Annotated in this window: 93 protein-coding genes and 1 pseudogene (1 of these 94 only partly in view); 20 read left to right on the forward strand and 74 right to left on the reverse strand. The window is 51.2% G+C overall.

Features of this window, described 5'->3' with window-relative positions; all coding sequences use genetic code 11:
* Positions 1 to 11: 11 nt before the first annotated feature.
* The 6 genes from yhfZ to DWX59_RS01350 all read right to left on the reverse strand — a co-directional run bounded on the left by yhfZ (position 12) and on the right by DWX59_RS01350 (position 4,518).
* Positions 12 to 944, reverse strand: coding sequence for a GntR family transcriptional regulator YhfZ (gene yhfZ / locus DWX59_RS01325; protein WP_117555563.1), 933 nt, complete (start codon positions 942 to 944; stop codon positions 12 to 14).
* A 170-nt stretch (positions 945 to 1,114) separates the two neighbouring features.
* The gene (locus tag DWX59_RS01330; protein WP_117555565.1) at positions 1,115 to 1,837 is read right to left on the reverse strand and encodes a PHP domain-containing protein; all 723 of its coding nucleotides are present in this window, start codon (positions 1,835 to 1,837) and stop codon (positions 1,115 to 1,117) included.
* On the reverse strand, positions 1,834 to 2,223 hold the full coding sequence (locus DWX59_RS01335) for a hypothetical protein (RefSeq protein ID WP_180215731.1): 390 nt from the start codon (positions 2,221 to 2,223) through the stop codon (positions 1,834 to 1,836). The genes DWX59_RS01330 and DWX59_RS01335 overlap by 4 nt, the downstream gene beginning before the upstream one ends.
* A 14-nt stretch (positions 2,224 to 2,237) precedes the next feature.
* Positions 2,238 to 3,638: a [Fe-Fe] hydrogenase large subunit C-terminal domain-containing protein gene (locus tag DWX59_RS01340; protein ID WP_117555570.1), complete on the reverse strand. Its 1,401-nt coding sequence runs from the start codon at positions 3,636 to 3,638 to the stop codon at positions 2,238 to 2,240.
* A gap of 25 nt (positions 3,639 to 3,663) precedes the next feature.
* On the reverse strand, positions 3,664 to 4,086 hold the full coding sequence (locus DWX59_RS01345; protein WP_117555572.1) for an ATP-binding protein: 423 nt from the start codon (positions 4,084 to 4,086) through the stop codon (positions 3,664 to 3,666).
* 84 nt (positions 4,087 to 4,170) lie between these two features.
* Positions 4,171 to 4,518, reverse strand: coding sequence for a DRTGG domain-containing protein (locus DWX59_RS01350; protein WP_117555574.1), 348 nt, complete (start codon positions 4,516 to 4,518; stop codon positions 4,171 to 4,173).
* Between the two features lie 269 nt (positions 4,519 to 4,787).
* Here DWX59_RS01350 and DWX59_RS01355 point away from each other — a divergent pair, with 269 nt between their 5' ends.
* The 5 genes from DWX59_RS01355 (at position 4,788) to DWX59_RS01375 (ending at position 9,908) form a co-directional block, all read left to right on the forward strand.
* Positions 4,788 to 5,282: an NADH-quinone oxidoreductase subunit NuoE family protein gene (locus DWX59_RS01355; protein WP_008718801.1), complete on the forward strand. Its 495-nt coding sequence runs from the start codon at positions 4,788 to 4,790 to the stop codon at positions 5,280 to 5,282.
* 4 nt (positions 5,283 to 5,286) lie between these two features.
* A complete protein-coding gene (locus DWX59_RS01360) occupies positions 5,287 to 5,844 on the forward strand; it encodes a sensor histidine kinase (RefSeq protein WP_117555576.1) in 558 nt (185 codons plus the stop codon).
* Between the two features lie 69 nt (positions 5,845 to 5,913).
* A complete protein-coding gene (locus tag DWX59_RS01365; RefSeq protein ID WP_117555578.1) occupies positions 5,914 to 6,291 on the forward strand; it encodes a (2Fe-2S) ferredoxin domain-containing protein in 378 nt (125 codons plus the stop codon).
* 17 nt (positions 6,292 to 6,308) lie between these two features.
* Entirely contained in the window at positions 6,309 to 8,099 is a 1,791-nt protein-coding gene (nuoF, locus tag DWX59_RS01370) for an NADH-quinone oxidoreductase subunit NuoF (RefSeq protein ID WP_117555580.1), read from the forward strand.
* Between the two features lie 18 nt (positions 8,100 to 8,117).
* A complete protein-coding gene (locus tag DWX59_RS01375; protein ID WP_117555582.1) occupies positions 8,118 to 9,908 on the forward strand; it encodes an NADH-dependent [FeFe] hydrogenase, group A6 in 1,791 nt (596 codons plus the stop codon).
* Positions 9,909 to 10,034: 126 nt separating this feature from the next.
* Here DWX59_RS01375 and DWX59_RS01380 read toward each other — a convergent pair whose 3' ends face one another.
* Entirely contained in the window at positions 10,035 to 12,482 is a 2,448-nt protein-coding gene (locus tag DWX59_RS01380; protein ID WP_166460144.1) for a helix-turn-helix transcriptional regulator, read from the reverse strand.
* 221 nt (positions 12,483 to 12,703) lie between these two features.
* On the opposite strand from DWX59_RS01380, the gene DWX59_RS01385 reads away from it, so the two are divergent.
* From DWX59_RS01385 to DWX59_RS01400, 4 genes are read left to right on the forward strand one after another with little or no spacing between them, the layout of a single operon-like run.
* Positions 12,704 to 14,386, forward strand: a complete 1,683-nt coding sequence (locus DWX59_RS01385) for an amidohydrolase (RefSeq protein ID WP_117555586.1) — start codon at positions 12,704 to 12,706, stop codon at positions 14,384 to 14,386.
* Positions 14,387 to 14,404: 18 nt separating this feature from the next.
* Positions 14,405 to 15,352: an amidohydrolase family protein gene (locus tag DWX59_RS01390; RefSeq protein ID WP_117555588.1), complete on the forward strand. Its 948-nt coding sequence runs from the start codon at positions 14,405 to 14,407 to the stop codon at positions 15,350 to 15,352.
* Between the two features lie 34 nt (positions 15,353 to 15,386).
* A complete protein-coding gene (locus tag DWX59_RS01395; RefSeq protein WP_165642544.1) occupies positions 15,387 to 16,577 on the forward strand; it encodes an MFS transporter in 1,191 nt (396 codons plus the stop codon).
* Between the two features lie 20 nt (positions 16,578 to 16,597).
* Positions 16,598 to 17,749, forward strand: coding sequence for an iron-containing alcohol dehydrogenase (locus tag DWX59_RS01400; RefSeq protein ID WP_117555592.1), 1,152 nt, complete (start codon positions 16,598 to 16,600; stop codon positions 17,747 to 17,749).
* A gap of 68 nt (positions 17,750 to 17,817) precedes the next feature.
* Here the strand turns inward: DWX59_RS01400 and DWX59_RS01405 are convergent, their stop codons facing one another.
* On the reverse strand, positions 17,818 to 18,201 hold the full coding sequence (locus DWX59_RS01405; RefSeq protein ID WP_227115935.1) for a nuclear transport factor 2 family protein: 384 nt from the start codon (positions 18,199 to 18,201) through the stop codon (positions 17,818 to 17,820).
* A gap of 176 nt (positions 18,202 to 18,377) precedes the next feature.
* Here DWX59_RS01405 and DWX59_RS01410 point away from each other — a divergent pair, with 176 nt between their 5' ends.
* Positions 18,378 to 19,643, forward strand: coding sequence for an MFS transporter (locus DWX59_RS01410; protein ID WP_117555594.1), 1,266 nt, complete (start codon positions 18,378 to 18,380; stop codon positions 19,641 to 19,643).
* Positions 19,644 to 19,809: 166 nt separating this feature from the next.
* Here the strand turns inward: DWX59_RS01410 and DWX59_RS01420 are convergent, their stop codons facing one another.
* From DWX59_RS01420 to nuoE, 3 genes are read right to left on the reverse strand one after another with little or no spacing between them, the layout of a single operon-like run.
* Positions 19,810 to 21,618, reverse strand: coding sequence for an NADH-dependent [FeFe] hydrogenase, group A6 (locus DWX59_RS01420; RefSeq protein WP_117555598.1), 1,809 nt, complete (start codon positions 21,616 to 21,618; stop codon positions 19,810 to 19,812).
* Positions 21,619 to 21,638: 20 nt separating this feature from the next.
* Positions 21,639 to 24,737 carry an NADH-ubiquinone oxidoreductase-F iron-sulfur binding region domain-containing protein gene (locus tag DWX59_RS01425; RefSeq protein WP_117555600.1) on the reverse strand — a complete coding sequence of 1,033 codons (3,099 nt, stop codon included), beginning with the start codon at positions 24,735 to 24,737 and terminating at the stop codon, positions 21,639 to 21,641.
* The gene (gene nuoE, locus DWX59_RS01430; protein ID WP_117555602.1) at positions 24,734 to 25,249 is read right to left on the reverse strand and encodes an NADH-quinone oxidoreductase subunit NuoE; all 516 of its coding nucleotides are present in this window, start codon (positions 25,247 to 25,249) and stop codon (positions 24,734 to 24,736) included. Before nuoE ends, DWX59_RS01425 begins: the two co-directional genes overlap by 4 nt.
* 609 nt (positions 25,250 to 25,858) lie before the next feature.
* On the opposite strand from nuoE, the gene DWX59_RS01435 reads away from it, so the two are divergent.
* The gene (locus DWX59_RS01435) at positions 25,859 to 27,436 is read left to right on the forward strand and encodes an SPFH domain-containing protein (protein WP_117555604.1); all 1,578 of its coding nucleotides are present in this window, start codon (positions 25,859 to 25,861) and stop codon (positions 27,434 to 27,436) included.
* An 83-nt stretch (positions 27,437 to 27,519) separates the two neighbouring features.
* Here DWX59_RS01435 and DWX59_RS01440 read toward each other — a convergent pair whose 3' ends face one another.
* The 3 genes from DWX59_RS01440 to DWX59_RS01450 form a co-directional block, all read right to left on the reverse strand.
* Positions 27,520 to 28,152 carry a DUF5780 domain-containing protein gene (locus DWX59_RS01440; protein ID WP_147325728.1) on the reverse strand — a complete coding sequence of 211 codons (633 nt, stop codon included), beginning with the start codon at positions 28,150 to 28,152 and terminating at the stop codon, positions 27,520 to 27,522.
* Positions 28,153 to 28,293: 141 nt separating this feature from the next.
* Complete coding sequence (locus tag DWX59_RS01445; protein WP_235844849.1) at positions 28,294 to 31,005, reverse strand: sensor histidine kinase; 2,712 nt, start codon at positions 31,003 to 31,005, stop codon at positions 28,294 to 28,296.
* Positions 30,977 to 31,687 (reverse strand): response regulator transcription factor, encoded by a 711-nt coding sequence (locus DWX59_RS01450; protein ID WP_117555608.1) that lies wholly within the window; start codon positions 31,685 to 31,687, stop codon positions 30,977 to 30,979. The genes DWX59_RS01445 and DWX59_RS01450 overlap by 29 nt, the downstream gene beginning before the upstream one ends.
* Before the next feature lie 296 nt (positions 31,688 to 31,983).
* Here DWX59_RS01450 and DWX59_RS01455 point away from each other — a divergent pair, with 296 nt between their 5' ends.
* Together DWX59_RS01455 and DWX59_RS01460 are read left to right on the forward strand one after the other, a co-directional pair.
* Positions 31,984 to 32,757, forward strand: coding sequence for an SDR family oxidoreductase (locus DWX59_RS01455; RefSeq protein ID WP_117555610.1), 774 nt, complete (start codon positions 31,984 to 31,986; stop codon positions 32,755 to 32,757).
* Positions 32,758 to 32,780: 23 nt separating this feature from the next.
* On the forward strand, positions 32,781 to 33,119 hold the full coding sequence (locus DWX59_RS01460) for a hypothetical protein (RefSeq protein ID WP_117555612.1): 339 nt from the start codon (positions 32,781 to 32,783) through the stop codon (positions 33,117 to 33,119).
* Between the two features lie 47 nt (positions 33,120 to 33,166).
* Here the strand turns inward: DWX59_RS01460 and DWX59_RS01465 are convergent, their stop codons facing one another.
* From DWX59_RS01465 to DWX59_RS01495, 7 genes and pseudogenes are all read right to left on the reverse strand, one after another.
* A complete protein-coding gene (locus DWX59_RS01465) occupies positions 33,167 to 33,466 on the reverse strand; it encodes a phosphoglycerate mutase (protein WP_117555614.1) in 300 nt (99 codons plus the stop codon).
* Positions 33,463 to 33,870, reverse strand: a complete 408-nt coding sequence (locus DWX59_RS01470; RefSeq protein ID WP_117555616.1) for a CheW domain-containing protein — start codon at positions 33,868 to 33,870, stop codon at positions 33,463 to 33,465. The genes DWX59_RS01465 and DWX59_RS01470 overlap by 4 nt, the downstream gene beginning before the upstream one ends.
* 175 nt (positions 33,871 to 34,045) lie before the next feature.
* Positions 34,046 to 34,648: pseudogene (locus DWX59_RS29140) on the reverse strand (polysaccharide deacetylase family protein); the annotation flags it as partial.
* 543 nt (positions 34,649 to 35,191) lie between these two features.
* The gene (locus DWX59_RS01480) at positions 35,192 to 36,019 is read right to left on the reverse strand and encodes a hypothetical protein (protein WP_117555620.1); all 828 of its coding nucleotides are present in this window, start codon (positions 36,017 to 36,019) and stop codon (positions 35,192 to 35,194) included.
* A 1-nt stretch (position 36,020) separates the two neighbouring features.
* Positions 36,021 to 37,430 carry a sensor histidine kinase gene (locus tag DWX59_RS01485; protein WP_117555622.1) on the reverse strand — a complete coding sequence of 470 codons (1,410 nt, stop codon included), beginning with the start codon at positions 37,428 to 37,430 and terminating at the stop codon, positions 36,021 to 36,023.
* On the reverse strand, positions 37,427 to 38,086 hold the full coding sequence (locus DWX59_RS01490; RefSeq protein WP_117555624.1) for a response regulator transcription factor: 660 nt from the start codon (positions 38,084 to 38,086) through the stop codon (positions 37,427 to 37,429). The genes DWX59_RS01485 and DWX59_RS01490 overlap by 4 nt, the downstream gene beginning before the upstream one ends.
* Positions 38,083 to 39,213 (reverse strand): hypothetical protein, encoded by a 1,131-nt coding sequence (locus DWX59_RS01495; protein ID WP_330665887.1) that lies wholly within the window; start codon positions 39,211 to 39,213, stop codon positions 38,083 to 38,085. Before DWX59_RS01495 ends, DWX59_RS01490 begins: the two co-directional genes overlap by 4 nt.
* Before the next feature lie 202 nt (positions 39,214 to 39,415).
* On the opposite strand from DWX59_RS01495, the gene DWX59_RS01500 reads away from it, so the two are divergent.
* Together DWX59_RS01500 and DWX59_RS01505 are read left to right on the forward strand one after the other, a co-directional pair.
* Entirely contained in the window at positions 39,416 to 40,027 is a 612-nt protein-coding gene (locus DWX59_RS01500) for a TetR/AcrR family transcriptional regulator (protein ID WP_117555628.1), read from the forward strand.
* A complete protein-coding gene (locus tag DWX59_RS01505; protein WP_117555630.1) occupies positions 40,024 to 41,247 on the forward strand; it encodes a cation:proton antiporter in 1,224 nt (407 codons plus the stop codon). Before DWX59_RS01500 ends, DWX59_RS01505 begins: the two co-directional genes overlap by 4 nt.
* Before the next feature lie 75 nt (positions 41,248 to 41,322).
* Here the strand turns inward: DWX59_RS01505 and DWX59_RS01510 are convergent, their stop codons facing one another.
* The 3 genes from DWX59_RS01510 to DWX59_RS01520 form a co-directional block, all read right to left on the reverse strand.
* On the reverse strand, positions 41,323 to 42,666 hold the full coding sequence (locus tag DWX59_RS01510; protein WP_165641718.1) for an MATE family efflux transporter: 1,344 nt from the start codon (positions 42,664 to 42,666) through the stop codon (positions 41,323 to 41,325).
* A 155-nt stretch (positions 42,667 to 42,821) separates the two neighbouring features.
* Positions 42,822 to 45,221 carry a beta-L-arabinofuranosidase domain-containing protein gene (locus DWX59_RS01515; protein ID WP_235844851.1) on the reverse strand — a complete coding sequence of 800 codons (2,400 nt, stop codon included), beginning with the start codon at positions 45,219 to 45,221 and terminating at the stop codon, positions 42,822 to 42,824.
* A complete protein-coding gene (locus tag DWX59_RS01520; protein WP_117555636.1) occupies positions 45,218 to 46,546 on the reverse strand; it encodes a dicarboxylate/amino acid:cation symporter in 1,329 nt (442 codons plus the stop codon). Before DWX59_RS01520 ends, DWX59_RS01515 begins: the two co-directional genes overlap by 4 nt.
* A gap of 282 nt (positions 46,547 to 46,828) precedes the next feature.
* Here DWX59_RS01520 and DWX59_RS01530 point away from each other — a divergent pair, with 282 nt between their 5' ends.
* From DWX59_RS01530 to glgD, 4 genes are all read left to right on the forward strand, one after another.
* Positions 46,829 to 47,782: an AraC family transcriptional regulator gene (locus DWX59_RS01530; protein WP_117555640.1), complete on the forward strand. Its 954-nt coding sequence runs from the start codon at positions 46,829 to 46,831 to the stop codon at positions 47,780 to 47,782.
* Positions 47,783 to 47,796: 14 nt separating this feature from the next.
* Positions 47,797 to 48,285: a hypothetical protein gene (locus tag DWX59_RS01535; RefSeq protein WP_117555642.1), complete on the forward strand. Its 489-nt coding sequence runs from the start codon at positions 47,797 to 47,799 to the stop codon at positions 48,283 to 48,285.
* A gap of 163 nt (positions 48,286 to 48,448) precedes the next feature.
* Positions 48,449 to 49,657 (forward strand): glucose-1-phosphate adenylyltransferase, encoded by a 1,209-nt coding sequence (locus tag DWX59_RS01540; protein WP_117555644.1) that lies wholly within the window; start codon positions 48,449 to 48,451, stop codon positions 49,655 to 49,657.
* Positions 49,651 to 50,796, forward strand: a complete 1,146-nt coding sequence (gene glgD / locus DWX59_RS01545) for a glucose-1-phosphate adenylyltransferase subunit GlgD (protein ID WP_117555646.1) — start codon at positions 49,651 to 49,653, stop codon at positions 50,794 to 50,796. Before DWX59_RS01540 ends, glgD begins: the two co-directional genes overlap by 7 nt.
* Before the next feature lie 45 nt (positions 50,797 to 50,841).
* Here the strand turns inward: glgD and DWX59_RS01550 are convergent, their stop codons facing one another.
* The 22 genes from DWX59_RS01550 to DWX59_RS01655 all read right to left on the reverse strand — a co-directional run bounded on the left by DWX59_RS01550 (position 50,842) and on the right by DWX59_RS01655 (position 78,731).
* On the reverse strand, positions 50,842 to 51,219 hold the full coding sequence (locus tag DWX59_RS01550) for a cupin domain-containing protein (protein ID WP_117555648.1): 378 nt from the start codon (positions 51,217 to 51,219) through the stop codon (positions 50,842 to 50,844).
* Positions 51,220 to 51,237: 18 nt separating this feature from the next.
* Positions 51,238 to 52,239: a LacI family DNA-binding transcriptional regulator gene (locus DWX59_RS01555; protein ID WP_117555650.1), complete on the reverse strand. Its 1,002-nt coding sequence runs from the start codon at positions 52,237 to 52,239 to the stop codon at positions 51,238 to 51,240.
* Positions 52,240 to 52,355: 116 nt separating this feature from the next.
* Positions 52,356 to 54,263 carry an FAD-binding protein gene (locus DWX59_RS01560; RefSeq protein WP_235844853.1) on the reverse strand — a complete coding sequence of 636 codons (1,908 nt, stop codon included), beginning with the start codon at positions 54,261 to 54,263 and terminating at the stop codon, positions 52,356 to 52,358.
* A 66-nt stretch (positions 54,264 to 54,329) separates the two neighbouring features.
* Complete coding sequence (locus DWX59_RS01565) at positions 54,330 to 54,554, reverse strand: hypothetical protein (protein WP_117555654.1); 225 nt, start codon at positions 54,552 to 54,554, stop codon at positions 54,330 to 54,332.
* Between the two features lie 24 nt (positions 54,555 to 54,578).
* Positions 54,579 to 56,249, reverse strand: coding sequence for a dihydroxy-acid dehydratase (ilvD, locus tag DWX59_RS01570; RefSeq protein WP_166460146.1), 1,671 nt, complete (start codon positions 56,247 to 56,249; stop codon positions 54,579 to 54,581).
* Positions 56,250 to 56,251: 2 nt separating this feature from the next.
* Positions 56,252 to 58,174: a TRAP transporter permease gene (locus tag DWX59_RS01575; protein WP_117555658.1), complete on the reverse strand. Its 1,923-nt coding sequence runs from the start codon at positions 58,172 to 58,174 to the stop codon at positions 56,252 to 56,254.
* Between the two features lie 31 nt (positions 58,175 to 58,205).
* Positions 58,206 to 59,300: a TAXI family TRAP transporter solute-binding subunit gene (locus DWX59_RS01580; protein ID WP_117555660.1), complete on the reverse strand. Its 1,095-nt coding sequence runs from the start codon at positions 59,298 to 59,300 to the stop codon at positions 58,206 to 58,208.
* Between the two features lie 29 nt (positions 59,301 to 59,329).
* Positions 59,330 to 60,097, reverse strand: a complete 768-nt coding sequence (locus DWX59_RS01585) for a 3-ketoacyl-ACP reductase (RefSeq protein ID WP_117555662.1) — start codon at positions 60,095 to 60,097, stop codon at positions 59,330 to 59,332.
* 15 nt (positions 60,098 to 60,112) lie between these two features.
* The gene (locus tag DWX59_RS01590) at positions 60,113 to 61,135 is read right to left on the reverse strand and encodes a zinc-dependent alcohol dehydrogenase (protein WP_117555664.1); all 1,023 of its coding nucleotides are present in this window, start codon (positions 61,133 to 61,135) and stop codon (positions 60,113 to 60,115) included.
* A gap of 15 nt (positions 61,136 to 61,150) precedes the next feature.
* Positions 61,151 to 63,178, reverse strand: coding sequence for an oxidoreductase (locus DWX59_RS01595; protein WP_117555666.1), 2,028 nt, complete (start codon positions 63,176 to 63,178; stop codon positions 61,151 to 61,153).
* Between the two features lie 401 nt (positions 63,179 to 63,579).
* On the reverse strand, positions 63,580 to 63,813 hold the full coding sequence (locus DWX59_RS01600; protein ID WP_117555669.1) for a hypothetical protein: 234 nt from the start codon (positions 63,811 to 63,813) through the stop codon (positions 63,580 to 63,582).
* Positions 63,814 to 63,935: 122 nt separating this feature from the next.
* Positions 63,936 to 65,330, reverse strand: coding sequence for an ABC transporter substrate-binding protein (locus DWX59_RS01605; RefSeq protein WP_227115929.1), 1,395 nt, complete (start codon positions 65,328 to 65,330; stop codon positions 63,936 to 63,938).
* Positions 65,331 to 65,428: 98 nt separating this feature from the next.
* Positions 65,429 to 67,297, reverse strand: a complete 1,869-nt coding sequence (locus DWX59_RS01610; protein WP_117555671.1) for a glycoside hydrolase family 43 protein — start codon at positions 67,295 to 67,297, stop codon at positions 65,429 to 65,431.
* A 31-nt stretch (positions 67,298 to 67,328) separates the two neighbouring features.
* On the reverse strand, positions 67,329 to 68,132 hold the full coding sequence (locus DWX59_RS01615) for a carbohydrate ABC transporter permease (protein ID WP_117555673.1): 804 nt from the start codon (positions 68,130 to 68,132) through the stop codon (positions 67,329 to 67,331).
* Between the two features lie 2 nt (positions 68,133 to 68,134).
* Positions 68,135 to 69,010, reverse strand: a complete 876-nt coding sequence (locus DWX59_RS01620; RefSeq protein ID WP_117555675.1) for a carbohydrate ABC transporter permease — start codon at positions 69,008 to 69,010, stop codon at positions 68,135 to 68,137.
* Between the two features lie 72 nt (positions 69,011 to 69,082).
* Positions 69,083 to 70,633 carry a response regulator gene (locus tag DWX59_RS01625; RefSeq protein WP_117555677.1) on the reverse strand — a complete coding sequence of 517 codons (1,551 nt, stop codon included), beginning with the start codon at positions 70,631 to 70,633 and terminating at the stop codon, positions 69,083 to 69,085.
* An 18-nt stretch (positions 70,634 to 70,651) separates the two neighbouring features.
* On the reverse strand, positions 70,652 to 72,439 hold the full coding sequence (locus DWX59_RS01630; protein ID WP_227115926.1) for a sensor histidine kinase: 1,788 nt from the start codon (positions 72,437 to 72,439) through the stop codon (positions 70,652 to 70,654).
* Positions 72,440 to 72,668: 229 nt separating this feature from the next.
* Positions 72,669 to 74,006 (reverse strand): amidohydrolase family protein, encoded by a 1,338-nt coding sequence (locus DWX59_RS01635; RefSeq protein WP_117557167.1) that lies wholly within the window; start codon positions 74,004 to 74,006, stop codon positions 72,669 to 72,671.
* A 60-nt stretch (positions 74,007 to 74,066) separates the two neighbouring features.
* Positions 74,067 to 74,528, reverse strand: a complete 462-nt coding sequence (locus DWX59_RS01640; protein ID WP_117555679.1) for a hypothetical protein — start codon at positions 74,526 to 74,528, stop codon at positions 74,067 to 74,069.
* A 14-nt stretch (positions 74,529 to 74,542) separates the two neighbouring features.
* A complete protein-coding gene (locus DWX59_RS01645) occupies positions 74,543 to 75,355 on the reverse strand; it encodes a DUF3100 domain-containing protein (RefSeq protein ID WP_117555681.1) in 813 nt (270 codons plus the stop codon).
* A gap of 146 nt (positions 75,356 to 75,501) precedes the next feature.
* A complete protein-coding gene (locus tag DWX59_RS01650) occupies positions 75,502 to 76,386 on the reverse strand; it encodes a LysR family transcriptional regulator (protein WP_235844859.1) in 885 nt (294 codons plus the stop codon).
* Positions 76,387 to 76,508: 122 nt separating this feature from the next.
* Entirely contained in the window at positions 76,509 to 78,731 is a 2,223-nt protein-coding gene (locus DWX59_RS01655) for a M13 family metallopeptidase (protein WP_235844861.1), read from the reverse strand.
* A gap of 174 nt (positions 78,732 to 78,905) precedes the next feature.
* Between DWX59_RS01655 and DWX59_RS01660 the strand changes: the two genes are divergently transcribed.
* Positions 78,906 to 80,369 carry an FAD-dependent oxidoreductase gene (locus DWX59_RS01660; RefSeq protein ID WP_117555685.1) on the forward strand — a complete coding sequence of 488 codons (1,464 nt, stop codon included), beginning with the start codon at positions 78,906 to 78,908 and terminating at the stop codon, positions 80,367 to 80,369.
* 28 nt (positions 80,370 to 80,397) lie between these two features.
* Here the strand turns inward: DWX59_RS01660 and ilvD (DWX59_RS01665) are convergent, their stop codons facing one another.
* From ilvD (DWX59_RS01665) to DWX59_RS01800, 28 genes are all read right to left on the reverse strand, one after another.
* Positions 80,398 to 82,182, reverse strand: coding sequence for a dihydroxy-acid dehydratase (gene ilvD / locus DWX59_RS01665; protein WP_117555687.1), 1,785 nt, complete (start codon positions 82,180 to 82,182; stop codon positions 80,398 to 80,400).
* Positions 82,183 to 82,243: 61 nt separating this feature from the next.
* Entirely contained in the window at positions 82,244 to 83,638 is a 1,395-nt protein-coding gene (locus tag DWX59_RS01670; RefSeq protein ID WP_166460135.1) for a DUF4340 domain-containing protein, read from the reverse strand.
* Positions 83,635 to 85,899 carry an ABC transporter permease gene (locus tag DWX59_RS01675; RefSeq protein ID WP_166460148.1) on the reverse strand — a complete coding sequence of 755 codons (2,265 nt, stop codon included), beginning with the start codon at positions 85,897 to 85,899 and terminating at the stop codon, positions 83,635 to 83,637. The genes DWX59_RS01670 and DWX59_RS01675 overlap by 4 nt, the downstream gene beginning before the upstream one ends.
* The gene (locus DWX59_RS01680; RefSeq protein ID WP_117555693.1) at positions 85,883 to 86,854 is read right to left on the reverse strand and encodes an ABC transporter ATP-binding protein; all 972 of its coding nucleotides are present in this window, start codon (positions 86,852 to 86,854) and stop codon (positions 85,883 to 85,885) included. Before DWX59_RS01680 ends, DWX59_RS01675 begins: the two co-directional genes overlap by 17 nt.
* A gap of 43 nt (positions 86,855 to 86,897) precedes the next feature.
* Positions 86,898 to 88,301 carry a Sapep family Mn(2+)-dependent dipeptidase gene (locus tag DWX59_RS01685; protein ID WP_117557171.1) on the reverse strand — a complete coding sequence of 468 codons (1,404 nt, stop codon included), beginning with the start codon at positions 88,299 to 88,301 and terminating at the stop codon, positions 86,898 to 86,900.
* Between the two features lie 25 nt (positions 88,302 to 88,326).
* Complete coding sequence (locus DWX59_RS01690) at positions 88,327 to 89,403, reverse strand: M24 family metallopeptidase (RefSeq protein WP_117555695.1); 1,077 nt, start codon at positions 89,401 to 89,403, stop codon at positions 88,327 to 88,329.
* Positions 89,404 to 89,411: 8 nt separating this feature from the next.
* Entirely contained in the window at positions 89,412 to 90,806 is a 1,395-nt protein-coding gene (locus tag DWX59_RS01695) for a Sapep family Mn(2+)-dependent dipeptidase (protein ID WP_117555697.1), read from the reverse strand.
* A gap of 108 nt (positions 90,807 to 90,914) precedes the next feature.
* Positions 90,915 to 92,120, reverse strand: coding sequence for a M20 metallopeptidase family protein (locus tag DWX59_RS01700; protein WP_117555699.1), 1,206 nt, complete (start codon positions 92,118 to 92,120; stop codon positions 90,915 to 90,917).
* 9 nt (positions 92,121 to 92,129) lie between these two features.
* Positions 92,130 to 93,467: an ABC transporter permease subunit gene (locus DWX59_RS01705; RefSeq protein WP_117555701.1), complete on the reverse strand. Its 1,338-nt coding sequence runs from the start codon at positions 93,465 to 93,467 to the stop codon at positions 92,130 to 92,132.
* A 2-nt stretch (positions 93,468 to 93,469) separates the two neighbouring features.
* Entirely contained in the window at positions 93,470 to 94,552 is a 1,083-nt protein-coding gene (locus DWX59_RS01710; RefSeq protein ID WP_117555703.1) for an ABC transporter permease subunit, read from the reverse strand.
* A 2-nt stretch (positions 94,553 to 94,554) separates the two neighbouring features.
* Positions 94,555 to 96,156 carry a sugar ABC transporter ATP-binding protein gene (locus DWX59_RS01715; RefSeq protein ID WP_117555705.1) on the reverse strand — a complete coding sequence of 534 codons (1,602 nt, stop codon included), beginning with the start codon at positions 96,154 to 96,156 and terminating at the stop codon, positions 94,555 to 94,557.
* Positions 96,157 to 96,317: 161 nt separating this feature from the next.
* The gene (locus DWX59_RS01720; protein WP_117555707.1) at positions 96,318 to 97,535 is read right to left on the reverse strand and encodes a DUF3798 domain-containing protein; all 1,218 of its coding nucleotides are present in this window, start codon (positions 97,533 to 97,535) and stop codon (positions 96,318 to 96,320) included.
* 397 nt (positions 97,536 to 97,932) lie between these two features.
* The gene (locus tag DWX59_RS01725; RefSeq protein WP_117555709.1) at positions 97,933 to 98,613 is read right to left on the reverse strand and encodes a FadR/GntR family transcriptional regulator; all 681 of its coding nucleotides are present in this window, start codon (positions 98,611 to 98,613) and stop codon (positions 97,933 to 97,935) included.
* A 122-nt stretch (positions 98,614 to 98,735) separates the two neighbouring features.
* Entirely contained in the window at positions 98,736 to 99,254 is a 519-nt protein-coding gene (locus DWX59_RS01730) for a GNAT family N-acetyltransferase (RefSeq protein WP_117555711.1), read from the reverse strand.
* A 231-nt stretch (positions 99,255 to 99,485) separates the two neighbouring features.
* A complete protein-coding gene (locus tag DWX59_RS01735; RefSeq protein WP_117555713.1) occupies positions 99,486 to 100,889 on the reverse strand; it encodes a sugar transferase in 1,404 nt (467 codons plus the stop codon).
* A gap of 78 nt (positions 100,890 to 100,967) precedes the next feature.
* Positions 100,968 to 101,477 carry a hypothetical protein gene (locus DWX59_RS01740; protein WP_117555715.1) on the reverse strand — a complete coding sequence of 170 codons (510 nt, stop codon included), beginning with the start codon at positions 101,475 to 101,477 and terminating at the stop codon, positions 100,968 to 100,970.
* On the reverse strand, positions 101,474 to 103,162 hold the full coding sequence (locus DWX59_RS01745) for a two-component system response regulator (RefSeq protein WP_227115918.1): 1,689 nt from the start codon (positions 103,160 to 103,162) through the stop codon (positions 101,474 to 101,476). The genes DWX59_RS01740 and DWX59_RS01745 overlap by 4 nt, the downstream gene beginning before the upstream one ends.
* A gap of 24 nt (positions 103,163 to 103,186) precedes the next feature.
* Positions 103,187 to 104,185 (reverse strand): radical SAM protein, encoded by a 999-nt coding sequence (locus DWX59_RS01750; protein ID WP_117555719.1) that lies wholly within the window; start codon positions 104,183 to 104,185, stop codon positions 103,187 to 103,189.
* Positions 104,186 to 104,195: 10 nt separating this feature from the next.
* On the reverse strand, positions 104,196 to 105,401 hold the full coding sequence (locus DWX59_RS01755; protein WP_117555721.1) for a glycosyltransferase family 4 protein: 1,206 nt from the start codon (positions 105,399 to 105,401) through the stop codon (positions 104,196 to 104,198).
* A 35-nt stretch (positions 105,402 to 105,436) separates the two neighbouring features.
* Positions 105,437 to 106,102 carry an acylneuraminate cytidylyltransferase family protein gene (locus DWX59_RS01760; protein ID WP_117555723.1) on the reverse strand — a complete coding sequence of 222 codons (666 nt, stop codon included), beginning with the start codon at positions 106,100 to 106,102 and terminating at the stop codon, positions 105,437 to 105,439.
* Between the two features lie 41 nt (positions 106,103 to 106,143).
* Positions 106,144 to 107,160, reverse strand: a complete 1,017-nt coding sequence (locus DWX59_RS01765) for a glycosyltransferase family 2 protein (RefSeq protein ID WP_227115916.1) — start codon at positions 107,158 to 107,160, stop codon at positions 106,144 to 106,146.
* Entirely contained in the window at positions 107,157 to 108,032 is an 876-nt protein-coding gene (locus tag DWX59_RS01770) for a 6-hydroxymethylpterin diphosphokinase MptE-like protein (protein ID WP_235844864.1), read from the reverse strand. Before DWX59_RS01770 ends, DWX59_RS01765 begins: the two co-directional genes overlap by 4 nt.
* A gap of 10 nt (positions 108,033 to 108,042) precedes the next feature.
* A complete protein-coding gene (locus tag DWX59_RS01775) occupies positions 108,043 to 109,749 on the reverse strand; it encodes a glycosyltransferase (protein WP_117555727.1) in 1,707 nt (568 codons plus the stop codon).
* A 3-nt stretch (positions 109,750 to 109,752) separates the two neighbouring features.
* A complete protein-coding gene (locus DWX59_RS01780; RefSeq protein WP_117555729.1) occupies positions 109,753 to 111,552 on the reverse strand; it encodes a diguanylate cyclase domain-containing protein in 1,800 nt (599 codons plus the stop codon).
* The gene (locus DWX59_RS01785) at positions 111,549 to 112,820 is read right to left on the reverse strand and encodes a hypothetical protein (protein ID WP_117555731.1); all 1,272 of its coding nucleotides are present in this window, start codon (positions 112,818 to 112,820) and stop codon (positions 111,549 to 111,551) included. The genes DWX59_RS01780 and DWX59_RS01785 overlap by 4 nt, the downstream gene beginning before the upstream one ends.
* Positions 112,817 to 114,085, reverse strand: coding sequence for an O-antigen ligase family protein (locus DWX59_RS01790; protein ID WP_235844866.1), 1,269 nt, complete (start codon positions 114,083 to 114,085; stop codon positions 112,817 to 112,819). Before DWX59_RS01790 ends, DWX59_RS01785 begins: the two co-directional genes overlap by 4 nt.
* A 4-nt stretch (positions 114,086 to 114,089) precedes the next feature.
* Positions 114,090 to 115,145: a glycosyltransferase family 2 protein gene (locus DWX59_RS01795; RefSeq protein ID WP_235844867.1), complete on the reverse strand. Its 1,056-nt coding sequence runs from the start codon at positions 115,143 to 115,145 to the stop codon at positions 114,090 to 114,092.
* Positions 115,129 to 115,343, reverse strand: partial view of a polysaccharide biosynthesis protein gene (locus DWX59_RS01800; RefSeq protein ID WP_117557177.1) — the end only. 1,315 nt of this gene lie beyond the right edge of the window; the window shows 215 of its 1,530 coding nt (coding positions 1,316–1,530); the start codon falls outside the window, past its right edge; its stop codon occupies positions 115,129 to 115,131. Before DWX59_RS01800 ends, DWX59_RS01795 begins: the two co-directional genes overlap by 17 nt.

Here is a 115,343-nt window from a genome sequence, read left to right on the forward strand (position 1 = left end):
GCTTTGTTATTTTAGAAATACGGCCGCCTGATACCGTCCCTTACCTCTCCAAGAATCTTTAGCGTACCCTCCACACTGATATACTTCATCAGCAGTTCTGCCAGATTTTCATTCCCTTTCTTAATCACCATCACCGCGGTGGAAAACATGTTATTATACTGATCCTCTGCCAGGAACACAATCTTCAGGTCATCCAGACGGTGGTTCTCAATTATATCATCATAGTTCCACACACCTGCGTCAATGGTCCCGTCCAAAAGTGATGAGATTGTCTGCTGGGTCCTGATATCCACCAGATGTACCTTCTTATCCTTAATCAGGTTCCTGGTAATACGGCTCTGGTCCAGGGAATCCTCATCATAGGCCACTTTCATGCCATCCATGATTCCCTCTGCCTTCTGGTCCCGAAGCAAAAGGATATGCTTGGACAGGAAGCTGCCCGCCCCGAAGTTCATCAGGCACTCAATATTCCTTCCGTAGGAAATGGCGTGCTCCGCCGCGTACTGGGATACAATGGCAAACTGGTAGGTCCCTGATTCCACCAGCTGAATCCTGCCCACAGCCCCTCTTGCATAGGCCATGTTGAATTTAAGCTTCTTTAACTGCTCATAGATGGCCGTGGCAAACCCCTCGTAGGTCTGGGAATAGGGCAGCGGCATGATGCCCATGATTTCCTGCTGCAGGCAGTTCTCCTGAAGCTTCACGTAATCCAGGGCTTCTATGTATGTTCCCTGATGTCCATGGTGTGCCAGCGTCACCGCCCCAATGTCCTTAAGGTAATTAAAGGCATTCTGCATGGTTCCCCTGGATACCTGGAACTCCTCCTGGTAATAGGAGATGGGCGCAATACGGTCCCCCACATCCTTGGAGAGCAGGTTCAGGGCCAGCTTGCTGATGGTAACACCTTTTTTTTGATATAAAACCTGACTGGCATCCATCTTCATACTGTAAGCCCACCCCTTTGGTAACCTTTGACCATAACCAGCAGGAATCCTGCTGGTTGAATATACATTTTTTTGTACCTTCTATAGTGATAGAATAACACTGACTGTATAAATTGTCAAGAAATTTATCAGAAAATATTTGCAGGCAACCCTGTTGGGCCTGACATGATTCATCCTGCCCCGTCCAGCAGCGCGTCAATAATCCCCTGAACCGTCTTCTCCTCCACCTGCAGCGTCAGTTCCGGCTCATTCATATGCTCCAGATAATGGGCATCCGAGTTACTGATAATCCTGCACTTATCCAGATACGGGTTATCCTTTTGCAGTTGATGCAGCTTTTTTAAATCCTTCACCTCAGCTGTCCGGAACCTGCTGTCCGGAGGAATGAAGCCCAGGTTTGCAATCAGGCTGTTGGCCGTCTTATCCACATGGGCCGGGAACATGACGCCGCCGTAAGAGCGCACCAGTTCCCACAGTCCGTCAAAAGAAATTTCCGTGGCATTTATCAGAAGGTTGGGCTCTGTGCCGCACACCTGATCCTGTTCATTGTATATCTGCTGCTTACCGAAAATGGCTTCGTTATTAGGAAACCGTATCAGCTTCCCATAGACATAGGAATCAAAACAGAGCGCCGCCTCCAGATTGGGAAACAGGCACACTGCATGGACTTCCTCAGACGTATTGATTTCCATGCCCGGCACTGCCAGCACGCCGTATTCCCTGGCCGCAGCCATGAAGGCAGGACAGTTGCGGCAGGTATTATGGTCGGTCAGGGCCACGGCCTCCAGCCCCTTAAGGGCAGCCATGCCTGCAATATTGGCAGGCGTCATATCATCATCCCCGCAGGGCGACAGACAGGAATGGATATGAAGGTCATAGGTCAGGCCCGTCATTGCCGCGGATCACCTGCCCCAGGAGTGTCATCCGAAGACGCGCAGGCCACGGCCTCTCCATCCGGGCAGTCATTGCCCAGCAGCCCATATATCTTAAGGGCCGCCTCAAAGATAGGCATATCCGTGGACATCACGGTTATCTCCTGGTCCGCCGCCTTCTTCTTTGCCACCTCATCCAGGACCGCTCCTTCCGCCAGGATCACGCAGGCCGCATCCGTCAGCGCGGCCACTGCCAGGGTATTCATATTACCCATGACCGTCACCCATGCACATCCGGCAGGCGCCCGGCCCATGGCAATGCTCAAAAGGTCGCAGCAGAAAGGCGTGGTTATCTCCCGATTCAGGCCATCCCCCTGGTTCACTACTTTAAATATCCCCTGTTCCATCAATCCCCGTACCGTCACAGTGAATCCTCCTCCTCGTCCTTTTTGTCCAGCAGGGACATCTCATCTGATATCCTCTGTATATATTCCTTCAGGATACGCAGGGTTTCCTGACCGCCCCTGTCCCCTGCGTGGAGGTCATCTGCCAGTACCGATACCTCCTCGGACAGCTTGTGCAGGTTTTCCCTCAGATAGTAGACACAGTCCGTCTCACAGGCATTGCCCCTGACAATATCCTCTGCCAGCGCCTTACAGGTAGGCGCGCCGCAGGAACCGCAGTCCAGCCCCGGGAACTTCTTCATCAGCCGCTCCACCTGGTTCAGCCTGGAGAAACTCTCCATCATGTTGTTTCCTAAATTAAATACAGGCTCATACTCAACCCCGGTAGTCCACTTAATCAGCCGCTCCTCGCTGTCATGCATATGGCTCCTGGCCACCGGCATGTACTTGCGCAGGCGTTTTAATTTCACCTCTGCCACATATGGGTTCTCCACGGTCAGCACGCCGCCCACGCACCCGCCGTTGCATGCGTTCAGCTCCACGAACCGCAGGTTGGTGAACTTCTGATCCTCCATGTCCTCCAGTACGCGGATAACATTCTCAATCCCGTCCGCAGCCAGATAATTCTCCGTGAACAGGCCGCTGGCTTCCCCGCCGCTGTGTCCCCAGCTGATGCCGATCTTCCCCGAAGTCCCGATGACAGGATAATCCTCCCCTGCCACTGCCTTCATACAGGCCAGAAGCTTTGGATAGACATCCTTGATGGCCAGCACATGGTCCACCTGGCTTTTTTCGGTTCCCAAAGGCGACTTGACATAGGTCACCTTGGACGGGCATGGGGAAATGAACATAATCCCAATCTTCTCCCTGGGAAGCCCCGTGTCCTTCATGGCCTTCTCCGCCGCCAGGATACCCGCCACCTCCACCGGCGGGTTCAGGGGCAGGAGATGGGGAATCAGGTTGGGGAACCGTACCCGGATCAGACGCACCACGGACGGACAGGCGGTGCTGATAAGCGGCAGCTGCCCCTCATGCTCGGATATGTATTGCCTGGTGGCCTCGCTCACCAGTTCCGCTGCCGCGCTCACCTCGAACACATCGTCAAATCCCATCTTCACCAGGGCGTTAAGCACGATATTCACATCATCCAGATTGTTGAACTGGCTGTAAAGGGACGGCGCCGGAAGGGCCACCGTGTATTCATACTGTTTCATCACATCCATCTTGTCATAGGTGGCAAGCTTTGCGTGATGCGGACAGACCCTGATGCATTCCCCGCAGTCAATACAGAACTTATTGTTAATGCTGGCTTTTCCTCCCCGCACCCGTATGGCCTCTGTGGGACAGCGTTTGATGCAGTTGATGCATCCCTTGCACAGGGATTCGTCCAGCCTCACGGAATGGTAAAATTTATCCATATCAACCTACTCCCTTGCTTATACCTTATATCTTCACTATCATGGTAATGGTGGTTCCCTCTCCCAGCCTGGTGTCAATCTCCATCTCGTCCGAATATTTCTTCATGTTGGGAAGTCCCATACCAGCGCCAAAACCCAGGGAGCGGATTTCATCCGGAGCCGTGGAATATCCGGCCTGCATGGCCAGCTCCACATCGGGGATACCGGGACCAACGTCCGCCAGTATCATCTTAATCTGCTGAGGCGTCATCTCCACGGTAATCAATCCCCCTTTTGCATGGATCACCATGTTGATTTCCCCCTCATACATAGCAATGGCCACCTTGCGGATAGCCTCAGGGTCAACACCCATCTGCTTTAATTTCCGTTTCACATCACTGCTTGCCTCACCTGCCCTGGTGAAATCATCAGCCGATATGTCATATGTTAAAACAATTGCGTCCTCCATAATCGGTTCCCTTCATTCATTATATTATACTGCTTCCCTGCATCTTACGGAATCCGGCAGAGGCCCGCCGGAATATGCAGGCAGCTATATGGCCCCGCCGTGCAGCCCGGCCTCATAGAGCATGCCGCAGGCAGAGAACATCCGGTGCCCCGTGGCCATGACCACCAGCCCCCTGTCCTTTGCCATCTCAAGCATGGCCTCATCCGGCTTCTTCCCCCTTACGAATATAAGACACACGATATCCAGCATTTCCGCTGTCCTTATGACCTGCGGATTGCACAGTCCTGTGAGGAGGATGGAGTGGTCCTTGGAAAATGCCAGCACATCGCTCATCATATCCGAGCCGCAGGCCGACTTCACTTCCCTGTCCAGATACTCTTCCCCTACCAGTACCCTTGCTCCCAAAATGTCCCTTGCATCCCTTACCGTCATACCTTGCCTCTCCTCATGAAAAATTTGAATGGTTACCCAGGTGCTCCATACTGGCAGCATGGTTTCTGACCAGATGGGGCACCAGACAATTGTATACAATTTAATACAATATAGCATACCATCCATCTTGTTGATTTTCAATACAATTCCGAATTTTTACATGTTTTTTATCGTTAGATTTTTCACATTAAAGGTAGATTTTTTTAGTGTTTCATGATAAAATATTGATACATTGCACAATGTACAACCTATGAGGAGGTAATAAAAAGATGGCTTGCAAAAAACAAACCGTTCCCTTTGCGGGAACACCTGAGCAGGAGGCAGAACTGAAATCAGTGATTGCCCAGCTTAAGGACCAGCCTGGCGCCCTGATGCCGGTAATGCAGAAGGCCCAGGACATTTATGGTTATCTTCCTATCGAAGTGCAGACCATGATATCTGACGAAATGGGTATTCCGCTGGAAAAAGTCTACGGAGTATCCACATTTTATGCCCAGTTCGCTCTACAGCCAAAGGGCAAGTACAAGGTATCTGTCTGTCTCGGTACAGCATGTTACGTTAAAGGTTCCGGCGAAATCTTCAGTAAACTGGAAGAATTGCTGGGCATCACCAACGGTGAATGCACAGCAGATGGCAAATTCTCCCTGGATTCCTGCCGATGTGTCGGTGCCTGCGGACTTGCTCCCGTCATGATGATTAACGGCGAGGTTTACGGACGCCTTACGGTGGACGATATACCCGGCATCTTGGCAAAGTACAATTAAGCCTATGATGACAGAGATTTCCCTGAATGTACTGGATGTATCAGAGAATTCCACACGGGCAGGCGCTTCCCTCGTCACCATCCTGGTGACAGCTGACACGGTTCATGACAAGCTGACCATTGTCATAGCGGATGACGGCTGCGGGATGACAGAGGAACAGGTGGCCCATGTAACGGACCCTTTCTTTACCACCAGGACCACAAGAAAAGTAGGACTTGGGATTCCATTTTTCAAATATGCCGCTGAAAGCACGGGCGGCAGCTTCCATATTGAATCGGAACCAGGTAAGGGAACCACCGTAACAGCAGTCTTCGGACTGTCCCATATAGACAGGATGCCCCTGGGTGATATGAATCTGACCATACATAACCTGATTGTGTACCATCCTGATACAGATTTCGTCTATACCTATACGTATAATGATGCATCATTCACGCTGGATATCCGGGAAATGCGGGAGATTCTGGGAGGAATCCCCTTTAATACCCCCGAGATATCCGATTACATACTGGAATATCTGAAAGAGAATCAACGGGAAACAGACGGCGGAGTCCAGCTTTAAGCCGGACCCATGCCCCACAACCATGTAAGAGCTCATAATGAGCCACTCATAATCTAGGAGGATAATCGCATGAAAACTCTTGCTGAATTACAGGCAATCAGAGAGAAAATGCAGAGCCAGGTCAACCTGCGTGCCGAAGACCACAACCATACGCGTGTGGTAGTAGGCATGGCTACCTGCGGTATTGCGGCAGGCGCAAGACCGGTTCTGAATACACTGGCACAGGAAGTCCAGTCCAGAGGACTGACCGACCGGATTTCCGTAACCCAGACAGGCTGTATCGGCTTATGCCAGTACGAGCCGATCGTGGAGGTAATCGAGCCAGGCAAAGATAAAATTACATATGTTAAGATGAACCCTGACAAAGCCCTTGAGGTGATTGAACGCCATTTAATCGGCGGCCACCCGGTAGAGAAATACACCATGGGCGCAGCAGGCCTTAAATAATAAAGGAGGAAAGTACCATGTATCGTTCACACGTCTTAGTATGCGGCGGCACCGGCTGTACTTCCTCTGGAAGTCCAAAAATCATGGAAGCCCTGCACAATGAAATCAAGAAACAGGGACTGGAAGAGGAAGTGGCTGTTGTTGAAACAGGATGCCACGGACTCTGCGCCTTAGGTCCCATTATGATCGTATATCCGGATGCCACCTTCTATTCCATGGTGCAGCCGGGTGATATCCCTGAGATTGTTTCCGAACACCTGTTAAAGGGCCGTGTGGTAACACGCCTTCTTTACCAGGAAACCGTCAGCCCTGCCGGCGGCATCAAGGCATTAAGGGATACTGATTTCTACAAGAAGCAGCACCGTATCGCCCTGCGTAACTGCGGTGTCATCAACCCGGAGAATATAGAGGAGTACATCGGTACCGGCGGCTACCAGGCCCTTGGTAAGGTTTTAACGGAAATGACTCCTGACGATGTCATCCAGACCCTGCTTGACGCCGGTCTTCGCGGCCGCGGCGGCGCAGGTTTCCCAACCGGATTAAAGTGGAAACTGTGTAAGCAGAATGATGCTGACCAGAAGTATGTCTGCTGTAATGCGGACGAAGGCGACCCGGGCGCATTCATGGACCGTTCCGTCCTGGAAGGCGACCCCCATGCGCTCCTTGAGGCAATGGCCATTGCAGGTTATGCAATCGGCTCCAACCAGGGTTATGTCTATGTGCGCGCCGAGTACCCAATCGCAGTGGACCGTCTGAATATTGCCATCCAGCAGGCCCGTGAAATGGAACTGTTAGGCAAGAACATTTTCGGGACCGGATTTGACTTTGATGTGGATATCCGTCTGGGCGCAGGCGCATTCGTGTGCGGCGAGGAAACCGCCCTCATGACATCCATTGAAGGCAAACGCGGCGAGCCAAGGCCAAGGCCTCCGTTCCCTGCACAGAAGGGCCTGTTCGGCAAGCCCAGTATCTTAAACAATGTTGAGACTTATGCAAACATTCCTCAGATCATCCTTAACGGACCTGAGTGGTTTGCTTCCATGGGTACCGAGAAATCAAAGGGTACCAAGGTATTCGCCCTGGGCGGCAAGATCAACAACACAGGTCTTGTGGAAGTTCCCATGGGAACCACACTGCGCACGGTCATCGAGGAAATCGGCGGCGGCATCCCAAACGGCAAGAAGTTCAAGGCTGCCCAGACCGGCGGTCCTTCCGGCGGATGTATCCCGGCAGAGCACTTTGATATCCCCATTGACTATGACAACCTGCTCTCCATCGGTTCCATGATGGGTTCCGGCGGTCTGATTGTCATGGATGAGGATGACTGTATGGTGGATATTGCCAAGTTCTTCCTGGAGTTCACGGTTGAGGAATCCTGCGGCAAGTGTACCGCATGCCGTATCGGGACAAAGCGTATGCTGGAAATCCTGGAGAAGATTACCAAGGGCACTGCCGAGATGGAGGACCTTGATAAGCTGGAAGAACTCTGCCACTACGTAAAGGCCAACTCCCTGTGCGGTCTGGGCCAGACCGCTCCCAACCCTGTACTGTCCACCCTTCATTTCTTCCGTGACGAGTACGAGGCACATATCAAGGAAAAACGCTGTCCGGCCGGCGTATGTAAGGCGCTCCTGTCTTATGTCATTGACCGCGACAAGTGCCGCGGATGTACCCTGTGCGCACGTACCTGTCCTGCAGGTGCAATCGTGGGAAGCGTTAAGAACCCGCACGTTATCGACCTTAACAAGTGTATCAAGTGCGGCGCTTGTATGGAAAAATGTAAGTTTGGCGCAATCTACAAGAAATAATAAGGGAGGGAATAGACGATGGAGACAATTAATCTTAAAATCAACGGCATTGCAGTCACCGCTCCGGGGGGTTCCACTATCCTGGAGGCAGCAAGACTGGCACATATCGAGATTCCTACTCTGTGTTTCTTGAAGGAGATTAACGAAATCGGTGCCTGCCGTATCTGTATTGTAGAATTAAAAAATGGAAAACTGGTAACTTCCTGCGTGTATCCGGTTGAGGAAGGTATGGAAGTATTTACCAATACACCCAAAGTTCTGGATTCCAGGAAAAAGACCTTACAGCTTCTGTTATCCAACCACAACCGCTCCTGCTTATCCTGTGTGCGCAGCGGACACTGCGAGCTTCAGGAGCTGGCCCATGAACTGGGTGTTGAGGACGAGGCTTACTATGACGGTGAAAAGACACCCTCTGAGGTTGACTACTCTGCTGCCCACATGATCCGTGACAACAGCAAATGTATCCTGTGCCGCCGCTGTGTGGCTGTATGCGACCAGGTACAGGGCATTGGCGTAATCGGCGCCAACCACCGCGGGTTTGCAACTGATATCGGCTCCGCATTTGAGATGGGTCTTGGGGAAACCTCCTGCGTTTCCTGCGGACAGTGTATTGCCGTATGTCCTACAGGCGCCCTGACAGAAAAGGATTACACCGGGGACGTATTTGCAGCAATCGCAGACCCGTCCAAGCATGTAATCGTACAGACCGCTCCTGCCGTACGCGCAGGACTGGGCGAGGAATTCGGCCTGCCAATCGGTACCGACGTGGAGGGCAAAATGGCTGCCGCACTGCGCCGCCTTGGCTTTGACAAGGTATTTGACACCAATTTCTCCGCTGACTTAACCATCATGGAAGAGGCCCATGAGTTCCTGGACCGTGTACAGAATGGCGGCGTGCTTCCTATGATTACCTCCTGCTCGCCAGGATGGGTTAAATACTGTGAGCACTATTTCCCGGATATGACCGAGAATCTTTCCACCTGTAAGTCTCCTCAGCAGATGTTTGGCGCCATTGCCAAATCCTACTATGCAGAGAAGGCCGGCATTGACCCTAAGGACATCGTAAGCGTAAGCGTCATGCCATGTACGGCCAAGAAATTTGAGATTGGCCGTGAGAATCAGGATGCCAACGGCGTACCGGATGTGGATATTTCCATCACGACAAGGGAGCTGGCCCGCATGATAAAGAAAGCCGGTATCCGGTTCTTAGACCTTCCCGATGAGAAGTTTGACGATCCCCTGGGTCTTGGCACGGGTGCGGCCGTTATCTTCGGCGCAACCGGAGGCGTTATGGAGGCGGCTCTGAGGACAGCCGTTGAGACATTGACCGGCGAGGAACTGCCTAAGCTGGATTTTGAGGAAGTGCGCGGCACAAAGGGAATCAAGGAAGCCACCTACAATGTAGCCGGCATGGATGTAAAGGTTGCCGTTGCTTCCGGCCTTGGCAATGCAAAGGAACTGCTTGAAAAAGTGAAAGCCGGCGAAGCTGACTACCACTTCATCGAAATCATGGGATGTCCGGGCGGCTGTGTAAACGGCGGCGGACAGCCCCAGCAGCCAGGACATGTGCGCAACACAACGGATATCCGCGGCCTGCGTGCAAAGGTCCTTTATAACATTGATTCCGCCAACCCGATCCGTAAGTCCCATGAGAATCCTGCAATCAAGGAACTTTATGCAGCTTACCTGGGCCAGCCTGGAAGCGAGGTAGCGCACCACCTCCTTCACACCACGTACGTAAAGAGGGAAATCAATAAGAAGTTTACCAGGGAAGTACCCAATATTGCCATAGAGGTTGGCGATTACTAAGGTTTTTTGCAAGCAATCATGATATACAAAACAGCGGACTGCAGGCTTGCCCCTGCATCCGCTGTTTTGGTGTCTGCCAATGATTTTGTTTCAGCTGATGTCGTTTCAGCTGATGTTTTCCATCCCTTAAGTCAGCATCCCCATCCTCTTAGCCTCTGCAATGGCGTTGGTCCGGTTGTTGACCGACAGTTTCTTATAGATATTCTGGATGTGGTAACGCACGGTGGGCAGCGACACACACAGCCGCTCCGCCATTTCCCCATGCTTAAGGCCCTGGGCCAGAAGGGACAGGACCTCTTTTTCCCTGTCCGTTAAAAGATTCCCCGGGGCCAGGGACGGACCGGCCTTAAGCTGGCTGCTGCACAGGGACAGAAGCTTATGCCTGTAATCCTCCGGATAGGACCCTGTCTCCAGTGCATCCTTCAGGTATTCCGAGATAAAGCCTGCATTTTCAATGAAGGGCATGAACACCGCGTCCTGGGATGCAATATCCAGGGCTTTCTGCAGGGTCCTGATTCCCTCTTCCCTTCCATAAAGGTGATGCTTTGCCACGGAACAGTAGATATGGTTGAAAATATACCCAAACTGGCAGGAATGGATATCGAACCGCCTCTGGTATTCCTGGCACATGATTTCCAGCCGGATATGGTCCTGCTCCATCATCAGCAGCCGTCCGGCCACAATATACGTAAAACCAATCCCATCAAATATCAGGTTTGTCTGTGCATTATCCGTGTTCCTCAGCCAGGCCGGGACTTCATCGGTCCTCCCTGTAAGCAGGCTGATATATGCATGGCATAATTCAGCTGTTGTATTCAGCACAGGCTGCTCCTCCAGCCCCCGGTTGTCCATCAGTTCCTGCATGAGCTGTCTGGCTTTTGCCGGCTCCTGGCTGATCAAGGCGTGCCTTGCCAGGGCAAACACGGCGCAGATTTCAATGGAAAGCTGGTTATACATCCTGGACTCAATGATTGATTTGCGGGCAGGCAGACTGACCGCGTCAAAATCACCGGTTTCCAGGGAAAGCTCTGCCTGGATCAGGTTACGGTATCCGTGTCCGCAGTACTGCACGGCCCGCTCCAGCCAGGAATAATTTTCCGATATGAAGGAAGCGTCCGCGGTCAGGTGTCCCGGGGTTGTATAATAGGTGTATAGCATGCTTGGCGCGCCGTAGGTAAACTCGGTGCGGTTGCTGACAATACAGGAATAGCGGCCATTAAAATACCCCACTGCCTTCTTCGCATGCTCCACAATCTGGTATGGATTATTAAATGCGCAGAATATCCAGGTGTTATGGATTTCCCCCAGGATCCTGCTCTTTCTTGGGACAGGAAGGGCGGCCTGCTTAAAGTAACGCTCCATGGTCTCAAGCTTCTGTACAATCAGCTTCTTGGTCTCAACCAGGTCATGGGACCAGAGCAGGCTGGCCCGCAGATAGCGGAGCATGGCCAGCGGATAGGTGAATTCCTTGTCCTGGGTGATTTCCCCCAATATTTCTTTTATCATATGATACTGGATGGCCCCGATATCCAGATTCCGGTCTGAATCCAAATCCCTTAATATCCTGTCATAATCCCCTGCAAGATAAAAATAATTGTATGCACGGAACTGGTTCCCATGCCCCATGAACCATTCCGCCATCCTCATGTAAAGCTGGGCCGTTGCACAGCCTTTACTCTCTGCCTTCTTCTGCAGGAACGCCTTAAAGATATCCGTAATCTGATAATGGGATGATTCCTCATGAAAAACAATCAGCGCATTGCTGGTGAGAAGTCCCCGGAGGATTCCGGGGGCATCTGCGTTTCCTGTGATGCAGACAGCCTGTTCCGATGTGAAGCTGTCCAGGAATGAACATTCTTCCAGAAGGCTCTGTACCTCAGAAGAATAGGTCTTATAGAAATTATTTTCCAAAAGCACTTCCAAGGGCTCGTTGCTAAGGGTCATCTCCCCGTTCTTAAGTCTCTGGCTCAACAGATAAATCCCTGTAATCCATCCCCCGGTCCAACGGAATATCTTATCCGTATTCTCTCCCGACACCTCCATGTCCTGCAGACGGAAATACTGGTTTATCTCAGGCTTCCTAAACCGCAGGGTGTCCTGGGAAATGATATGGCACAGTCCCTTGGACAGCAGCTCGGTCACCGGAAGGGCGCGGATGCTGCGTGTCAGAAGGATGATGTGGAGGTTGGGGATGTTCTCCGCCACAATGGCTGTCAGCAGGTTTGCCGTCTCCGCCTCATCAATAAACTGATAATCATCCAGTATGACCCACACCGGGGTATCAAACGGGGTATCGCTGATAAGGTTCACGATTTTGGCCAGCTGTGCCATGTCCATGGGAAGTCCCAGGTTCTTAAGGCGGCTGCCCAGGCCTGGGTTGCGCTTTTCAATCAGGCTGGTAAGCCGCTCCCAGAAATAGGCAATGGAACCGCAGCTGCCTGATAATGGGATATAAATGGGCGAATACTTCCTGGCCGCCATGTAGGCCTGGATGGATGAACTCTTCCCAAACCCCATGGCCGCCTGAAGGATGGTCAAAGGATAGGACGACATGTTATTAAATTCACGTTCCACTCTTGGGCGCCGAAGATAAATTCTTTTATTAACAGGCTGCATGCTTAACCACCTTACTCTAAAATGACCAAAAATCAGCTGATAGTATGGGGAATTTTATAACTATTACTCACACTATCAATACTGATAGTATATGGGTTTCGTATAAGAAGCTATAATCATGATAAATTATAAACAATCAAATTGCAATAGAAATACGAAAAAACTGGAGGTATCTGACTATGTTTGCTGATTTAGTAATCCTGAACGGAACCATCTGCACCGTGGACCGTCTGTTTTCCTATTGCCAGGCCGTTGCGGTAAGGCAGGGCACCATCATTGACCGGGGCACCACGGACCAGATGAAGGCTTATATCGGAAAGGACACAAAGGTAATTGACGCCCAGGGAAAGCTGGTGCTTCCTGGCTCCAATGATTCCCACATGCACGCATGCCATACCGGTTTTACCATGTCCCCTTCCTTCCTGGACTTAAACGGGCCCCATTATGACTCCCTTAAGATCATCCAGGACAAGGTCGCGCTTGCAGTTTCAAAAGCAGGCCCTGGGGAGTGGGTGTTCGGATGCGGCTTTGTGGACAGCAATATAAAGGAACTGGCTGCCGAGGGACGATTGATGAACCGCTGGGACCTGGATCCTGTATCCGGCAATGTTCCCGTGGTGCTTACGGACTTTTCCCTGCATTCCCTGGTCTGCAACAGCGCGGCGTTAAGGCTGGCGGGAATTGACGACTCCTACCCTGAGGTCCCCCACAGCGTGGGCACCATCGGACGCACGCCGGACGGCAGTCTGACCGGGCGGTTCAATGAATGGGGTGCTGAAAACCTCCTTCTGAAAGCCTGCCCCATCTTAAGCGACCAGGAACTGGAAGACTGTATCCTGCGAGTCCAGCGCGAATGCAACCGCCAGGGCATTACCTCCCACAATGATATCCTGGGCGAAGGAGGGGAATACCTTTACCGGGGTACCTGGGGCACCAGGCCCATGTGGATTTACGAAAAGCTGAGACAGGAAGGAAAGCTGACCGCCCGTGTTAACATTAACATCTTCTCCTCCATCATGGGGGAAGCCAGCTATGACGCCATCATCCGCGGCACGGACCGCATCCGCACCCCTGAGTGGGGCGACCGGGAATGGGTTAAGGCAGATGCTGTCAAGTTCTTTGTGGACACGGACGGCCCCCACTGGCTGAGGAAAGAATCTGACCGGCCGGAGGGGGCCGGCGGTTCTGCCTGGAACGGCAGTGATGAGGAACAGGCGGATGAAATCCGCCGCACCATCATCGAACTGCACCGGAAAGGCTGGCAGATGGGTATCCATTCCATGGGCGGCAGATCCATGGACGTCTGTGTGGACGCCATTGCCGAGGCAGAACAGCTCTATCCCGGAAAGGATTTGAGACATTTCCTCATCCACTGTGATGACCAGACCAGGAAATGCGCTGCCAAAATGGCAAAGTTCGGTATCCTGGCAGCCATCCAGCCAACCGCTGCCAATATCGTGTTCGGCTGGAACACCCCGGTCCTCAGCGACAGGGAGGAAATCTTCAATTACCAGGCCTACGCCGACCTGGGCGCCATCCAGACCGGCGGCTCGGACTCCACCTGCTTCTCCCTTAACTGGCGCCAGGGCATGCAGTTTGCAGTTACCAGGACCACGCCCGCCGGCGTATCCGCAAGGACCGACCTGGGCATGAGCCGGGAGGACGCCATCCGCATGTACACCATCAACGGCGCATGCCAGGAACACATGGAGCACAGACGCGGTTCCATCGAAGTGAACAAGGTAGCTGACTTCCAGATTCTTGACAAGAATGTAATGACCTGCCCTGCAGATGAAATCGGCACCGCAGGGATTGACATGACCATCTGCGGCGGCAGGGTTGTTTATGAAAAAGAAAATTAAGACAGGAGGATTTTTAATATGAAACACAGGATCATTGATTTCCACACCCATCTGGGGGACATTTTCCATGAAAACAAGAACATTGCCTTTAAGCGTCCGGGCATCGTGCCCCACGAGGACGGCTTTGACCCATTTAAGGATCTGGAGGAATCCGGTTTTACGAGACCGCTTATCGTGCCGGACCAGAAAGCCCAGAACGTGCTCATTGACGCGGGCCAATACCGTATCTGGGACAGGGCCAACATCTACACCACCGGGGAAATGATGGACCGCTGCGGGGTTAACTATGTGGTCTCCCTTCCCATCATGCCCAATACCAGTTTTGAGGAGGCCCTGGCAGCGTCCAGACTGGATTCCAGATACATCCCCTTTACCTGCCCTGACTTTGACCTTACGGATGATGAAATGATGGAAAAGCTGAAACGCGACATTGCAATGGGGGCCAAGGGCCTGAAAATCCATCCAATCATCCAGAACATCGAGATTACGGATAAGCGGTGCGAACGTCCCATCAAGCTTTTCGGGGAACTTGGACTTCCCATTACATACCACTGCGGCGTCAACGACTATTATAAACCGGATTCCCCATACCTTAAGATGACCAACTTAAACTATGGGAAGCTGGACTACACCTTTGAACTGCTGAAGAAATTCCCTGACTATACCATCGTGCCTGCCCATGGCGGCGGAAGCTGCGGCGGCGAGCTGGAAGCCCTTTCCGCTGAGGTCAGGAAACATAATTATAAAAACGTGTACGTAGAGACCAGCCACAGGGGCGCCGCGGATATCCTGAAGGCAGTGGAGCTGTTCGGCGAGGACAGGGTCATGTATGCAACAGACTGGCCCTTTGACACCTGCGACTGCAACATACGGTGCGGCGAGGAAGCCCTTGGGAACGACCCGGTGGCCATGGATAAGTATTTCTACAAAAATGCGGCACGGATCCTGCATCTGGAAGAATTTTAACCGTGCGTCACAGAGACAGACTGGAGGAAAGCGTATGAAAAAGAATAATAAATGGTTGATGTTTTTAATCCTTCTCATCAGCGCCATCACGGTTGGCGTGTCACAGTTAAAGATTGCGGCCGTGATGCAGGACGTGGCAGCCGCGCTGGGCGTTAGCACCACACAGGCGGCCCTGCTCATGTCCGTGTTCACCATTGCAGGTATTGTGCTGGCCATTCCCGGCGCAGCCATCCAGGATAAGATGGGGCCCAAGAACCTGCTGCTTCTATTAATGGCCTGTCTGGCTGCAGGCAATGTCCTGGGCGCTGTCAGCGGCAGCTTTGCAGTGGTTGTGGTCAGCCGTATCATTGAAGGGATTTCCTATGCAATGATCATCATGGTGGGCGTTACCATGATTAACACCTGGTTTGCAGACGGCGGCGCCAGCACGGCTACCGGCATCTTTAATACCTTTGCCGCGGTTGCCAACTTCATTGCCATGAACGCCAGCATCCCTATCATGAAAACCATGGGCCTTAAGTCCCTGTGGTGGGTGGTTGCCGGGCTGTCCGCCCTGTGTCTTGTCCTGGTAGCCATGTTTATCCAGGCGCCCCGGGCAGCCTCTGAGGGCGGGGATAACTCCAAGGCCACCATCGGCGAGGCAATGGCAAACCTGAGGGTGGATGTACTGTCCCTGGCCATGTTCTGTATTGCCTTTGTGCTGTTCGGCTTCATTACCTGTTATCCACAGCTGTTCCAGGGTTATTATGGGCTGACGGCTGAAACGGCAAACTTCTATTCCAGCCTCAACGGACTGTTCGGCATCCCCTTCTGCATCCTGTGCGGCGTCCTGGTGGAAAAAACAGGAAAACCCTTTGTGATTGCCATCATCGGGGCAGTGGGCACCGCCCTCCTGTGTTATACCATGCCCTATCTTGGGCCGTCCACCTACATCGTCCATGTGCTGGTCAGCGCAATCTGTCCCGGCGGCCTGGTGATGACCTCCATCTTCTGCCTTGCGCCAATGCTCAGCAAGCGGCCTGCACTGATTGGATATTCCATGTCAATCATCAACATGCTGTACTACATCGGCGTATTTGCCTCTACCCCAGTGATTGTGGGCGCTGCATCCAGTTCCTGGAAGAGCGCTTCCCTGATCATGACAGCCGCAGCCGCAGGAGCCGTGGTACTGCTGTTTGTGGTGGCCTCCATGGGCACTAAGGAAGCTTCGTCAACCGTAAAATAAAGAAAAGGAGATATGAGACAATGGGAGAATATATGTTAGAACAAAAGGTAAAACTGCTGTGCGGACCGGGAAAGGCAAGTGAAATCGGCTCCCTGGCCGTAAAACTCGGCAAGAAAAAAGCCCTTCTTGTAACGGATAAGGGAATCGTTGCAACAGGGATCCACAACAGGGTGGTGGATTCACTGGAACAGGCAGGCGTCAACTGTGTTGTTTTTGACGGCGTGGTTCCCGACCCCACTGCCCAGAATGTGGCGGATGGATATAAGATGTGCGCGGACCACCAGTGCGACCTGGTAATCGGAATGGGCGGAGGAAGCCCCATGGACACCTCCAAAGCCATTAACCTCCTGCGCTTTAATCCGGAACCCATACTCAGGTATGCAGACCCTCAGACCTCCATGGAGCCTGCTCCGGGACTGATTGTAATCCCTACCACCTCAGGCACGGGAAGTGAAATGTCAGACGGTCTTGTAATCAGTTCAGATGGCGTAAAGCACCCCATCCTTGCCCCGGCAGCCGGCGCACAGTATGCTGTCATTGACCCGGAACTTATGGTGGGGATTCCTCCCAGGCTGACCCAGGCAACCGGATTGGATGCCTTGAGCCATGCCATGGAAGGCTATACCTCCACGGCCGCTGACACGGCCACGGACATCATCAACGAATCCCTGATGCGCACCATTGTGGAATGGCTTCCAAAAGCAGTGGAAAACGGCGGGGACGTGGAGGCCAGGCAGCAGATGGCAGTATGTGCGTCCATGGCCGGATGGATGCTCCAGTATTCCCATACCAATGCAGGCCACTCCATTGCCCACATCCTTGGTTCCCATTACCACATCCCCCATGGCGAGGCGTGCGCCTATGCAACCCCCTGGGTACTGGAATTCAATGCAGCCGCCATGCCTGACCGGGTCATGAAAATCGGACGCATACTGGGCGCATCCTTTAAGGGGTGTGAGACCCCGGAGGAAATCGGCGCCATTGCCAGGGACGCGTTCATCCATTTTTGTGATGTGACACTGGGAAAACTGGATATCACCAGATACGAAGTGGATAAAGCCACATTTTCCTCAGCCGCGGACGATATTGCCGGAGAACTGTTCCAGGTATTTAATCCCAGGAAAATGGAGCCGGCGGATGCCCTTGATATCTTAAATAAGATATTTGCCTGATTGCATCTGACCCCAATATACAGAATAACCGTGACGCACCCAAACGCATCACGGTTATTTTATAGATATTACTGTTCTGTGGTTGTAAAGGTTTTAGATACAATCTTCCAGGAGCCGTCCTCCATCATCAGAAGATGGAAATAATCGGTCAGGCACGTGTTCCCCCTGAATCCGGTTTCATGGACAGCCGCGCTTGCGGTACGCCCTGTAATGTGTATGGACTGGATTTCCGCCTGATAGGGGTCCTTCCTTAAAGCCATGGAAGGGCCTGAGGCCATATCCTCAAAAAAGGGTTCCGGCGTCCCGTCCACCAGCGTGTCCCCAAGATAACCGGTCATTTTGGCATTTTCATGGAAACAGGATTTTAAGAGGGGGATATCGGATTCATAGGTCCCGTTTATGTAATTGAGAAGGACCTCCTGGATTTTCATATAGTTCTCTGGTTTAAGCATATGCATCTCTCCTTTTCTGCCCCAGGATGTGTTTGAAAATTGCTTTCCGTCAGCTGTGCGTCCCAGGGGCGGCGCTTATTTATAATCTGTATGTTTTTATTATAAGCAGCCGGAAGGGAGGTTCAACTATAGAAAGTGATAGTATTTCACGAAAAAAATAATAGGAAGGATTCAATGTGGAAAGAAAAAACAATAAACAGACATTCATTACGCTGTGTGTGATCCTTGTGATTGGAATCGGCTACATCTATCAGATGGCGCCCTCGCCTGTCCTCGGACAGCTTAAGGACAGGTACGGCATTGGGAACGAGGCATTGTTAAACCTGGCCGTATCCATTGTCCATCCCCTGACCATCGGCGCATCCCTGTACGGGGGCGTCCTTTTAAGGCGGATGGGCCTGTACCGCATGTTTATCTGGACCCAGGTCCTTTTGGCTGCCGGAATACTTATGAACCTGGCTGCCGGGGACTATCTGGTCTTTTTGGCCGGAAGGGTGGTCTACAGCGCAGGGTTCGGCCTGGGAATCCCATTTATCGGGGCAGCCATTACCAGCTGGTATTCGGGGAATGCCAGGGAACGGATGAACACGCTCAACGGTATGTTCCCATTTATCGGGACCCTCATCAGCTTCTCCTGCCTCACCCCCTTAAGCAGGCAGCTGGGTTCCCTGTCCCATGCCTTCGCCATATGGGCGGTTCCCCTGGTCCTTCTCCTGCTGTTCTGGCTGACAGTGGTGCGCAGGCAGGACCTTCCTGCGGGCCAGGACGATGGCAGGGCCCAGGAGCCGGCGCCCCCGCAGGAAAGGGGCGTTTACAGTTACCTGTGGGGAAAGCAGGGCATCCGCCTGCTCTGCATCATATTCATGATGGACTTTTTCTGCTATTCTTACATGGTGGTCATACTGCCTACCTATCTTGCGGAGGCAGCAGAAATGGAGGCGTCCGCCGCCGGCCTTCTGGCAGCAGCCGCGTTCCCGGCCATCGGAATCCTTGGAAGCATGGCCGGGGGAATCCTGATGTCTGTCACAGGAAGGCGCAAACCAATCCTGGCAGCCGGACAGGCACTTAAGCTGGCCGGGGTCCTTGTGCTGACCCTCTGCCTGGAGCATTCCCTGATAATGGGCATTGCCGGAATCATTGTGTTTGCAGTGGGCAACGGCATGTGGATGCCTGTGATGTACACCATGCCCATGGAAATGGATGGGATGGACGACAGCCGGGTGGGCGCCGCCTTTGCGTTCATGTCCTCCTGCGGCTTCCTCATGGGATTCATCTCCCCCATCCTTGGCGGCGGCCTGACAAATACCATCATGGCCATGGCCCCCCATAAGGACCTGGTGCTCCGTCACGTGTTCGGGCTTAAATGGAGCCTGTTCCTCTTTGGTTTTACCAACATCGAAGCCCTGGTATGCGCCCTCAGGATTGAGGAAACCGGAAAATGATAAAGATACTTATAAACAGGAATCCGCTTCCCCAAAGCCCAGTACAACGCTTTTCGGGACGCGGATTCCTTTTATTTATTAATTTCTTTATTGTATTTATTTCCGTTTATGTATTCCTATCAATCCATCCGGCCCGCCATGCAGCCGGTCCAGCCATTGCACGGCCTTATACCAGCTCATTATATTTCCCACGCTTCACATAATGGGTGTGCAGCAGATGGTGGGACAGGTGGCTGCCCGGCGTTCCCAGATACTCGTCATACAGCTTCATCAAATCCGGGTTCTCATGGGATTTGCGCAGCACCTTGCGTTCATCCTCGCTGTACAGGGCCCTGGCGCGCTTCTCGCGATAATTTTCCTCACTGCACCGGGGCTGACCGCCTCCGTTGATGCATCCTCCGGGACATCCCATAACCTCAATGAAATGATAGGGGGAGGTCCCATTTGCCACTTCCTTCATCAGCATGGACGCCCCTTCCAGGCCGCTGGTTACTGCCACGTTCACAGTCACCCCTTTCAGATGTCCATACTCAGGAAGTGTTTCTTCTATAGTAATGGATGCTGTCTTTACCTGGTCCAGGCCCACGATTGGCGTTACGTGAAGCTTTTCAAATGGCAGTTCATTTCCGGTTACCAGCTCATATACCGTACGCAGGGCCGCCTCCATTACGCCGCCGGTCACGCCAAAGATGTCAGCTGCGCCGGTTCCCAGGCCAAGAGGCGCGTCAAACTCACCTTCGGGCAGGTTTACAAAGTCAATGCCGGCCGTCTTAATCATCCTGGCCAATTCCCGTGTGGTCAGGACCGCATCCACATCCCGCTGTCCGTCCACTTCCATCTCCGGACGCTGGATTTCGTATTTCTTGGCCGTACACGGCATGACGGATACAACAAATAAATCCTTGGGGGCCGTACCTGTACGCTCCGCATAGAATGTCTTGACCACAGCGCCCATCATGGTGTGGGGGCTCTTACAGCTGGACAGGTGGTCCAGTTCATCCGGGAACTGGTGCTCAATGTGTTTAATCCATCCAGGTGAACAGCTTGTAATCATGGGAAGGGCCGTATTAACCGGATGGCCGTCCCCATCCTGGGCCCCCTGGCCCTTAAGAACTGCATTTAATCGTCCCAGAAGCTCCGTGCCCTCCTCCAGGATGGTCAGGTCCGCGGAGAACAGAGTGTCAAACACATCATCAAAACCGATTTCATGAAGGGCGGACGCCATTTTCCCGGTGACTGGGGTTCCCACCGGAAGGCCGAATTCCTCACCCAGGGCCGCGCGCACAGCCGGCGCCACCTGGACAACCACACGCTTATCCGGGTCAGCCAGGGCGCGCCATACGGGTGAAAGGCCGTCTGTTTCCTTTAATGCCCCGGTGGGACATACAACCGTGCACTGGCCGCACATGGCGCAGGCCGTGGAGTTTAACGGCAGTCCCATGGCAGGGCTGACCACTGTGTCAAATCCCCTGTTCTGGGCTTCAATGGCCCCTACTTTCTGTATCTGCTTACACACAGTGACACACCTGCGGCACAGGACGCATTTGCTGGTATCCCTTGTGATGGATGGGGAAATGTCCACCAGGGGTTTTGTCATGGCGCCTTCAAAGCGGCTTTCGGCCACGCCCAGCTCATATCCCAGGTCCTGAAGTTCACAGTTCGTGTTCCTGCTGCAGTTTAAACAGTCCTTTGGATGATTGGACAGAAGCAGTTCATAGAGTACCTTCCTGGCTTCCAATACCTTGGGGGAATGGGTCCTTATGACCATGCCCTCCCGCACCTTTGCCATACAGGACGCCTGCAGGTTCTTCATGCCCTCCACTTCCACCACGCAGATACGGCAGGAGCCGTACTGGTGGACATTTTTCATATGACAGAGACTGGGAATCCTGATTCCCACGGATTCAGCTGCCGCCATGATGGTGGTGCCTTCCTCTGCCTCCACCGGTTTTCCATTTATTGTAATATGTATCATACGATTATTTCCTCCTCTCCCTATCTCCGGTCACAGTGAAGACATCTCAGGGCCTCACCCATGGCGTCCAGTCTATGATAGCCGCAGTTCACTTCCTTAAAATTGTCTTTCCGCTCTTTAGCGGACAGGCATCTGGTCGGGAACCGTTTATGAGGTTCACTTACTTCTATGTCAATCTCAGGAATTTCAAACCACTCGCCCATGTTCAGTTCTCCGGTACCGCCCACGTACTTATCAATCTTGCCAGCGGCCTTCTTGCCGTCCGCAATGGCCTGGATAACCACGTTGGCGCCCCATGGACTCACATCCCCGCCAGCGAATACGCCTTCCTCGCCGGTTTCGGATGAGAAGCGGCCAATGGCCAGCTTGCCGTTCTTTTCCATTTCCACATTGGTGGTCCTATATGCCTGGTGGTCCACATCCTGGTTGATGGCAGTGACAATGCCGCCGCACTCCAGGAAGAAATCAGAATCCGGGATATGGGCCGTACGCCTGCGGCCATCCTTTCCATAATCCGTTTCTTTCCTGCGCACAAGATGGATTCCGCTTACCCTGCCGTCAGCCCCAAGGAACTCTACCGGAGATGCCATGGTAATCAGCTTCACGCCCTCTTCCATGGCTTCGGCAATTTCATCCTTGCCGGCCGGCATATCCCTTTCAGACCTGCGGTAAACCACGGTCACATCACTGCTTCCCAGGCGGACTGCTGTCCTGGCCACATCCATGGCCGTGCTTCCGCCTCCGATTACCACCAGCTTATCGGGAACAGCCATATCCCGCTTCAAGCCAATCCTCTTAAGGAACCCAAGGCCGCTTTCCACGCCCTTTAAATCCTCTCCCGGCACATCCAGAAGCCTGGATACCTGTGTTCCTGCCGCAATGTACACTGCATCGGACCGGTCCTTCATTTCCTCAAAGGAAATATCGGTTCCAATCTTGGTATTCAGATGGATTTCCACACCGCTCATCTCAATGGCATGGATTTCCTTTTGAAGCACTGCCTTAGGCAGGCGGTATTCAGGAATTCCCCAGTAAAGCACGCCTCCTGCCACGGACTCAGCCTCATATACATGGACCTCATGGCCCAGATTCGCCAGATAATAGGCACAGGAAAGTCCGGATGGACCTGCCCCGATAATGGATATGCGTTTTCCTGTGGCTGGTTTGGGCTCTATGAGCGGGATATTGTACTCATCACGCAGCGCATAATCCCCGATAAAGCGTTTCACGGAACAGATGGCCAGGGGCTCATCCACCTGGGAACGGCGGCAGTGGTCCTCACATGGATGGGTGCAGACACGTCCGCAGACCGCCGGGAACGGGTTATCCTGGCGGATCAGGCGGTAAGCATCGTCAATCCTGCCCGCTGCCAGCATGGACATGTAACCGGGAATGAATACATTGGCCGGACATGCGTTGCGGCAGGGCGAGGTCTGAAGCTCCGCGCACACGCCTGCGCTGCAGTGTTTCTCATAGATATGGGCCTCGTACTCGCTGCGGAAATAGCGCAGGGTGGATAACACCGGATTGGGCGCTGTCTGTCCCAGTCCGCACATGGCTGTCTGCTGTATGGTTTTAGCCAGTTCTTCCAGCAGGTCCAGGTCCCCGGGTTCTCCCTTGCCTTCCGTAATCCGCTCCAGGATTTCCAGCATACGCCTGGTTCCGTTGCGGCAGGGAAGGCATTTTCCGCAGGACTCGTCACAGATAAAGTCCATGAAATACCTGGCCGTATCCACCATGCAGGTGTCCTCGTTCATGACAATCAGGCCGCCGGACCCCATGATGGCCCCAAGCTTTGATAGGGACTCATAGTCAACCGAGGTATTCAGGTGTTCCCTGGTAAGGCATCCGCCGGAGGGACCGCCGGACTGGATGGCTTTGAACCGTTTACCGCCTATGATACCGCCGCCAATCCTGTAAATGATGTCGCCCAGGATTGTTCCCATGGGAACCTCGATGATTCCTGCATTGACAATATCCCCTGCCAGTGCAAATACCTTTGTGCCCGCGCTCTTCTCTGTACCAAATCCATGATACCAGCCGGAACCATTAAGTATGATGGGCGCCACATTGGCCAGCGTCTCCACGTTATTGATGATGGTAGGGCTTTCAAACAGGCCCTTTTCAAATGGGAAAGGCGGTTTCTGCCTTGGCTCTCCCCTCTTTCCCTCAATGGATGCCAGCAGGGAGGTTTCCTCGCCGCAGACAAAGGCGCCTGCACCGATACGGATTTCCAAATCAAAGGAAAATCCGCTTCCCATGATATCCCGGCCCAGTATTCCGGCCTTCCTGGCCTGGTCAATGGCATTGCCCAGACGTTCCACTGCAATTGGATATTCCGCACGCACATACACATATCCCTTGGATGCACCGATTGCATATCCACCCAGCATCATGCCCTCAATAATGCTGTGGGGGTCGCCTTCCAGAATACTTCTGTCCATGAATGCACCGGGGTCTCCTTCATCCGCATTGCAGACCATGAACTTCCTGCCGTCCTCTGACACTGCCTTAAGGCCTGCTTCCCACTTGACGCCTGTTGGGAAGCCTGCGCCTCCCCTGCCCCTGAGGCCGGATGCCTTCATCTCATCCACCACATCCTGGGGCGTCATGCCGCACAGCGCTTTTGCCAGGGCGCCATATCCGTCCCTGGATATGTATGCTTCCAGGGAAGCATATTCCATATGCCCGCAGTTCCTGAGCGCAATGCGCACCTGACCCTGGAAGAAATCAATGTCATCCATTTTCGGGACATATCTGCCTGTTTCCTCGTTAAAATATGTAAATTCTTCGCAGATTTCATCCTTGAGAAGATGCCTTGCCACCACCTGTTCCACCTTATCCGGGGTCATTTTCGTGTAAAAGATTCCCTCCGGTTCCACCAGGATGACCGGACCCATGGCACATGTGCCCATACATCCGGTTACCATGACCTGCACTTCATCGGACAGCCGGAAGTTTTCCACTGCCTTAACCAATGCATCCCGCACTTCCCCGCAGTTAGATGAGATACATCCCGCGCCGCCGCACACCAGCACCTGGCGCTTGTAGGATTTCTGCCGGTCCAGATATTCTTCTTTTATCCTTAACAGGTCTTCACGTCTCTTCACTTCCATCACTGCTGTCCCTCCTCTTCATAGTAGCGTTCCAGGATCTGCTCCAGTCTGTCAGGATTGACCTGCTTATACACCTGGTCGTCAATGGACATGGCCGGCGCCAGACCGCATGCCCCGATACAGCGTGCCACCTCAAAGGTGAACTTCCTGTCAGCCGTGGTCTCTCCGATTTCCACATCCAGCAGTTCTTTTATCCGTTCCACGATTTTCTTACCGCCCCGTACATAACAGGCCGTGCCAAGACAGACACGGATGGTGTGCTCCCCTCTGGGCTGTGTGGAAAAAAAGGAATAAAATGTCACTACCCCGGATACCTCTGCCAGCGGGACTTCCAGGGCGTCCGCTATCACCTTCTGTACTTCAAGAGGCAGATATCCATATATTCCCTGCGCCATGTGAAGGACCTGTATCAGGCTTCCCTCCCTGCCCTTATACTCTGCCGCCAGTTCACCAATCCGTTTTAACAGCGCTTCTTCACTGTGGTCACAGCAGCACGTATGCGTGTGTTCACCCATAACTTTACCTCCTTTATTTTACCGCTTTTGTTTTCCATTTGTATGTAAGCGTTGCGTGCTGGCCTGGCAGGCGGCTGCAGTCCGCCTGATGGCTCCCTCATCGCAGGTTCTCCCATCTTGGGGAGAGTGTATTGTGAAAAATTATACAAAGAAATGGCGGGAACAACCTTACCGGTTACTCCCGCCAAAAAACCCCTGTATGATTTTTTCCGACTTTTTTAAAATGGCCTGCCAGCTGTGCCGCAGGCGGATATTGCCTCTTATAAGATCCATAACGCACCTCAATTGATTAAAAATATCTGATTCACTGATTTATACAATCCCGTGGCTGCCTGCCATCCAATCTTTTATTATTGTACCTAAAAATTTTTGTTATCTCAAAATAATTTTGTATATTTTTGATGATAACATAGAAGATTGTACTTGTCAATATACAATTAATTTTTTCACAAGCAAGTATATACGCTGTGTTTCATATTTTTTTCAGTTTATTCTGAATTTTTACGGTCAATTTCTGTCGTTTTTCTGAATCGTATTTTCATTTTTTCCAACATATGGTACAATATCGTTAACAAAATCTTTATACTTTATTTACAGAAAGGAGCTTCTATGTTTGACCTTGATTTTATCCTTAAAGCACTGTCCATTCTTGTTCCTGTCCTGTTGGTAATCATCATCATAACCCAGGGCTACGTAAAGGCGCCGCCGGATCACGCCTACATCATCTCCGGCCTGCGCAAGCAGCCCAGGGTCCTGATTGGCCGGGCGGGCATCAAGATTCCATTTTTTGAGCAGATGGATAAATTATATCTTGGACAGATAACCGTTGATATTAAGACGGACGAGTACATCCCCACCAACGACTTCATCAATGTCATGGTGGATGCGGTTGCCAAGGTCCGGGTTGCCGATGATGATGGGCGGATGAAACTGGCCATGAGGAACTTCCTTAACAAGGAACCGGCAAAAATCGCGGCTGACCTTCAGGATTCCCTCCAGGGCAATATGCGTGAGATTATCGGTACCCTTACGCTGCGTGCCATTAACACGGACCGCGATTCTTTCTCAGACCAGGTAATGATTAAGGCTTCCAAGGACATGGAGAAGCTGGGCATAGACATCCTTTCCTGCAATATCCAGAATGTCACGGATGAACATGGGCTGATCCAGGACCTTGGTATGGATAACACCTCCAAAATCCGCAAGGATGCGTCCATTGCAAAGGCGGAGGCGGAAAGGGATATCGCCATTGCCCAGGCAGCCGCAGATAATGCTGCCAACGATGCCCGGGTAATCGCCGAGACAGAGATTGCCCAGAAAAACAACGAGCTGGCCATTAAAAAGGCCGAACTCCAGAAGGCATCTGATACCAAGAAGGCGGAGGCTGACGCTGCTTACGAGATCCAGAAGCAGGAACAGCAGAAAACCATCCAGACAGCCACGGTCAATGCCCAGATTGCCAGGGCTGAACGCGAGGCAGAACTGCGCAAGCAGGAAGTATTGGTCCAGCAGCAGGCGCTGGAAGCTGAGATTAACAAGAAGGCGGACGCTGACCGCTATGCCATTGAGCAGGCTGCAGCAGCCGGCCTGACCAAACGTCAGCGTGAGGCGGAGGCTAAGAAGTACGAACAGGAGCAGGAAGCCCTGGCCAAGAAGGCCCAGGCCGATGCAGAGCAGTATGAACGCGAAAAAGACGCAGAGGCCCAGAAGGCCATTGCAGAAGCACAGAAGTACTCCATGGTCCAGGAAGCCGAAGGTATCCGCGCCAAAGGTGAGGCGGAAGCCGCGGCCATCCGTGCAAAGGCGCTGGCTGAGGCGGAAGGTATGGAGAAAAAGGCCGAGGCCTACCAGAAGTACAACAAGGCCGCCATGGCTGAAATGATGATCCAGGTGCTTCCTGAAATCGCAGGCAGGATTGCAGAGCCCCTGTCCCAGATTGATAAGATCACCATCATTGGAAGCAGCGGTGATACAGATAACGGTATCGGCACGGTTGCCGGCAATGTCCCGGTTGTCATGGCAAAGCTTTTTGAATCCATGAAAGAGACCACCGGCGTGGACCTGGCGGAAATCATGAAAGCGGATACATACGATGCCAAGGTTACCAGGAACGTGAACCTGACCGGCGCCCCGGATATTGTGCTGGGTTCCAATGCCCCATCTGATTCCGTACAGCCTGAAAGATAAGATTGCATGAAGGATAGGTCCCAAACCATAGAATGCCAGGAGGGTGCTGCAGTACTGCAGCACCCTCCTTCTGTGTCCATTCCCTATTCCATCCCGGTAATCCTCATCTCCAGGGGATAATATCCTTCAAGATTTCCTGGCACTGCCGGTTTTCCCTTATAGGTATCCATCCACCTGTCATATTCAGGATTCTCCCATAGATACCCGCTTTTGAACGTGATTTCCTTCAGGTTATACAAAATATACCCTATCCTGTCATACCTGGCATACTCTTCTTCACCGTTGATGTTTATCAATGTCCACGAACCGGATTCTGTCCCGCCCTCAGGAAGGATCCCATCATCTGACGACTGATACTCATGGGAATAGGAATGAGGCACACTGCTGTCAATCCCTATCCAGTAAATGTCCATGGGATTTCCTTCCCTGTCAAATGCCAGCATGCCCATCTTATAGCCTGTTATCATGTCATGGGTTTGATTGGTCAGGGAAAATTTTATGGTATGGTCAAATGTACTGCCTTTTTCCGGCTCCAGCCCTGCTTGGTTAATGATGACCATTGGGCCTGCCATTGTATCCTCCCCGCTTTCCTGCACAATATTATCCGTAAATGGATTAGTATCCAGTGCGCTGTCAGGCTGCTGTCCCTTACTTTCACAAGCGGATAATGCAATGCCAAGGCATGCGGACAGAAGTATGGAAAATATCCAAAACATCCTTTTCCTTCCCGTTTTCACCTTGTTCCACCTCTTTTCATCCTTCCCATATATGCAGAAAGCACCTGTGTATCCGGCCGGACCATATCCATAACCGGATACACAGGCACCCTATCTCAGCGGGAAGATAATGCTCTGTTATTATCTGTTTTCTGATTCATCGTCTTCAGTTTCATCCCATTCCCCGGGTATGATTCGGTTGTCTTGCGGGCTCCAGAGATTTTCACGGTTTCTGTCTTCGGTCGGACTACTGTTTTCCGGTTCCGTTTTCTCCTCCGGGCTGAGGTAATCCTCCGTGCCCGGTTTCTCTTCCGGCCTGAGGTAATCCTCCATGCCTGGTTTTCCTTCCGGTCTGGGGTAATCCTCCATGCCTGGTTTCACTTCCGGACCGCGGTAAACCTCCATGCCCGGCTTCTCCTCCGCTCCCAAGCTGCCTTCCTGGTTCTGCCTTTCCTGGTTCTGCCTTTCCTGGTTCTGCCTTTCCTGGTTCTGCCCTTCCCGGGCTTCCTTGCCCTCCTGCGCATTTTCCTTCCAGCGTATGACAACCCGGAACAGGTCGTCTTCCACTTCAATCTTCATGGAACCGCCCTGGACCTCCACGAAGCTTCTTGCAATGGCAAGGCCAAGGCCTGAGCCTTCTGTGTTGCGGGACGAATCCCCGCGCACAAACCGTTCCGTCAGTTCCTCCGGCGATACGTTCAGCTCCTGGGCCGATACATTGCGCATGGAGATATTCACATATCCTTCCGGTTCCCGTACCACCTGGATATAGGCCCGGGTACCCGGCATGCCATACTTGGCTATATTAACCAGCAGGTTCTCAAAAATACGGTAGGTCTTCTGGCTGTCCAGGTACAGTATCACCCGCCCCTCGGGCAGGTTGAACCGGAATTCAATCCCGCTGGCAGACATTTTGTCCGACAGTTCAAACCGCACCTGCTTTAACAGGCTGATGATATCCACATGTTCCGGGTGCAGGGTCACGGTGCCGCTGCTGGCCTTGCTCACCTCAAACAGGTCTTCGATGAGCACCTTCAGACGCATGGATTTCTGGTCCAGGACCTGTATATAGGACCTGCGCTCTTCCTCCGTCACATTCTCCTGCTTCAGCAGGTTCACATAGGTGATGATGGCTGTCAGGGGCGTCTTCAGGTCATGGGACACATTTGTGATCAGCTCTGATTTTGTCCGTTCGCTTTTCACCTCCTGGGCAACTGCTTTTTTGAATCCATTCTGGATTCTGGACAGCTGTTCCTTAAATGGATTGAATATGCCCAAATCCTCTTTTATCTCCACATTCAGGTCGCCCTCCGCCATCTGGTTGATGCCGTCCAGCAGGATCCTGTATTTTTTCTGCATCTGTCCCCAATATTTATTCAGCAGGTAAAACAGCACACAGGAATAGATAATCAAGGCGCCGATTCCCCAGAACCAAAGGCAGGATATAAGGGTCAGTATGATGAAGTTGCCAATGACCGCCTTGCCTAATATCCTGGTGGAGCGGCTATCCCAGTCAGCCTCATTGAACACGTTAAGCGCATTGCAGCACCAGCGCTTGATGAACCGGAGGAACCTTCCCAGCCAGGTGCGCTCTTTAAAATAACGCCATGGCCCCATTGAGAAGATGGCGCGGTAACACATGATTCCCCAGAAGAACAGCCCGTAAGCCACTGCCCAGAACAGCAGATTGATGGCAAGCACCGCAAGGTCAGCGGTCCAGGGCAGGAATTCAGCCCTGAGGATCTCCTCTTTTAATGTCCCGTCCAAGGTGGCGGCTATGAGGCTTGCAGGCATGCCGCCTTCCCCTATCACGGCCATCCACCCCACGCCTATCAGGCTCAGCGGCTCAAAGGACAGTCGGCAGAGCGCGCTTTTGCCCAGACGAAAGGACCGGACCGCGGGCAGGGCAAGGGCAAGAACCATGAGGATGACCAGAATCCCGCCTGCCACCGTATAGTAACCGCCGCCGTTCAGCAGCGCACGCCCGTTCAGCAGCGTGTTATCCGATGTACTGTATCCACTGCCGGTAAATAAATCCGGCACACAGCGGAACATGATTTTTATATCCCTTGGCCCTGTGAACTGCATGCCGCTGTACCGGTAGCTGTCCGACAGGCGGACTGCAAGGGGGTCATAGAATTCGAACCGGCCCATGGCCTGGAGGAGCCTGGACGCATCCTGCTCATCCCCCTCAAAGCCGGACACCTTTAAGCTGCCCGTGGAGGTGAATTCAATTGTGAAACCTATCTCCTTTTTAGCGGAATCCAGGGGTGCGCGGAAAAGTTCCCCGGGCTTATTTACATTGCTTCTCTGAAACCCGCCGTTTTCATCAATTACCGCATAGAAAAGGGATGCGTTATACCTCTGGTAATACCGCTCCCAGTCCTTACCAAGGGAATTCATGGTGGACTGCAGCTGCTGGTAATAATCCAGGTCAAACTCAGAGTCCATATAGTCCTGGACACTCACGGCATCCCCGTATATTTCCTCATCCGCCATGGCGGAATCCTGAACCGCGACACGGCTGTCTGTCATGCCGTATTCTTCTTCCCTGAGCGTCCTGATTTTCTCATCCAGACCAGGCAGGAAGGTCTGTGAATAGGAGAGCACGCCGCCCTCTTCCTCCTGCTTTTTCTGATGCCATATCTCATAACTGAAATTCATGACCTGGGTTGCCAGGTCGCTGTAATCACTGCCCTGCTCCTGTAACCGCATGGTCCTGACTGAAACATATTCCGCTGCTTTTGCCTTCATGTACGGATACAGCCCAATGGTTGCAGCCGATAAGGCCAGAACAGTCAGGACAATTATTAATACGCCGATTTTATGGTTGTTTTTCAATCTTGTATCCAACTCCCCACACCACCTTTACATATTTGGGCTCCCTGGGATTCACTTCGATTTTTTCCCTCAGATTACGGATGTGTACCATGACCGTATCCGTGTTGATTGCCCGCTCATTCCAAACCCGTTCATATATCTCCTCAGCGGGAAATACACGCCCCGGGTTCTGTATCAGTAACAACAGAATCTTAAACTCAATGGGAGTTACCTTTACCGGCTTGTCATCTACCATGACTTCCACGGTCTCCTCATTGACTTCCAGACCTCCCAGCCTGTGAATCCTTGGATTTTCAGCCTGTTTGGAACTCAGTCTGTCCAAAAACCTGTGGTAGCGCCTCAGATGTGAGTTAACCCTGGCCAGAAGCTCCATGGGCGTAAACGGCTTTGTGATATAATCATCCGCCCCCATGTTCAGTCCCAGTATCTTGTCGACCTCCTCTGATTTGGCTGACAGGAAAATAACAGGAAAATCATACTTTTCCCTGAGCTTGGCAGTCATGGTAATCCCGTCCATCTTGGGCATCATCACATCCACGATGGCAAGGTCAATCTCGTTTTCCTCCAATGCCTTAAGCCCTTCCAATCCGTCAGCTGCCTGGAATACCACATATCCCTGGCTCTTTAAAAATATCTCAACGCCTTCTCTGATTTCCTTATCATCCTCTACCAGCAAAATCCGGTCCCCACTCATGTATAGTTCCTCCTTGTGCATATAATCGTAACAATTAAATCAAAATATATCCTTCAGAAAATATAAAAGAATTTCTAAAGTCTTATTGTAGCATTCCTAAGGATAATCTTCAACGGGGGCAGGATGTGTTGAGAAGATCATTCCTGCCCCCTGTAATATCAAACGCAGAATTTGCATGACTTTGTTATATATTTAATTAAATTGACAAATACTTCCACCAATGGTATGGTTTTTATATTCAATAATAATAATTACTGTTATTTATTTAGCAAGAAAACCGTAAAGGAGGTATTTCATTGAGTACATATGTCATAACAGGAGGCACCACAGGCATTGGCGCTGCAACCCGCAAACTGCTTCAGGCACAGGGACACGATGTGTTCAATATTGATTTTAAAGGCGGCGACTACCTGGCCGACCTGTCCACCCCAGAGGGCCGCCAGGGCGCTGTTGATGAGGTGTTCCGGCGCTATCCGGATGGGATTGACGTCCTTATCTGCAACGCAGGCGTAGGGCCAACGGCCCCGCCCCAGATGATATTCGCACTGAACTTTTTCGCAAGCGTCCAGATTGCAGAAGCCCTGAGGCCCTTGTTAAAGAAAAAACGCGGAAACTGTGTCATCACCTCATCCAACTCCATCACCAACATGACCGTGCGCATGGACTGGGTGGATATGCTGTCCAATGTAATGGACGAGGAACGGATACTGGAATTTGTCAAGGATATCCCCCGCGCCCAGGCAGCGTCCTGCTACAGTTCATCCAAACACGCCTTGGCACGGTGGGTCCGCCGCATATCCCCATCCTGGGCAGTAGACGGACTGCGCATCAACTCCGTTGCCCCGGGCAACACCACCACTCCCATGACCCAGAACATGACCGATGCCCAGATGGACGCGGCCCTTCTGATTCCCATCCCGACCCGCTACGGCAGAAAGGAATTCCTGGACGCGGAAGAGATTGCCAACGGCATTGTATTCCTGGCATCCCCCATGGCCAGCGGCATTAACGGCGTCATCCTGTTCGTGGACGGGGGCATAGATGCACTGCTGCGCTCAGAACGTTTCTAATTGTAAGTGAGGAGGATAATTATATGACAATATTAGAACAATACATTGACTGTATGCAGAAGGGGGATGAAACCGCCCTGGCTGATTTATTCAATGAATACGGGGTCCTTCATGACTCATCCGTATACAAGGCCGGCATGGACACCATCCACCTGGAAGGAAAGATGGCCGTGGAAATGATGTTCCACCACAAATTCGGCTTTAACGGCGGCCCCTTCCCCATCCACAGCGTGAAATACGTGGACGACAATACCGTGTGGTACTTCATTACCTATCATGAGCATGTTGTTCCGGTAACCGCGTTCCTCTCGGAAGTGGATGAGAAGGGGAAAATAAAGAGACTGAATATCTATCCGCTGTAGATGGGTCATAAGGTAAGGATCACAGGGACGGCATCATAAGGCCGACGTCATAAGGCTGGCATCACACGGACCAGTTCTTCTGCATGGATGGCTTCCTCTCCTGCCGGCTCTCCTGCAATTCCCCAGTGGGATTGCAGGCATCCATCCATAATGATTCCGCACACAGGCGCCCCGTCCCCTATGCGGCGGATGACCACCGGCAGGCCCTCATAAAACAGGATGCCCCTGACATCCTGCGGCGCTCCCGGCACCTCATATATCCGTGGATTAAGGACAATTTCCTTTATACAGCTCTTTTCCACAAATATCTCCCTGTACCCATCCCTGACAACCACAAGTTCCATCATCCAACACCTCTTTCATCACGCCGGACCGTATGGAAACCGGACGGCTCCAGCACATATGCCAGTATCTTCCCGTCCTCCGGTCCGTCAAGAAGGGTCATGCCGCTTATGTACCGGTTCATATGGCTCCTCACCTCCCCAGGCAGCTCCCATACCTGGTCCTTTGAAACCTGCACCAACCCGGATATGGTTTCAGCCCATATGCCGGCCTTCTGTTCCCCGTATTCCACAGTCACCCTATAGATGCGCCTGCCGTCCCGCCCTGTTGGCAATCCCGTTAATACGGCTTCCGGCAAATCGGGGTCTGTCTCATCTGCCGCGGATATGCGGCCTATACATGCAAGAGGAAGAAGAAAATGAAACCCGGACAAAAAAAAGAGCATGTATGACTCTGTCAAACCATCCATCCCATTCTCCTTTCCAATCTTTTTAATAAATTTCCATCTTAACACATCGTTTATATTCTAGTATATATGGGGTAGATTTACTACATTGAAAGTAGGGAAAAAGGTTAGAAAAAGCAAAGAAAAAGAACCAGGAATCCATACTTTTCCTGATTCTGCGGCATTTTCTTTTTTGATTTCATGGTTTGAACTGCACCGGTTCCACATCCGGTGTCAGGGGTTCCATCCTGTATTCCTGAAACTGGTTTATCAGCTGGTCCAGGCAAAGGGACGTGCTGTGGACAATATCATGGCCCAGAAGGACCACCCTCTGCCTTCCCATCATGGACTTCCTGGCATTGTCGATGAGTTCCCCCGGGCTGGATTTCCTGAGGGCGTCGTCCAGGCTGGCATTCCAGTCAAAATAAATGAATCCCCTGGCATCCATGGCAGCTATGATATCGCTGTAAACTTCCTGGTTATATGAATTAATGCTTCCTCCGGGAAACCGGTACAGCCTTGCCTTCTCCCCCGTCACCTCCAAAACCGCCCTGTATGCCTTGTCAAAGTCCTCCAGATAGCTGTCCACGCTCTCATAAAGGGCTTCATAATCATGCCTGTGGCAATGGATTCCTATGGTGTGCCCCTCCGCCACAATCCTTTGGGCTGTTTCCGGATGCTTCAGGACATTTTCCCCCACCACAAAAAATGTTGCTTTTATATTCCGTTTTTTCAGTACGTCCAGGACCGCGTTTGTGTTTTCTTGCGAAGGGCCGTCATCAAAGGTCAGATACATGACCTTCCCGGTGTCGGTTTGGGTGTCCTGGGAATCTTGGGCAGATGGTCCGTCCGGGACGGCCTGGGCCATATCCTGATTCAGCGCACTGCCATGGGTTCCGGCCTGGAGCGCATACCCTGCCGCTATCTGCAGGACATCCCCTGCCAAGGGAACCGGATATGCCGCGAATCCCCCGTCCCCCCTCATTTGCCTGGTTGCGCCTTCGGACACCATACTGTTCCCAATCAGCCATCCGGTTCCCGGGAACCCCGGCCGTATGGCCAGGAGCACGGCCAGCACAGACAGGATGCCTGCAGCCGCGGTTGACACGGCAAACAGGGTGTCCATGAGGCTTCTCCCGCGTTTTCTCCTCCATCTCCTTGTTCGGGAGTATGGATATCTTCTGTACATAATGGCTGCCCCTTTCATGCAAAAACTCCTGTGTAAGGTGAATACAGATACGGGATATCCCATACCCGGCGCCTCACAGAGCATTCTTCTGTGGGACACCATCCATCTTACACAGGAGCGGCATCATAATGCCATCATTTTTGCATCATAGTTGCATCATTTGGTTATTTTCAAAAAGAATTCATTAATCCCCTCATAGAATCCCACGGTGACAATGGTATGCTCCCCTGCCGCGCCCGGGCACACATATTTCTTAAAATAAGGAGTGGTCTCCATCAATGGGTTTGGCTCATCATAGGGCCGGGGCTGCACAAGCCCCATGTAGCTGCTCCAGGTTTCCATGATCCTGTCCGGGTCCATCTCCTCCCACCGGCGCGGGGTCCTGACGTAAAACTCGTACATCTTCCCATCATCCGCATCAATGTATGCGTTAATCAGATGGTTTTCCTTGTCCGCGTTTTTCTGTATGTTTGACATCTCCAGCTTCCAGACCGCTACGTTATTGCGCGGCTCCAGCACGTCAATGGCAGAGTAGAGAACCGCGTCATACGTACCTGGTTCCACATCCTTTACCGTATCCGGCAGTATGCCAAGTTCTTTAAGGGCTGACAGCCCCCGGTTGCAGACATCATATATCTGGGTATCCGTGATTTCTTCACCGGAAGGCCCTCTGTGGTTTACCACAAATGCATAATTCCCCTCCGGTTCCCCATATCCCTCATCTGTACGGCTTCTGGTAAGGGCATACTGTTCGCTTTCAGGCAGTGCCTGGCTGCTCAGGCTTTCCGACAGGATATAAAGCTTCTCATTACTGCTCAGGGTATAACGGTAACCTTCCCCCTCCTCCTGGGCATCCACCTGGTGTACGGCCCCCAGCACCGATTGGTCCCGGTATCTGGCAAACAGTTCAGGACCAGCTATGGACAGGGCCATCACAAGGACGGTAAACAGGATCAGGAACAGGTTTTTCATCATATTTCCCATCTCATCCCTCCTCTGGCCGGGTTGGCAGCACAAAGCTCATGCACGTGCCCTTTCCCGGTTCGCTTTCTATTTCCAGGCGGCTTTTGTGCAAAAGAAGTATCTCCGCGCACAGGGCCAGCCCCAGTCCGGCGCCGTTCCTGCTTCTGGAACGTGATTTATCCACCATGTAAAATGCCTTTGTGATTTTGTGCTGTTCCTCTTTGGGGATTCCCACCCCGTGGTCCTTTACCTCAAACCGGTACCCACCCTTCTGAATACGTCCATAGACCTCAATCAGGCCGTCTGCCTCCGATGCCTTGCAGGCGTTGTCAAGAAGGTTCATGAGAACGGATTTTATCAGGTTTGCCTCTGCCCACACAAAGCCCTCGTCATAGTTGAAATATATTTTCGCGCTCTTATTAAGCACATACATATCGTAGAGATAGACAAACAGGGATTCAACGGAAACCACGGTGAAATCCACTTCGCTGCGCCGCGTGACCATGATGTCCAGCAGCCGGAAGGACATGGTCTCCAGCCTTTTGCCTTCCGTATAGATATAGTTGGCCGACATGAACTGCTTTTCCTCGTCCAGCTTGCGGGAGCGCAGCATATCCGCATATCCGATAATGGAGGTGAGGGGTGTCTTCAGTTCGTGGGCAAATGCGGCCACGAAATCCTCCCTTGCCTGTATCTCCTCCTCCAGCTTCCCGATGTTGTCTTCCAACGCATTGGCCATCTGGTTAAAGTCCGATGTGAGCTGGCCCAGTTCATCGCCGCTGACCTTCCTGGCGCGGTAATGATAATCCCCGGACGCCATGCGCTTGGTCGCACGCGTCAGCAGACGGATAGGCCTGGTCAGCCAGGAGGATATCAGATGCATGATGAAGGTGCCGCATACCAGCATGGCAATAGTTACCTGGCGGTATACGGAAAAGCCCAGGGCCCGTTCCCGGAACACATCCGACACATCCCTTAAGGTTTCCAGGTAGAGCGCCCGGTCCAATGCATTGACCATTGTCCCTGCCTGTATGTAGTAACCCTTATCCAGCTTTATGACACGGTAGGTTTTGGTGCCTGCGTCCGTCATGTCCAGGCACTGGCTGCCGGCGTCAAAGCCGCTGCTGGCATACAGCACCTGCTTCTGCTCATCGGAAAGGCGCAGCATGCGTCTGGCGCTGTGTCCTCCTGTTTCCAGGTTGGAGGCAATCTCGCCAATCGTGTTATCCTGCAGGACATCATATTTGGCAGGCACATTGAGGGCCGCTGTCTCAAATGCAAACCGCAGGATACTGTTGTCATCCAATGCCTGTCCCACTTCCCTGTCCATAGCTGTCTCAAACACGTAATTCACAAAATAGAATCCGCTGAAGCCAAAGCCAAGGGCCATTACAATCATGGTACATAACAGCAGTTTCAATGAAAATTTCATCCTGGCACCTCTAAGCGGTATCCCACTTTATAGACTGCCACCAGGCTGTTTTCCCAGCCCAGCTTCCGCCTCAGCCTCTGGACATGCAGGTCCAGGGTGCGGCTGTCCCCGCTGTATTCCCCTTCCCATACCTTTTCATAAAGGGTTTCCCTGAAAAGGGCAACATTCTTATTCCGTATGAAGAGCACCAGAAGGCCGAATTCCTTGTTGGTCAGCACCACTGGCCGGCCGGCCTTGGTAACCAGCCGCGCCTCCACATCCACGGTCACATCCCCTGCGCTTAACAGGTGTTCTGTCTTGTTATACCGCCTTAAGACCGCCTCCACCCTGGCCGTCAGTTCCACCACGTCAAATGGTTTCACCAGATAATCATCCGCGCCCAGCCGCAGTCCCTTTACCCTGTCCTTCACCTCGTGCCTTGCCGTGATGAAGATGACAGGAATCCCAAGAGGGCGTATGTATTCCATAATGTCATAGCCGTCAGCTCCCGGAAGCATGATATCCAGAAGGATCAGGTCAAATGCCTCCTCTTCAATCATCCTCAGCGCCGCGATCCCGTCCTGGACCGCAGCGCACTGGTAACCGCCTGCGCTCAGGTTCATGTCAATCAAATCGCAGATCGGTTTCTCGTCATCCACTATCAGTATTTTTATCATTGTCCTGTTTTCCACCCCCAATATGCCCGCGCACGCTCCACCAGTCCGGACATGGTGTCGGTGTCAGTGCATTTTATCGTCTGTTTCATATCCGTATCCTCATAAAAACCGGCCGTCCTCTGGTAATAGACAGAATACCCGCTTTCCACCACGGACTGTCCGCTGCTTCCCTCATAACTGTAGCTGGCAAACACCATGATGTCCTTCAGCCCGTCGCCGTCAATGTCCTGGCAGCTGATTCCCTTAAGCCCATAGAGATTCTCATAATCCCCCATGGGCTGGAAACTCCATACAATATACCCCTCTTCATTGACCAGATAAACCATGAACACGGTATACTCCGCCATGCGGTAGGTTCCCGGCACCACATAAAGGCGGCCCAGCTTCTCAAACTGCCTGGAATGATATTGGTCCCGGGCAATCTGGAAACCGTTGTCCAGAAGTTCCTTCTGCGTGGTTGCGGTGTACAGGAATTCCGTGGAATACCCATCCCTTATAAAGGACGTGATGAACCGGATGCTCTTGTTCATACCAAAGCGGTTCAGCTGATTGGACAGCCTGTAATCCCTGTAAAATGCCCCGTTCTTCTGGAACAGGACATCGCCTACTTTGTAAATGCCGGATCCGGCGGACGCCGGGGCTTCCGGATGGATAAGGGGGCCCCCATCCCCATAGCTGCATGCCGTAATAAGGACAATATCCGACAGGCCATCGTTATCCATGTCCTGAAAGGAAACCGCTGCCAGCCATTCATTGGGCTGGCTGAGACTGCCCCTGCGCTGGCTGTTGGTCTCCAGCCGGTCTGTCTTAAACACCACATCCTGGTCCTCTGCCGCAAAAAACAGGGCTAAACGGCGGTACTGGGTATCGTACGCCGGGATAAAGGAGACCTGGCCGTATCCTTCTAATTCCACCGGGAAGATCTGGTCTTCAATTATCCGGAATCCTGCGTCGGCTATGTCATCCTTTGCCTTAACAGACTCAAAACGGCTGCAATAATCCCTGTATTCCTGCATTGCCCGGGTCTGCACGGTTCCCTCAGCCCCATAAACGCGGGCCGTCAATGACATGGCTGAGAGTAAAAGAATCGGGAATGCCGTCAAACACTTATTTAAACTGAATTTCAAACCCATGCCTCCGCTTCTTCCTTTTCAAGTCCAGAATCCTGTAATCCTGAAACAGGTCATGACCACTTTTTAAATCCTGTACTGTTTGTATTCAAATTTATAGTATCGCAAAAAGAATGATATTTCAACCTGATATGGTTATTGACTTTCCGGTCTATTTTTACTATTATAGACTATAAAGTCCATTTATGGAGGTATTATCATGAAAAAGGAAGAAAAAACAGAATTAACAAGAAAACGGATTCTGGCTGCTGCCATGAAAGAATTTGGGGAAAACGGATATCAGGGCGCTTCCCTGAACCGCATATGTGATATCGGGATTCCCAAAGGCCTTCTCTATCACAACTTTGAGAACCGGGACGCCCTCTACCTGGCCTGTCTGGAACAAAGCTTTGCCACCTTCACCGGCTTTTTAAGGGAAGACGGCCTGGGTTTTGGGCTGCAGCACTACATGGATACACGGCTGCATTTTTTCAAAAGCCATCCATGGGAGGCCCGTTTATTCTTTGAGGCAATCCTTCAGCCGCCGTTACAGCTCAAGGACCAGGTCAGGGCGCTGAAAAAAGATTTTGACGCCTTAAACAGTGAACTGTACGACCGGCTTCTGACGCGCCTTACCCTGAGGCCCGGCATTACCCGCAAGGAAGCAAAGCAATACTTTTCCCTGATGCAGGACATGGTTAACTGCTACCTGTGCAGCCCCAGTTACCAGTCCGTGGATTTTGACGAAATCCTGGCTGCCCACGAGGATAACCTTGCGAAACTATTGGATTACATGCTCTATGGCATTGCAGAAAGAGAGGCAGGATTATGATAGGATCCGTCATTCGTATACTGGCTGCGTTCGCAGCTGCATTTTTCACAGGAAAGGCCGTGTCCAGGCTTAAGCTCCCCTCCATCCTCGGATGGCTGATTGCCGGGATGGTTCTTGGCCCCCATGGCGTGAACCTGCTGGACAACGCCCTTTTAAACTCCGGCCCTTATACAGCCATGACCCATATCTTTGAGTGCGCGGTGGGATTGATGATCGGCACGGAGCTTGTATGGAAACGGATCCGCAAATCCGGCAAATCCATCATCATCACAACCCTGACCCAGTCCCTGGGGACATTTATTGTTGTCTCGGCCGTATTCGGGGTTGTATTCCGCCTGTGCGGCATTTCCCTTTACCTGGCTTTTATCTTCGGAAGCATTGCGCTGGCAACGGCTCCGGCCCCGGCCCTTTCCATTGTAAAGGAATTCAAGACCAGCGGTCCTGTTACAAGCACGCTGATTCCCATGGCTGCCCTGGATGACATGGTAGGGGTTGTGGTATTCTTCACCACCATATCCGTTGTATCCGGTACCATATCCGGACAAGGCATCCCAGCCTATCTGATTCCTGTTGTCATGGTTTTCCCTCTGGCCATCGGGGCGGTAACCGGCCTGCCCGCCGGGCTCCTTCTGAAAAAGCACCGGCCCCTGCGGTCCACCCTTCTCATCCTGATTGCCATGATCCTGCTCACAACTGCCCTGGGAGCCATATGCAATACATACATCATGCCCAGGCCGGTGCTTAACTTCATGCTGATGGGAATGTCATTTTCAACCGTATTCGCCAACATGGTGTCCGAGGACCGGTTGTCTGAAATCATGTATGAATTCGGTCCCATCCTGGGCGTATCCATCATCCTTATCATCCTGGGACTGGGCGCGCCCCTGGACTACCATCTGATTATGGGCGCCGGTCTGTTCACTGCCGTGTACATTGCCGCCCGTGCCTTTGGAAAATACTTCGGGGCCTGGTTCGGGGCCAGCATCACCGGTTCCCCAAAAACCGTAAGGAACTATCTGGGTCTGACACTCCTTCCCCACTCCGGTGTCTCCCTTGTATTCACCGGCATCTCCGCCTCCGCCCTGTCCGCTGCAGCGCCTGAAAACGCACAGATCATCCAGGGCACCATTGCCGCTGCGGCAGTCATCAATGAAATCATTGCGGTGGTGGCTGCAAAGAAAGGGTTTGAGTGGGCAGGGGAATTAGGGAAAGGGGATTGAATACATCTGACTGGCCGGAAAGGCTTCTTCGGAAGCCGGTTTTAAGGAGCCATCCACATATATGACATCCATCCCTTAATCCCTGGTCAGTTTCCGGATCCAGTTCCCATAGTTCACCTCCAGGAAAGCCGGAATGCACTTGAATATCTGATCAGCATTCAGGCAGCACACAACAATCACCGGGGATGCCTTCACCACAAAGGCCATGTAAAATGACAGCGGCAGCACAATCATCCAGATGCTCACCAAATCCATCTTCACCACAAACATGGCATTGCCGCCTCCCCGGATGATGCCGTTGTTGGCAGGCATCTGATAGGACATGCCCACGCATACCACGCTCAGTATAATCAGGAATGCGTTGGCCATATCCCTTGTCTCATTGGATAAGTCATACAGGCCAAGGACAGGTATCCGGATAAGGAACAGGATGGACCCGGATACAATCCCAATCAGCACGAATATTTTCTGCAGCCGCAGGGCATATGCCTTTGTCTGGGCAAGATCCCCCCTTCCAATGGCCTGCCCAATCAGGACGGACGCAGAGGAGGAGGCGCCTACGGCCATGGATTTGACCAGCAGGAACAGGGTGGAGGCCACGCTGTTGGCTGCGATTGCATTGCTTGCCATGTGTCCCAGGATTACGGTCTGAAGCGCGGTGTTCACGCCCCAAAGCCCCTGGACCAACAGCATGGGGAGACACACCCTGACATAATCCTTTCCCAGCGTCACATCCTGGTCCAGGTAATCCCCGGGCCTTAAGTGGATGGTCTTTTCCTTTTTAGCAATATACAGGATGAGGATCAGCACTTCAATGATCCTGGCTGTGAGGGTCCCGACCGCTGCTCCTGCGGTTCCCATCTCCGGCGCCCCGAACCTTCCGTATATCAAGACATAGTTAATGCCGCAGTTAATGCAGAACGTGGATATGGACAGATAAAATGCCACCTTCACCATCTCAATGCTGCGCAGTGTGGCAAGGAGTATCTGTGTTATGGCAAAAAACACGTAGGTAAAACGGATGATATGGAGGTAGCGCATCCCCTCCCCTATGATTCCCGCATCCGTTGTAAAGATGGAAACCACCCTGTACGGATACAGGCTTGCCGCCGCTGTCAGGATGACGGCCAAAACCAGGGCCCCATGCATGGCTGTCACCGCAATTCTCTTCATGGGTCCTGTCTGCCGCTTTCCCCAGTACTGGCTGCAGAAAATCACAAGCCCGTCCCCCATGGCGGTCAATAGCTGCTGATAGACAAACTGTACCTGGTTCACGGCCGCCGCCCCTGCCAGGGCCTGTTCGCTGTACGCCCCCAGCATGATATTATCAGCCAGATTCACGGCCAGGCTGATGACATTCTGTAAGACCAATACTACATAGAGTGCAAAAAAACGTTTAAGAAATTTATCCTTTGTCACGTGGCATCCTCCCGGGTACGCGTATCCATGGATGACAGAAAGCATTATCATACACCCCTCAGCTAATTATATTGAATCCAGCTGTATATTTCAATGTAAAAACAGAAAAGGATTGAAAACATGATCTGTCTCCAACCCTTCCATGCCATATTTTATTATTTATCCACAAAGTAGATATGATACCTTTCCTCATCCACATCTGCCAGGGGCATCCACTTAAGCCCATCCGCCTCAAATCCATGGATTCCGTCATGGAAACCATTCTGTATCTTTCGGTCATTCCACCCATCCACTTCCGGGCAGGGCAGATATTCCTCACTGTCATTTAATGCAGCCAGGATATATGGCCCAAAAGCAATGCTGGAATAACAGCTGCCATCCGGCGCCGGCAATTTTCTGAACCGGAATGGCAGGCTGATATCAATCCGGTCCCCCGGTGTCCACTGGCGGCGGATCCTTACATAGCCGTCGGAATCCGCCGCTAAGCCCTGGAATTCCGCCATGAAGCCCGGGGAATCCTCCGTAACTGCATCCGTTTTTACCTGTCCGTCTGCCGTTGCATCCTCCGTCAGCACGGTATAAACCCGGATATCCCAGTCCTCCCTGGCCCAGCAGGGTATCCTCAGCGCCACGGTCCTTTCCCCTCCATCCTTCAGCCCATTGAAGATAACCGTATAGAGGCCCTGGGTATCCTGTCCCTGGCCGCCGTGTCCCTGGCCGTTCTCCTCCAGTTTCAGCTTCCATCCATCCGCCATATCCAGTTCAGAGGGAATATAAAGGTTGACATACACTTCTTTTCCATCTTCCCCCACCGCGTATATGTTCCTGATATAACGGAACCGGCTTTCCAGCCCCGTGCCGTGGCAGCAGGTGTTCTCAGATGTATTGAATTCCTTCCTGCCTCCCGGCCGCACCGGCATGAAGTAGGTGGTTCCCCCGTCCGCCTTATGGCTGGCAGAAGACAGGATATGGTTGTAAAGGACATTTTCATAATAATCCATCTTACGGCTGTCCGGCAATCGTCTAAACAGGCCAAAGGTCAGACGCATCAGGTTATAGCTGGCGCAGCTTTCCGCGGACTTATCCGTCATGTAATGGGCAATGTCGCCCGGCTCATGGAACATTTCTGTCTCGCCCACGCCGCCTATGCTGTATTCATGGGACCGGACCACCATCTGCCAGAAATTCCTGGCAATATCCAGGTAGCGTTTCCCGCCTCCGGCCTCATACAGTTCCAGGGCGCCGATGGCCTGGGGGATGTGCTGGTTGGCATGCATATCCTTTAAAGTATCAACATTTTCCTCCATGGGATAGAACAGCTTCTCATTGCGGAAGAACAGGGCTGCCCTCAGGTACTTCCCATCCCCGGTTTCCCGGTACAGGCGGACCATGACGGAAATCATGCCGCCGAATTCCCCTGCAATGTACATGGACCACATCCTGTCCAGCTGTGCCCTGGAAAGCCTGGACAGACGTCCATAGACCCAGTCTCCCAGTCCTGTCAGCAGGCGGAATGCTTCCTTGCTCCCGGCCAGACAATGGCAGTCATATAATCCTGACATTATCTTATCCAGGGTATAGTATGGCGCCCATATTTCCGGATACTTTGTATATACCTCCAGAAGGTCAAACTGCTGCTCTGAATAAGCGCTTAAGAACCCTTTGGCACAGCCCTGTGCCTCCAGGGCCTTCTGGCACTCTGACAGGGCGTGTACCATATAGCTGATCTTGTCCTTCAGCGCCTGCTGTCCACGTACGCTGTAGGCCAGGGCCAGCCCGGACAGATAATGCCCGGTGGTATGTCCTTTCAGGTTGCACTCCGGCGCATCCCAGCCCGTCATGGGCCCTGCCCCTTGTACGTCCAGCCCTGCCGCGCAGCGGAAATTGTACAGCATCTGGTCATCATCCACGGACAGCAGCCAGCGGACCATCCGCTCCTGGGCATCCCAGAACCTGGTTCCCTCTGCCAGCCGCACACAACCCGCAGGCACCTCGCCCACAGGAATCCTCACAGGTCCTGGGTCCTCCTGACAATCCGCGACCAGAATCCGTGCCTTTGCAATAAGTCCGGTTTCCTCAACATGCCCTTTTATATGAATGGTGTTTCCGGATGCCGGAAGGGTAAACGGTTCCCATGTCACCGGAAGCGTGGTGGGGATTCCCATGTCATCTGCTGCAATGACCACAGGGGGGAGTTCCGCTGTTTCACCCGGCCTCACGGTTTTTTCCACAGGGCGCAGGCTGGCAATGGATGCCTTCCTCGGTTCCTCCAGAACGGTTGCCTCAAAGGTACGGTCCGCACAGCCCCCTTCATAGACAGAGGATACGGTAAGGAGGATTTTGCGGTTGCCCACCCCGTAAGTGGGCCTGGTTACTTTTCCTTCATGGCTTATGAAAAGAGTTTCATGGGATTTCCAGCTGAAACGCGCTCCCCGTTTTCCCCTGGACGGCAGTTTCAGATCCGTATCCACCGTGTTCAGATTGCCAATATAGATATCTGCCAGGTCCTGGCGGACCGCCTCTTCCGGCAGGATTACATCTGTTTTTCCGCTCATTGCGCTGCTTCCTCCCAATTTGCATTCGTTGATGATTCTTTGATTGCCTTTTCTTTTACAGCCCCTATCCCTGCCTCCCGGCTTTTGCCAAAGGCCTTTTCTTTTATCCAGTCTTTTCCTTCAATCACCCTGGTAATCAGCATGGCCAGGGCCGGGTCGCCGGCCACGTTATTCATGGTGCAGAACGGGTCTGTCAGGGTTCCCATGATGACGATGATCGGTATCACGGAGGTGGGGAACCCGAACGCGGTGCAGATGAACATTTCTCCGATAAACCCGCCGCTTGGAATGGTCCCCACAATGATGCCGCTGAGAAGCGCCACGATTACTGCCTTTGCAATTTCCCCAGGTCCCATGGACATATGGAAAATACCGAATAAAAATGCAATCTTAACAATCTGTACCGACACCACGCCATTTTTATGCATACTGGCCCCAAGCGGGATTACGAGACTGCTGATTTCCTCGGAAATCCCCATCTTCTTAGCCGCAAGCAGGTTAACCGGGATACATGCCGTGCTGCTGCAGGCGCCTGCGGCCGTGGTGGCCGGAAGCCATATTTCGGTCCAGTATCGCTTCACACCTTCCGAGCCCCCGCTGATGAACGGGACAATGATGCCAAAGCCAATGAAAAACAGGATACAGAAAACCGCATATATCACGGACATCCTGGCAACGGATCCGATAATCTGGCTTCCCACCTTGCCAATCAGCGTTGCAAAATAGCAGGCAATGCCCACCGGCGCGTAATACATGACAATGGATACCATCCTGCCTAAGGCTTCACTCAGCGCTGAGAACAGGCTTATGATCGGCTTTCCCTTTTCCCCGATGCTGGCAACTGCGATTCCGAACAGGATTGCAAATACAATCAGGGCCATCATGTTGCTGATGGACAGCAGGTCCACGAAATCCGTTACCGTAAACATATTTACGAAGTTAAGGGAAGTATTGCCGGGGTCAATCTCCCCGGCCAGGTCCACCGCGACACCTTTGGCCGGGTCAAACATCTTCACCGCCCCCACGGCCAGCAGGGAAGTAATCAGCCCGCCAATGACAATTGCCGCAAAAAACACGCCCAATACTTTTCCCAGCTTGCCAAGATTGCCCATATTGGCAATGGAATTAGCTATGGATATGAAAACCACCGGTACAATAAGGCAGAATACCATATTCAGGAAAATGTCTGCAAAAGGCTGCAGCACAGCCGTCTTCTCCCCCAGGACAACTCCCAGCAAAGCTCCCGCAACCACACCGGTTAACAGGATAATGGAAAATCTGTAACTTTTTAAAATGTTTCTTAACCTTGAACCTGATTCATTCATTCTGAATCCCTCCTACATATTTTCTTTTTTGTCACCCCATTGCTGATATACCCATTATAAAAAAACATGGATTGGAAAAAAAGAAAGGAAAGAAACCATTTATATAATAAAATCAACATGATTAGTATGATAAAAATAATTAAATCATTGTTTATCACTTGAAAAAGTGTTAAAATAATACAATAATCCAGCACGTATGAAACCCCGGAACCCCCTGTAAATACAGGCATGGACCTGTATGTATCTGTGAGCCGGCCGCGCACCGGATATTGGAGGATTTTTATGTATATCAACTTCATCTGCCCGCCCCTGCCCCATCTGATTGTGGGCGGAATATCACTTTTCCGCAAAGGTGACCGCCATGAGCGGCGGGCCATCCACAAAACCTTTGACTTGATTTACGTTGAAAAGGGAACCCTTTACATGGAAGAAAACGGAATCCAGTTTGATGTAAAAAAGGGGGATTTCCTAATACTGGTGCCGGAGCTGATACATGCAGGTTACCGCTACTGTGCAGAAGACACCGTGTTTTCCTGGATGCATTTTTATACGGAGGGCGAATATACCTGTACCAAAAAACCGGTAATTTATATGCCGTCCAAGATGAACAAGAACAAATATTACCAGAAAGATAAGTTTACCATTTCCCTGCCTCAGTTTGGGACCCTGCCCAGAAAACAGGGGGAACAGCTAAAGGATTATATGGAGCAGATATCCCAGGTAAAGATTGATAAATACAACCAGCAGAAACTGTTTTTTGACTCCACCTCCTCCCAGATTGAGTACCAGATTCTTTTCCTGCGGATTCTCTCCCTTATCTGCGGATCTAACGAACTTCCAAAGGAAAAGGACCTGGCCGAGGAAATCTACGGTCATCTGTGCAAGGTCTATGCGCAGCCCTTCAGCCTGGCAGAGCTGTCCCACCATTTTTCCTTCCATCCCGCCTACATTACCAGGTGCGTGAAAAAGAAATACCATATGACCCCTTTGCAGCTGCTGATCCAAATCCGCATGGAGGAAGCCCGCAAGCTGCTGAAAACCACTTCCCTTCATGTAAACACCATTGGACAGCTGGTGGGATACCCGGATGCAGCGTATTTTTCAAAACAGTTCAAACAGGTCATGGGGATGACGGCTGCGGCGTGCAGGCGGGAGGCCCGGGGGGAAACGGGATTGGAAGATTCGGGGGTGCAGGAACCGGGATTGAAGGAGCTGAGATTGAAAGGGATAAAATAGACGGAGGTGTTTCCATGTATTTTCCAACCGGATACCGTATGATGTTTGATTATCTGGATTCCCTGTACCAGCGGACCAGGGCCGACGAACTGGGAGGCCTTCTTGGCTGCATGTCCCTGCTTGGGGACGGGGAACCGGCTGGTCCTGCTTATGGTCCAGACTGGAAGCGGGCGGTCCGGCAGGCCGAGACCGCTTTGGGCCAAGGGTTTCCGCCAAGTGAACTGGCCTATGAATCCATGCTGCGCTTCCTCCAGAACTGGGCTGCAGCCGGAAGCGACGGCACTGTGTCAGACATCTGCGCCTGCCTGGCGGTTAAAAGGGAAGGGAAGCTCCGGGACGAATGCGTACGCCGTGTTCTGAAGAATGAAGATTCCATGTCCTTCCCTCCTGTCATTCCAAACCGTTATCATTTCCTGTATTCCAGGACCTGTCACCATGACGTCCTGCCTTATAGGGACATTATACAAAAAAAGCAAAGGCATGTCATTGAACCAGCGGTTTAAAAACACCCCTGGAAGCTGAATCGGACGCCCGTTAAATTAATATACTGATATACTGATAGACTAATATACTTTCAATCATTCTGCACAATTTGATACCATTTTCCCCTTATTTATGATACAATTTTAACATATACATCCAATATCATCTAGGGGGAGTAATACTATGGCAAAAGAAATGATTGCAATGCTTCTTGCCGGCGGACAAGGGTCGCGTCTCTATGCGCTGACCCAGAAACTGGCCAAACCAGCTGTTCCCTTTGGCGGCAAATACCGTATCATCGATTTCCCGCTTTCCAACTGCGTAAACTCAGGTATCGATACCGTGGGAATCCTGACCCAGTATCAGCCCCTGGTGCTCAATGAGTATATCGGCAACGGCCAGCCCTGGGACCTGGACCGCCTGCACGGCGGGGTTCACGTGCTTCCGCCCTACCAGAAAGCCTCGGGCTCTGACTGGTACAAGGGTACGGCCAATGCGATTTACCAGAACATCCCATTCATTGAGCGGTATGACCCGCAGTACGTCATCATCCTTTCCGGCGACCAGATATGCAAGCAGGATTACAGCGACTTCCTCCGGTTCCACAAGGAAAAAGGGGCAGAGTTCAGCGTGGCCGTCATGGAAGTGCCGTGGGAAGAGGCGCCGCGTTTCGGTCTGATGGTAACGGATGAGGAGGACCGGATTACGGAATTCCAGGAAAAACCCAAGAATCCCAAATCCAACCTGGCTTCCATGGGCATCTACATATTTAACTGGGACATCCTGAAACAGTACCTGATTGAGGATGAGGAGGACCCTGACTCGGAAAATGACTTTGGCAACAACATCATCCCAAACCTGCTGCGTGACAGCCGCAGGATGTACGCTTATCATTTCAGCGGCTACTGGAAGGATGTGGGAACCATTTCCTCCTTGTGGGAAGCCAACATGGAAGTCCTGGATCCGGAACACAGCGGCATCAACCTGTTTGACGAGAACTGGAAAATCTACAGCCGCAACAGCGGTATGACCGGGCACAAGATCAGCGCCGGTGCATTGGTGGAGAATTCCATGATTACCGACGGCTGCCGCATCGACGGACAGGTCAGGCACTCCATCCTGTTTGCTGGCGTTAAGGTGGAAGCAGGGGCCGTGGTGGAAGATGCGGTCATCATGGGAGGCACCACCATTAAGGAAGGGGCTGTCATCAGGCACTGTATCGTGGCTGAGAATGTCCAAATTGAAAAAGGAGCCGTGGTGGGCGCCATGCCTTCCGGCGAGGAGAAAGGGGTGGCCACCATTGGTCCCGGCCTTACAATCGGCGCCGGCGCAACAATCGGCCCCAATGCCATGGTTAACAATAATGTAAAAGGCGGTGAAGAACAATGGTAAATTCCAATGCAAATGCCCTGGGCATCCTTTTCCCAAACAGCTATGATTCCCTGGTACCAGACCTGGTAGGCGAGCGTCTGATGGCTTCCATTCCTTTTGCAAGCCGTTACCGCCTGGTGGATTTCATCCTCTCCAGCATGGTGAACTGCGGGATTGACAATATTTCCGTGATTGTCCGCAAGAATTATCACTCGCTTATGGACCATCTGGGTTCGGGCCGCGAATGGGACCTGACCCGCAAGAACGGCGGACTGAACCTGGTTCCGCCTTTTGCAGAAAAAACAGTCAAGATTTATAACGGACGTGTGGAGGCCCTGGCCAGCATCCTGGATTTCCTGAAGGAACAGAAGGAACGGTACGTTGTCATGTCCGACACCAACCTGGCGGTTAATTTTGATTTCAAGGCGCTGATTAACGCCCATATGGAAAGCGGCGCTGATGTGACCATTGCATATCAGGAGTCCGAACTTCCAAAAAGCTTCATGGAAGCCCAGAACATTGGTACCAGCTTCTATTATACCCTTGGCATTGAAGACGGACACGTGACCAAAATGAAGATTAATGCCTGTGATGCGGGCATACAGAATTTCTCCATGAATATATACATCATGGACCGGGAATTACTCATTGACCAGATTAACACTGCCTTTGTCCGCGGATACGTTTACTTTGAACGGGATATCCTGGCGCCCCAGTTAAACAGGCTGGATGTGCGCGCCTACCGCTATGACGGTTATGTGGCCCGCATCAGCAGCATGAAGAGTTATTTTGATGAAAATATGAAAATGCTGGACGACGCCAACGTAAGCGCGCTGTTCTCAGGCAGGAACCCCATCTACACCAAAATCCGTGATGACCACCCGGCCCGTTACATCAACGGTTCCAAGGCCGCCAATATCATGGCCGCCGATGGATGCGTCGTTGAAGGGGAGGTTGAAAACAGCATCCTGTTCCGCGGGGTCAGGATTGGCAAGGGCGCCAAAGTCAAAAACTGCGTCCTCATGCAGGATACGGTTGTGGAAGCCGGCGCAGAGATGGAATATGTTGTCACGGACAAGGATGTGACCATTACGGCCGGTAAGAGACTTAAGGGAGCGGACACATTTCCGGTATATGTGGCTAAGTACAAGAGGGTATGATTTCATAAACCAAAGGGGCTGTCCCACAGCCCCTTTTTGATAACTTTATTTCAATTCCCCGCTCTGTTCTTTCGCCCAGTGGTCTACAATAATACCGGGAGCGTATACAAACATCATGTGAAGTTCATCCTCTCCTGTATTATACAGGGAATGATTTAAGCCGCCCGGTATGAAGATACAGTCCCCTTCTTTCACGGCCTGTTTATCCCCATCCACTTCCATTATGCCGGTTCCTTTTAAAATGGTATATGATTCCACTGTTTCATGATCATGTTCCGGAATACCGCCGCCCTTGTATACCACCACATAACCTTGGCAGAACTTGTCTCCTTCCATTGCCCCATTCTGCCCGAGAATTACCCTGGTACGCCTTCCGGCCGGGAATTCGGTTCCCTCTATATCCCAAATATTTACTTTCTGCATCTTATTCCTCCGGAAGAGTTATACTTCCAATCTTTTTACCGACTCCCGCTCAATCAGCCTTCCTTTAAAATAGGTCTTGCTTCCATGGGCGCATGTCTGTGTCTTTATCTGTTCCATCAACCGTTCAAATATTAATTCCGCGGTATCCGCCAGGGAATGGCGGAGTGTGGTCAGAGGGGGATCCAGATACTTGACCTGCGGAATATCATCAAAACCCACCACGGATATACTATCTGGTATCCGCATACCGCTTTTGGCGATTCCGCGGTATACTCCATAAGCCATAAAATCATTAAACATGAAAATACCCGTTGGGCGTTCCTCACTCCGCATCAACTCCAGCGTCCTGTAGTATGCATCGTCTTCAGAACCCACATTCCTGATAATATACTTTTCGTAATCCGTTATTCCGTACTCTGACAAAGCCTTTAAGGCACCCTCCAAACGTTCCCTGTTATACTGCCGGTCCTTATCACTGATGTAAAGTGCGATTTTCTTATGCCCGTTTTCAGTCAGGCATTTCACCGCCTGATACGCCGCGTCCACATTATCAATATTGATACAGGGCGCGTCCACATCGAAAATACGGTTGACAATCACCATGGGGATATCACCTATGTACGGCCTTACATGTTCTATGTCCTCCGTAGACGCGATATAAAGTATACCGTCCACAAACAGATATTTCAATGTTTCAAAATATTCCTTTTCTTTTTTTACATCGCCTAAGGCATCACACAAAATAAGCGAATAACCGGCTTTGGTGGCGCAGGTTTCCATATACTTTACCACTTCTGGGTAATATGGGTTCATAATATCCGGTATGATAAGGCCTATAAGCCTGCTTCCGCCCTTTTTCAAGCTTCTGGCTGCCAGATTAGGTTTATAATTCAAATCACTGACTGCTCTCATTACTTTTTCCTTTGTCTCCGGTTCCACAAATGCCACACCTGACAATGCCCTGGATACTGTACTGGGAGATACTCCTGCATATTTTGCAACGTCACGAATTCCTACCATACCATCACTCCTTTAACCGCATTTTACTTTATAGTATCATTTCTGCGGTAATCTGACCAGATATTTTCCGCCAAAACCTCCCCTCCGGCTGCAGGCTGACTATATTTCCTGCCACTCTAATATATGTTTTTATTTTTTCGGAAATCCCTCCATACATTCTCAAAAAAGTCGTCAATATCCGGTATTGGATGTACTTTCCTCCAATAAAAGCTGCATTTACCCTGGCTGTATCCAACCTCCTGTATTTCGTCAGCATGTAATCCATCATCTAACCGGTATCTGAATCTATCAGGCAGGGAAGGAGCAGGAAGCACCCCACGGGAATCCGTGTACATGGAACTGCCCCGTGACAATCCTCCATGATTGACATAGTCTTCCATAGCGCTGAGATAGACATACTGGCAAATCAGTGTTTCCCTAAGCCGGAAATACCATCCCAGCTGCTGCCGGCTGATTATTTTCACTGTATCATGAAACGTTTCCATCTCCTTTTCTATGGCACGGCGGGTATTACGTATATCCTCCACATTCCTTATGGCAGCTCCCACACGGCTCATCCGCCTGGTTATCCTCTGCCAGGATTCTTTCAGACAATCATCCTGCCCCCCCAATGCGCCCCGTTCCATACATAGAATCTCTTTTATACCCTGTCCACATGAATCAAACAGCTTCTCCTCCGGTTCTCCCCGCCGTCTGGCTGCAATATACTGCGCTGCCCGGACAGCGCCGACCTGCCCCGAATTCAGCGCACTGCCTCCTGGACGGTAAACTCCATGGGTGCCGCTGGCCTCCCCCACTGCAAAGAGTCCCTCAATATTAGTCTGCCACCACTCATCTACCTTCAACCCGCCGTTATTGTGCTGGGCACTGAGAGCCACCTCCAGCATTTCGGTCCTCAAATCAATTCCCTTGTCCAGATAAAAATTGAAAGCAGGGGTATTCATATGCCGCAGGCGGTCAATGGGGGTTCCAAAACAGGCTTCTGCTTTTCTTAAATAATCATATGCTTCCTTAGAGAGACAATCAAAGTCAATCCCGGCGCCGCCCGGATTCTTCCGGAAATCCAGAAAAACCCGCCTGCCCCTGATACAGCTCTCCTGATACACCAGCAAATCGATAATAGAACTTCCCGACATGACTTTGCGTACATCAAAGGGCCATTGGTAGCCTTTGAGGAAAATTTTTGATAACATTTCTCCTTTATCGTGAAAATAATCCAGCAGGAATTCCTTTGGGTTCCTGCCATCAGGATCCGTGGAAATAAAGCAGGGCAGGACTTGCATATAGGTACCGCTCACATTCCAGCGGGGCTTTATCGATGCCAGGCCAAACTGCCATTCTGTCAGATTCTTTCCCAAGGCTCCAGCCTCTAAAGCAATACCCGTGGCGCCATAATGGCCGGCCGGATATGCACTGTCCGCAAACATCCCGGCCGGACCGCCGGTGGCGAAAATAATATTTTTGCAGTTAATTATCTCATAAGTAAGCTGGTCCTTATTTAAACAGACAAGCCCCCTGGCCGACCTTCCCTCTGTCAGTATACGCAATACCTGTAAATGATTGTATATCCTGATGTTCTTATTCTCAACGGATTCCTGCAGGCGTTCTGTCATTATCTTTGAGGTATAGGGCCCGGCACTGGTGGCCCGCCTGCTGGGATCGTGATCTGTCTTGTATCCCACAAATTCCCCATAGCGGTTGCGTGGGAAGGGGACCCCCAATTCCACAAGATGCAGAAAACACTGGGCCGACAAAGCAGCTTCGCACAGAGCATGTTCGCCATCCACACACTGTCCGTCAAAGAATACCTGTGCCATATCTTTTACGCTGTCACATTCGCTGCCGGACAGAGACAATTTATAGTAGGTCTGCTTATCCGAACCTGTATTACGTGATGTTCCTGCCAGGATGTTTTCTGTCAGCATTGCGATATCGGTCTGTCCATACTGATAAAGCCGTTCTGCCGCATTATATCCGGCTGCCCCGGTTCCTACAATGACCGTATTAAATGAATGGACTGTCATATCCATGCCACAAAAGCGAAATTGTTGTACCCTCATCTTTAACCTCAAATATCTCTGTACATGTTGTTAGTTATTGTCAGGAGTATCCACGCTGTCTGCATTGCTGCGATTCACAATCCGTCTGCGGTAACCATAATACCCTGTCATCACAATGGTGATACATATTAGGCTGATAATTAAAAACCGGGCCAGATCCTGCTGATGCATCCGCATTTTTCCAAGTACCACAACCGGGATAATCAGCGCTGCAAGAAACACCCATTCAAACTGTTCCGCTCTCTTTGTATCCATGCATGTCCTCCTACATTCCTTTATTTATTCCAGACGGGCGCCCTTGTTTGCCGGACCTCCGTATTTTTTAAACAGATTAAGGACACCTTTATATGTGTTTTTATCTTTCGGGTTTACAGCCGGCTCCCTTTCTTCAAATATTGCAGGATCCTCCACATCGATAGAACGCTGGGACACGTTAATTGTTATGATATCCCCATCCCGGAGATACGCCAAAGGTCCTGCCTTGGCTGCCTCCGGTGTAATCTGACATACACCGAAGCCTCTTGCAAAGCCTGAGAACCTGGCATCTGTAATGACTGCCACATCTTTATCCAGGCCCATACCGCAGACCGTTGCCTGTACGGCGTAAATATCCGGCATGCCCGGGCCTCCGCAAGGTCCTTCAAAACGGACAACCATCACATCCCCAGGTTTTATCTGGCCATCATGCAGGGCTTCCAGTGCCTCCTCCTGACTATCAAACACCTTGGCCGGTCCTTTGTGGTACAGGTTATCACGGTAACGGGCAGACTGTCTTAAGATAGCGCCCCCATACGCCAGATTGCCATATAAGACCGCTATGCCTCCGTCCTGGGAAATAGGGGAGTCAAAACTATAAAGCACCCTTCGGTCAGGTTCATATTTAAGTGGGATTTCCATATTCTCAGCCATTGTCCTGCAGGTTACGGTCATGACATCCGTATTCAGGCAGCTGCGGACCTCACGCATGGCTGCAGGCATACCGCCGGATCTTTCAAAATCAGTGAGATGGTATGGCCCATTGGGTTTGACATTCACAAGACATGGCGTCTTCTTACTGATTTGTGCAATTTTGTCCAGGTTCACCACATCTCCAAAGCCAAGTTCCTCTGACAGGGACAGTATATGTACGACTGAGTTAGTGGAGCCTCCAAGTACCATCATCATGGTAACCATATTCTCCAATGCCGGTAATGTCATGATGTCATTGGCCCGTATGTTCTTTTCAATCAATTTAACAATCTGATTGCCGCTTAATTTAGCGGAACGGAGCAGTTCCGACGACGTGGCAATCATGGTAGCTGCCCCCGGCAATGTCAATCCCAGCGCCTCTGCCAGGCACTGCATTGTATTGGCTGTCCCCATCAGCGGACATGCCCCCCACGTGGGACAGGCCCTGTCTTCCATGGCGGTGATTACTTCCTCTGATATACGGCCGGCACGGTATCCTCCCATTATCTTTTCGTCCAGGTCAGACAGCGAGAATGCCTCCCCATTTAGCTGTCCCGCCTCCATTGTACCCGCGCATACAAAAATGGACGGCAGGTTTAATCTGGCTGCGGCAATCAGCATACCGGGAACCACCTTATCGCAGGCAGTCATAAATACAATCCCGTCAAACATCTGGGAGTGGACAATGGTCTCAATATCAAAGGACACCATCTCCCTTGTGGCCAGATCATAGCGGATGCCGTCCAGCCCCAGGGTTAAGGTTCCGCATTGGGATATGGTGCAGAATTCAACCGGGGTGGCTCCTGACTGCCATATGCCCTCCTTTACTTTTTGGGTCAGCATGTTGAGGCCAAAATGTCCCGGGCACACCTCGCCCCAGCTATTAACCACTGCCACCAGCGGTCTGGATAAATCGGCATCCGTAAACCCCATTGCCTTATACACGGCCCGGCGATGGGCCCCCTCCGGCCCTGTCATATATTGTTTTGTAAAATAATCCACGGTTAAGCTCCTTTCTTTTTTCTGACCATGGTCACAATCTGCAGCACAGCGATACATGCAAAGATAACATAGGCAATAAAGTTAGAAGCTGCAAATGGCGCCACTACCAATATGCTTACTGCAAATGCCAGGAAACGTTCAATATACCTGAGCCGGCGTGAGAAATATCCGGCAACACAGATTGATAAACACACAACCGCTATTATCCCATCAATGACGGCTATGGTGATTTCGCCGGCGCTTCCTATTGCAAGGGTTGCCGGATGATACACAAACAGGAACGGGATAATATAGGCTGCTATGCCAATCGTGAATGCCTTAAACCCGGTTTTCATAGGTGATGCCTCCGCGATTGCGGCGCCGGCAAATGCAGCAACACACACTGGCGGGGTTATATTAGACACAACTGCAAAATAAAATGCAAAGAAATGGGCTGAAATGGGACTTACACCCATCTGGGTCAGCGCCGGTATGATAGTCGTCACCAGGATAAGATAAACCCCTACCGAAGGCATGCCGCATCCAAGGATTAAAGAGAATAAGGCTGTGTAAACCAGTGTTATCAACAGGCTTCCATCTGCTGCCTTTATGATGATGGACGACAGGCTGACACTCAGTCCTGAGGAATACATGCATCCGATGATGATTCCTGCTGCCGCGCAGGCAATACCCACGGATATGGACGTCTGTGCCGTCTTTTCAAATGATTTTATTATCTGTGCCGGTTTCAGCCTTGTATTTTTACGCACAAAGGTAAGCAGGAATAGAGTAACCACACCCCAGAAAGCGCCCATGCTGGTTGTATACCCGTAAATCAAGAAGATAACAAGGCATACCAACGCCAGGATCAGATGGCCTCCCTCCATGACGCTTTTCCTGAAGGACGGCAGTCCATCTTTGTCCATTGGATGTATGTTCTTCTTTAACCCGTCGAAATGTATATAAGATAAAAGGGCGATGTAATAAAGCATGGCTGGTATAATTGCATACCGCACAATCTGTATGTATGGGACCTTGAGATACTGCGCCATTACAAATGCCACCGCCCCCATGATTGGCGGCATATAATTGCCGCCGGTGGATGCAACGGCCTCCGTTGCACCTGCCTCCTCAGGCGAATAACCGGTGGACTTCATCAGGGGGATTGTAAAACATCCGGTAGATACAACATTGGATACGGAGCTGCCTGATATACTGCCGAACAACGCGCTGGAAATTGCAGCCGTCTTAGCCGGACCAGCAGTAAAGCGGCCTCCAATGGCATAAGCAATATCAATAAAATACTTGCCGGCCCCGCTTTCCTCCAAAATCGATCCAAACAGTAAAAACAATATGATATAGGAAGCCATGGACTGAACGGGTTCGGAAAATATACCCTGATCGCTTACCAATATATCAACAAGCCGCACCCATGGGGTCGGCGCTGTCTTCAGAAATCCTGGAAAATAGTTGGCAAAACTGGTATGTACCCCAAAAAAGAGGACCACACAAAACATTGTCATTCCCACCATACGCCGGGTTATATCCATTACCAGGAAAATGAATATCGTCCCAAAAACCGTATCCAGCCTGCTTGGGCGAAACATACGAAGCTGCCAGTTGTCCAAATCACTGATATAATATACAACGCAGACAACCGCTAAAACCACACACGCAATATCGTACACAGACCATATATTAAGCGGTTCATACCAGTTCTTACGTTTTGTAGGATGAAGAAAAAAGGCAAGTATCATAATAAATAGGACAAAAAGCAGACGATGGGCAATGGCAACTGGCGTACCGCAGTTAGCAGTCACCAGAAAATAAACCACCATAAATACCGAGATAATGCTCAAGAACATAGCCAGAAACGAACGGGGTGTCAATTTCTTCTGATGTACGGCATACTCGAACAGACCTGTTTTTTGTTGAAAACCGCTCATGTCACAACCTCATTTTCTAGACAGATTTTTGTTACTTAATGATACCGATTTCACGATAGAACCGCTCAGCGCCCGGATGCACAGGCATCTTTTCATCAATACCAGCCAAAGGGTCATTGACAATCACACTATTTTCCTCGCCAAAATACTGGTACAGGGTTGATGCATTTTCATAGATGGCCTTTGTTATATTGTATACCAGTTCCTCATCCAGATCATCACGGCAGTAAAGCGAGGTGATTGCCGCTACAGTCACAATCTCCTCCTCCTGATTCTCATCAAAAGAATGAGGCGCAATTGTTATCTTCTCCAGACCGGGAACATCCGCCTGGATTTCGCCAATCACATTTTCATCCATGCTGATCAGCTTTATGCCAGGTGTCATACTCATACTCTGGAGTGTAGAATTATCCAGGGGAAGCAGACCGGTAATTGCATCCAGCTGACGGTCCCTGAGCATGTCCATACGTTCGGAATCCCCTAAAAAGCTGTTCATTCCGGTAAAGGAATCCCCCTCCAGGTCAATACCATGGGCTTTTAATACTGCCTGGGCTATGGTATAGCCGGTCTGTCCTGCCTTACCTAATGAAAGGTTTTTATCTGAGAGGTCATATACGCTATTCACAGACTCATCACCGCTTAAGGCCACAATGAGAAATGGCATGGAGTACATTGATATGACTGCATTCAGATTATCATGGGATTCCGTATAATCCCCTTCCCCTAAATAAGCCTGATAACCCACACCACTGTACACCAGGCCAAAATATCCCTCGCCATTCTGCAGTGTGTCGGGATTAGCAGATCCACCGCCTGCAGCAACCTTGGATGTGACACCGGTTGCCTCCTGTGCAAGTGCTGCCAGCTGGGAACCCACCTGATACCAGCTTCCGCCTTGGGAACCACTGAAAAATTCCAGGTAATCCGGTACCATACCCTCAGCCTGCCCGTCTGAAGCCGCAGCTTCCGCCTCTGCGGTGCTTATCTCCTCTTTACTCTCCGCTTTTACTTCCTGGGTTGCCTTAGTCTCCTGCCCTGCCTTTGTTTCATCTTTCTTACCAGTCCCGCATGCTGTCAGTGAACCAATCAATGTGATTGCCAAAAAAACTGCAAGAACCCGTTTCATATGCTTCCTCCTTTTAATTGTCAGCAGTTTCACATTCTCCTGATATGAAATCCGCCATCTACGTCTATGTAGTTACCAGTGGTATATACAAACTTTTCACTGCACATCAGGCTAACAACATTGCCGATATCCTCAGGGTATCCCCATCTCTTAATCGGGAACTGGCCTTCCTCTATCATCCTGCTATATTTATCATGCACCACTTTTGTCATATCTGTATCTATGACACCCGGGCGGACTTCATGAACCAGTATCCCTTCTCCCGCAAGGCGGTCAGCATATACGGTAGTCAGCATGGAAAGTCCGGCTTTTGACATACAGTACTCGGCGCGGTTGGGTGATGACACGGTGCTGGACGCCGAACCTACATTGATGATCGTGCCCCGTTTTTCCCCTTCCCACGGCTGACAAAGCATCTGATTGGCGGCTAACTGTGTCATAAACATGGTTCCCCGGAGATTCGTCCCAACCACATAATCAAAACTCTCTTCTGTCATCTCCAGGATATCCGTGCGTACCTTAGGCGCTACCCCCGCATTGTTGACCAAAACATCAATCCGGCCAAAGCGTTTTACCACCAATGCCACAAAATCCTCCCGTACCTTCCGGTCCGTTATGTCGCCCTGATAGTATATACAGTCAGGATTCATTGCCTTAAGTTCATCAAAATTCTCCTGATATGCAGCAAGCCCGTTTATATCCAGTATGGCTGCCGTATAACCGTCTTCCACCAGTTTACGTGCAATTCCATATCCAATCCCCCTGCTGCCACCTGTTATAATTGCAATCTTGTTCAAACTATCACCTCATCCTCATGGTTTTAATATTATTTTAAGCGGCTCTTCACCAGGACTTTTCTTAATATCCATAGCCTTCTGCACTTCATTCAAAGGAATATGATGGGTAATGAGTGACTTTAAATCAATCCTCCCGGATGATACCAGATCAATTCCTCTTTGAAAATCCCAACAGTAACTGGATGTTCCCACCACCTCAATTTCTTTTACCATTGCATCAACAAGGGATTTTGTGCTGAATTCATCTTCAAAAATCCCAAAAATAACAGCCCTGCCGCCCTTTCTCGTTACAGCCATTGCCTGATTAAAAGTAACCGGAACCCCAACCGCCTCAAATGTGACGTCCACACCGCGCCCTTGTGTTCTTCTTAATACTTCCTGTACTGCATCAGGCCCGCTCTGAAGTGGTATACATCCCAACTGTTCTGCCAGCTCCAGGTTTCTTTTTAAAATTCCCAGCACATATACGTGGGTTGCCCCAGCGGCAAGGGATAGCTGTGCAAGCAACAGCGCTATGGGCCCGTCTCCTATGACACAGACAGAATCACACAGCTGGATACGGGCTTTCATTGCGGCGTGGACCGTACAGGCCAGAGGTTCCATTAATGCTCCCTCATCAAAGGAGATTCCATCCGGCAAAAGGTGGACCCACCGCTCCTCAGCATAGTAGTAGTCCGCATATCCACTGCTGCCGCTGCGATACTTTAATCTGAGGGTCTCACAATAATCATATCTTCCTCTCTGGCAGTAATAACAATGGCCGCAGGCAATCAGCGGTTCAACACATACCCTGTCCCCCACCTTGAACTTAGTCACATCCGCGCCAATCTCTTCTATCACCCCAGCCAGCTCATGCCCAACCGTTGTCGGCAGTTTTGCATACGGATGCCTGCCTGAGTACAGGTGCATATCGCTTCCACAGATAGCGGACGATACTACCTTAATCATAACCTCCCCACTACCGGGTGTCTTTTTTTCGACTTCATGCAATATAATTTTTCCGGGTTCAGTTATTAAAGCCTCACGAAACGTTTCCATCCTTACCTCCTTCCTCTATATCATACCTGACAGATCATATGCGCCATGAAACGCCTTTAAGGCATTGCCTATTGCCGCGCAGTCCCCAATCTGATAAAAAGCGCACCCAAACTCTTCTGCCTGATTCTTGATATGACTGCTGCTATCCATGCCGACGCTCATCACAATGCTGTCCGCACATACCTTAAACTCCATCCCCTCCTTTTCACATATAAGTCCGCCCGGTATTATCTGCTTTACCTTTAATCCTGTGGAAACAGTTATATTCTTCTGGAAATAACGTTTCAGCATATTGCCGCGATTTGTAAATCCCATTCCAGGAACAAACTCATCCCTTCCCGTTATGATACAAACCTTCTTTCCCTGGTCTGCCAGCTCCTCCGCTACATCCGCTGCCGCATGTCCCGCTGAACAGGCGTAGCTCTCGCTGGTTTTCATTCCCACAATATCATCCGGGATATCCTTTGATACCTTGCGGCAGGTCCATGTGCAATTATAACTACAGGCAACCACAACCACATATTCCCCTAATTCCTTGGAGCCATCCAATGCCTCTGTGGGTGTTACCACGATGGGAAGGTTGATGCCCTCTATATCCGGCTTTTTAAATTCGGCCCCGGTAGCGTCAATCAATATATCCGGCTTTATTTCATCCAGCATGTCCCTGGAAAATTCTGTTTTCAACCGCACATCCACACCGGCTTTTTCCATAGCATGGGCAAAATAGCGGAAAACATCCCCCACCTCTTTCTTAGCCTTTGTAAGTGTACAGTACCAATATTTCCCTCCCAGCACGGCTTCCTTCTCAACCATGGTGACCTTATGTCCCATCCTGGCCAGTTCCAGGGAAGCCTCACATCCCGCCGGACCGCCTCCAATAACCAGTATTGCTTTATTCCCTTTCTTCTGCACACGTCCGTCCAGGTATGTCATCTTTTTTCCCACGCTTGGATTTACCATACATGTAATGGGTTTTTTCATCCAAAGCTCATCGTAGCATCCCTGGCAGCATGACGTACAGGGGATGATATCCTCTAATCTGCCATTAAGGACCTTTGTCCCAAAATCGGAATCACAAATGAACTGTTTTCCGAATGCAATGAAGTCAGCCTGTCCCCTCTCCAGTGTGGCCTCAGCAAGTTCCGGATTAAAACGTTTTACAATGATTACCGGAATCCCTATCACCCTCTTAATACGTTCTGCCAGATGAATCCATGCCCCTCTTGGCTGGCCTGAAGTATGGTCATTAAAGCTTAACTGCGAATCACGCATGCCCGCGGATACATTAACCGCATCCGCTCCAGCCTTTTCTAATTCCTGGGCAATCAGCTGCGCCTCCACTATGCTGTTTCCGCCTTCCTTAATATAGTCATCCCCGTTAATCCGGCAAATCACCGGGTAATCATCTCCGCATGCCCCCTTAATCCCGTGAATGATGTCACAGCAGAATTTAATTCCCCCTTTCAATCCCCCGTATTCATCCGTTCTCTGGTTTGAAACCGGTGAGAGGAAATTGTTAGCCAGATAACCGTGCCCCATTATGATTTCCACCCCATCCATACCGGACTTCCTTGCAATTACCGCAGCTGCAGCAAACTTATCCACAATTACAGTGATATCCTCTTTCTCCAATACCTTTGGCTGATCCGGATAAAGCGGGGAGTTACTGGCAATGGGGGACGGAGCCACAGGATCCATGCCGGTAGTACTCCTCCTGCTTTGACGCCCAACATGGCTTAACTGAACAAATACCTTTGCCCCGTACTGATGGCATCCATCTGCAATCCGCTGAAAACCAGGTATGTACTTTTCATGGTCAATGGCCGGATTTAATACAGAACGGCTGCGCGGATAATCCACAGATGTAGCCTCCACAATAACAAGTCCAGCCCCTCCTCTTGCCTTTGACACATAAAAATCAATGGATTCTTCTGTCATATATCCATTATGTGTAAAGTTATTATTCAATGCAGGGAGAACCATCCGATTTTTTATACTTAAACTGCCAATATTACCTTCTCGTCCCAATGCTTCAAATTTCATCTTATTCCTCTTTTTGAATCAATAATATCCTAATTGACGGTTACTTTTGATGAACACATTATTTAAATGAATATTTAACTGACACCTGATATCTTTTCTGATATCTTTTCTTATATCCCCCTCCCATGAAAACGGTTTCTTGAGTTGTTATGTATATATTATCTCAAGAAACCGTTTTCGTCAATATATTTTTATACATTTTTATCAATAAATTTTATTTCATACAGTTACTCTGATACAAAAATATGGACCATCACAAAATAAATGTATCTTTCCAAAAATGATGGGTCAACATAAAAATACCAGCCGGAGCATATCCGGCTGGCATAAAATTTATATATTTATTTGTATGCTTAATAATGCTTCAGGAATAACCGGTCAGTCCGGAATCCTCCCCCTTCTCACCACAATGAAATAGCCTCCTTGCCCGCCACAGGTTCTGCGGTTCCCTTTTTCCTGTCAATTCCATAGGAATTAAGCCGGTGGAACAGTCCTGGTTTTTCCTCATATCCCACGGAGAGGATAAGCTGGCTGCCTCGGCCGTGAGAACGGGTCTCGGAATCCATTGTCCCATATCTTTTCCCTGTTTTTGTTTCCCATGATACCATTGCAATATTAACTTCATATAAACTCATGGAGGGAACGAATGCAGAATCGGCAGGACTCCTAATCATATCCAAAAAGCCCCGGACAGTCCCGGGCGGCTCCTGTAAGGATGCACGCCGCATGGCTCCAGGGCCTTATGGCATATCATGTTTTACTGTGCGTCAGCCACATTCTGTACGCCCTTCAGTTCCTGGGCCGGGTCAGCGCCGGCTGCCACGTTCTGCATTGCAACCTGGATTGCGGTCTCGATTTCGCTGTTGACCAGTTTACGGTTTCCAACCGCATTGCTTACATAGTAGTTCACTTCGTCAATGGACTGCTGCTGCAGTTCCCCGTCCACGGTTCCTGTATACTGGATTTCACTGGATACAGGCGCTCCCTGGAGACGGTTCACCCAATACTGCTGTCCCTCCCCATTGGACATGTAATCAACAAACCGCATGGCTGCTTCCTTTTCCTTGCAGTCCTTGTTGACTGCCAGCACAATGTCCACGCCGGATGTGCCGCATATGGTTCCATCCTCTGTCATGGATGGGAATACGCTCATTCCGATGATATCTTTCCGGTTTGAAATCTCAGTACCCTGAATCTCCGGCGCGGACGGGGAAACCGGGCCAAGATGCCATGAACCGGTCAGGAAGAACACGGCCTTTCCTGCAAAGAAATACTGGTCCCTGGCATCCGGATAAGTGGCCACGCCAAGGGCACCGTCCTCAAATATACCGTCGTTAAACAGGTTCTGCCATGCCTTCATGGTATCTACAAAACACTGGTCTGTCCATGGGCGTTTTCCCTGCTCCGCCTCATAGACAGCGCCTTCCTCAAATTCATTTGAAATCTGGACAAACCAGTCAGAGTTAATCCAGTCGTCCGCTGCTCCGGCAGCCACACACACATAACCTTTTGCCTTTGCCTTTTCAGCCGCATCTTTTAATTCTGCGTAAGTGGCGGGGACCTTTTCTATCCCGCACTCATCCATCAGTGTCTTGTTGTACAGAAGGTCCGTCATACCTGCCACCAGCAGCGGCATCCCTACCATATGGCCGTCCTCGGTCACACACTGGTTCACGGCTGTCCCGCTGATGATTTTGTCCCATCCGGGCAGGTACTGGTCTGCCAGGCCTTTCATGTCCTCTGTAAACGGCGCATACTGCCTGGCCATGGGGCCGGTGGTAAGTCCAAACAGGTCGGGACCTGTTCCTGATGCCATTGCAACCTGAAGCTTTTCAAAGTAATCGTCCTGCTCTGTCCTGATATAATCAATCTTAATATCCGGATTCGCCTTCTCAAAATCAGCAATCATTGTCTCAGACTGTTCAACCGTGGGAAGCCAGGACCAGTATGTCAGGGTCACCTGCCCGCCGCCGGTCCCGGTACTGTCTGACGGCACACCCTCTGTGCTGTCCGCCCCACTGTCCTTTGCAGCGCTTTCCTGGTTCTGTCCCGGGGCCCCGGCTGTATTTCCTTTATCAGGGCCTCCACATGCTGTCAGTGAAGCCGCCATAACGGCTGCCAGTGTCATTGCCATTATTCTTCTCTTCCTCATTCTTTAAACCTCCCGTTTTTGCTTTTTTGTATCTGACTCCGTATCTAAAGCATACCTTATATTCAGGGCCTGTGTGACTCCATTTTTTTGCGTTTCATTTAAATTTTTGTGTAGCTGTACCGGGTTATCCTTATACCTTGTATCTGGATTGTAAATGCTGCTCCGCCTATCTGTAAAGGAGGAATCGGCTTCCCATCCAGCAGCATCCATTCCTGGTCCCGGAACACTGCACGGTACAGGGAAAACTGCCTGTTTCTGTCACATCCGGTCTGGATGAGTGTCTGTCCCAGTACAGTATCACCCCGCAAAATCTGTATGGATGGCTGCTCCCCATCCACGGTAAACTCAAATTCCTCGGTATGGTCTTCACCCCATGGCTTCTCTGCCAGAACTGCCTTTCCTGTGCCAAAGGACAGACCTTCCTCATCAGCAGTTCCTTTTGAAAATCCATAAAATGCCGTCATTTTCTGAAGCTGCCTGCCTTCCAGACGGGCATGTTCCGTCACAGCCATGCTGCTGATCATGACCTGGGTAAAATACGGCACAACGCCAATCCTGCCCAAGGCATGTCCGGCACTTCCTGACGCATCGTCCGCTTTCTCCATTCCCATACAGCATGTATGGGCGGTTAACGCGGGCTGCTCATCCAACCATATATCAAAGCTGTTAAAGTTCCTCTGTACCGTTAGCAGATGAGGCACTTTATAATCAAAATCCACAGGCAGTCCCCAGTCTGCAATTTCCGCCGCAGCTCCGTCAAAGCATTCTAAAAGCGTCAGTTTTCCCTGTCCGGAATGCAGCCTTGCCTCCACATGGTTCCTCTCATCCAGGTAATCCAAATAGATTCCGTACCTGGCCCCGCAGTGGCTCCTTCCTGCTTTTATCCAGCACTCCATACGGTAGACAAGGGGGCTTTCCCCTGCCCAGAATGTTTCCTTTACCTCCTGTTCCCGCACCATGATATGGGGTAATAAGGGACTGGATTTCTCCCACATGGACGGACCAGAACACATCATATGCCTGCCGTTAAAGTACAGCGGGTCAATACGCATATTCCTCTGTTCTGTCCCAAGAACCAGTTCATCCGCCGCATTCCTTCCATGGTATACAATCCATTCGTCCACCAGGTTCGGCGCCTTTGCCACGGTATTGTGTCCCGTGCCTTCCACTTGTCCATTCCTCTTTAAAAGCGGACAGAAGGTATATGGGTCGGGATACTTGTGCCACTCCATCTCATGGAACATTGCCTTTTCATCCGCCACCGATGTCCCCACAAAATAGTCCTCATGTTCATAGGCATTGGCTGAATAAAGCAGCCACATCTTCCCGTTATGGGATACGGTACAGGCGCCCTCAATGGTGTACCAGTCCCTTCCGTCACCAAACCTGTTTTCCTCAAATATCTCCTTGCGGATACTGGGTACGACCACCGGCCTCGGATGACCTGAAAACTGGTACGGGCCCCGCATTTCATCTAACAGGATACATGTTCCGGCCACCTTATCCTCGGTCCCAAGCCAATCATTGACAGAATAAAACATGTACATTTTCCCGCCCCATATCACCGGGTGGGAGTCAATGGAAAAATGGTCAAAAAACGTCTTTTCCCACACAAAGGGACCCAGGGGATTCTCTGCTTTTGCCACCTTAAGATGCTGTTCATGACAGTCTGCTTCCTCTATGGGAATATTGGAATAATACATGTAAAACGTGCCGTTCAGATAGATGACGGAAGGCGCCCAGTAATGATGGTATCCTTGTTCACGGATTGCATAACCCCTGTATTCCCAGTGCACCAGATCCTCTGAAACACTTACCTTTGCACCGTGTTCATCGGATGAATAGCAGTAGTACCGGCCGCACCAGCGCAGGACGAACGGATCCGGGTTGGTGTGTATTTTCCCATCTGAAAACGGAACCGGGTTGCAATAGGTACTGTCGCCTGTTACAGGCATGAAATCATTCATATGTGACCTCCAGATTCATATGTTTATTGTATCAGCCTTTGACCGAACCGCTGGTAATCCCCCCAACCAGGAACTTCTGGCTGAAAAGGTAAACGATAATGGACGGCAGCGTTAAAAGCATCATGACCGCATAAATCCTTGCCACATCCGCCGGACTTTGGTATGTGCTGGACACAAAGTACTGGGCTGCCAGGGTAACGGTATAGTTTTCCTCGCTTCTCATGACCAAAAGGGGGACCAGATAGTCATTCCAGGAATAAATGAAGGTCAGCACCAGCACATTGGCTATGATCGGGCCGCTTAACGGCACCATGAACTCCAGCCAGATGCAGAAGCTGGATGCCCCGTCAATCCTGGCGCTTTCTAAAAGCTCATCCGGAATGGTATCAAAATAATTCTTAATCATCAAAAGCATCATTGGAGCGTTAAACGCCACCAGTGGGATCATGACCCCCAGATGCCTGTCTAAAAGCCCAAAATTTTTGATGGCCGCAAAAAGGGGGCTGGTCACAGCGGCCACCGGAACCGCAAGGCATGCAAGGACTGCGCCGTAAAGCAGCCTCCCTCCGAAAAACTCCATTTTAGAAAATGCAAATGCTGCCAGTGTAGTGATAAGCGTCACCAGGACCGCGGTGCCTACCGCGATGAACATACTGTTGAACACCACCCTGAAATAGCTGATTTTATCATAGCTGAGCACGTATTGATAGTTTCCGATCCCATTAATCTGAAAGGACTTCACAAAGGCCGTGCCGATTGGAAGGAGCCATATAAGGGCGAACAGGACAAATATAAGATAGGTGGGGGCTGCTGTTTTCCATTGGTTCTTTTTCATCCTCAATCCTCCTTGCCAAGCTTAATCTGCAGAAACGACATGATAACCGCAATCATCAGGATGGCCACTCCGATGGAGGCTGCTCCTCCTGCGTTAAAATCCTTAAAAGCCTTTTCATAAAGGTAGGTATTCAGCACGGTGCTGGACCTTCCGGGACCGCCTCCTGTCAGCAGCTTTACAATGTCAAATGTCTTTAAGGAACCCACGATCCCAAGAATGATCAGTACATTGGTGGTTCCCTTTACCATGGGGAATGTGATGGATAGCGTGGTTCTCCAGAACCCGGCCCCGTCAATCCTGGCAGCCTCATACACGTCATCCGGAAGGCTCATCAGGCCTGCATAATAGATAATCATGGAAAAGCCCATCCACTGGAATATGTTGACGATGATGACGGATAACAGCGCATATCTGGGGTCCCCCAGCCAGCTGACCGCAAATGCATTAAGGCCTGCCGCCCTGAGGAATGTGTTGAGGGCGCCGTTGGTGGGGTCCATCAGGATACGGAAAATAGCCGTGATAATGGATGTTGCCATGGCAATGGGCATAAAGTATATGGCCTTGAAAAGGTTGCTGCCAGGCAGCCGGTTCTTAAGCAGCACTGCCAGCAGGAATCCCAGTGCGGCCTGGATGAATACCGTGCCGAAAAAAAAGATTACATTGTTGGCCACCGCTGTCCAGAAGGTCTTATCATGCAGCATTTTCGTATAATTCTTTAAGCCGACAAAGTTCATTTCCTTGGACATCCCATTCCAGTCCGTGAAGCTGGTTCCCACCGTACAGATAATACAGTAGTAAATCAGTGCAAAAGACAGGACCATCAGCGGCAGGATATAAAGATACGCGGACCAGTTGTTTTTTTTCTTTAATTGATTCATTATGGCCACCTCCTGATACATATTATAAAAGGAGGCAGCCATAAAAAGGATACTAATATTTTGGGATTTACTCTAATTTTTTGCCATGAATTCGCTGGGCGTCAGCCCCTCAGATTCCTTGAATATCTTAAAGAAATACGTATAGCTGCGGAATCCCGACTGTTCAATGATTTCCTTCATGGTCATATCACGGCGTATCAACAGGCTTTTTGCCTTGTTCACCCGCTGCTGGTTCAGGTATTCCACAAACCGCTGTCCTGTCTCCTGCTTAAACTGCCGGCTGAGATAAGTGTAACTGCTGCCTGTGACCTCGGCGCATTTTTCCAGGGAAATGTCACTGGCAAAATTCTCACGGACATAGTTAAGTACCTGCTGTATGACAGGGGAATACTCCCTCCCGTCCGGCTGCGGACCGGCTTCCCGGCTGCGCGCATATAACTCCAGGATATCCTCCCTGAACTGTTCCAGTATTTCATACTCCCGGATGCGTTCCAGGACAGCGTCCCTGTCCTTTTCATCCACCTCCCGGTTCCCGGCAATCAGGCCTGCCAGACGCTGGCTGATATCCCTGACCCGCTTAAGGGGCGCCCTTACCTCTTCCATCCAGCAAAAAAATCCGTTCAGTGTTTCCGCCGTGCCTCCTGTCCCGCTTTCCAGTTCAAAGGCCAGCTGCTTCCAGTAGTTTGGAGGTATGTCTTCCGTTCCATAATGAAGCTTTCTGGCCATGGCAGCCGCAGTGACACGGTTTCCGCCTATGTATAATTTGTCCTCCAGCAGCCCATCCATCTCATATGCATCCTTCACCGCTGCTTTCAGGTCTGTCTGGGGATTGCCGCATATGATTGTAACCGTAAGGTCCAGCATGCGGATAATCTGACGCTGGAGCCGTCCTGCCAGGTTTTTTATCACGTTCAGCATGTAAAGGGTGCTGGTGACGCCGGTAAACGATACCAGCAGGATTAGGTGTTCCTGCCTGGTCTGCCAGATCAGATACCCGTATTCCTTGCCCAGAATCTGCCCCAGGATATCGATTACCGCCTTGCAGATATCGTGTTTATAATCAGCCGGCTTTGCCCCCGGCGGAAAGCTGTAATCCGGGCTGATTGCAATGGCCGCCATGTTGGAGCAGCTAAAATCCAGCACGCCGCTGTCCGCCATGCTCCTGATATTGTCCGCCGTAAAATCCTTCCTGTCATAAAAGCAATAGCCCACACGGTGCCGGATGGTACGTTCCTCCGGCACAATCTTATACTTATCCCTTGCCTGGTCCAGGACTGATATAAGATGTTTCCTGGTCAGCTCATGTTTAAGCAGGTAATTGGCAGCGCCGTTGACAAGGCTTCCCCTTACGTAATCGAAATTATCAAAGGCGCTGATTGCTATGACCGGAAGGAATTCGTTGATTACATGGATCATCCGGATTAACTCCACACCGTTCATTCCCGGCATCTGCATGTCGCAGAGAAGGATATCGATATCATTTCCCCGCAGCCAGTCCAGGGCGGCGTTCCCATCGGAGAAATCAGCCACCACTTCGTAGGATCCGTTATCCTCCAGCAGCTTTTTAATGGTATTCCTGCTGATCAGCTCATCATCCACAATCATCAGTTTTATTTTTGCCATCTATCCCCTCATACCTCCTTATTCCTCTCCCGCGCCGTCCACTGCCGGCAGGAGTAATACGGCCTTTGTATAGTTTCCCGGGCTGCTCTCATAACGGATTCCGAAGTCCTCGCCGAAAAACAGACGGATCCTGGCATTTACATTGGAAATGCCAATACCGTTAAACCGTTTCCTGTCTCCGGCCGGCGTGCTTAAGACTGCCTCAATCTGCTCCTTTGTCATGCCTTCCCCGTTATCCTCAATGACAATATTCAGCTTATCGTCCTCCCTCCATGCCTCAATCCTGATCAGCCCCTGCCTGGACAGGTCACCGGGCAGGCCGTGATAGATTGCATTTTCCATAATGGGCTGCAGGATGAAGCGTGGCACATACAGCTCCTTTGCATCTTCACTGATTTTCTTTTCCACAGCAAAGTCATAGCTGCCGCTGTATTCAACAATGGTCAGATAATTATCCACATATTCCAGCTCATCCTCCAGGGTTATCATGTCGTTCCTGCGGTGCATCACATTCTGAAGCATGGCGTTAAGGGAATGGATCAGGGGGACGATGTTGTCCGCGTGCTGCAGCTTTGCCATCCAGACCACATTGTTCAGCACATTGGATATAAAATGCGGGTTGATCTGGGCCTGGAGGAAATCCATCTCAATCAGCCGCTTCTGCTTTTCCTCCTCCGTAATCCGGCGCATCAGTTCCCGGATGCGGACAACCATATGGTTAAAGGTATGCCCCATCTGCCCAATCTCGTCTTCCGCCCTGACAGCATAGCAGACAGACAGGTTGCCTGCCGAAACCTGCTGCATGCTGTCCTTTAGCACCGTGATTTCCCTGGTGGACCTGGATACCACCAGGCCGGAAAGCAGGCCTGCCAGCAGCAGGATCCCAACCATGATCACTCCTGTAAACAGCGCCGTGTGATAGATATCCGCCGTATAATAATCCGATGGCAGGGCCATGGTAAAGGTCCAGTCCACATTATCTGCTTGAAATGTATTATATACATATCCCTGTATGGGATGGGAAATATCCAGGAGTTCATCGCCGCAGTTGGAGAAAATAAGGGACCTGCTCCCATTGGCAACCTGGAACCTGCTTCCCTCCGGAAGGTTGGAGGAAAACATGTCCTCGATGACCCCGTAATCAAAATACATCACGGTGTAACCGATTAAATTCTGATTCCAGTCCGTAATCCCCCTGACAGCCGGAACCACATAATCACTGTCATAGGTGGATTTACCGCCCTCCACATGGATAGGTTCCAGCATGACGATATTTTTCTTAAGCCTGTCCTGGTCCAGCCCCATAATCCGTTCATAGACATCCCCCTGCCCCTCCACCAGATGGGAGGTGGAAAAGGTACATCCTTCATTTACAATCACGCCAATGCCCACGATATAATACTTATAACCGTTCAGGTCATTGATGAATTCCTTTATGATCCTCCTGTTTTTCAGGTATTCCATGTTCCACTGGCCGTTCTCCATGATGGTCCGCTCATTCAGCGCTTTTACCGGCCGTATGATGTTCCTGTCATTTAACGAGACCATGGCCGCCATATAGGAGGTATCCGTCAGCAGATACTCAAAGGCCTGGCACGCATCCCTCATGGTGCTTCCTGAAATATCCTTCAGATATGTGTCAGCCATCTTGCTGCTGGCAGTGTACCAGACCGAGGTTATCAGGACGCTGCAAAGCATCAGGACAGCCGTGATGACCATCAGTATCTTGTTCCTGATTGTCATGTGTTTTATCATTGTCATATAGTTTGGCAGCCTCGTATGGTTTGTTTTCCTCATATGTTCCATATCCACCTCCTTAGCAGGCGCTTCCTTTTATCATTGTAGCATTGCATAGGCAAATATGTTATATGGGTTTTTGATGTCTGTTATGTTTTTTTGCGTTCCCCAGCAAAACTAAAAGGACTGAACCCTATCCAATATAGGATCCAATCCTTGTTAGTTGTGTAACCATCCTCTTTCCCTTTTTGCCCTGTCCGCCGCCTGCGCTAAAAAGGAATGGAAGGCCAGGTATTCCTTAATAGGCGCGTTTTATGATCTCCTCCATATGTATCTGCGCTTCCCTGCGTATCTTCTCCTCATCCAGGGTCAGTACTTCCCGGTCCTTCATGACAATCTTACCATTGATGACGGAATCCGTCACATCATGCCCGTTGGCAGCCTCCACAACCGTGTTGATCAGGTTCTGGGTGGGGGTCAGATGGGGCTGGTCAATGTTTAAAAGGATGACGTCTGCCTTCTTTCCCTCTTCCACAGTACCCAGGATATCACCTTTCCCAATGGCGTTGGCGCCTCCCCAGGAGGCCATCTTGAGAAGGGTGGGACATGTCATGACCACCGGGTTAAAGGAAGGAAGTCCCCAGTATGCCATCATGCCGTAGCGCAGTACCTTCATCTCATCAAACAGGTCCAGGTTGGACGGGGCCGCGCCGTCGCAGCCAAGACCCACGCTCAGGCCTGCCTGGAGGATCTGGGGCGTTTTGGGAAACCCGTGATTGGACAGGTTGGCCCTGGGACAGTGGATGACCTTCACATCCCGCCTGGCCATGACCGCAATGTCCTCATCGGACAGCATCACATTATGGGCAGTCAGGAGATTTGGACCAAGGACACCCATGGACTCCAGGAACTGGGCCGGGCGCAGCTGGTAATTCTGGAGACAGAAGCTGACCTCGTCCTTGTGCTCACACAGATGGGCGTGGATACCCGTATGAAGCTCGGCAGCAGCATCCCTTACCATGGCAATCAGTTCCTTTGAACAGGTCATGACCTGGCGGATGGCAAACCAGATGGAAATCCTTCCGTCCCCTTTTCCGTCATATGCCTGGTACAGTTCCCTGGTATGGTTGACTGCTTCCTCTGCTGTTTCCTTCATTGCGCCGGTGATTGCATTGCCCATATCCATGGTGGATTTGGCAATGGCCGCACGCATGCCTGATTCCAGCACAGCGTCAGCCACACGCTCCATATGGACGCCGCCGGAATCCGCAAATGAAGTGGTTCCGTTCTTAATCATCTCCAGACAGGCCAGCTGTCCGCTGATATAGGAGTCCTCAGGCCTTAAGTTACTTTCAAACGGAACCAGGAACCTGGTCCAAACCATGGGATATTCATCCGAAACCCTTCCCCGCAGAAGCTGCTGGCAGGTATGGGTATGGCCGTCCACAAGGCCCGGCATCAGGAGCTTGCCTGTACCGTCCAATGTTTCCGATGGCTGGAAGTTCTCTTTCATTTCCCCGGATGGCCCGATTTTCTTAATCCAGGAATCATGGATGGCTACGCTCAGCTCTTCTGAAACCGTCATGTCCGGTTGAAGGATGCGGCATCCGTTTATTAAAATATCACATTTTTCCATCTCAATCATTTCCTCCTCGTTCTCATCACTTAATCACTGCCCATCCGGCGCTTACGGGGCTTAAATTGCTCCCGTGGCCCGCAGCACCAGATCTGCCACAAGGGCGGAGAATATAAAGGTCCCTGTAATCACCAGCAATGTGATCACGACCATCTTCCACCCCATTTTAGCAAAGTTCTTAAGGTCCTTTCCAAGAGAAATCCCTGCAAACGCGCCCAGTGCGGTAGCAGGGGCCATGAACGCCACCTGGGATGTGACCTGGATGATGATGTCCTTGACCGGTGATACGGGACAGGCCAGAAGCAGTCCGGTAAGGGATACATACATCATGGACGGAAGCTTGATGAAACGGCTCATGAACTTGCTGACTGTCAGCCCAAACAGTGCGATGGCACAGAGTACAAGGATTCCTGCTATGGAATCAGCCAAAGGCATCTGATAGCCAATCATATTGGTCAGTATCATGATTACTGCAACAAGGCACAGAAGGCCGGCTTGCTGGATACAATATTTTCTCACCATTTACTTTCCCTCCCTTACTTTCCATGACCTGATTTACGGCCGATTTTCGGTTCCAGCCACGCGTACAGCTTCCTGGTAACAGGCAGTCCTACAAAGGTTCCCATGTAGATACCGGTAATTCCTGTAAGCATGTCGCTGGCGCCTCCCATTACCATGATGTCTTCTGCATAGGAAGGATAGATTTCCCCCAGGGTCCCTGCCGCCGCGGTCATCATGGAACCGCTGCCCACCCCGCTTGCCATGCCCAGCGCCAGCGGATGGAAGATATTCCAGGACGCAACCACGCCGGCCAGCAGGCTGACAAACACGGTGCCGATGACAGAACCTACGATGTACACTGCAAACGTACCCTCTGTCTCCTTTGCGTCCGGTCCGTAGATATCCGTTGTCAGCCCCAGATTAGAATCCCTGTTAATGGAATAACATGCGCCGATGGCTTCTTTTTTCAGGCCCAGCAGCAGTGCAATGGGCAGTGAGATAAAAATGGTTCCCAGATTGCCGAATTCCTGCAGAAGCAAGGCTGGTCCCACCGCCACCAGCTTTGCCAGGTTGGCTCCGGCAGAGACACCCATCTTAGCCATGAAAGGAGCCAGCGCCACCAGCACCAGGCTTCCTCCCATCTTACATTCCCCCTGGTTAAACATCCGGATTACATCCGGTCCCAGGAGTCCGCCCAGTATGACCGCGAATACCATGGGAAACAGGGTCAGCGTGCCGATTCCGATGTTAATCTTAATGGTCCCCACCGAGTCACAGACCAATGCCAGCACAACTGCCGCCGCATAGACTTTCCAGTACTTTCTTATGACGGCCTTTACATTTTCCATACGTTTCATTCCCCTTTCTTCTGTATGACCCCGGTGCAGCAGCGCACCGGAATAATAGGATACCTTTTGCTGATTCCATCATATCACAGGCCCGCCAACTGCTGTAGACAGAAAAAAACGATGGGAATCCATCGTTTTTGCTGATACTATGCCTCTTTTTCCCCCACCCTCTCAATAAAGCGCTGGGCAATATCGGACAGCAGGTAATTCCCTTTCACAATAAACCCAATCTCCAGATTCACCCCATCCTTGATGGGAATGGCCCGTATATCCCCGTAAGCATTGTCCGCTGTATGGTATCCGCTTCCCACCACAAATCCCTGGCTGGCCCGCATAATGGAATACGCGGCCGCGCGGTCGGTAACGGAAATCACTTTCTTCATGCGGTAATGGGGAATGATGACTTCCGTATAAGCCGGATTGGCATCCGTACTCCTGTCGTAAGTGATAAAGGGATACTGGATGATTTCCTCGGTCCGTATCTGGCTGCATCCGGCCAGGGGATGGGCCTCATGGAGATAGACATGGGCTGTCCTGTAGGCGATGTGGTTGAAAATAATCCCACGTCCCCTGAGTTCCTGCATCATCTGGCCTTTGAGCTGTTCCGCAAAAAAGATGACCCCCAAATCTGCCAGCCCTTTTTCCACCTGCTCAAACACCTCGGACGTCCTGCACTCCCTGAACCCTGCGTTATATTCAGGCACGTCCAGGGACTGTATGATGGACAGGAAGGAATCCATGCCGCAGATATGATGCTGGGCCGCCACATAGAAGCCGTGGCTGCTGTCCTTTTTGTCCTCATACCTTACATCCAGATAATACAGCCGGTTTAAGATTCCTTTGAATTCAATGAACAGCTCCTTGCCGTCCCCGGTCAGCATGACCCCTTTGGGCGTTCTTAAAAACGCCTTAATCCCATAATGCCCCTCCACTGCCCGCACGGCCTCTGAAACACTGGACTGGGCTGCAAACAGCCGCTTGGCCGCCTCACTGATGGAGCCTGAATCAGCTACCGCTACAAAATATTTCATCTGCTGTAATGTCATGACCTGGTTTCATTCCTTTCCCCGGGGCGCGCAGGTATCCGTCCGCCTGCGCACGTTTTGGAAAACTTCCCTATCAATGTCCGCACATTTTTGCCATATCTATGACTTTACCAGATTCCGGGCCGGTTTTCAACCTCCTGATACATCCCGTCCCCTTCTTTCACATGAAATGCAGCATAAAAGTCACTGGTTGCCGACAACACTGCATTCACCCTTATGATTCCCGGGGAATGGACATCGTTGGTCATGATATAGGCCAGGTACTCATCCCTGTATTTGCCGGCCCATAAGGCTGCATAAGCTTTATAGAGCTCCCTCAGGTCATATCCCTCATTTTTTGCTATCTCCGTCACACAGGAAACCCCGCCCAGGTCAGCTATATTCTCAGTGACGCTTAATGTTCCGTTTACCTTGGTCCCGTTTACCTCCATGGAATCATAATAAGCCTCCACCCTGGCTGCCAGCTCCTTAAACCGCTGTTTATCCTCAGCAGTCCACCAGTCGCGCAGGTTCCCCTTTTCATCATACTGGGACCCGCTGGTGTCAAACGCATGGGTGATTTCATGGCCGATTACAGCACCGATACGTCCAAGATTGGTGACCGGCAGGCCCTCAGGGTCATAGAAAGGCGGCTGGAGGATTCCTGCGGGGAACACGATTTCATTGCTGCCCGGGTTGTAGTAGGCGTTGACGGTCTGGGGCGTCATGGCCCATTCCGTCCTGTCCACCGGATCGTCTTTGGTCCTGAACATATAATCCTGGTCAGCCTTTTTAATGGTCAGGATATTGTCCACATAGAGGCCGCCGTCCTCGGGCGCTGCCAGCTTCAGGCCGTACCTGTCCTGGGGCCACTGGCCGGGATAACCCACCTTCACCATGATGGAGGCCAGTTTCTTTCGTGCCTCTGACCGGGTGGTTTCTGTCATCCATTCCATGTGCGCCAGTCTTTTGTCATACACGTCTATGACCTTGCGGATGATGTCCGTCACATCCTGTCTGGCGGCGTCGTCAAAATATTTCCGGCAGAACAGCCTTCCGCACTGGAATCCCAGTTCCTGCTGGACAGTCTCTGATACAGTCCTGCCAAAAGGCTTTTTCTCTTCCGTCCCGCTGACCGCCATCTGATATTCCTGGGCCGCATTCAGGGATTCCATGTCCGTTATCATGGAAAGGTCGGCATAAAGACAGGTTTTTACATATTCCTTTAGAAGAGGCAGATTGTCATCTGTGAGATAGGTCCCCAGCTTCCTGCACACTTCCGGTTCAGCCACAATGGTCCTCTCATCCTCCCTGACACCGTAAATCCCGCTTAAGAGATCCATGGGAAGGGCGCCCCCATAAACTGCGGCGGCATCCCTGGCCGTATACACATTGTTGGTTTTTTCCGCATCATAGGTTTCCTCTATTTTCAGGGAGCTGGATGCCAGGTCCTTCATCATGGCTGTGACACGCTCCACAATCCCCTCTGCTTCCCGGGTACCCAGGCCGTTGGATTCGTGGAGCCTGGTCAGATACCGTTTATATTCCTCCACCCGTTTTATGTTGGCTTCTTCTTTGGAAAACCAGACTTCCCGTTTCAGCCCCGTGTCCGGCTTCATTAAATAAAGGGACTTAACAGATGAGTCATTGCTGTCCCCTGTATAGATCAGCCCTGCCAGGCTGTATATGCCGTAATCCCTCTGGAACCGGAGACATGCGCTTAAAAGTTCCTCCACCGTGCCGGCATTTTCAGCTTCATCCAGGAATTCCCCTGCCTGGCGGCCGTAACCGCCCTTCTCCCTGGCCTCCCGGTCCAGGCCGGTCAGGTTCAGGGCGCGGATGTTCTCCCTGTCGCGGTTTTCTCCGTCACCGGAGGGGACCGGGGTCCTGCCGTATTCCTCTCTGACGTCCTCCGCTCTGCCTTCCTCCGCTCTGCCGCCTTCCGCTCTGCTGTCTTCCTCTCCGCCTTCCGCTCTGCCGTCCTCCTTTCCGGTCCCGGAGGAGGCCTGCTGGATGATATCATTTACCTTGTTATAATTTTCCTCCCTCACCTTGCTGAACCAGCTTATCTCCGGCTGGTCCCCAGGAATCTCCCAGCCGGACAGGGTAACGTGGTTCACGGCATTGTAGAAATCATCCACATATTCCGGCGCGCCGCCCTGTCCGGATGCAGCCGGCTGCCTGGATGCGGTCACTGCCTGTCCGCCGTCGATTCCTGACAGGGATTCTGTCCCTATCCCCGGGTCCTGTTCCCCCCTGCCTGCAAAACAGCCGCAGGCCATGGCTGACACGGCTGCTGTCATGGCCGCGGCGATCCCCCATTTAACTGCCAGGATTTTAATCCGTTCCATCCTATTCTCCTCCTTAATCAAGTCTTTCAAACGATTTTCGTTTGCCGTTCTTATTATAACCCTGTTCTTCGGTTTAATAATCAGGCAACCGGTAAAGACTATACAAAAAAGGCTATGCAAAAAAGGATGTCCGTAAAACAGGATGTCCGTAAAACGTTTGGATTGGAGCTAAATATGGAACATAAATTCAAGGAAAAAAACAAATCAATCTGGAGCATGACAACCCACCTGCCGCCCAGGGACCCCCTGCCCGGAAACCTCACCGTGGAGGCGGCCGTGATTGGCGCGGGCATGGCCGGGATTTTGACCGCCTACCTTCTTCAAAAGCAGGGCGTTGATGTGGTTGTATTGGAAGCAGACCAGGTTGCCAGCGGCCAGACCAAGAATACCACTGCAAAAATAACAAGCCAGCACGGCATCATTTACCATGACCTGATTAAAAAGCTGGGAAAGCAGAAGGCAGCCGCATACGCCCTTGCCAATGAAGCCGCTGTCCGGGCCTATGGGGAAATTGTGGCAGAAGAGAAGATTGAATGTGATTTTGAACGGCTTCCATCTTATCTGTATACCACGCAACCGTCCATGACCGCGAAGCTGGAACAGGAAGCAAAGGCAGCCTCTGCCCTGGGAATACCTGCCCATTTCACACAGATACACGGACTTCCCTTTGAAACCGTGGGAGCCGTATGCTTTGAGGGGCAGGCCCAGTTCCATCCCCTGGCTTTCATCAAACACTTATCCCAAAAGGTGACTGTCTATGAAGGCACCCGCGTGCTGAAGGTAAAAAAGCATATGATATTCACAGACCGCGGCACGGTGAATGCAGGGCATGTAATCTTTGCTTCCCATTATCCCTTCCTGAACCTGCCGGGCATGTTCTTTGCGCGCCAGCACCAGGACAGAAGCTACGTGCTGTGCCTTGACCACCCGGATAAGCTGGACGGCATGTTCTACAGTGTGGACAAAGACGGCCTTTCCCTCAGATGGATACCCGGCGCCCTCCTCCTTGGCGGCAGTTCCCACCGGACCGGGAAAAATACAGCGGGCGGGGAATACCAGCGCCTGAAAAAGGCGGCAAAACAGTATTACCCGGACAGCAGGATCATTGCCAGGTGGTCTGCCCAGGACTGCATGCCCCATGATGACATCCCGTTCATTGGAAGATATTCCGTGTTCAGGCCCTACTGGTATGTTGCAACCGGGTTCAAAAAATGGGGGATGACCTCCTCCATGCTGTCCGCCATGATTATAAGGGACCTGATCTGCGGCCTGGAAAGCCCATACGCAAAACTCTTTTGTCCCCAGAGGTTCCATATAAGGGCATCCCTCCCAAGCCTTTTGGCGGATCTGGGCGAAAGCGTGGTTTCCCTTACAAAGGGGGCCTTCCATCTGCCCCTCCGTGCCGTGGATCTGAAGGAAGGGCACGGCGGCATTATAAGAATCGGCCTCAAACGGTATGCTTGTTACAAGGACGAGAAGGGAATCCTCCACAAAACCTCTGCCCGCTGTCCCCACCTGGGCTGCGAGCTTAAGTGGAACCCGGCTGAAAGGACCTGGGACTGCCCATGCCATGGCTCCCGGTTCGATTATGACGGGAACCTGATTGACAATCCCGCGCAGAAGGGGAACGCTTTTTAGGCGTTCCCCCTCTGTCCGCAGACATGCCCTAATCCATATACGCGCCCTTCATGGCGCTGACCGCATGCTGGGCATACAGCTTTAAGATACCCTTTGTATATTTGCTCTTAAACCCTTTCCAGTTCTTCTTCCTCCGGGCAAGAATCGCGTCCATTTCCTCAGGCGTCTTTTCCGCTCCGTCCACACCCACGATATTTAACGACCGCTTTTCCAGGTTCAGTTCAATCAGGTCCCCTTCTTCCACAAATGCAATGGGACCTCCTGCCGCGGCTTCCGGGGACACATGGCCGATGACCGGGCCCCGGGATGCGCCTGAGAACCTTCCGTCCGTAATCAGCGCCACACTGGCTGCCAGCTTCGGGTCCGAACAGATGGCCTCACCGGTATAGAACATTTCCGGCATGCCGCTTCCCCTTGGGCCTTCATAGCGGATAAAGACAGCGTCTCCCGGTTTCACCTTTCCGTGAAGGATGGCCTCAATGGCTTCTTCCTCGCTGTCAAAGGGACGGGCCGTGAGGCGGCTGTTAAACATGCCCGGCGGGCAGGCGGTATGCTTGATGACCGCTCCCTCCGGCGCCAGGTTGCCTTTCAGTATGGCAATGCTTCCATTGGTGCCCATGGCATGTCCAAAATCCCGGATGATGTCCGTCCTGTCTATATCCCTGTGGATTGCCTGGCTCTTGCTTTTAAGTATCCTGTCGCAGTGTTCGTAGAACCCGCTCTTTTTAAGATTCTCCAGGTTTTCCCCCAATGTCTTTCCCGTGACCGTCATCACATCCAGGTGGAGCATTTCCTTGATTTCCTCCATGACCCGCGGGACCCCTCCCGCATAATAGAAATACTGGGCCGGCCAGTCTCCGGCCGGGCGTATGTTAAGGAGGTAATGGGCGCCCCTGTGAAGCCGGTCAAAGGTGTCCGCGTCAATCTCAATGCCGAATTCATGGGCAATGGCCGGGATATGCATGACCGCGTTGGTGGAGCCTGAGATTGCGGCGTGTACCATGATGGCATTCTCAAAGCTTTTCAGTGTGACAATGTCAGCCGCCGTGATGCCCCTCTTCACCAGTTGGAGCAGTTGTTTTCCGGCGTCATAGGCGGCCTGGCGCAGTTCCGGCGCAGTTGCAGGCATCAGGGCGGTTCCGGGAAGCATTAATCCCAATGCTTCTGCCATCACCTGCATGGTGGACGCCGTCCCCATGAAGGAGCAGGCGCCGCAGCTGGGGCAGGCATGCTGTTTATAATAGGTCAGCTGCTCGCCTGGTATCTCATGGCGCTCATACTGGGCGCTGAATTTGCCAATCTGTTCCAGGGTAAGAAGCTGGTTGATGGCGCAGCCCGGGTCATCCTCCGTATATTCCGGCGGCAGTGTAAATGCCTCCATCACACCGCCGGTTACCATGATTGCGCTCATCTCCTTTAACCGGCCAATGCTCATGAGCATGGCAGGCATGGCCTTGTCGCAGCTGGCAATAAAGACCCCGCCGTCAAAGGTGGTTGCATTGGCCTGTACTTCAATCAGGTTCACGATGGCGTCCCTGTGGGCAAGGGAATAATTGATCCCGTCATGCCCCTGCCCCATCCCATCGCACATGTCCGTTGCGTAATACCGCGCAGCCTTTCCACCATTCTCATCAACACTTCTCACTGCTTCTTCCACAAACTGGTTCAGGTGGCTGGAGCCCGGATGGCTGTTGCCATATGTGCTTTCAATCATTATCTGAGGTTTCTCAAGGTCGTCCAGCTTCCACCCCATCCCCAGGCGCAGCGGATCCATCTCCGGTGCCAGGCTGCGGACTTTTTGGCTTCTTAACATAATTTTTTCTCCTATAAAATCATCTTTTTATTTCTTTTTGAATGACATGGCCAATGCTTCCTCACTCCAGAGGAAGCTGATTCACTTCATTTATCAGGCTGTTGACCCGCTGCCTGTTTACAAGCAGGAATGCCTGTCCGTTCACCTTCGCCCCATAGTAATTCTGGTCATAGGGAATCAGTTCCACGGTCATATCCTCAGCCGTTCCCGGTACGCGCCGGTATTCCATGGTAAGGATTGGAGGGCCGGTCAGCTGGGAGGCCATGTCCGAAACCCGCTTTTCCGCCGTAAAACCATAGAGGGGGTAATAAAATGCATTGAACTGCGCCTCTGTGATTTCATGCCCGTTCAGGGTATAAACCGCCTTCTGCCCGTCCATGGAAGGGGTAACTGCAAACTCCGCCTTCCCATTGTCCCATGTAAGCGTAAGACCGGCAAGGGTCTCAGCCTTGACAGGCGCAATGCTCAGGGAAAGGAAATCCTCCGCCGTCAGGTGCATGAACGGCTCCAGCCCTTCCTTGCTGACCGCATAGATTCCCTGTCCGCCCTCCGGATACACATAGGTGTTTTTTCCATCCCCGCTGTCTTTTCCAATGTGGAGCACGAATTCCTGAACCCCATCTGTTTCCCCCTCCTTTGGGGAGTTGTCCTGATAGGCAATCCGTATCAGGCTGCCCGTATCCCTGCCCGCCAGCCCGTATTCCTCCATCTGGCCTTCAGAAGGACGGTATACGGTCATCTCCTCATACCTGAGCTTCACCAGCTTGCCCAGGCATCCGGACACCAGGCCGGAGTCAGCGGGCCTTTCCGTCCCAATCTTCTCCGACACGTTCCAGGCCCCGTCCCCTGGCCCGGACCTGGAAAAGGTAAATGTCCCTCCTTTTTCCTCCACGGTTACCATGGTCATATTGTCCAGGCTGATTCCCGGCAGTGTCTCACGTATTGCCATGGCGTTCAGGCTGCTTGAGAACAGGTTGGAAAATGTGGAATCCACCGTGTATATTTTCTCCGAGCCGCCTACCGCCATGTAACAGTCCCCGGTGGCGCTGTTGGTACTGCCCAGATAGATTGTCTCTGTCCTGCCGGTTCCGGTCACCTGGATTTCATTGGAAGGCCGGTCCAGCCCATATTCGCCAAAATGCCGGCTTCCCTCTGCCACAAACCGCCGGGCGGTGAGCTGCGCTGTTTTATCCAGCATGGTATCCACAAAGTTCTGGTTAAGGGGAAACGTCTTATCCTCCTCGTATACCCACCCCTTATCTGTTCTTACAAGGTCAATCCTGCCCCCGCTGCTTTCAAAGGAAAGCCCGGTCACCGTATCCGCGTCCATGGAATACACCGTGATTCCCTCCTCCGGCTTTCCCACGGCGCCTGACGGCATCATGATATAGATGATAAGAAGCAGGAGCGCGGTCACGGACGCCAGCAGAAGGTTTCTTTTCTGTTCTTTTTTCATTGACGTCTCTTCCTCCTTATGCACAGGGCACTGCCCCCGGCCATAACGGCAGCCGGGATGGCCAGCACAAACAATACGCTCCAGCCCATGGCCTGGGCCGAGGTTAGCCTTAGGTATGCGGATGAGGTGGGCTTTGGACGGATGGTCATGCTGTCCTCCTGCTCTGTCATCCATCCGATTGCATTTAATACAAGGTTGGTATTATTGCCCCCCACCATTTCATCCATTTCCTCCATCAGCATACTGGAACTGGAAAACCAGACAATCCTGGTCTCGCCTCCATCGGTCTGCTCCAAGGCAGTCACACCGGTTGCAAAGGGTCCTACCGGATCCCCCCGCTTATATCCCAGGGTGGAGCTGTCCGTCTTTATATAGGAATTGGAGGATGTGGTAAGGATCTTATTTACCTCCACCGTACTGCGCACATCCTTTGCCTCCACAATACCGTGGGAATTAGGCATCAGCAGAAGGCTGCCCTCTGCAATGAATGGCTCGGTTATCTGGCTGCTCCTGATTTCGGGAAGCAGGAAATTAGGATAGGATGGGATGCTGTAATTGCTGTCCCCTTCCACAATCATGCCCTGGACCGCGGATACGCCGTAACCGGCCAGCACCTGATCCAGATTGGGCATCTGCGCAGCCGTTATCCCGGTAATTAAAAGCATGCGTCCTCCCTGTTCCAGATAAGAGTCAAGCACATCCCGTTCCCTGTCTGTAAGGTCAGAAACCGGTACGTTAAGGAACAGGCAGCCTGCGTCCTCCGGCACCTTTCCTGCCGCAGTCAGGTTCAGCCTTCCTGTCTCTACGCCCTCCTTTTCCATGGCGGCGGCAAAGGATTCCGTCAGTTCATTTTCCCCATGGCCGTCCATCAGATATACCTTGGTCAGGACATCCGAAGTCACATAGTGGATGGCGCTGGTAATCTGGCCTTCCCCGTCAAAATCCGTGGAGGACCGGCCCGTATCATAATCATAGCTGACCGGATACAGATCCGTACTGCGCAGTACCCTGGAACGTTTCTCCCCAACCACGATGATACTGTTGTCACTGACCTTATCGGATGTATAATTGGACACAAACGCAGGGGTCAGGACAGGGTCCACATATTCCACCGTGATATTAGCGTTCAGATCTTTATATTTCCCCAGCAGCTGCGTAAGTTTCTTGTCTTCCTTTCCCCTGGGCGCAATCAGATACAGGCTGACAGGGGAATGGTTGGATCCTACCAGTTCCCTGGTCTGGGGGGAAATGCTGTAAAGCCCGGACGCGGATGTGTCATACCTGGTGTACCGGGCAGGCAGCTTATGTGAAATCATGTTGGCCAGCACCACAATCACGGTCATAAGGATGCACATTGCCACCGCATAGAGCCCCATCTTAAAATGCCTGCTTTTCAATGAATCCCATCTGCGCTTTTCCACTGACAGCACTGCAAAAAACAGGAACAGGGCCACGACTCCCAGATAGTAGACGAGATGGGTGACATCGAAGATCCCGTCCACGAAATCATAATATCTCTGGAACAGGGAAAAGTACCCTAAAAAGCGCGGAAAGGCTCCCTCAAACAAGGAACTGTCCAGCAGATAACACGCCCCCAGCCCCACTTCGCATACGCTGGCCGTCAGGATGCCCGTGGACAGGCTTTTTGTCATCACTGCAAGCAATATGCCTCCCAGCACGATTACCGCCCCAAAACCGGCCAGTGAATGGATGGCCTGGATACCGATCAGGCCGCTCATGCCATTGATCAGGTAGCTGCAGAGCATGATTGCAAACGTCCCCACCGCCGCAATGATCTGGCTCTCCGTAATGCTGGAAATAAATATGCCAATGGCAATGCAGGCCGCCCCCATAAAAAAGAATGCCAGGAAACAGGAATAGGATTCTTTCAGCGGCACCGCCCCATAAAGGGACAGTACCAGAGGGCAGGCTGCCAGTATGATAAGGGGAGCCGCAAACACGGTGAGGATAGCAAGGAACTTGCCCAGCACGATCCTGCCCACCTTTACCGGGGCAGTGAACAGCAGCTGGTCTGTTTTCTGCCTCTGTTCCTCCCCCAGGGAGCGCATGGTAATGACAGGTATCACGATAAGCAGGACAACGGTTGTATTGCCCAGCACATACCCAAACTCCGGCACGCCGCCCTGAAGATTGAAGGCAGTGAAGAACACGCCTGCAATCAGCAGCAGGAAGGCCGTATACAGGTACCCCATCATGGAGCGGAAAAATGAAAGCACTTCTTTTTTATAAATCGCTGTCATGGTTTGTTCCTCCTTCTGCCTGCATGTCCTGGGATGTAAGTTCCAGGAACACATCCTCCAGGCTCATGGAAGCAGATTTAAGCTCCATGATGGGACAGTCGGCTCCTGCCAGCAGCCGGAATACCTGGGCCCTGGGGTCAGTATCCTCATCCGTCTCCAGGTGGACGGCTGCAAAGCCCGACTCATGGGGAGCCGTGGTAATGGCCCGCAGCCCATGGATTCTTCCCAGAAGTTCCCCCAGGGGTTCCGGCCCGCCCTGAACCAGCATATCATAGACATTTGTGCGCTGCATCCGCCTTCCAAGGCCCTCCGGCGTGTCGCTGGCCACCAGTTTCCCCTTTGACAGGATCAGTATATGGTCACATACAGCGCTGACCTCAGATAATATGTGGCTGCTGAGGATTACGGTATGCCCTTTTCCAAGTGATTTTATGAGCTCCCGGATGTCGATGATCTGTCTGGGATCCAGCCCCACCGTGGGCTCGTCCAGGATAATCACATCCGGGTCCCCTAACAGGGCGCAGGCAAATCCTACCCTCTGCCTGTACCCTTTGGACAGGTTCTTAATAAGGCGCAGGCCCATATGGGTGATGCCGGTCAGTCCCATCACCCGCTCCACTTCCCCAGGCAGTTTTTTTCTTGGGACGCCTTTCAGCTCCCCTGCAAATTTCAGATACTCCCGGGGATTCATATCCGGATACAGAGGAGGAATCTCGGGCAGGTACCCGATATGACGTTTGGCCTCCTCGGGCTCCAGAAAAATATCATGTCCGTCAATGAGCACGGTTCCTTCCGTAGCGGACAGATAGCCGGTAATTATATTCATGGTAGTGGACTTGCCCGCGCCGTTCGGCCCCAAAAAGCCGTATATCTGTCCTTTTTCCACTGCGAAGCTTAAGTGGTCCACTGCCCGGAAGCTCCCATACTGTTTTACCAGGTCCTTTACTTCTATCACCGGTCCAATTCCTCCCTTATATCTGGCGCTTGGCGCCTCCTGCCTAATTCCTGGTCAAAGCATACATAGCATTTCCAAAAAGCTTTGCGTCCAGGATATATTCATCAATGTCAATGCATTCGTCCGGCCTGTGGCACAGATCCGGGGTCCCCGGAAAAATGGATCCAAAGGGCACGATGCCCGGCACCACCTGCGCATAGGTCCCGCCCTCATGGCCAGGGGTTGAATCCTTTCCTGTCAGCTCCTCATATACGCCCCGCAGGGTCCGGATCATGGGGTGGTCCATGGGGAACCTGTATGTGTTATGGGCATCCACCTTATCCATCACCATACCTGCCGGAGCAACCTGGGCCGTAAAGTCCGCCGTCACCTGGTCCTTATAGGTATAGGGATAACGGATATTGACCACCCATTCCAGTCTGTCCTCATGCACATCCATTTTTGAAAGGCTGAAGGTAAGCCTGCCGCACTCGTCCTCCCGTTTCATGCCAAGAAGGCTTCCGTCCGTGGTCATCCCTATCTTTTCAGCAAAAAACCGCAGGAAGGCCCCCATGGAGCCATCAATGCCCAGCCCGTCCAAAAACATCAGGATGGCTACAATGGCATTCTTACCGTTAAAGGGCGTACAGGAATGGGCGCACAGTCCCCTGGAGGTGAGGAGTATCCTGTTTCCTTCCAGGCTGGCCGTCACATCCCTTCCGGTTGTCCGGCGGTATTCCTCAGCCAGCTCCGCCACGCGCCCTGCCTCTGTTTCATCCGAAGCCTCCAGCTCTGCCACGGCCCGGTCCGGGACCATGTTGAGGATTTCCCCTCCATGCAGTCCCGCCACCCTGATCTTTGAAGTGGATTTCTCAGTCAATCCATAAGACATGAAATAGTAGTTAATCCCTCTTTCCGTGAAGGACATGGGGAAAAGCCCGTCCGGCGTGAATCCGGCGTCCGGGGCCCCGCACCTGGATACATAATACTTCATGTCATCCATGCCCTTTTCCTCATTGGTCCCGCCCACGATGCGGATGCGGTAATCCCCAAGGGGCAGTCCGCATTCCTTAATGGCATGAAGGGCATAAAGGGAAGCAATGAAGGGGCCTTTATTGTCCACGGTCCCCCGTCCATAAACCCGGTTATTGTGGATCTCGCCGCCAAAGGGAGGGTATGTCCATCCATCCCCCTCCGGCACCACATCCAGATGGGCGAACACGCCAACCACCTTGCTTCCTGTGCCGTATTCAATATAGCATACCCTGTCATCCACATTTACAACCGTCTCAAACCCCAGCTTCCTGCCTAAATCCATGGCAAACTTAAGGGCCTGCCGCGATGCCTCCCCGTAGGGCGCGCCTTCCTTTGGCTCGCCGTATTTGCTGGGTATGCGCACAATCTCAGAAAGCGACTCTACCATCTGCGGACTGTTCTTTTCAATACGACTGTTTAATTCTTCTATCATGGTCCTGATCCATCCTTTCTCCTTGTCAGACAATCTCCAGTTCCTTACTGTAGGAATTCAGTATCTCGCACCCATCCCCGGTCACCAGCACCAGGTCCTCAATGCGGACGCCCACATTTCCTTCCAGATAAATGCCTGGTTCTATGGAAAAAATATTGCCTGGCCGGGCGGTTTCCTGGTTCGCACCGGACACGTCCCCAAAATCATGGACCTCAATCCCGATAAAATGCCCCAGCCTGTGGGTGAACTTATCACCGTAACCAGCGTCCTCAATCACCTTCCTGGCTGCCGCGTCAATATCACAGAACCTGACGCCTGGTTTTATGACGGCCTCTGCCGCACGGTTGGCCTGAAGCACCAGCTCATACACCCTGCGGTGTTCTTCATCGGATACTTCCCCGCAGAAAAAGGTCCTTGTCATGTCAGCGCAGTAACTGTCCTTCCTGCACCCCACATCCAGAAGTATGCAGTCCCCCCGTTTAAGGGCAACGTCCCCGCAGCGGTAGTGGCCAATGGCCGCATTGGCCCCAAAACACACGGAAGGAGGGAATGACAGGTCATCGGCCCCTAACCTCTGGTAAATCTCTTTTATCTGGTTGGATACCTCACGCTCAGTCACGCCTTCCTTTAACAACGCCTTAAATTCAGCCATGGCCCTGTCATTGATGGCGGAAACCCTGCGCATGGCCTCCATCTCCTCCTCATCCTTCACGGCCCTGGCCCCGTCCACACAGATGGATGCTTCCACATAATCCGTGCCGCATCCCATGGACATCAGGGGAAGAAGGAAACGGGCCGGCATGTTCTTGTCCACCCCCAGGGGCCTGGTCCTGTCCGTACAGCCTGCCAGCATCCCAAGATATGGGTCTGTGTCGGAAAAACGTACAAGCTTCACACCCGGGTCAGGGGGAAGGGTAAACATATGGTTCACAAAGAAACAGGACTCCTTATGCCGGCTCAGGTATAAGGCCACCAGGCGCTCCCCTGCGTCCACCCAGATGCCTGTCAGATAAAAGATGGAGTTCGCATCGGTAATGATTATCTGATCCAGTCCCATCCGCTCCAGCCTGTTAAGTACCTCATCCACTCTCGTCTTCTTCATATGCCCTCCTAAAATTCAATCTGCATCAGCCGGTACAGCGCAAGGATATAAATCTTCAATGACATCTTAAGACGGTCAATACCGATTCCCTCATCAAAGGTATGTATCTTACCCACAAAATCAGGAAGCGGCTCAGCCGGAATCTCAGTCCCAAAGCTGATTGCATTCTTAAAATGACGGGCATAGGTTCCGCCGCCCATGGTAAACGGCTTGCCGTCCACGCCGCGGATTTCATTGCCCGCGTCCAGGCAGGCTTTGATTTCCGGCTTATCCGCGCCGATATAGAAGGGAACGCTGTCCTCCACATCCGTTACCGTTGCCCCGTACCGGGCGCCCAGCCCGGACAGCTTCCCCACCAGGTCACTGCCCGTGGTATTGGTTGGATACCTGGAATCGAAGTTCTGCTTAAGCACACCGTCTTCCATCCTTATCATCCCTCCGATGATGCTTAAAGGCGGGAAAATGCCGTCGTCACACTGGATGCCCAGCCCATGGCCCTGGTAATCCTCACACAGCAGGGATACGATTTTTAGGAATTTCTCTTCCTCTTCGGTCACAAGGCTGTTGTCCAGAAGATAATCCGCAATCAGGCCAATGGCATTGATGGTTCCCTCTGCATGGGAAGCATGGCCACCGATGCCCGCTGCCTCAATCCTTACGCCCCCGTCCACCCCAGTGACCGTTATCCGGTCTGCCTTGGGGCACTGCTCCAGACTGGCGCGGATTACTGCGCAGGCCTGGTCGGCTACCGCGTTATGGGCCATGCCGCCCTTAAAATCCAGGATGGCCCCGTCTTTGAACCGCACACTTGTAAAATTGCCGCACAGACAGCCCTTTTCCCCGTTGCACAGGGGGAATTCCGAGTCAGGGGTAAAAAGGAATACCGGCTCCTCATAGTGACGGATATAATATTCCACGTCCTCCATGCCGCTTTCCTCATCACATCCAGCCATCATCCGCAGGCTGTAGGGAAGGGGATTGCCCAGGTCCTTGAAGAACTTTCCCATATAATACGTAAGGATCAGGGGGCCTTTATTATCCACAACGCCCCGTCCCATAAGGTAGCCGTCCTTTACCACCATGTCATATGGGTCCGTGTTCCATCCATTGCCTGCCGGAACCACATCCAGATGGGCAATGGTGCCGATGTACGCCTCCTTTTGGCCGGGAAGTTCTGCATATCCAAGATAATCCTCACAATTCACGGTCTTAAATCCCATGCGTCCTGCAATCTCCAATGCCTTGTCCAGTGCGCGCCTTATCTCCCTGCCAAAGGGCGCGCCTGTTTCCGCCCCGGATTTCACACTGGGGATATCCACCACTGCTTTTATGTCCTTAATGATGTCCTCCATGTTTGCCTCAATGAAATCATCTGCCTTGCGCAATAATTCCTGTTCTGTCATATCTCTCCTCCTTATGGGCTTTTCAGGTGCTTTTCTTTTAACAGAACCCCTGCCGAACCGTATGGTCAGGCAGGGGTTCGTATGGTGATACGTATTGGTTGCCTATTGTTACATATCCTGCCAGTCAAGGGCGAACTGGGTCATGACTGCCACACCGGACCAAAGGGTCTGTTCATTTAAATCAAATTTGGAACTGTGCTGGGGGAAATCCCTTTCATCCCCAAAGTTTCCTCCATGATAATAATACACGCAGGGAACCCGTTTTGTAAACTCACTAAAATCCTCCCCGCCCGGAATCGCGATTTTTACTTCAATCACATTTTCTTTTCCCAGGGCCTTTTCAGCAATGGGCACAAACCGTTTCACCATCTCCGGGTCATTGTCCGTGGTGCCCAGGTAATGGCCGTATCCCACCTCAGCCGTACAGCGCATGGTCTTTGCCACACCCTCGAATATCTCCCTTAGCCGCTGGTAATAAAACGCCTGGTCCTCCTCATTGTTGGAGCGGATGGAACCTTCCAGGCAGCAGGTATCAGGGATGATGTTATTCTTATCCCCTGCGTGGAACATGCTCACCGCGCAGATGGCCGGCTTGTTTGGCTGCTTTTCCCGGCTGAGCACGGCCTGAAGCTCAGTTACCGCATAGCAGGCGGCCAGCAGCGGGTCCGCCCCAAGATGGGGCTCTGCGATGTGGGCGCTCTTTCCATGGAATTTAGCCCACCAGCCTGTGATACAGAAGGAGGATGGCTCCGGTGTCCAGCCAATCTGCGCAGGCCCAACCTCCTGGAAACGGCTGGTGCCTGAGTGATGGCCGATCATGGCGTCCACCTTTGGATTTTCCAGGACGCCGTCCTCTATCATCTTCAGCGCCCCGTTATCCCCTTCCTCCCCGGGCTGCCATATCATTTTCACAGTACCGCGGAGTTTGTCCCTGTTCTCGAATAAGATTTTTGCGATTCCCAGGCCCATGGCCGTATGCCCGTCATGGCCGCAGGCATGCATGCAGCCGGGATTCCTTGAGGCAAAAGGCAGACCTGTCTCTTCCAGGATGGGCAGGGCGTCGCAGTCAGCGCGGATTCCAAGGCATTTCCCGGGAAGGCTGCCCCGGATGACAGCGGCCACGCCATGGCAGTCCTGGCCGCCGATTCCGGAACGCACTTCCTCTATCCCGATTTCCTTTAACACCCTGAGGATGATTTTCTCAGTTTCCACTGTCTTCATGCCAAGCTCCGGACACTGGTGAAGTTCCCTTCTCCATGCGATGACCTGGTCTTCCACTGATTTTGCAAGATCTTTTGTAATGATATCTGACATATGTCCCTCCTATTTTGCATCCAGTTCAGCCAGCTGCTGACGGTTTTCTTCTTCAATCCTCCGTTTGTCCGCTGCAACCTTCTTCCATGCGTACAGGATCAGCGATACCGCAATGATGCCGTAACACAGGAATACACGGAAATACTCGCCCAGCTGGGGATCGTTAAAGAGGACCTTGCCGGCCAGCGGGGTGATGAAGAACAGGATATGGAACAGGATGGTTCCTGAGAATACCTGGCCCATGGTTGCCTTGTCAATGGACGCGCCGCCTACCAGCAGGGCTGCCACGGCATAGGTCCCCACCTGTTCATGGCTGTTGAAGGTCTGTACGTTTCCGATGTTCTGAAGGAAAATGATCTGTCCCCAGGACGCGATCACGGTTGACAGCACGGTTGCAACGATTCGCGTCTTATCCACATTGATACCGGCCGCGGTTGCCACCTGCATGTTCATGCCCACGGTCCTTATGTCCTGTCCAAGCTTTGTCTTTGTTATGAACACCACCAGAAGGCAGACAACCGCAATCACAATGGCCGTAAGCATGGGGATCTGTACAATGAAAAATGCCTTCTGTACGGATTTCACCGTCTTCATAAGGATCTGAAGCACTGCCAGGAGAATGGTGGCCGTCAAAAATCCCTTGGTGGTGAACAGGGCTTCCTTGATATCCGATTTCTTTTTCACTATTTTATACGCCAGGATGCACACGGTCACGGCCGCAAAAGCAGCCAGCAGCCACGGAAGCAGCTTTACAAACATCACCTTCCACGCATTGTCCACCGCATACTTTGTCTCGGCGTGGAAATCAATGGTGTTCCTCAGGCCCACATAGATGGTCTCGCCTGCCTCATTCTGGGAATTCAGCATGATTTCAGGGTTTACCATAGGGATGACGCTTCCCACCATGAAGATGAAAATCAGGTCATATACGCCCACTGCAAAGAACCCAAGTATCATACCCGTAATCATTTCCTGTCCCTTAACCTTATTAAAAAGGATTCCTGTCAGTGTTCCAAGGACAATGGACAGGACCGTTGCAATGATGCCCGCCAGTATGATTCCTTTTAAACCGTCATAACTCCAGTGGGTAATCAGGATCAGTCCGATCTCGCCCGCCATGGCGCCCAGCACAATGCTGAAATTCAGGCCCATGCCGCACAGTACCGGAAGGATAAGGGATACGATGAGGATTGCGTTCCTGCCGACACGTGATACGGTCTCCGTAATCACATAACCTGCGTTCTGCCCGGATATCTTAATGCTTGCCAGGCACAGTACGGTGAAAAGGATGGGGACCATATTGCCCTGAAGGAAGTCTAACACTTTATTACGTTTCTTATTTTCCATGGTTATTTTCCTCCATTCGCTCTAATTTTGGTCAATGCGTACAGGATGATGCCGTTCTGGACAATGATGCGGACCACTTCAGAGATACTTCCCGCATTGATGACCGCATTGGCAACCGGGGTGGCCAGGGTCAGAAGGCACTGGAACAGGATCACTCCCAGGACCACATTGAATACGCTTGCCTTTTTCGGGGTGGCGCCGCCAATCAGGATTGCTGCCATGGCCGGAAACGCCATCATAAGCGGAGCTGAATAGAACTGGTAAAATCCGTAACTCTGTGAATAAATGTTAATGCCCACAGCCGCAATCACGGTGGAGGCCACAATGCCGATGGTGCGGACCCTGTTGTTGTTCACGCCTAAGGTCCTGGAAAAGCCCGGGTTCACGCCGCTGCAGCGCATGATGACCCCTGCCTTTGTCTTCATGAACAGCCACATAAGGAGGCAGCCCACTGCAAATACCAGCAAAAGTCCGGTTGACACGGAGAAATCCTTCCAATATGGGTTGTCCTGCAGGATGCCCATCTGCTTAAAATCAATCCTCAGGAAATTATCCAGCACTTTGTCATAGTTTTCTTCCAGTGTCATGGTTGTACGCAGTCCCACGCCTGTGATGGGCCACACAATCTTGGGATTGTTGTACGGGAGCACCAGCCAGGCAATGGACATCAGGGATACGATGGAGAAAGCCATATAGTTTCCTACCGTCATCTCAGAGCCTTTTACATTGTTCAGAAGCGCCGCATAAAAATACCCCGCTATCAGGGCAAATGGCACCGATACAATACACGCGCCCCAGAACCCCGCCAGACCGCTCCAGTTAAACTGTACTGCAATGGAGCCGCCCAGAAGGCCGCAGAGGATGCCGATGGGCAGTCCGAAATTCAGTCCGGCACCGCAGACAATGGAAACCATCATTGCCAGTACCAGGAATCCGTTCATGCCGATACGCACCAGACAGTCCGAATAAATCATGCCGGGATTGATTCCCAGAGGGAATACGGAAACCATGAGTACCAAAAGGAACCCAATTACCACAAGGCGCGAAACGCCCAGGAAGTTAACAGCTCTTTTTATCTGGTTCATTCTTATATCGCCTCCTCATCTGCATCTACCAACTTAGAACCGCTCATCAACAGTCCGAATTTGTAGTCCTTATCATCGGAACGGAGGATTCCGGCTATCCTTCCCTCTGTGACAATGGCAATGCGGTTGCACACGGAACGCAGCTCCGCCAGCTCACTGGAGGTAATGATGACCGTTACTCCCTTTTCCTTGTTCAGCTTCATCAGGGAATCCAGTATCATCTTCTTTGCGCCGATATCGATTCCCCTGGTGGGTTCTGATACGAACAGGATATCCGGCTCCAGGGTCAGGGCCCTGGCAATACATACCTTCTGCTGATTGCCTCCTGATAAACTCTTTACCGGCTGTGCATGGCCGGTACAGCGGATATCCAGGTCCTTAATCATTTTTTTGGCATATTCAATGGCGCCCTTCTTATCATAAAAGGGGATGCCAAACTTTTTCACGATGAATTTGTCCTTTGTCTTAAGGGCGGCAATGGCAATGTTCAGCTCAATGGACTCATCCAGCATCAGGCCCACGCCGCGCCTGTCCTCGGACACAAATGCAATACCGTCATCCAGGGTATCCTTTGTCTTTGTCACATCCAGGACCCTGCCATGTACCTTTACCTCCCCCTTGGAAGGATAAAGTCCCATGACCCCGTTGGCAATGCTGATCTTCCCATGTCCGGCCAGGCCTCCGATCCCGAAGATCTCACCCTTCTTTACCTGGAAGGACACGTCCCTGGCAACCTCGCCAGGCATGCTGACCCCAAAATGGTTAAACTCCAGGCAGACTTCCTCATTTTCCTCCTCATGGCCCCTCTCACGGTTCAATATCTCAACCTCGCGGCCCACCATAAGCTGCGACATCTTAACCGTGCTCAGGTCAGCCGTGTGGTAATCCCCCACCATCTCGCCGTCCCTGAGGACAAACACATGATGGGTGTTATTCTTCACCTCATCCAGCTTGTGGCTGATGAAGATAAAAGCAATCCCGCGCTCGGCCACGGAGCGGACACAGGCCAGGAACTGCTCTGCTTCTGTTTCCGTAAGCACTGCGGTGGGTTCGTCCAGCACGATCAGCTTGGTATTCTTTTTATCCAGCTCACGGGCAATTTCCACAAACTGCTTATATCCCACCGGAAGGCTTCCCACCCTTGTCCTGTCGCTGAGTTCGATTCCCAGGGAATCCAGGGTGGCCCTGGACTCCTTGTGCATTAAGGTCCGGTCCACCAGGTCCAGGCGTTTTCCAAAGACCAGGCTGGCCGGTGTCTTTTTCACATTCTCCCTGTTCAGCTTGATGTTTTCAGCCACATCGTAGCCGTCAATCAGCATGAATTCCTGATGTACCATGCCGATTCCGTATTTCATGGCTTCTATGGGTGATTTGATATGTACTTCCTCTCCGTCAATCAGGACGCTGCCCTTAAAACCTCCAGTCTGCTGGATTGCGGGCATGCCGAAGAGGATATTCATGATGGTGGATTTTCCAGCGCCGTTTTCTCCAATCAATGCCACAATCTCACCCGGCTTCACTTTTATGCTCACATCCTTCAGGACTTTATTTCCAAAGAAATCCTTCTCAATGTGATTCATCTCTAATATGTATTTACTGCTCAATGTTCTACTCCTTTCCAGTAACCCGTAGCTATTCCAGGGCGTGTTTTACTTACCTGCCTTTTATAAAAGGAAGGGATGCTGTCCATATGCATCCCTTCCTTTTGAAAGCATCAGGGAAGTTTCATTCCCCATATAATAATTGATAGAGAGAGATTGAATCATTAAAATCTTTCGTAGCTGCACATGATGAAGAAGCCGTTGTCATATGTGGTGCCGCCGTCCGTGATGTTCTCTACGTCCACTTCGCCGCCGGCTGCCTCACTCAGGGTCTGCTTAAATACTTCCGCATCCAGCTTCTCCCCGTTTGTCTTGCCTTCGCAGAATGCCTCTGCATAAGCATAGCTTCCTGTCATGAACAGGGTCATGAGCGGTGCGGTCCATGTTCCCATGTGGCCTGTCATGTCTGCCTCTGCCAGTTTCTCAGAAATGGCATTCATCATGTAATCGGAATCATATAACTTGTCAGCCGGTACCTCAATACCCAGGGCAGATGGGAAACCAACGAACGGTGAAGGATCGGACGGCATGGTGAAGTAGGACTTTGTATTAACCACGCACTTAATCATAGGCTCCTGCTGGCTGGTGTTGGTGCCAAAGAAGGCTGTCTCCGTACCGTACTGGTCAACTGCACGCGGAACATCCTCTAATACGAACTGCTGTGTTCCGGAGGTACCTGCATCCGACATGGGGTCAGGCGTGGTGGTCTCTACCAATGTCAGGCCCAGCTCTGCGCAGCGGTCCTTCATGTTCTGCAGACGGTCTGCAGTTGGCTGCCATGCCAGATGACGCGGGAAGGAATAATGCACAAATGTCTTGGCGCCCATATCGCTTAATTCATCTACCATCTGGAAGCCCATCTTCGGAACGTTGGAATGATAGAACACGTCACAGTTTGAAGATGTGGTGGCGGAATCATCCTGGTAGCCGGCTGCAATCAGAAGAATGTCAGGACGGACTTCGCGGATCTTCTGGCATGCTGCCGCAGTACCCTGTACGGCCTGGCTGAAGATGATTGCCTTCACATCCGGGTCTGAGGCAAGGCTCAGGGCTGTGGAAATGGTTGTCTCCTGCTCGGTTGCAAACTTATCAGGGAAGGTTGCCAGTACAACCGTATCCGGATGCTGTTCCTGAAGCATCTCAGCCGCACGGTAGCTCTCCTCACTCTGTGAAACCGTTGTGGTCATGATACCGATCTTGTAATCCCCTGCTGCTTCTGCAGGAGCCTTACTGCTCTCTGCCGCCCCGCTGTCTGCCGCGGCTTCGGCCGCCGTTGTCCCGGATGCAGCTGCGGTGGCAGGCGCCTGGGAACCGCCGCCGCAGGCCACAAGACCTGCCATCATGGTGATTGACAGCATGACTGATAGAATTTTCTTTCTCATAATCAAAATCCTCCTTTTGTATGATGCTTAACTCTTCATTAAGCCGGCATTCGTGCCATTAATATGTCATTTCCCTTCAAAATCCTCCCCTTGTCATGAAAAAGGATTTTCACTAAATAGGTATGACGTACCGCTAATTTGTATTATAGCAACATGCTAATCGAACGTCAATATTTTTTTGTCCATTATCATAATAATGTTATTTTTGTCTATATTCGAATTTATTTTTTGGTTATTTTGCACATATTTTTATCTTTTTCAAGTGATGGGAGGGGGATTTAAAGTCAAAAAAAGATATGATGACTTTATATATTTTACAAAATCATCATACCACCTTGTTATTATTGTTACCTGCTACCACTGTAACCAGTCAGAGTTTACAGCCAGGGCACAGCCGTCACAGGGGATGGGAAAGCCTCCTCTTATTCGCCATCACATGCAGCATCATGGACTCCCTGGCATCCCGGCAGTCATGCCGCTTTATGGCTTCCGTTATCTCCCTGTGCCCTACCACGGTTTCCTCCAGCAGGGTGTAATTGGTCAGTTCTGAAAAGACCCTTACGGAAGACGCGATAATCGGAATAAGATTGGCCGCAATATAATTTTGGCTGCACACTGCTATCTGTGAATGGAAGGCCACATCACTTTTTACATGGGACTTTCCGCTTCTGATATAATATTCCACTTCCAGGCACCGCTGTTCCAGCTCCCTGATATCGTCTTCCTTTGCATACTGTGCGGCCAAGGCAGCGATTTCCGGCTCAATGATGATACGCATGTCCACCAGGTCCTTGACTGCCTTCTCTTTATTTTCCATAAGGCACAGTCCCAGGGGGTCGTCCGCCACCCCGTACTTTTCGCAGACAAAGGTACCCGCCCCCTGCTTTACCGTGACAATATTCCTGGATTCCAGTATCTTGACGGCTTCCCTGATGGTTCCCCTGCCCACACATAACATCTGTGCAAGTGTATGCTCGTTAGGCAGCTTATCCCCTTTTTGCAGCTTCTTCTCCAATATGTATTCAATCAGGCGCTCCGATGCCTTCTCAGGCAGCGAACGTTCATCCTGCTTCTCCATGGTATCCCTCCCGTTCCAAGTTCTTCTCCGGCCATGTCCCCCTCCGCCTGCCGTATGTGTGTTTCTAATCCATATTATTCGGTTGGATGCCTGTTGTCAAGACGGATTATGCGTTGTCTGAATCATAAACCCAGCTCAAAAAATATCTGTTCCTCCGGGATCAGCCCCTGAAGCATGACACTGGCAATGCCTGCATACCGGAATCCCAGCTTTGTGTAAAGTGAGGCAGCAGGTTTATTACCCGCATACGTATCCAGGCGCATGGCCCTGCACTTCATCCGCCTGGCCTCCTCTATGGCATAGCGCACCATCCTTGTCCCGTATCCGTGACCGGCTTTTGAGGGCGGTATACACAGTGTATGCAGGACCAGGACCTCATCATCCCCGGCCGGGTATTCCCAGGCAATCCCGTAATATTCCTCAGACTGCACCTGGTTCAATATCATGCTGGCGCAGATTCCGTCTTCCTCTTCCATCACATAGAGCGTCCCGGCCGCACAGCTGGCCTCGGCCACGCTTCTGGTGGGATACACCCCCAGCACCCAGTTGGAGCTGCTGCCATTTTCTTTTTCATGGGTCAGTAACTCAGTATACCCCTGCTCCACCGCGTCAATGTCATGTTCCGTTGCTTTCCTTATCATCACTCATCCTCCTGGCAGGTTCATTGGGGGAACATGGTTCCTCCCCCATGCCGGGCACAATGGCCGGCACATTTAAATCCAAGTATACACCAAATGGCAGTATAAGTAAAATAACATTTCTTCCATATCATTACGCTGCCGGTTCAGAGGTCCGGGACATAAACAAAAACGGACCGCCCGGCACATCCACAACGAATGATGCCAGGCGGCCCGTCCTCTCCCTGCTATTTTTTATATGCTTCCCCTGCGTTTCAGAATCACAAGGATTGTCCTCAAGATGATCTTCACATCCATTTCCAGGTCCCATTCATCAATATACCGCCCGTCCAGTTCCACCACTTCCTCAAAATCCGTTATATCGCTTCTCCCGCTTATCTGCCACAGCCCGGTTATTCCCGGTTTCATGGCCAGCCGTTTTTTATGGGAGAAACTGTATGCTTCATATTCATCCACGGTTGGCGGCCTTGTCCCCACCAGGCTCATATCCCCCCTGAGCACGTTAAAGAACTGGGGGAATTCATCCAGACTGGTCCTTCTTATGAAATGACCGATGCCTGGGATGATTCTAGGATCGTCATCCATTTTAAACATGTTTCCCCGGATTTTATTGCGCGACATCAGCATTTCCTTTTGTTTATCCGCATCCATGACCATGGAACGGAATTTGTATATCCGGAATGTACGTCCGTTTTTCCCCACCCTTGTCTGGGAAAAAAGGATAGGGCCCGGGGATTGAATGAAAATCATGGGTCCGATCACAAGGCCGATCACAAGGGTCATCACACACCCCACCGCGCCGCCCAGGATATCCAGAAGCCGTTTGCAGAACAGGAGCCGCATGGGTATCTCCCGGTTAAAGCAGGTAATCACGTTCATGTTGCTGACCCGCTCCAGTGTTTTCCTGGGGATATCCTGCAAAAACTGCTCCATGTAGATATGGACCACCATGCCGATGGACAGAAACTGCTTTGCCAGCTCAGCCTCCTGCCTGGGGTCGTCCGGAATGCTTAAAAGTATCTCATCAATGATATGGCCTGTTATGTATTCGGATAACCCGTCCATGGAACAGCTGACCGGGACTCCCTGAATCATCTGCCCCTTCATGTCGCGGTCCGTAACCGCCACTCCCTGGATTTTGAAGATGGTCAGTACCCTGGAGGACAGCTGCCTGATCAGGATCCCGGCCTGCTGTTCGGTTGCAATTACCATGATGGTCCTGGCGTATTTGATATTCCGGAATTTCCGGCGCAGATAGTTTTTGGTCAGCAGCCGTTCCGCATACATGAACAGGATTCCCACAAAGAATGTGGCGAACAGGACAAGGCGTGAAAACAGCCCGATCAGACGGAAGGAGAACAGGCATATGACCTCCGTGGCAAAGATGATGGCCATCTGATGGGTGACCGCAATGAATTCCTTCAGATATCCCCTGTACAGGATATTTCTATAACCATCCGTCAGGAATGCAACTGATAATGTGATGATGACCAGAAGCAGCCCCAGCTGGACATAATACATATACAGCACCGGATTTAGTTTGTCCTGGTTCATCAGCACCATCAGGAACTGGGCCAGCCCCAGCGCCACCATATCCCCTATGATGAAATCCAGATGTTTTGTCCTTGCGTTCTTCATTCCACGCCTCCCCTTATAGCTTCCTGCCTGCCCTGCCGGCCTACGGCGCCCTGCAGTCCCTGCCAGGCATTCACTCTTTTATGCGATTTCCATCATCTGCATCATGCGCATCAGTTCCAGCGCGCTTCTGAAGTTCACATCCACGCTCTTGGTCAGCCTGCCCCTGATGCTGCCCTGGAGGGTGGAATTCTGACGGTATTTTACAATTGCAATCAGCACTTCCTTTGCCTTTTGCGCCTCCGGGAAAGGCATCAGGCTGCCGCGGTCCAGCATCCGGTCCTTTAACCCCTGGGGATGGTCAGCAACCGCGCTTTCATATCTTTTTTTCATCTCCTTATTCAGGAAACGCGGTTCCGTTGTGCGCTGGGGCGCACCCAGCCAGTCGCAGATTCCATCCATTTTCAGCACCATGTCACCGGTGCCGTCAAATGGTACAGGGTCTTCCAGATAATAACTGCAGATGTGCCCGTAAACCCCGTCCCGGCCCTTTCCCTGCACACAGATCAGCATGATGCTGAACCAGCCTGAGACGGCCATGTCTTCAAGGTACTTATCAATATCCTGCTTGCTATCTTCAATCTGTTTCATAAGGTTGCTCCTTTTCTTCTGTATATATACTTTTTCTCATATTCTTCCTGCGGCATGGGCCTGGCATAGTAATACCCCTGGACATAATTGCACCCTATTTTGTAAAGGAAGCGCGTCTGCTCCTGAGTTTCCACCCCCTCCATGATGACGGGCATCCCCAGGTTATTGGCCATCTGGATCACGGATTCCAGGATGATCTTGCCTTTGCCCGGGGATTCCCCGCCGGACAGGAACTGCATGTCTATCTTCAGCACATCCACGTCAATATCCTTTAACATGTTCAGGGAAGAGTACCCGCTGCCGAAATCATCCATCAGCAGTATGAATCCAGCCTGGTGCAGCTTCCTGATTGCTTCCTGGATCAATTCCGGGTCTGACACGTACGCGCTTTCCGTTATCTCCAGGTTCAACAGGCCGATGGGCACGTCATACTGTTCAATAAGGCCTGACAGTATGTCTGCCAACCTGGGGTTATAAAGGCTGATCCTGGATATGTTAACCGTAATGGGATCCAGACAGATCCCGTCCCCCAGCCATTTATGGATGAGCCGGCATACATGCTCCCACACATAGTAATCCAGCCTGGAGATGAAGCCGTTCTTTTCAAAAATAGGTATGAAATGTTTCGGGGGCATCAGCCCTGTATCGGGATGCTTCCAGCGTACCAGCGCTTCCGCCCCGATATCCCTGTCATTGGCAATGTCAAATTTAGGCTGGAAATACACCACGAACTGTTCCTCATCCATGGCAGCCTGCATACTGCTGGCAATGGCCGCCTCCTCCACTTCCCGGATTCCCTCATCCATATCATAGAATCCAAGATAGGAGGCAAACTTGTTCTTGCATTTTTTGCTTCCGATAAAAGCCCTTATGTACATTTCCTCCACTGCAAGGTCTGGTTCTTCCACGATATATGCGCCCACCGTGGGCTCCAGGAGATAATTCTTCTCAAAACCAGCCAGCTCTTCCTTTACCATCCGGACCTGCATGTGCAGCCTTTCGCTGTCATAAGGCTCGCATATGCAGAACGTGTCCGCGTTGATTCTTCCATAGGTACAGATATCAAAGCAGCCGGCTATGCCCTCTATGATTTCCGCCATCAGGGTAAGGAGCTTATCCCCCCTGTGTTCGCCGAATACGGCGTTATAAAGCCGGAACCGGTCAATGTCAAAACGCAGGAATACAAACAGGGTATCCATATGCCGGTCTATCATGCGCCTGGTTTCCGCAAACATCTTCTCACGGTTATACAGTCCCGTCAGCCTGTCCCTCTCACTCATATAAACCAGCGGGTTATATGACGATATCTTACAGTGATGGACCGCACGGTCCAGCCGGTTCCTCAGTGTCTTAGGCCGGACAGGTCTGGTCACATAATCCCATGCCCCATGGTCCAGGGCTTCCAGGCCAGGGTCCTCCTCTGAGTCCTCCAGGATGACCAGGACCGGAATGGAGCCATAACCTGAATTCCGGATTTTATCCAGGAAGCCCACCTCCCTGCCGTCCTGCCGGAGGTTTCCCAGCAGGATGGCGTCCACCATGCTTTTGCATGATATCTGCAGCATGGCATCCCCTGCGCCTGTGGCTTCCAGTACCTTGTAGTCTTCAGAAAGCATCATCTTTACCGCATCCCGCTCTTCGGACCGGCTGTCAACCACCATTACGGTTTTTCTGTAATCTTCCATGACTGCCCTCCTTCCATCATTCATTTACCGGATGAAGGGATTCTCATCCAGGGAATACCTTCCGCCCCGCAGGAATTTATGTTTTATGACCCACCAGGCCGGTATCCATATATACCGGTGCATGGCAGGCGAAGCGCTTCCAATCATCCAGCAGTTCCTGCCGCATTCTTTTGTGATGCGCCGCACCTGCCTGGCCTGCTCTGAATTCCACAATTCCTCCCATTCCTGTTCCTTTAAGTTTCCCATGACCGCCTTTTGCACCATCCCATTACAGGGAATCACATCGCAAAACGGATCGATGAAAAATGCATTCCTGGACATATCGCAGGGCAGCAGGCGCTGATTGCCGTATATGTAATTAATCAGACCATGGTTGAAATAGGCGCGGAACCATTTTTTAGGTGAATTGCTTTTGAGCAGCTCGTTAATCAGCTTTGCAAAATTTTCAGCCACCCGTTTCCTGTCCACGATCTTGTTGTCGTATTTCCTGAAATAAAAGGAATTGTGAAGGGCCGCGGTTGCAAACTCCATCCCCATCTGATCTGACAGAAGGTAAAGCGGGACCAGGTCATTGCAGTTCATGTCCTGGACCGTCATCCCGAATCCCACGTCCGGGTGTTTCATGTCCACCAGGGTCGTCAGTGTCCCATACCCCCGTTTGAATCCATCCGGGATGCCCCTGATGCTGTCATTGGTCTTCTGCAGCCCTTCAATGCTGATGCGTATGCCCACCTTGGGGAATTCCCTGCACAGGCTGATGATGCGGTCCGTAAAATAGCCATTGGTGGAAATGACGATGCGGTCCGATTTTTTATACAGCTCCCTGACGATATCCGGGAGATCCCTGCGGATAAAGGGCTCCCCTCCGGTTATATTGGTAAATGCCATTTCCGGAAGTTTCCGGATTACATCCAGGGTAATCTCCTCTTCAGGCTTTGTAGGGTGTTTAAAACAGTCGCACATATTACAGTGTGCATTGCAACGGTATGTCACAATCACGGTTCCATACAGGTTTCTTGCCATATTCCTTTCCTCACTGCTTTATTTTATATAGTTCCAATAGCTTGTCACAGTACATCCCCACGGTGTCATATGGGATGTCCCCGCAGTTTTCCGCCCATCTGGCGCAAAGCCCGGGGGCATCCCACAGATACCGTATCTTCTCTTTCAGGTCCTTCAGGTTCCCGCTGTCAAACAGGGCGCCGTTCACCCCTTCCTGTATCAATTCCGGGATTCCTCCAATCCCTGCCCCCAGCACAGGCGTTTTAAGAAGCTGGGATTCAATGACGGAAAACGGGCAGTTTTCATAATATTCCGACGGATAAACACTGAACCTGGCTTCCTGTATCAGCCGGATCAGGGGTTCCCCCTTGATGAAACCCACATTCTTAATGTTGGGTATCCCGGCCACGCTGTCTGCCAGCGGTCCGTCCCCTGCAAAGACAAAGGGGATATCCGGCAGCTCCCTGCAGGCCTGAAGCAGGGTCCCGATTCCCTTTTCCCTGGAATATCTCCCAAAATACAGGACATAATCTTTCTTCTGACCCGGTCCTGCCTCCATCCGGTCCGCAAAATTATGCAGCGTAACGGTCTTGTTCCTGAATAACTCCACCTGGTTCATCTTTTCTTCCAGGAAATAGCTTGGGCAGATAATCCGGTCAATGTGCCGGTAAACCTTCAGCGTCCTGTATACGGCCCCCTCGGCAGCGCCCAGTATGCTCTTTGCCAGGGACAGATGGATGCAGCGCTTCCTGATACAGCTGAAAAAACGGCCGCCCACGCACTGCCCGCAGTTCTGTCCGTCCGCAGGTGAATTAAGCATGTGGTTCGGACATATGAGCTGGTAATCATGGGCAGTGTACAGGACGGCTGTGTGTGTTCCAGACCTTTTATCAAAATCCCGGATGGCATAGAGGATGGAAGGGGTCAGCTGGTAATTGAAATTATTGATATGCACCGCATCCGGCCGGAAATCCTCCAGGACCAGCATAAGCTTTTCCCTGGCTTCCCGGGAATATATGATTTTAAAGGGATACAAAAAACGTTTAAATCCGGTTGTGTGGAAATCCAGGCTGGCTGTATATTGATTGACGCGGTTCCCAAGGGTCCGGCCCGGTTCATCCATGCCGAAATACTGGACCTGGTGGCCTTTCTGCTTCAGGCAGTCACCGATTTTAATGATATAGGTTTCTGAGCCGCCCTTTGGCTTCAAGAATTTATTTATAATCAAAACCTTCATCCCGTCCTCCTGTGATATAAGGCGTGTTTGGGAATTCACCCATTATAATGCCAGTAGGTACGCCCTATGTACTCGGCCATAACCAGGTCTTCTTCCGTATTGATATCCACGGCTTCAAATTTCTGTACAAAGTAAATATAGGGGTTCCTGCCAATCCGGCAGCGGTACCGCTCCAGGGAATCCCTGGAAATCCCATATAAGCCGGTGGTTTCCTCAATGACCGGCTGCATATCCTGGCTTCTGGGCAGGATACCCGGACGGTAATTCACGGGCTGGTTATTGACCCAGTAAAACCCATGGTTCTTCAGGGCAGTAAAACAGGAGTCATAGGTCCCGCTGTCAGTCAGCGTATTAACACATTTTTTGATGGAATCCGCCTGAAGATAGGGCGCAGTGGCAAACAGCTGGAAGTAATAATCATATTCAGGGTGGAGCTGATGGTGGTAAACAAGCAGGTCGTTCCCATTGGCCGTGTTATGTGTGAGGGCATCCAGGCGTTCGATGACTTGAAGCCCATGTTCAAGGGCATAACCTGCGATTTCAGGACTGTTGGTGTCAATATAGATGTCATCAAAGCAGTCCGCATCCATGGTATGTTCGATAATGTATTCATATAGTTTCCTGCCATTGAGCACCCGGAAGTTTTTGCCCGGGACACGTTCAGAATTGGCTTTGATTGGAATAAAACACGCGGTCTTCATAAGACAGGTTCCTCCTTTGTGTGGGACATTCCATTTAACATTCATACTTTGCTCCTGAATCCCAGGCTCCAGGCCAATGTCTTGACCGCATGGTATACCCTCATGAACAGCTGGGGGGAGACGCAGACCAGCAATACGCTTATGATGTTCACCAGCTTCCTGGGATGCCGGTCCGGCGTGAACAGATATTGTCCTGCATGGCTTTTTATATCGGAAGCAATCTCACCAGCCATTTCATGTCTGAACAGCTTAAAATGGGCCAGGCGGTTCAATATATCGATGCAGGTTTCCACGTGCTTCCGTTCAAATGCATCCAATACCGGACGGCCCTCCTGCTCGATATAAGAAAATACGACCTTTTCCGCCTCATACAGAATCAGATACTTTCCATTGAACTCATTTTTATGGTACATCTGCCTGCAGAGCGAATCGGGATTCTCCGCGTACATGTACACCAACCTGGGATTCACGCAGATATGGCTGCATTGTTTCAGATACCTGGTCACAAAAATCAGGTCCTCCCCATGGGTGTATTCCACGGGGAACCGGATATGCAGTTCCTCTATTATGTGCCTGACAAAAATCTTGTTCCATAAAACGCCGCGGAATGCCGGGGTCCTGAACAGGTGGATGAAGGCCATATCCCTCTCCATGACCTGTAATCCGGCATACTTTTTTTCATACGGCACCCCGTTTTTTTCATTGATATAACCAAATACCGCCAACTCCGCATCCTGGGCAGTTATGGTCCCATACATGGCTTTTAGCGAACCGTCTAACAGGTAATCATCCGCATCCGCAAACACAACGTAGGTGCCCTGTGCAAGATCCAGTCCTGCGTTCCTGGCCGCGGACACGCCCTTTTTTTCCTGCCTGACCAGACGGATCCGTTCATCTGCGTAGCCCTGGATGACGGAACATGTGGCGTCCGTTGAACCGTCGTCAACCGCAATGATCTCCAATCCCTCAAATCCCTGGTTTAAAATAGAATCAATACACCGCTTTATGTATGCCTTCGCATTGTACATGGGAATAATGACTGACAGACGTTTCTTCATATCACCTGTTCCAATCTGATTCTTGGGAACACTTCCAGTTCCCCGCCTCTGGTTGCATTAAAAATCCCTGTTCCCCTTTGCCCTGCGGCTGCCAATGCACTCTTATACGCTTCTTCCGCCATTTCCTTATCGTAAACAGCAAGCACAATTTTTTTCTTCTGCTCAGCCGCCTTATAGACATCCTTATACCTTGTGTCAAAATGGGATTGGAGCGATGGGTCATATGTGATTTTCCGGTTTTTATCAATGGTATGGGGGAAACGGTGGTCCATTCCAAGAAGATAGATTTCAGAAAATCCCATATATACGGCCAGCTGGATGCTTGAGTAGGTCACCGTGGACGCGTCAACCACTGCTTCTTCACAGTCATAAGAAAACGGAAGCTTCTTTTTCCTGTAAAGGATGGCCCTGTCATCCATCAGATATGCGTTGACGTTGTCAAGATCCATCCCATTCCTTACCATGGAATTATAACCAATGAAACAGTCACATTGGTTTTTCCTTATGTTTTCCTCCTCTGCTTTCAGCATGTCCTTATCCTGGCACACATAAAATGTGGGCCTCCATCTGGTCCTGCCATACAGGAGATGGATGCGGTTTGCCCCAAAGGTGTATTCATGTTCCAGCAGATCCAGGTCCTCAGGTTTTAAGCTGGGACCGTTTCCTATGATGAAACACCTCTGTCCTTCATGGATTCCTTTATACAGGCCAATTCTTGCCCCATGGGTGGTCCTTCCGTAGGATCTCCTCATCCTGTAAAATGACAGCTCCCCCGCACCGGCCTTTGCCCACCTGCGCAGGGCCGACAGAAAATCCGAACGGACCACTATGTTCTTAATCAGTTCCTTCATTGGTTTTCCCCATCTTTTCATCTGTTACGTATCAATACCAGTTCACATCCACCACCACAATTTCCGGCTTGTTATTAATCCTCGGAAAAGGATGGCTCTGCCCAAGCCCCCTGCTGATGATGACAACCGAATCGTTTATCTCATGCTGCCCTTCTGAAAGCGGCGGGAAAAAGCCCTGGTCCGTGGCATAGACGCCTCCCAGGTATGGGATCCGCACAATCCCCCCATGGGCGTGTCCGCAAAGGGCCAGGTCAACCGGCATGTCCTCCAGTTCTCCCATGAAATACTCCGGATAGTGTACCAGCAGCAGCTTGAAAGCCTCACTCCTGACATATTCGTCCATAAACCGTTTCCCGCCGTACTCCACATAATTGTAAGGTTCGTTGATCAAACCGCCGATGTAGATGTCATTGGTATTGACCTGGATCATTTCCGCATGGTTAAACAGCATGTGCACGCCTGTTTTCTCTATGTCCTCCCGTATCCTGGTCCTGCGGTGCGCATAGTCCACCAGTTCATGGTTGCCCATCACATAATACACATCGGTTATCTCCACCAGCTGCCTGCACAAATCCAGGACCACGTGATAGTCATCATTCTGTTCCATGTTCATGTCTCCGGTAATGGCAATGATGTCCGGCTCCAGTATCTTCACCCGTTCAACCAGCTCCTGGTTATTTTCCCCGAATTCCTTCAGGTGCAGGTCTGAAAGCTGTATAATGCGGAACCCCTCCCTGACCTTTCCTGACTTTACATGATAAAAGGAAAGTTCCAGCGTATCCTGGTCCGACATGATTTTCTGCCACAGGGCTGCCAGTACCAATAAGGACACAAGGACAATCATGGCCCGCTTTAAAATACGGGAGAGCTTTCCCATGGGCCCCTTTTTCAGCACAAAACCAGGATTCACAAAAAACAGCCGGACCGCGTACAGGATGCTTTCCGGGTACCGGTGGGCCTGTTTCCATAATCTCCAGCTGATTTCATTCAGCAGGTTGGTGCGGGCCGTCCTGTTTTTCCTGAAATCTTTTTTGTATTTTTTATATACCTTCTGGTATCCGCGGATTCCCCGCATTGGGTCGGAAGTAATCCTCTCCCCATCATGCACCCTCATGTTGAATAAGGGGACGTCGATACCTGCTGCCCCATATCGTTTCAGGATGCGCAGCCACATCTCATAATCCTGTCTAGCTGGAAAGTCCACATCAAACATTCCGCAGTCATCAAATACGGTTTTCCTGACAACTGCCTGGGAAGTGGTCCCGATTGTGTCATTTTCAAGCATTCCGTTAAAATCCGGTTTTTCCTTAAAGGTCCCTTCCTTGTGGTATAAACGTCTGTGCCCAATATCCTTGTCATCAAACACATATCCCTGGCAGAACACCAGTCCCACACCGGGGTCCTCAAAGCATGGGACCTGCATGGCAAGCTTTTCCGGTTCCCATAAATCATCGTCGTCCAGGAACGCAATGAACTCCCCATGGCTGGCCATGATTCCCGTATTCCTTGCCGCCTGTGCGCCGGAATTATGAGCCAGCTTTATGTATGTAATCTGCGGATATGCCTTCAGGCCCTCCTCAATCCGCCGGGTATATTCCCCATCCCCTCCATTGTCATCCACAACCATGATTTCCATATGGGGGTATGTCTGGGCCAGCACACTGTCAATTGCTTCCTTCAGCATGGAGAATTCCCGTTTATATGTTGTGATGATTACACTGACCAAACCAGTCTCCATTGTCTAACCTATTATTATCCCTTCCATCTCATAAGCTTTTGAAATAAGTTTGTTAATCTGATAAATCCCTGTCTTTTTTGAATCCGCAATCCTGGCCTTCATCTCAATCATGACGCCCGGATTCCCATCATTAAACTGTTTAACGGCCTCACTTAACAGGCTCACCATGAATTCTGCCTTGCCATACGTACAGTTATCAAGCAGGCACAGGAACTGGTTGGCCCCGTTATAACCAATGAAGCCGTATTCCTTTGACAGTGTTTTCAAGATAGTTCCAATTTCCTCCAGAACCTTATCCCCTGCGGCGTACCCGATTGTACGGTTGACCTCTTTCAGGTTTTCAACCGAAAGCACCACGCAGGTAAACGTCCCAAGGGCCCCTCTTTTCTTAATCTTCTCAATCCGCTCATCGCAGCTGAGCCTGCTTGGCAGCCTGGTCTTCCGGTCCACATATAAGGTATATTCCACAATATCCCCAATGCGGCCAATCAGGATCGCCCCGCAGCATCCGATGCCGAAGAACAGGACAAATGCCATTGTCATATACAGCTTCAGGTTCAGATGGGCATAAGCATCCACGCTGTTCTGCATTGCAATGTTCTTGCTGACCAGATAGCTGTTATATTCCCGCCCGGTCTGGGCCACAATCTTGTACAGGGAATCCATCCTGTCAGCCACAAGGCGGATGCGCTCCTTAAGTATTTCATCGCTTAAAGATACGGAAGGCCCTGTATTGTCCTGAAAACGTGCAAGGATATACTGTTTTTCCTCAATCTGCTGCTCCAGTCTGAATATCTCTTTGTTATAATCCACATAGTGGGAAATCAGTGTATCATATGTATTCTCACTGTAGACAATGTTCCCTTCCCCGTCCTTTCTGTCATAAATATCCTGAAGGATGATGGAATTGGCTGTCTTTGCATCCTTTGTATCCGTGCTGTACTCCTGGGCCTCCAGGATCTTAGGATTATACTGCGCTATGGTGAGAAGCAGCTCGTCTGACTGGGCCTTCATCTTTTCCAGCTGGATCTGAAGGCTTTGGATTTCATTGTTGGTTTTCTCAATCAGGACCGTCCTGTCCCTGGTCTTACGCCCTGAAAACACGTCCACATACAGCCGGTCCAGGCTGATTTCCTCCAGCAGCTGGTAGGATGTAATCAAATCATAAAAGCTGTATCCTGTCCTGGAAGAACGGAAGCCCGCCTGGTTGCTGTTCAGATACTCCAGTATCTCACCAATGGACTGCTTCATGATATCGATGCTCTCAATGTAATCGTAATTACCCTTTCCTATGTTTTCCACATTGTTGGGTATGACTGCTTTTGCAACATACTTTTCACTGTAAAAATCAAAATAGCTGCTGAGGACCGTGTTCAGCATGTTCTTGGCAAAATCCTCAGAATAATCCTTTCCCACGGAAAAGGATATATAATAATCCGTGGGCGACTCCTCATACTCCTCGCCCTCTTTCAGGATGGCTTCCTTGCGCTTTTGCTCCTCATCCGAAATAATGGGTTCAACCTTAATCCTGCTCCTGACAAAGTCCACGCTTACATTGCTTTCCAATTTCTCAATGGCGTCCGCCACCACATTGGGGGAGTATATCTCACTGACATCAATGTCTGTTCCCGACGGGGTCTTTCCGCTTTTGGCATCCGCATTCGTATAGGAAATGATTGCGTAGGCAGTGTATACCTGCTGCCGGCTGAAATAACCATAAAAAACAATGCCTCCAAGGACCGTGCACAAAGCAATCAGATATTTCCAATTGCTTACATATCGAACAATCTGGAATTCCTTCACTGCCCATCCTCCCTTGTACTGCGCCTCTTCTCCCGGCACATCACCGCCGTTGCCGCCATGGTCGTAAAGACCGCTGACAGAAAGACCGCCTTTGTGAAATGCATCCTGGTCAGGAGACCCAATGGATTATCTTTTACCGTCACATAGTCCTTATTCTTATATCTGGAGTATTCCACGTCAATCTGCATGGCCTGATTGGAGATATCCCTTAATTCCGAGTCAATACTGCGTATCATCTCATCTGCCTTCTTAAGGTCGCAGGCCCGGTTATCCGACGCCTTTATATGGTCAATGATGGACTGCCTGTTTTTTATATCCGCCCGTTTCTTTTCAGCTGTTTCCTCCGCACTCACTGCATTTTCCGCCAGATGGTCAATCCCGGTCTTTGTCTTGGACATATAGAAATCCTGGTTCTTATCAACCGACGGGACAAGCACAACCCCGGTCATCTTGGGGTCGTATTGTTCGATACAGCTTTTATACAGGTCATAAGTCTTTGTGTTGAGGGAATAAATGTTGTCATCCTTATAGTTTTTATAATCCAGCAGTTCAACATAGGGCAGGCGCTCCTTATAAAGACCCTTCTCAGTGACAAATGAGCGGAAATTAGAGAGGTTGATCTGCAGCAGGTTATCGGCTTTGGCCCTGATGTCCTGGAATGTGATGCCCTGGTCCGAGACAAAGCTTTTATTCTCCTCGATCCTGCCGTTCACATAATTTTTAAGCTGTATGAGCCTGGTGTTGTAATAACGGGCAATCTGGCGGTACTCCAGCCCTGACGTATCTGCCGGTCTATATTGGAGGATTGACGTATTGTCCGTGTAGTTGTCATAGAAATATTCCAGATACGCATAGGCCACCATCTGAAGCATGGACTGTGCGTCCACGGATTTCAAATCCTTATTTGCAATGTATGTGACCTTGTACTGGGTCGCGATATAATCCCTTCCGCTTTTCACCGGTACCTGGATGGTTATGTTCTCCCCCAGTTCTTCCGGGCTTATCTCCGTGACCCCGGCCAGCTCAAGCGCCTTTTCAAGCACCGGCTCCGACTTAATCTCATAGGCATTGAAACGGGAGCCATTGGGATTTAGCCCCTTGGACGCCCTTTCATAGTTATATGCAAACCAGATGGTTGAAGCCCGGAAGCTGCTTACATAGAACCTGCATCCCAGGCCCAGGGTGACAATGGCCATGCACAGCATCAGCTTCCATTTATAGGCGCGGAACGTATTTATGATTAAATACACATTGCCTTTACGATTCATAAGCCGTCCTCCTTCCGGACCAGTCTGTGTTCATCCGCATATGCAATCACGGTTATGTGCGCCGCTATATTAATTGAGTAATAAAAAAAGGTGTTGTCCGTCAGGTATGTAATGAATGTATAAATAACCGTCAGAAGCATGAAAAGGGATGCCCTGGAACCGAACTTTTTCCTCACAGCGGAAACCTTATACCAGGTATTGCCCCACAGCCAGTAGATGAATCCCCAAAAGCCCAATTCTATGAAATGTGTCATAACATCATTGTGGGCCATGCCGGGGACGTAGGTTCCCAACCCTGTTGTCTTGTAATCATTCCTGATTTTAAAAATATACCGGATCCCATATCCCAGGAACCCAGGCGACATCTCATAATAATCTTTGAAAAAGTCATACAGGTACCCCCTGCTCATGGTATCAATCCCAAAATAGTCCATAAGGGGCTGGTACCATCCCTTTTTTATCAGATACAGGTACAGGTAGGAAAATAGAAACATCCCGGACACGATTGCTGCCAGGAACACTGTCTTTGTTCTTTCAGGCACGGCGTCATACAGGATTCCCACCATCAGCGCGGCCAGGATAGCCAGCACGTCAATCCTCTTTAATCCGGTGGAGAAGAAAAATGCCGCGCATATGAATTCCGCCGCATGCCACTGTTTATTTTTGGCGCAGTACAGATAATACATCACGAACACGCCCAGCCCCTGGGTCAGGTCATGCAGTTCCATCTTCCTCATGATCGGACCTGTGGTATCGGCAAAGGTAGTGATCAGCGCAATGTATTCCGACAGGAAGCTTCCCGCCCCATGGATCCTGATAAGGTCGATTAAGATTACAAGAACCGCTGCGCAGGAGGCATACAGCATATACGATACAGTCTTCTTACCAAACATATAATAGCCCGCTGCCGCGCACAGTATATTAAGAAGAAGACATACAACATTGATGGTCCCCCTTATGACAAAGGAGGTTTCCTGGCACCGCACCAGCCATATCACCATGGATATCAGCCCGATTCCGATTATCGGGACCATCATGATCATTGAGATGGAATACAGGAACCGTATCCTCTGAAAATCCGCCGTAACAAGAATCCATAGGACGCCCATGCCGATTACCAGGACATCCGCCGCGTAACGTGCACTCACCGGCAATGCAGGGAGGCCGCCTCTGTATTCAGCGGTTGCGTAAAATGCAGCCGTCATAATCAGGAAAAAGGCTGCTGCCATACACTTTTTTACAATTTCACTTTTCCTTATATCCAAAGAATCACCTGATCCGATTATATGCTTTCCAAAAACATCCCAACAGAAAAAAGGACGGTATGTTATAGGTCAGGAATAGTATGACTGCGTATCCCCTGCTCTTTTTCAAGACCCGTTTATAGCTGTCCTTACCCAGATACCGGGCATAGGCCGTGTGCCTTATCAGCTGTTCCCACCGCGCTTTCTTCTGTTTCCTGTCCGCGGCCCAATTGGGGTTCAGGTAATACAGGCGGAGGATTTCACAGTAATTCCTTGCAGCCTTAAATTCAAAGGCCCTGGCCCAGTCCTCTGATTTTCCCTGGATATACTGATATAACACTTTGTTAAACTCTAATATATATTCCTGGATGGCAGGGTTGTACCGGTTGCAGATGGACTGGGGGTTCTTCCGGTAATGATAAACCACCTGGTCCATGACGCCCAGGCTGGAAGCGGCATCCAGGAAATAAAGATTAAACATGGTATCCTGCATCCTGCGAAGCTGGGGCAGGAAACGCAGATGGTTTTTTTTAAGGAACTCCACCTTGAAAAATTGGGTGCAGACCGATCCGAAACAGCATGGCAGGCTGTTATAAGAACGGTCCAGCAGCCCCAGGCCAATCCTCTCCTTATCCATGATGTCCAGTGCCTGCCAGCCGGACCACCCGTATCGGTATGGTATGGAGGCATTGGGCAGGTCCTCCTGATAAGCCACGTACAGGATATCAGGACTGTATTTCCCCAGTATGGCTGCCGCACTTGAAAGTGCATTTAATTCAATCCAGTCATCCGGGTCAATAAAATATAACCAGTCGCCCCCTGCCCTGCGTATGCCCTCGTTTCTTGCCTCGGATACTCCCCGGTTCTCCTGATGGACGACCGTGATCCGCGGATCCTTTTGTTGGTACCAGTCGCATATCCTGCCGATATCCGCTGCCGAACCGTCATCAACCAGGATTACTTCATAATCACCTTCATAATCCTGGTTCAGGATGGAATCCATACACTTATGAAAATATGCAGGTTCCGTGTTAAACACAGGAACGATAAGAGAAAATTCCATTTTATTTACCTTTCGCATTGACATATTTCAGAATCATCCTGCCGGCCAGGTTCCTGCAATAGCCAAATTCCTCTGTTTTATAAAAAAGGGCTGTGTTCAATGACACCGATACAGTCCCCGCCACCATGAAATACACGCACAGCCTGCCATAAGGGGAGACAGGTATCACCATATGGCAAAGGAACCTGCTGATCAGCAGTCCTGCCAGGGCAGCCG

Origin of the sequence: Enterocloster aldenensis, from assembly GCF_003434055.1 — a bacterium.
GTDB classification, from domain to species: Bacteria; Bacillota; Clostridia; order Lachnospirales; family Lachnospiraceae; genus Enterocloster; species Enterocloster aldenensis.

Bases quoted from the DNA above. Each gene is read 5' to 3' on its own strand.
- yhfZ (WP_117555563.1), bottom strand. From the start codon at position 944: ATGAAGATGGATGCCAGTCAGGTTTTATATCAAAAAAAAGGTGTTACC.
- DWX59_RS01330 (WP_117555565.1), bottom strand. From the start codon at position 1,837: ATGACGGGCCTGACCTATGACCTTCATATCCATTCCTGTCTGTCGCCC.
- DWX59_RS01335 (WP_180215731.1), bottom strand. From the start codon at position 2,223: ATGGAACAGGGGATATTTAAAGTAGTGAACCAGGGGGATGGCCTGAAT.
- DWX59_RS01340 (WP_117555570.1), bottom strand. From the start codon at position 3,638: ATGGATAAATTTTACCATTCCGTGAGGCTGGACGAATCCCTGTGCAAG.
- DWX59_RS01345 (WP_117555572.1), bottom strand. From the start codon at position 4,086: ATGGAGGACGCAATTGTTTTAACATATGACATATCGGCTGATGATTTC.
- DWX59_RS01350 (WP_117555574.1), bottom strand. From the start codon at position 4,518: ATGACGGTAAGGGATGCAAGGGACATTTTGGGAGCAAGGGTACTGGTA.
- DWX59_RS01355 (WP_008718801.1), top strand. From the start codon at position 4,788: ATGGCTTGCAAAAAACAAACCGTTCCCTTTGCGGGAACACCTGAGCAG.
- DWX59_RS01360 (WP_117555576.1), top strand. From the start codon at position 5,287: ATGATGACAGAGATTTCCCTGAATGTACTGGATGTATCAGAGAATTCC.
- DWX59_RS01365 (WP_117555578.1), top strand. From the start codon at position 5,914: ATGAAAACTCTTGCTGAATTACAGGCAATCAGAGAGAAAATGCAGAGC.
- nuoF (WP_117555580.1), top strand. From the start codon at position 6,309: ATGTATCGTTCACACGTCTTAGTATGCGGCGGCACCGGCTGTACTTCC.
- DWX59_RS01375 (WP_117555582.1), top strand. From the start codon at position 8,118: ATGGAGACAATTAATCTTAAAATCAACGGCATTGCAGTCACCGCTCCG.
- DWX59_RS01385 (WP_117555586.1), top strand. From the start codon at position 12,704: ATGTTTGCTGATTTAGTAATCCTGAACGGAACCATCTGCACCGTGGAC.
- DWX59_RS01390 (WP_117555588.1), top strand. From the start codon at position 14,405: ATGAAACACAGGATCATTGATTTCCACACCCATCTGGGGGACATTTTC.
- DWX59_RS01395 (WP_165642544.1), top strand. From the start codon at position 15,387: ATGAAAAAGAATAATAAATGGTTGATGTTTTTAATCCTTCTCATCAGC.
- DWX59_RS01400 (WP_117555592.1), top strand. From the start codon at position 16,598: ATGGGAGAATATATGTTAGAACAAAAGGTAAAACTGCTGTGCGGACCG.
- DWX59_RS01405 (WP_227115935.1), bottom strand. From the start codon at position 18,201: ATGCTTAAACCAGAGAACTATATGAAAATCCAGGAGGTCCTTCTCAAT.
- DWX59_RS01420 (WP_117555598.1), bottom strand. From the start codon at position 21,618: ATGATACATATTACAATAAATGGAAAACCGGTGGAGGCAGAGGAAGGC.
- nuoE (WP_117555602.1), bottom strand. From the start codon at position 25,249: ATGGGTGAACACACGCATACGTGCTGCTGTGACCACAGTGAAGAAGCG.
- DWX59_RS01435 (WP_117555604.1), top strand. From the start codon at position 25,859: ATGTTTGACCTTGATTTTATCCTTAAAGCACTGTCCATTCTTGTTCCT.
- DWX59_RS01440 (WP_147325728.1), bottom strand. From the start codon at position 28,152: ATGTTTTGGATATTTTCCATACTTCTGTCCGCATGCCTTGGCATTGCA.
- DWX59_RS01450 (WP_117555608.1), bottom strand. From the start codon at position 31,687: ATGAGTGGGGACCGGATTTTGCTGGTAGAGGATGATAAGGAAATCAGA.
- DWX59_RS01460 (WP_117555612.1), top strand. From the start codon at position 32,781: ATGACAATATTAGAACAATACATTGACTGTATGCAGAAGGGGGATGAA.
- DWX59_RS01465 (WP_117555614.1), bottom strand. From the start codon at position 33,466: ATGATGGAACTTGTGGTTGTCAGGGATGGGTACAGGGAGATATTTGTG.
- DWX59_RS01470 (WP_117555616.1), bottom strand. From the start codon at position 33,870: ATGGATGGTTTGACAGAGTCATACATGCTCTTTTTTTTGTCCGGGTTT.
- DWX59_RS01480 (WP_117555620.1), bottom strand. From the start codon at position 36,019: ATGGGAAATATGATGAAAAACCTGTTCCTGATCCTGTTTACCGTCCTT.
- DWX59_RS01485 (WP_117555622.1), bottom strand. From the start codon at position 37,430: ATGAAATTTTCATTGAAACTGCTGTTATGTACCATGATTGTAATGGCC.
- DWX59_RS01490 (WP_117555624.1), bottom strand. From the start codon at position 38,086: ATGATAAAAATACTGATAGTGGATGACGAGAAACCGATCTGCGATTTG.
- DWX59_RS01500 (WP_117555628.1), top strand. From the start codon at position 39,416: ATGAAAAAGGAAGAAAAAACAGAATTAACAAGAAAACGGATTCTGGCT.
- DWX59_RS01505 (WP_117555630.1), top strand. From the start codon at position 40,024: ATGATAGGATCCGTCATTCGTATACTGGCTGCGTTCGCAGCTGCATTT.
- DWX59_RS01515 (WP_235844851.1), bottom strand. From the start codon at position 45,221: ATGAGCGGAAAAACAGATGTAATCCTGCCGGAAGAGGCGGTCCGCCAG.
- DWX59_RS01520 (WP_117555636.1), bottom strand. From the start codon at position 46,546: ATGAATGAATCAGGTTCAAGGTTAAGAAACATTTTAAAAAGTTACAGA.
- DWX59_RS01530 (WP_117555640.1), top strand. From the start codon at position 46,829: ATGTATATCAACTTCATCTGCCCGCCCCTGCCCCATCTGATTGTGGGC.
- DWX59_RS01535 (WP_117555642.1), top strand. From the start codon at position 47,797: ATGTATTTTCCAACCGGATACCGTATGATGTTTGATTATCTGGATTCC.
- DWX59_RS01540 (WP_117555644.1), top strand. From the start codon at position 48,449: ATGGCAAAAGAAATGATTGCAATGCTTCTTGCCGGCGGACAAGGGTCG.
- glgD (WP_117555646.1), top strand. From the start codon at position 49,651: ATGGTAAATTCCAATGCAAATGCCCTGGGCATCCTTTTCCCAAACAGC.
- DWX59_RS01550 (WP_117555648.1), bottom strand. From the start codon at position 51,219: ATGCAGAAAGTAAATATTTGGGATATAGAGGGAACCGAATTCCCGGCC.
- DWX59_RS01555 (WP_117555650.1), bottom strand. From the start codon at position 52,239: ATGGTAGGAATTCGTGACGTTGCAAAATATGCAGGAGTATCTCCCAGT.
- DWX59_RS01560 (WP_235844853.1), bottom strand. From the start codon at position 54,263: ATGACAGTCCATTCATTTAATACGGTCATTGTAGGAACCGGGGCAGCC.
- DWX59_RS01565 (WP_117555654.1), bottom strand. From the start codon at position 54,554: ATGGATACAAAGAGAGCGGAACAGTTTGAATGGGTGTTTCTTGCAGCG.
- DWX59_RS01575 (WP_117555658.1), bottom strand. From the start codon at position 58,174: ATGAGCGGTTTTCAACAAAAAACAGGTCTGTTCGAGTATGCCGTACAT.
- DWX59_RS01580 (WP_117555660.1), bottom strand. From the start codon at position 59,300: ATGAAACGGGTTCTTGCAGTTTTTTTGGCAATCACATTGATTGGTTCA.
- DWX59_RS01590 (WP_117555664.1), bottom strand. From the start codon at position 61,135: ATGGAAACGTTTCGTGAGGCTTTAATAACTGAACCCGGAAAAATTATA.
- DWX59_RS01595 (WP_117555666.1), bottom strand. From the start codon at position 63,178: ATGAAATTTGAAGCATTGGGACGAGAAGGTAATATTGGCAGTTTAAGT.
- DWX59_RS01600 (WP_117555669.1), bottom strand. From the start codon at position 63,813: ATGAGTTTATATGAAGTTAATATTGCAATGGTATCATGGGAAACAAAA.
- DWX59_RS01605 (WP_227115929.1), bottom strand. From the start codon at position 65,330: ATGAGGAAGAGAAGAATAATGGCAATGACACTGGCAGCCGTTATGGCG.
- DWX59_RS01610 (WP_117555671.1), bottom strand. From the start codon at position 67,297: ATGAATGATTTCATGCCTGTAACAGGCGACAGTACCTATTGCAACCCG.
- DWX59_RS01615 (WP_117555673.1), bottom strand. From the start codon at position 68,132: ATGAAAAAGAACCAATGGAAAACAGCAGCCCCCACCTATCTTATATTT.
- DWX59_RS01620 (WP_117555675.1), bottom strand. From the start codon at position 69,010: ATGAATCAATTAAAGAAAAAAAACAACTGGTCCGCGTATCTTTATATC.
- DWX59_RS01625 (WP_117555677.1), bottom strand. From the start codon at position 70,633: ATGGCAAAAATAAAACTGATGATTGTGGATGATGAGCTGATCAGCAGG.
- DWX59_RS01630 (WP_227115926.1), bottom strand. From the start codon at position 72,439: ATGGAACATATGAGGAAAACAAACCATACGAGGCTGCCAAACTATATG.
- DWX59_RS01635 (WP_117557167.1), bottom strand. From the start codon at position 74,006: ATGGAAAAATGTGATATTTTAATAAACGGATGCCGCATCCTTCAACCG.
- DWX59_RS01640 (WP_117555679.1), bottom strand. From the start codon at position 74,528: ATGGTGAGAAAATATTGTATCCAGCAAGCCGGCCTTCTGTGCCTTGTT.
- DWX59_RS01645 (WP_117555681.1), bottom strand. From the start codon at position 75,355: ATGGAAAATGTAAAGGCCGTCATAAGAAAGTACTGGAAAGTCTATGCG.
- DWX59_RS01650 (WP_235844859.1), bottom strand. From the start codon at position 76,386: ATGAAATATTTTGTAGCGGTAGCTGATTCAGGCTCCATCAGTGAGGCG.
- DWX59_RS01655 (WP_235844861.1), bottom strand. From the start codon at position 78,731: ATGGAACGGATTAAAATCCTGGCAGTTAAATGGGGGATCGCCGCGGCC.
- DWX59_RS01660 (WP_117555685.1), top strand. From the start codon at position 78,906: ATGGAACATAAATTCAAGGAAAAAAACAAATCAATCTGGAGCATGACA.
- ilvD (WP_117555687.1), bottom strand. From the start codon at position 82,182: ATGTTAAGAAGCCAAAAAGTCCGCAGCCTGGCACCGGAGATGGATCCG.
- DWX59_RS01670 (WP_166460135.1), bottom strand. From the start codon at position 83,638: ATGAAAAAAGAACAGAAAAGAAACCTTCTGCTGGCGTCCGTGACCGCG.
- DWX59_RS01675 (WP_166460148.1), bottom strand. From the start codon at position 85,899: ATGACAGCGATTTATAAAAAAGAAGTGCTTTCATTTTTCCGCTCCATG.
- DWX59_RS01685 (WP_117557171.1), bottom strand. From the start codon at position 88,301: ATGATAGAAGAATTAAACAGTCGTATTGAAAAGAACAGTCCGCAGATG.
- DWX59_RS01690 (WP_117555695.1), bottom strand. From the start codon at position 89,403: ATGAAGAAGACGAGAGTGGATGAGGTACTTAACAGGCTGGAGCGGATG.
- DWX59_RS01695 (WP_117555697.1), bottom strand. From the start codon at position 90,806: ATGACAGAACAGGAATTATTGCGCAAGGCAGATGATTTCATTGAGGCA.
- DWX59_RS01700 (WP_117555699.1), bottom strand. From the start codon at position 92,120: ATGTCAGATATCATTACAAAAGATCTTGCAAAATCAGTGGAAGACCAG.
- DWX59_RS01705 (WP_117555701.1), bottom strand. From the start codon at position 93,467: ATGGAAAATAAGAAACGTAATAAAGTGTTAGACTTCCTTCAGGGCAAT.
- DWX59_RS01710 (WP_117555703.1), bottom strand. From the start codon at position 94,552: ATGAACCAGATAAAAAGAGCTGTTAACTTCCTGGGCGTTTCGCGCCTT.
- DWX59_RS01720 (WP_117555707.1), bottom strand. From the start codon at position 97,535: ATGAGAAAGAAAATTCTATCAGTCATGCTGTCAATCACCATGATGGCA.
- DWX59_RS01725 (WP_117555709.1), bottom strand. From the start codon at position 98,613: ATGGAGAAGCAGGATGAACGTTCGCTGCCTGAGAAGGCATCGGAGCGC.
- DWX59_RS01730 (WP_117555711.1), bottom strand. From the start codon at position 99,254: ATGATAAGGAAAGCAACGGAACATGACATTGACGCGGTGGAGCAGGGG.
- DWX59_RS01735 (WP_117555713.1), bottom strand. From the start codon at position 100,889: ATGAAGAACGCAAGGACAAAACATCTGGATTTCATCATAGGGGATATG.
- DWX59_RS01740 (WP_117555715.1), bottom strand. From the start codon at position 101,477: ATGAAACAGATTGAAGATAGCAAGCAGGATATTGATAAGTACCTTGAA.
- DWX59_RS01745 (WP_227115918.1), bottom strand. From the start codon at position 103,162: ATGGAAGATTACAGAAAAACCGTAATGGTGGTTGACAGCCGGTCCGAA.
- DWX59_RS01750 (WP_117555719.1), bottom strand. From the start codon at position 104,185: ATGGCAAGAAACCTGTATGGAACCGTGATTGTGACATACCGTTGCAAT.
- DWX59_RS01755 (WP_117555721.1), bottom strand. From the start codon at position 105,401: ATGAAGGTTTTGATTATAAATAAATTCTTGAAGCCAAAGGGCGGCTCA.
- DWX59_RS01760 (WP_117555723.1), bottom strand. From the start codon at position 106,102: ATGAAGACCGCGTGTTTTATTCCAATCAAAGCCAATTCTGAACGTGTC.
- DWX59_RS01765 (WP_227115916.1), bottom strand. From the start codon at position 107,160: ATGAAGAAACGTCTGTCAGTCATTATTCCCATGTACAATGCGAAGGCA.
- DWX59_RS01770 (WP_235844864.1), bottom strand. From the start codon at position 108,032: ATGAAAAGATGGGGAAAACCAATGAAGGAACTGATTAAGAACATAGTG.
- DWX59_RS01775 (WP_117555727.1), bottom strand. From the start codon at position 109,749: ATGGAGACTGGTTTGGTCAGTGTAATCATCACAACATATAAACGGGAA.
- DWX59_RS01785 (WP_117555731.1), bottom strand. From the start codon at position 112,820: ATGAATCGTAAAGGCAATGTGTATTTAATCATAAATACGTTCCGCGCC.
- DWX59_RS01795 (WP_235844867.1), bottom strand. From the start codon at position 115,145: ATGCGAAAGGTAAATAAAATGGAATTTTCTCTTATCGTTCCTGTGTTT.